The organism is Brevundimonas sp. Soil_N_31 (genome assembly GCF_057655995.1).
On sequence record NZ_JBDGLE010000005.1, the window covers coordinates 108,694 to 220,760 of the forward strand.

The window sequence follows — 112,067 nt, forward strand, 5'->3', positions numbered from 1 at the left end:
ACCGTGGCCCCCAGGGCGACCATGGCCACGAAGGCCGCGCCGGCGGCGACGAAGGTCGCCACCGCGCGGTTGATGAGCCCCCGCCCAATCATCAGCGCCGACGCCCGGCCAGCAGCAGGCCCAGGACGACGCCGACGCCGAGCGCGATGGCGGTCGATTGGATCGGACGCTCCTGCACGCGCTCGACGACATAGCGCTGGGCTTCGTCGAACTTCTCGGCGGCCTCGTCGTAATATTCGCGGCCGCGCACCTTGGCGTCGTCGTAGTAGCCGCGCGCCTTCTCGCGCAGCTCCTCACCCTGCTCGCGCAGGCGGGCTTCGGCCTCGGAGGCCTTTTCCTTCAGACGCTGGGTTTCCTCGCGGGCGCCGGCCTTGAGGTCCTCCTTCAGGGTCTTGAGGTCGTTCTTGATGTCTTCACGAGCCTTGGACGTGGCCATGATGCGCGCTCCGCTCCTTGTGTAAGCTTGACGATTAAATAGAGAAGCCCTGCCCGGAACGCCACACCGACGATCAAGGTTCCTGCAATGCAGCATGGGCAAAGGTCGCAGATGCGGCCATCTGGCGCGACGCGCGCGTCGCTTCTAGAACAGGCGTCATGACTGAATGGCTGTTCTCGCCCGCCCCGACGCCGTCCCTGCCGATCGAAGGCGAGGCGCGCCGCCTGCCCGTGCGACGCATCCTGTGCGTGGGCCAGAACTACGCCGCCCACGCCCGCGAAATGGGGGCCGATCCCGACAAGCCCGCCCCCTTCTTCTTCGCCAAGCCGGGCGACGCCCTGGTCGTGGACGGGGCCCATCCGGCCTATCCGTCGGCGACGCAGAACCTGCATTATGAGGTCGAGCTGGTCGTGGCCTTGGGCGCGGACGCCCGGCCGGTCGGCTGGGCCGTCGGCGTCGATCTGACGCGGCGCGATCTTCAGGCGGAAGCGAAAGCCAAGGGGCGGCCGTGGGAAGCGGGCAAGGCCTTCGATCAGTCCGCGCCCTGCGGCGCGCTTAGCCTGACGCCGCCCGCGTCCGACGCGACCATTGAGCTGAAGGTCAACGGCGAGGTCCGCCAGTCCAGCCGCCTGTCCGACATGATCTGGGACGTGGACGGCGTCCTGTCCAAGGCGTCCGAACTGTGGGCGCTGCAACCCGGCGACCTGATCTTCACCGGCACGCCCGAAGGCGTCGGTCCCCTGAATCCCGGCGATCGGGTCGAGGCGGTCATCGCGGGCCTGCCCTCCCTCAACTTCACGGTGCAATCATGATCCTGCACGGCTACTGGCGCTCGGGCACCAGCTATCGCACCCGCATCGCCCTCAATCTCAAAAGGGTTGAATATCGGCAGGCGGCGCTGGAGCTGCGCACGGGCGCACAGAAGTCCGACGCCTACCTCAGGCTCAATCCGCAAGGCCTGGTTCCCGCGCTGGAGACGGACGGCGGTCTGGTGCTGACGCAGAGCCCGGCCATTTTGGAGTGGCTGGAGGAAACTCATCCCGAACCGCCCCTGCTGCCGCGCGATGCGGCGGGCCGGGCGCAGGTGCGGGCGATGGCGGCGGTGATCGGCTGCGACATCCATCCGCTCAATAATCTGCGAGTGCTGAAGGCGGTGCGCGGTCTGGGCGCCGATCAGGCGGGGGTCGACGCCTGGGCCGGTCAATGGATCATCGACGGCTTCACGGCGCTGGAGGCGCTGGTCGTGCGTCACGGCGAGGGCTGGTGCTTCGGCGGCGCGCCGACCCTGGCCGACTGCTACCTGATGCCGCAGCTCTATTCGGCGCGGCGGTTCAACGTCGATCTGGCGGCCTTCCCGCGCCTGCTGGAGATCGAGGCGAGGGCCGAGGCGCATCCGGCCTTCATCGCCGCCCTGCCGGAAAACCAGCCGGACGCGGATTAAGCGTCTTCATTCACCAACGACCTTGATTTCGGTCAATCTCCCTTAAGCTTTGACGGCGAAAGTGGCGTTGTGAGATTCGCCGTTCCGCCCTCTCCGGCCGACAAACTCGCCATCGCCCTGGTGGTCGAGCCTGATCGGTCCCGCCCGCTGCCGCCCGGCCAGCGGGAGGAGGCGACGCGCCACCTGCTTCAGACCGCAGGCGACGCCGGAATCGGCCTGGTCGCCACCCGGCCCGAGGGCGACGTCGAGCGGATGCTGGGTCAGGCCTGGCCCTTCCCCTCGCCCTTCCGCGTCACCGTCCGCACCGTGCCGCTGGCCGACGGCCTGGACCGGGTCGAGGCCCGCGCCCGTCGTTCGCTGGAGCGTATGGGTCTGCCGCGCGGCGATGCCGTCCTTGTGCAGAACGCCGCCGATCTGGCGGGCGCCGAGGGCCGCGCCCTGTGGGACCGCCTGCAAGCCTTGAAGGCGCGCGGCGTCTTCCGCAAGGTCGGCTTCATCGCCACGGTCGAGGACGGCCCCGGCCTGCTGGCCCGCCGCTTCCAGCCGGACGTGGTGCAACTGACCTGCAACATCCTGGATCAGCGCGCGGCGCGATGCGGCGTCATCGCCGAGCTGGCGAGCCAAGGGGTCGAGGTGCATCTGGCCTCGGTCTTCGCCCAGGGCCTGCTGTTCGCCAACCGCGACAGCCTGCCGCCGGAACTGGCCGCGCACGGCATGGCCCTGTCGCGCACGCGCCGCCGTCTGGCCGAGGCGCGCGTCGATCCGATGCAGGCGGCGCTCGCCTACGCCCTGACCCTGCCGGGGGTGGCCTCCGTCATCGCCAGCGTAGCCTCCTCGGCCGAACTGCGCGCCATCATCGCCGCCTCGCACGCTCCGCGCCCCGACATCGACTGGGACGCCCTGGCGCTGGACGAAACGCCCGCCGCCCTGGCCTCGCGCCCGCGTCTGCGGCTGGTCAGCGCGGCCTGATCCACAAAGCTGTCCACAGGTCGCCTTGCGCCTGTGCATGAGGGACGCCGCCCGCGCTTGAGGCCGCCGCCCCGATCCGCCACCCTGCGGGTCAGATGAATGCGCCGCTTTCCCACCCTCCGAAGACCGACCTCAAGCCCGACGCCGGCACTACGCCGGTTATGGCTCAGTATCTGTCGGTCAAGGCCACCCAGCCCGAAGCCATGCTGTTCTTCCGCATGGGCGACTTCTACGAGCTGTTCTTCGAGGACGCGCAGAAGGCGGCCGCCGCGCTCGGCATCGCCCTGACCAAACGCGGCAAGCATCAGGGCGAGGACATCCCCATGGCCGGGGTGCCGGTCCACGCCATGGACGGCTATCTGGCGCGGCTGATCCGTCAGGGCTTCAAGGTCGCGGTCTGCGAACAGCTGGAAGATCCGGCCGAGGCCAAGAAACGCGGCTCCAAGGCCGTGGTCCACCGCGACATCGTGCGGGTGGTGACGCCCGGCACCCTGACCGAGGACACCCTGTTGGACGCGCGCGGCGCGAACCGGCTGGCGGCCGTGGCGATCCGCAAGGGCAGGGCCGCCGTGGCGGTGGTCGAGCTGTCGGCGGGCGTGGTGGATTCGGTCGCCTGCGACCTCAACGATCTGGGCGCGGCGTTGGCGGCGTTCCGCCCGTCGGAGGTGCTGGTCCCCGATCGCCTGTTCTCGGACGAGACGATGAAGGGCGCGCTGGACGGCTCGGGCGGCGTGGTTCAGGCCATGCCCCAGGCCCTGGCCGAGCCGGTCGGGGCGAAGGATCGGGTGCAGCGGCTTTACGGCGTCTCGGCGCTGGACGGTTTCGGCGCCTTTGAAGAGGCGGAAATCTCCGCTCTGGGCCTGATCGCCGCCTATCTGGAGACGACGCAGGCGGGCAAGATCCCGGCCCTGACCCCGCCGCGCCGCTCGGGCGAGAGCGGCTTCCTCGCCATCGATCCGGCGACGCGTCTCAGCCTCGAAATCGACCGCACCCAACGGGGCGAGCGCGACGGCTCCCTGCTGCACGCCATCGACCGCACCGTGACCTCGGGCGGGGCGCGGGCGCTGGCCGAACGCATCTCGCGCCCTTTGCGTGATCCGGCGGCGATCAACGCGGGACTGGATGCGGTGGAATGGTTGCTGGAGCGGCGCGACCTGCGGCGGAACCTTCGGGACGCCTTGCGGGCCTCGGCCGATGTGGCGCGGGCGACTTCGCGACTGGCGCTGGGACGCGGCGGGCCGCGCGATCTGGCGGCGATCCGCTCGGGCTTGAAGACGGCCGAGGGCCTGAGCGCCCTCTTCGCCGCCTCGGCCAACGACCCGTTGGCCGGGCCGCCCGCGCGGGTGACGGCCTGTCTGGACCAGCTGGCGCTTGAGGGCGACCTGTCGCATCTGCTGGCTGAACTGAGCGACGGCCTGGTGGACGAGCCGCCGCATCTGGCGCGCGACGGCGGCTATGTGAACCCCGGCCATCGCCCTGAACTGGACGCCGCCCGCACCCTGCGCGATGACAGCCGCAAGGTCATCGCCGAACTGGAGGCCAAGGCCGTCGCCGACAGCGGCGTCGCCTTCAAGGTGCGTCACAACGCCGTCCTCGGCTACTTCCTGGAGACCAGCGCCAAGGCGGCCGAACCTCTGCTGCGGGCGGGACCGGACAGCCCCTTCATCCACCGCCAGACCCTGGCCAATCAGGTGCGCTTCACCACCGTCGAACTGTCGGAACTGGACGCAAAGATCAGCCAGGCCGGGCACCGTGCTTTGGCCATCGAGGCCGAGACCTTCGAGGGCTGGCGCCGCGAGGTCGCGCGTCTGGCCGGGCCGCTGCAGGGCGTGGCCGAAGCCCTGGCCGAACTGGACGCCCACGCCGCCCTGGCCGAATGGGCCGAAGAGGTCGGGGCCGTGCGCCCCAGCGTGGACGACAGCCTCTGTTTCGCCGTCGAGGCGGGCCGTCACCCGGTGGTCGAGGCGGCGGTGAAGGCGCAGGGCCTGCCCTATACGCCCAACAACTGCCAGCTGGCGGGCGACGGCGTCGGGGCCTCGCGCCTGTCCATCGTCACGGGCCCGAACATGGCGGGCAAGTCGACCTTCCTGCGCCAAAACGCGCTTCTGATCGTGCTGGCCCAGGCCGGGACCTTCGTGCCGGCGCGGTCGATGAAGCTGGGCGTGGTCGATCGCCTGTTCAGTCGTGTGGGCGCGGGCGACGACCTGGCGCGCGGCCGCTCCACTTTCATGATGGAGATGGTCGAGACGGCCGCCATCCTGACCCAGGCGACGGGGCGCAGCTTCGTCGTGCTGGACGAGATCGGGCGCGGCACCGCCACCTATGACGGGCTGGCCATCGCCTGGGCCACGGCCGAGGCCCTGCACGAAACCAACCGCGCCCGCACCCTGTTCGCCACCCACTATCATGAGCTGGCCCAGCTGGAGGAACGGCTGGATCACGTCTGCAATCTGTCGATGAAAGCGCGCGAGTGGAACGGCGAACTGGTCTTCCTGCACGAGGCGGCGCCCGGTGCGGCGGATCGCTCCTACGGCGTGCAGGTGGCGCGTCTGGCCGGGGTGCCCACCGCCGTCGTCAGCCGCGCCCGCGAGGTGCTGGAGCGGCTGGAGAATGAGAAGGCGGCGACCGCCCGTCTGGACGACCTGCCCCTGTTCGCGGCGGCCGAACCGCCCCCGCCGCCGGTGAAGTCCATGCTCGACGAAGCCGTCGCCGCCATCGACCCGGACGACCTGACCCCGCGCGAGGCGCTGGAGGCGCTGTATCGGTTGAAGGGCCTGGCGAAGACCTAAGTCCCCGCTCATCCCGGCGGACGCCGGGATCCAGTGCGAGCTTCGCTCTCCATCGGTAAGGCTGGAGCTGCCAATGTCTAAGCGCGCGCCTAAAGCCAAAGGACTGGATCCCGGCGTCCGCCGGGATGAGCGGGAATAGGAGGGCGTGCTATGCTTCCCGCCGTGACCGCACAGCCCCCGCTCCCGCTCGCCATTCTCGACGCCGCCTCGGCGCCGGACCCGCGCGCCGCCGTCACCACGCTCCTGCGCGAAAGCTTCGACGCCGCCCGCGCCCGCGCCGCCCGTCGGGCCGAGAGCGCCACCGACGGCGCTGAAGCCGCCCGCCTCTACGCCGAAGCCGCCGACGCCCTGCTGACCACCTTGTGGCGGTTCGCGACCGAACAGGTCCATCCGGCTCCGGACGAGCGGCTGACCCTGCTGGCGGTCGGCGGCTACGGGCGCGGGGTGCTGGCGCCGTTTTCGGACCTCGATCTGCTGTTCCTGCGGCCGGGCCAGGCGATCAGTCCGCGCGCCCAGGCGGTGGTCGAGTTCGTCCACTACGTCCTGTGGGATCTGGGGCTGAAGGTCGGGTCGGCCTTCCGCTCCATCGGCGAGACGCTGACGCTGGCGCGCGACGACATGACGGTGCGCACGACCTTGCTGGAAGCGCGGGTGCTGGCCGGGGATGCGGCCCTGGGCGAAAGCCTGTTGAAGCGGTTCCGCACCGCCGTCGCCCGCGCCGATCCGCGCCCCTTCATCGCCGCCAAGATGGCCGAGCGCGACGTGCGCCTGCAGAAGACCGGCGCTGTCCGCTATCGCGTCGAACCGAACGTCAAGGACGGCAAGGGCGGCCTTCGCGACCTCAACACCCTGTTCTGGATCGCCCGGTCCCTGGCGCCGGACAGCGAGCGGGGGCAGGCGGCGCTGGAGGGCCTGCTGACCGCGCGCGAGCTGCGCAGCTTCCGCGAGGCGATCGGCTTCCTGTGGCGGGTGCGCATCCTGCTGCATCTGGTCGCCGGGCGGGCCGAGGAGAAGCTGACCTTTGACGTCCAGCCCGAAATCGCCCGGCGCATGGGCTGGCGCGGGCGTGGCGACGAGCTGGCGGTCGAGCGCTTCATGCGCCGCTATTTTCAGGTCGCGCGCGAGGTCGGCGCCCTGACCCGCGCCGTCTCGGCCCAGTTGGAGGCGCGTCAGCAGAAGAAGGCCGAAGGGCTGGCGCGCGGCCTGTCGCGGTTGATTCGGCGGCGCCGGGTCAAGCTGGCCTTCGACGGTCTGGCGGTGGAGGAGGGACGGCTGACGGTGACGGGGCCCAACGTCTTCGCCCGCGATCCGGTGCGCCTGCTGCTGCTGTTCGTCGAGGCGGACCGGCTGGATCTGGACCTGCACCCCGACGCCTTCGCCGCCGTGATCCGTTCGCTGACCCTGGTGACGCCCGCCCTGCGCCGCGATCCGCGCGCGGCCGAGGCCTTCCTGACGGTGTTGGCGCACGGCCAGCGGCCCTATCGCATCCTGTCGATCATGAATGAGACGGGCTTTCTCGGCCGCTTCCTGCCCGAGTGGGGGCGGATCGTCGGCCAGACCCAGTTCAATATGTATCACGCCTATACGGTGGACGAGCACACCCTGCAGGCGGTCGGGATCATCAACGACATCGCGCGCGGCAAGCTGAAGGCGGATCACCCGGCCTCGACCGCCATTGTCCCCCGTATCGCCGACATCGAAGTCCTGATGCTGGCCATGCTGCTGCATGACGTGGGCAAGGGCGGCGACCGGGGCCAGCTGGAGGACGGCGCCATCGCCGCGCGCCGGGCCTGCGAGCGGCTGGGCGTCGATCCGCGCCGGATCGAGCTGGTCGTCTGGCTGGTGCGTCATCATCTGCTGATGAGCGACTACGCCCAGAAGCGCGACGTGTCCGACCCCTCGACCGTGCGCGCCTTCGCCGAGGCGGTGGGCGACCCGGAGCGGTTGCGGATGCTGATGGTGCTGACCGTGGCCGACATCCGCGCCGTCGGGCCGGGGGTGTGGAACGGCTGGAAGGGGCAGCTGATGCGCGCCCTGTTCGAGGCGACCGAGGCCCTGTTCCGGGGCGACGCCGTGACGCGCGAAGACCCTCTGGCCGATCACCCCGCTCTGGTCGAACGAGCGCGGCGCGAGGGGGCGGCGGTCGAGGCCCTACCCGCCGAAGGGCCGCTGGAATCCACCGCCCGCGTGGCCGTGGCGGCGCGCGACCGGCCCGGCCTGTTCGCTGACCTGGCCGCCACCCTGTCGATGGCGGGCGCCGATGTGGTGGGCGCGCGGCTGGCCACCGCCGACGACGGCATGGCGCTGGACGTGTTCGAGATTCAGGACGGGGCGGGCGAACCCTATGGCGGGCGCGAGCCGCGACGTCTGGCCATTTTGGTCCGGGCGATGGAGCGGGCGGTGCTGAAGGGCGCGCGGACCTCGACGCTTGAGGCGCCGCGCGTCAGCGCCCGCCGCGCCGTCTTCGATGTGCGGCCGGTGGTGCGGATCGACGCCGATACAGGGACCAGCGCCGTGGTGATCGAGGTCTCGGGCGCCGACCGTCCGGGCCTGCTGGCGGACCTGGCGCGGACGATTTCGACGCACGGCTATTCGACCCGCTCGGCCCACGTCGCCAGCTTCGGCGAGCGGGCGGTGGACGGCTTCTACATCACCGACGCCGACGGTCGGAAACCCAGGAGCAAGTCGAAGCTGGAGGCTCTGAAGACAGATCTTCTGGAGGTGCTGGATCGCGCGCCGCAAGGCCCGGCGGGACGGCGCATCGTCCCCGTTCGCGCCAGCGTGCGCGACGTCTCGGATCTGGAAGGCGCGTTGGGCCGCAAGCCCGTATCCAGCGGCTCGCAGGCGCGCTAAGGCGTTTCGGGACCGAGCGCAGGAACAGCCGTGAACGACAAGACCGATCCCATCGAACCGGCCGCGCCCATTTCTGCGGCAAACGCCACGGTCGAGCCGGTCGTCCAGCCGCCTGCGTCTGCTGCAACAGCCAAGACGGGCGGCGTGGCGCGATCCTCGGCCATCTTCAGCGCCATGACCCTGCTCAGCCGTCTGGCCGGGTTCGCGCGCGATCTGGTCATTACGGCGGCGCTGGGGGCCTCGGCGGGACCGGCTGCCGACGCCTATTACACCGCGCTGAACTTCCCCAATCTGTTTCGGCGCATCTTCGCCGAGGGCGCCTTCGCGGCCGCCTTCGTGCCCGCCTACGCCAAGACGCTGAAAAGCGAAGGCGAGGCGGCGGCGGACAAGGTGGCCACCGACGCCCTGGCCGCCGTGGCCGCCGTCACCGTGGCTCTGACCGTGGTCGCCCAACTGGCCATGCCGTGGCTGATGACCGTCATCAACATCGGCTTTCTGGACGACCCTGCACGCTTCAAGCTGGCGGTGATCTTGACCCAGATCACCATGCCCTACCTGCCCTGTATGGCGATCGCCTCCCTGCTCAGCGGGGTGCTGAACGCGCGGGGGCGCTTCATCGTCTCGGGCGCCTATCCGATCCTGCTGAACCTGATCATGCTGGCCGCCGTCATCCCGGTGAAGGGCGACCAGATCGAGGCCGCCTACGCCGCCTCATGGGCCGTGCTGGTCGCGGGCGTGGCCCAGGCGGGTCTGTGCTGGTGGGCGGCGCGCAAGGCGGGGGCGAACATCCGTCTCAGCCTGCCGAAGATGACCCCGGCGGTGAAGGCCATCATCATCACCGCCGTTCCCGCCGCCATCGGCAACAGCGCGACCCAGATCAACGTCTTCATCTCCGGCAACCTGTCCAGCTTCGTCGACGGCGGCCGCACCTGGCTGGCGACGGCGGACCGGCTGTATCAGCTGCCGCTGGGGCTGGTCGGGGTGGCGATCGGCATCGCCCTTTTGCCCAAGCTGTCGGCGGCGGTGGCGTCGCAGGATCACGGCCAGCAGCAGGCCTCAATGGACGAGGCGCTGATCCTGTCCATGGCCCTGACCCTGCCGGCGGCGGCGGCCCTGATGGCCATGCCCTATTTCCTGATCGACGCCCTGTTCACGCGCGGCGCCTTCCTTCAGATCGACGCCGTCAACACGGCCCACGCCCTGCTGCATTTCGGCTGGGGCGTGCCGGCCTTCGTGCTGATCCGCATCCTGGCGCCCGCCTTCTTCGCGCGCGGCGATACGCGCAGGCCCATGGTCTTCGCCCTTGTGTCCGTGGCGGTGAACGCGGCGCTGGCGATCGGCCTCTTCTACTTGGGCATGGGGGTGTCGGGCATTGCGGCGGCGGTCAGCGCCTCGGCCTGGACCAACGTCATCCTGCTGGCGGCGACCCTGTGGCGGCGTGGTCATTACCGGCCCAGCCCGCGCGCGGTCTGGCGTCTGGGACGCATCGCCTTGGCCAGCGCAGGTCTGGCGGCGGTCGTCGGCGTCGCCTCCTGGGCGCGGCCGATGCTGCAGGCGCCGGTCGCGGACCTGCTGGCCATGCTAGGTTCGACCCACGGCGCCAAGGAGGTCACCCTGCTGCTGGTCGTGGCGGCGGGCGGTCTGGCCTATGTCGTCCTGGCCTTCCTGACGCGCGCCGTGACGGTGGCCGAGGTCAAGGGGCTGGTCCGACGCTCGGCCCGGTCATAGGTCCAGCAGAACCTCCAGCGCCTTCTTGAACTCCACCAGACCCTGTTTGGCGCCGAGCGCCGCCGTCAGGGATTCCAGCGGCCCGTCGATGGCGGCCAGCGTCGCGCGCAGGGCGCGGCGGTACAGGGACCAGCCTCGGCTCATGCCGGGATTCCGGCTGGGTTGGGCGGCGACGACCAGGCGATAGGCCGCCAGGATCGCCAGCATCTTGAAGCGCAACGCCTCGCCCTGAAGGCGATGCTCGACCATGGCCGGGGCGGTGAAGTCGGCCGCATCGACCAAGGCGATCAGGGCGTCGACGTCTTCCAGCGCCAGGCTCCTCGCCGCCAGGAAGGCCTCGTCCAGCACCGGGTCGGCGGGGGCGCCGCCGCTGGTCAGGATCAGCGTCTCCCTGAACTCGGCGATCATGTCGATCAGGTGGCGCAGCAGCGCCAGCATCCGCGTTAGCGCCAGGCGAGAGTCGAAACCCTCGGGCGGGGCGACTTCGAACTCGTCCATGTCCTTCCCTCCATGCCGATGGAAGAGGAGGCTAACATCGTTCCATGATCGCGGCGACGTGCGAACCGCCGCAGGAGTGTTGCCCTTCGCGCCCCGAACCGATAAGCGCGAGGACATGGCGCTTTCGGGACGAAAACTCGCTCACGGACGATGGCGCGGCTGACCTGCCGCCTCGTGCCTTCGCACGCCTGCCTTTCGCGCGGGATGACGCGCGCCGACATTCGCCTTCCGACTTCCGAGATCCATCATCATGACTGACCAGACTCCGGCCCAATACACCGGTCCGCGCCGCATCCTGTCCGGCATCCAGGCCTCCGGCGCCCTGCACCTGGGCAACTATCTGGGCGCGCTGAAGCGCTTCACCGAACTGCAGGAGACGGGCGCGCCCCTGTTCGTCTTCGTCGCCGACATGCACGCCATCACCGTCTGGCAGGAGCCGGAGAAGCTGGCCGCCCAGACGCGCGAGATCGCGGCGGCCTATCTGGCCTCGGGCCTCGACCCGGCCAAGGCGGTCATCTTCCCGCAGTCGGCCGTGCCCGCCCATGCCGAGCTGGCCTGGATCTTCAACTGCGTCGGTCGCCTGGGCTGGCTGGACCGGATGACCCAGTTCAAGGAGAAATCGGGCAAGCACAAGGAACGCTCCAGCGTCGGCCTCTACACCTATCCGGTGCTGCAGGCGGCGGACATCCTGCTCTACAAGGCGACCGAAGTGCCTGTCGGCGAGGACCAGAAGCAGCATCTGGAGCTGACCCGCGACATCGCCCAGAAGTTCAACAACGACTTCGGCACGCCGGGCTACTTCCCCCTGCCCGAGCCGCTGATCCAGGGTCCGGCGACGCGGGTCATGTCCCTGCGCGACGGCGCGGCCAAGATGTCCAAGTCCGATCCGTCGGATCTGTCGCGCATCAATCTGACCGACGACGCCGACGCCATCGCCAACAAGATCCGCAAGGCCAAGACCGACATGGAGCCCTTGCCGGAAACGGTTGAGGGTCTGGAAGGCCGGGCTGAGGCCAAGAACCTGGTCGCCATCTACGCCGCCCTGTCCGACACGACGCGCGAGGCCGTGCTGGCCGAGTTCGCGGGCCAGGGCTTCGGCGCCTTCAAGCCCAAGCTGGCGGAGCTGGCCGTGTCCTCGATGGCGAACGTCACCGCCGAGATGCGCCGTCTGATGAACGACCCGGCCGAAATCGACCGCGCCCTGGCCGCGGGCGCCGAAAAGGCGCGTGAGATCGCCGAGCCGACCATCGCCGAGGTCAAGAAGATCGTCGGCTTCTGGCGGGGCTGAGCCGAATGGCGCACCCGCTCGACCGTCCGGTCTGGAACGCCCTGACGTCCGCGCGTCAGGCGTCCCTGGCCGTGGGCGCAGGCGGGGCGCTGCGGCTGGCGCCGGGTTACGGCGTCTTCGTCGCCGGCGTCGATCAGTCGCCGGAAAGCCTGGCGGCCATTTCGGCGCTGGAGCAGCCCGAGGGCCTGCTGGCCACGGTCGAGGCGGAGCGCACGCCTGTCCCGCCTGGCCTGACGGTGCTGAAGGAGGCGGTGCTGACGCAGATGGTGCTGGTCGATCTGACCCCGGCCAAGGCGCGCGACATCGCCGTCGAGCCCCTGACCGAGGCCGACGCGCCCGCCATGCTGGCCCTGGCGACGCTGACCGAGCCGGGGCCCTTCTTCGACAAGACGCATCGACTGGGCGACTTCTTCGGGGTCAAGCAGGACGGGCGGCTGCTGGCCATGGCGGGCGAGCGGCTGAAGCCGGACGGCTTCACCGAGGTCTCGGGCGTCTGCGCCCATCCCGACGCGCGCGGGCGGGGCTACGCCGGGGCGCTGATGCGGGCGGTGATCGCGCGCATCCTGGCGCGCGGCGAGACGGCCTTCCTGCACTCCTACGCCGATAACGCCGGGGCCATCGCCCTGTATCATTCGCTGGGCTTCACCATCCGGGCGCAGATGCAGATGCGGATGCTGACCCAAGGAGATCTGGTCAAGGGCGATCTGGCGGAACCCGCTTAGGGCGCCTAGCTTAAGCTTCGACCCTTTGTTTCGGAGCCCGTCATGAGCCAGCACGTCGCCGTCGTCGAATGGAACCGGGGCGATCAGCCCTTCAGCGACAACAAATACGGACGCGGCCATGACTGGCGCTTCGACGGCGGCGCGGTGGTGCGCGGGTCGTCGGCGCCCTCGCCCATGATCCCGCCGCCCCTGTCCGAAGAAGCGGCCGTGGATCCTGAAGAGGCCCTGGTCGCCGCCCTGTCCAGCTGCCACATGCTGTTCTTCCTGGCCTACGCCCGCAAGGACGGCTTCGTGGTCGATTCCTATCGCGACGATGCGGAAGGGACGCTGGGCAAGGACGAGCGCGGCAAGATGTCGATCACCGAGGTGGTGCTGCGTCCCGCCGTGACCTGGTCGGGCGACAAGCAGCCGGATGCGGCGGCCATCGCCGACCTGCATCACCGCGCCCATGACGTCTGCTACATCGCCAACTCGGTTCGCGCCGAGGTGAAGATCGAGCCGCGCTGAGCCTCCTTTAGGCCGTCTCCTCTTCGATCAGGGAGCGGAAGGCGGCGTAGGCGGCGGTCATGCCGTCCGTCGTCGCCAGGGTGATGTTGCCCGCCGGCCGCGCCAGGTCGCCGGCGGCGAAGACGCCCGGCTGGCTGGTCTGCTGCTGGGCGTCGACCTTGACGATGCGGCCCATGGGGGTGTCGGTCATCTCGCAGCCCAGGCTCTCGGCGAAGCCGCCGGATTGCCGCACATGGGCGCCGACGAAGACGGCCTTCAGCGGGATGAAGCGGCCGTCGATCAGCCGCGCTCCGGTCAGGGTCGGCGCCTCGCCTTCCAGCCGTTCGACGGGCGTCGGCTCGATGGTCACGCCGCGTCGGGCCAGTATGCGCGCCTCGTCTTCGCTCAGGCGCGCCGGGTCGATGAACAGCACGGCCTGCCCCCATTCGGCGACGACGCTGGCATATTGGACCGCATGGTCGCCGCGCCCCAGGACGCCGATCGGCCCGCCGCCGACCTCATAGCCATGGCACCAGGGACAGTGCAGGGCGGTGCGGCCCCAACGCTCCTTCACGCCGGGCAGGTCGGGCAGGACGTCCTCGACCCCATGGGCCAGGATCAGGCGACGGCCCATGGTGCGGCTGCCGTCGGCGAAGGCGACCGAGAAGCCGCCGTCGATGCGCGCGGCGTCCACCGCCTCGGCCATGCGGAAGGCGGCGGTGGGATAGGCCGCGACCTGGGCGCGAGCGGCGGCGGCGATCTCAGCCCCCGGACGGCCGTCGTTGCTCAGCACCCCGTGCGCGCGAGCGGCGAAGCGGTTCCGGGGGCGGCCGTCGTCGATGACCAGGACGCGGCGGCGCGCCCGCACCAGCTGCAGGGCGGCGGACAGGCCCGCGTAGGAGCCGCCGATGACGACGGCGTCATGGGGCATCGGATTTTCGCTGGTGCGCATGGAGCAGGTCTCTCTTGGGATGGGCGGCCAGCCGGCGCGAGAAGTCCGCCGCCAGATCGGCCAGGGTGATGGAGTCCAGCCGCGCGGCCAGCAGGGCGCGCGCGGCGGCGTAGGTGTCGGACAGGGCGTCGTTGACGGCCGCCTCGATCAGGCAACCCTCGGCCTCGACCGGCGGCGTCTCGGGCAGCAGGCCGGGTTCGCCCAGGGCGGCGTGAACCTGGCCCAGGGTGACGACCTCCAGCGGGCGCGCCAGCCGCCAGCCGCCGCCGTGGCCTTTCTCGGATACGACCAGCCCCTGTTCGCGCAGGCCCGCCATGGTGCGGCGGACCACGACCGGATTGGTCGACAGACAGGTCGCCAGCATGTCCGAGGTCATCGGTCGGCCGCAGCGCTGTTCGTGCTCGGCCATGTGCAGCAGAGCATGAAGGATGTTGGAGAGGCGGGAGTCTCTTTTCATGTAACTTCAATTGTTACGTGATGGTGCGCGCGTCAAGGCGCGGTCCAGAGATTATTTCCAGCAGACTGTTTTCAGGCGTGGGGCGCGCTGTCCTTGAGGAAGGCGGTGAAGCGGCGCAGCGCCTCTTCGGTTAGCTCCGGGTGATGACGCATCGGGCCGTTGTTGGTCGGCTCGTCGAAGGCGTGGGTGCCGTCGGCGACCCAGCTTTCGACCTCCGAGCCGCAGTCGCGGATCATGGCGTTGACCCGTTCGGCGTTGCGCACGGTGGTCAGATGATCGCGTTTGGCCGTCAACGCCAGGACGCGCGGGCAATGACGCCACGGCTTCATCCGGTTGAAGGCCCAGGGGCCGATATAGGAATAGGCTAGCCATACGGCCTTCACGCCCGACAGGTCGGCGGTTGCGGGATCGGCCACGCCCATGCGGCCCGGCTCGGGCGTCTCGCTCATCATCTCCATGATGGCCCAGCCGCCGTGGCTCCACCCGCCCAGCGCCAGTTGCGCGGCGTCCACGTCGGGTCGCTGTGAAATTCCGTGAATGGCCGCCAACACGTCGCCCGCCCGCTCATAGCCGCGAAAGGCCAGGCCGGTGCAGACGGCGACCAGGGTGAAGCTCCGGCTCCAGCCGCGCGGGGCGTAGGAATCGACGATGAAGGCGCGCCAGCCCGCCGCCTTGGCCGCCTCGGCGTAGCGAGGCAGGTGGGCGCGCAGGCCGCCGCAGCCGTGGAACAGAAGCACCGCCGGGCGGGGGCGATCATCGTCCGGTCCGACGACATGCACATGCGGTTCCAGCAGGGCCCAGCGGGCGGCGACGGTGTTCATCGGCGCAGCTTAATCCGTCCCGTCGCCGAAGAAAGGGGTCTTGCGTTTTCGATATATCGATATATCTGTTTGCAAGTTAGATATATCGAAGTGAGAGATGAAATGAGAGGATCCAAGGGGATCGGAAAGCGCGGCTACGGCCTGGACCAGGGTCGGGGCCATGGATTTGGGCGCGGCTGGAGCGCTTTCGGGCATGGCGGCCATGCGCGGTCGATGTGGCCGGAAGGGCGGCGCCAGGGCGAGGGCCGGACGCGCGGCGAGGGCCACGGCCGACGCGGCGGCGGCCGCATGTTCGAACACGGCGCCCTGCGCTGGGTGCTGCTGTCGCTGATCGCGGACAAACCCGCCCACGGCTACGAGCTGATCAAGGCCATCGAGGCGCGCATGGGCGGCGCCTATACGCCCAGCCCCGGCGTCATCTACCCCAGCCTGACCCTGCTGGAGGACTTGGCCGCCGTCAGCGTCGTCGCCGAGGGCGGCAAGAAACGCTACGCCATCACCGACGAGGGGCGCCGCCTGCTGGTCGAGAACGCCGACGCTCTGGCCCACGCCGAGCGCAAGATGAAGGCCCTGCGCGGCCGCGCCGACCGTCCGGCTCGTATCGCCCAGGCCATCGAGACCTTCCGCGCGGCGACCCATGAGCGCCTGGCCCAGGAGCCGCCGCTGAGCGAGGCCCAGGTCGAGGCCATCGCCGATCTGATCGAAGCCGCAGCTGAAAAGGTGAGACAGGCATGACCGACGCCCTGCTGAGACAACCGCGCCGCGTGCGGCACGAGCTGAAGTTCCGCCGCGCCCGCGTTGAGGCGGTGGAGCAGCTGACGCCAGTGCTGAAGCGGATCGTCCTGACGGGCGACGAATTGGACGGCTTCTTCAGCCCCGGCTTCGACGACCATGTGAAGATCTTTCCGGTGCCGCGCGGCGAGCCTCTGGTGCTGCCGACGCTAGGGCCGGACGGGCCGGTGTTCTCGGAGCCTCGGCCCGTGGCGCGCGACTACACGCCGCGGGTTTTCGACGCCGCCAATCGTCGGCTGACCATCGACTTCGCCGTCGGTCACGGTGGTCCGGCGACGGCCTGGGCAGAGGATGCGCGGCCGGGCGACGAACTAGGGCTGGGCGGGCCGCGCGGCTCCTTCCTGATCCCGACCAGTTTCGCCGAGCACCTGCTCGTCGGCGACGAGGCGGCCATCCCCGCCATCGCTCGGCGCCTGGAGGAACTGCCTGCGACCACGCGCGCCATCGCCTGCATCGAGGTGAACGACGCAGGCGGAGAGCTGGATCTGCCCAGTCCGGCGAACGTCGAGATCGTCTGGGTGCACCGCAACGGCGGCCCGCGCGGCCGCCCGGAGGCCCTGACGGCGGCGGCGGTCGCGGCGGCGAAACGGATCGACCCGGCCGACGCCTATGTCTGGGTCGCCTGCGAGTCCTCGGTCGCTCGCTCGATGCGGGCGGCGTTGCTGGCGGCGCGGCCGTTTAACCAGAAATGGATGAAGGTCGCCGGCTACTGGCGCCTGGGCCGCGCCGGCTCGCACGAGGTGATCGAGGACTGATGTTTCATCTCCCGCTCACCCCGGCGGACGCCGGGGTGAGCGGAGTTGAATGTGCGGCGCTAAAAATCGGCTACGAAAAAAGGCGCTGCCGATGACCGGCAGCGCCACCGGCAGCGCCCTGTTTTCTGCGCTCAAGGAGCGAGCCGCCGCGCGGCTCGCATTAGCGCTCTGCATGCCTAGTGTCGGAAGACGCGAACGCCCGTGAAGGCCATGGCGATGCCGCGTTCGTCGGCGGCGGCGATGACCTCCTCGTCGCGGATCGAACCGCCCGGCTGGATCACGGCCGTGGCCCCGGCGGCCACGGCCTCCAGCAGGCCGTCGGCGAAGGGGAAGAAGGCTTCGGAGGCGCAGGCCGAGCCCTCGGCGAGGGAGTGGGCCAGACCCTTGGTCTCGCCCGCTTCCTTGGCGCGGATGGCGGCGATGCGGGCGCTGTCGCGACGGTTCATCTGGCCGGCGCCGATGCCCGCCGTCTGGCCGTCCTTGGCGTAGACGATGGCGTTGGACTTGACGTGCTTGGCCACGGTGAAGGCGAACAGCATATCCTGGATCTCGGTCGGCGTCGGTTGGCGGCGCGTGACGATCTTCAGGTCGGACGGCTTGATCAGCGAGCGGTCGCGCGACTGCACCAGGAAGCCGCCCGCCACCGAACGGAAGACTTCGCCCGGACCGTGCGGGTCGGGCAGGCCGTCGGTGATAAGCAGGCGCAGGTTCTTCTTGGCGGCGAAGACGGCCTTGGCCTCTTCATCGGCGCCCGGCGCGATGACGACTTCGGTGAAGATGCCGGTGATGGCGCGGGCGTCTTCGCCGTTCAGCGGCCGGTTGACGGCGATGACGCCGCCGAAGGCCGACACGGCGTCGCATTCCAGCGCGCGGGCGTAGGCTTCCGACAGATTCTTGCCGACGGCCACGCCGCAGGGGTTGGCGTGCTTGACGATGACGCAGGCCGGGGCTTCGAACTCGGCCACCAGCTCATAGGCGGCGTCGGCGTCGGCGATGTTGTTGTAGCCCAGTTCCTTGCCCTGGACCTGGGTGGCGTAGGCCACGCCCGGACGCTTCTCGCCGGTGCGGTAGAAGGCGCCGGTCTGATGCGGGTTCTCGCCGTAACGCAGGGTCTGGGCCAGCGAACCGGCGATCGACTTGCGCGCCGGGGCGGCGTCGTCCAGTTGACCGGCGAACCACGACGATACGGCGGCGTCATAGGCGGCGGTGCGGGCGAAGGCGCGGGCGGCCAACTGCTTGCGCAGGGCCAGCGAAGTCGAGCCGTCGGATTTCAGAGCTTCGACGATCAGGCCGATGCTTTCCGCATCGACGGCGACCGCGACGTGGCCGTGGTTCTTCGAGCCCGAGCGGATCATGGCCGGGCCGCCGATGTCGATGTTCTCGATGGCCGCTTCAAAGCCGCCGCCGGATTCCACGGTCTGCTCGAAGGGATAGAGGTCGATCCAGACGATATCGATGGCGCCGATATTGTGCTCGGTCATGGCGGCGGCGTGGGCCGGGGCGTTGCGCACGCCCAGCAGGCCGCCGTGCACCACGGGGTGCAGGGTCTTGACCCGGCCGTCCATCATTTCCGGGAAGCCGGTCAGGTCGGCCACGTCCTTGACCGGCAGGCCGAAGCCCGCGATCGCCGCCTTGGTGCCGCCGGTCGAGACCAGCTCGACGCCCAGGCCGGCCAGGGTGCGGGCGGCGTCTTCCAGCCCCGCCTTGTCCGACAGGGAGATCAGGGCGCGGACGGGTTTGATCGCGTCGGGTGCGGGCGGAAAGTCGGGAGCGGCGGGCATGGGCGGCGTCCGTTTACGGCTGGGGCGGGGAGATGGCGGGGCCTCTAGCACCAACGGGGCGCGGCGTCAGCCCTTGGCGGCCTCGGCCTTCGGCAAGGCGATGAAGTCCCCACGCCGAGCAGGCCGCCAATCCTCTTCGACAGGCCAGGTGTTCTTTGGGCCCGCCCAGCGGGTCGCCATATAGGCCTCGGGCTCCAGCGGTTCGCCGTTCAGCAGAAGCTCGCACTGGATGCTCATAATGCGTGCGGACATACGCACCGACAGCTCGCCCTCGCCGATCGTGGTCAGCCACGGTTCCGCGTAGGATTGGCGCGTACGGAACATGCCGCGACTGTCCTGCACCGTCTCGTCATTGACCCTGAGGCGTTCCTGCGCCCATCCGGCCCAGCTGAAGGCGTTGTCCACGCAGACTGTCGAATTGCCGACCCGGTAGATCCAGCGCTGACAGATCATGCGAAGCATCAGTGGGGGTCGCCGCTCGCGCCCGCCGGGCTCAGCTTCCAGCGGACCTTGGTCTCGGCGTCGGTGCGGGCCGAGCCGCGTACGACGATCTGCAAGGAGCGACGGGTCAGGCCTTCGTCAATGTGGACGGCGGGCTCGATAGCCACGTCGGGGCCGTCGCTGCGGAACCACCAGCCGCGCCCGGACGGGCCGCGCAGCAGGATGGAGCGGCGGTCGCGGGCCAGGGAGGCCTGGACGCCGGGCTCGAGCTGGAAGCGCAGGGCGTAGGGGGCGGCGATGGCGCGGGTCGCCTCGGGTCGGCCTTCGGGCGGATGCAGCCGCTCTTCGGCGCGCAGTTCGTCAAGCCGCTGGTCGATGTAGAGGCGGCGCTGGTGCATCAGGCCATAGCCGGGCATCCAGCCGTCGTGCTCGACCTCCAGCCAGACGGCGCCGTCGCCGTCCTGATGCTGGCGCGTGACGTGCAGGGCGGGGCCGACCAGACGCGGGCCCAGAAGCTCGCTCTTCCAGCCGGATAGGGGTTCGCCCAGCGGTTGTTCGCCCAGAGTCACTGTCGAGGCGCCGGGCGTCAGGCGCAGGGCCTGGCGGTCCAGGGCGCGCGGCGTCCATCCGGCCGAGGTGAACAGGCGGTCGCGGCCGCAGACGACCTCCAACGCGGCGGGCTGGCCGCAGGCGGCGGCCGACCAGGCGTTGCGGGCCGGGGCCTCGACATCGACCATGACGGTCAGCAGCGGGCTGGAGACGCGCAGCAGGCCGCCGACGGCGCCGCTGGGCGGGGCGGCGGGCGCATCGTCATGGGCGCGGGCGGCGGCGACGCGCTCGGGCGTCGAGGGGCCGCCGCCCTGGAACACGGCCAGCCGCCGGTCGGGCAGGGTCTGGAGGCGCAGGGCCAGGGTCAGGCGCGAGATGGCCTCGGCCACCGGCTCGGGCGTCACCTCCGACAGCTGGGCCAGAGCGTCGTCCAGCGTCAGCAGGTCGAGCAGCAGCTCCAGCCCCATCTCCGGCGCGCGCGTGGCGTGGGCGCCGTCGGCGGCGACCGTGGCGGCCAGGGCGCCGGGCAGGCGTTTCAGCGCCTTGTTGCGGATGGCGGCGCCGGCCTTGCCGGTCAGGGCGCAGCCGGCGACGGCGGCGGCAGTCAGACGCTCGGCCCGGCCCATGATCCCGCCGGGCGGCCGCAGCAGCTGGCGCGCCTGATGGGCCAGGATATCGGTCAGCTGAAGGCGCTCGACCTCGGTCGCCACGCCCGCCAGCCGCCGTCCGGCGCAGGCCAGGTGATAGACGCGGCGGGCCAGGATGTCGGGATCCCAGGAGAAGGGCGACCAGCGGCTGAACACCTCGCGCCAGGCCAGGGTCATGGCCAGGGCCTCGCGCGTCCCGCGATCGCCCTGGGCCATCATGGCGGGCAGCCAGTTGAAGCTGTGAAGCTCGACCGCAAAGGCGCGGCTCGGCGTGGGGCTGTTCCACAGCTCGGCCGGGGTTCCGGCGTCCAGGCTCAGGCCCGCCAGCGTCAGCTTGCCCGACAGCAGGGGGCGCGGCGCCTCCTCGGGCAGGGGGCGGAAATCGCGCGGACTGACGGCGAAGCCCTCGGCGGTCGGGCCGCCCAGCGTCAGGCCATAGCCGGGCAGGCCGTACAGTTCGATCCACGCCTGGCGCGCGGCCAGCCCCTTGGCGACCGAGGCCCACAGGCGCGGGTCGGGCCGGGCGCCCGAGGCGGGGCGCACGGGCGTGCGCATGGGCGCGCCCTTCAGGCCGGGGATGTGCCCTTCGGCCAAAGGGACGTCGCTGTCGCGCGGGGCGAAGGGGCCGAGAGGGCTCACGCGGCGGCGGCCTTCAGGGCCTGGATGTTGGCGGCATAGGCGTCCGGCCCGCCCTTGAAGACGAAGGAGCCGGCGACCAGGGCGTCGGCCCCGGCGGCGACGCAGGCCCCGGCGTTGGCGGCCACGACGCCGCCATCGACCTGCAGGCGGGCCTTGGACCCGGCGCGGTCGAGGATGGCGCGGGCGCGCTCGATCTTCTTCAGCGAGGTCTCGATGAATTTCTGACCGCCGAAGCCGGGGTTCACCGACATGATCAGCACCAGATCGACCAGTTCGACCGCCTCTTCCAGCACGCTCAGCGGCGTGGCCGGATTGAAGACGAGGCCCGCCTTGGCGCCCAGTTGATGGATCTGGCCGAGGGTGCGGTGGACGTGGGGGCCGCTTTCGGGGTGGACGCTCATGATGTCGGCGCCCGCCGCGCGATAGGCCTCCAGCCAGTTGTCGACCGGGGCGACCATCAGGTGCACGTCGAACGGCAGGGTCGTGTGCGGACGCAGGGCCTTCACCACGTCCGGGCCGATGGTCAGGTTGGGCACGAAATGGCCGTCCATGACGTCGACGTGGATCCAGTCGGCCCCGGCGGTCTCCAGGGCGCGGATCTCCTCGCCCAGCTTGGAGAAGTCGCTGGCCAGGATGGAGGGGCAGATCAGCGGGGCGGCGGTCGCGGGCGTCTGGGTCATGGTTCTGCGACTTAGGGCCCCTCGGCGCAGGGAGCAAGCCGGGCTGCTGCCGCAGGCGCGTCCAAGCCGGTCATTGGCGCTTCGTGAACGGCGGGCGGGGGTCGTTGGCGAAAGCGCGGCGGTCGCGGACGCAAGGTCGCTGGCGGGGTCTGGCGGGGAGAGGAAGAAAGGCGGCGACTTCTCGCCACGCCCATAAGGACGCCCGCCATGATCCGCCTTCTCCCTATCGCCGCCGCTCTGGCCGTCGCCGCTCCGGCCGCCGCCCAATCCGCCGACAACCGCCTGACCTTCACCTTCGAGACGGGAGCCGAGACCGGCGCCGTCATGGTCGCCCTCTACGCCGATGAGGCCGCCTATGAGAGCGGCGCGCCCAGCCGTGCGGCGCGGGTCGATGTGGCGGCGGGCGAGCGCGCCGTCGTGTTCGAGAACCTGCCCGCCGGCGCCTACGGCATGAAGGCGTTCCACGACGTCAACGGCAACGGAAAGATGGATGTGAATCCGTTCGGCATGCCGACCGAACCCTTCGCCTTCTCCAACAACGCCGTCGGCAACATGGGGCCGGCCAGGTGGGAGCGCGCCCGCTTCGACGTTTCCGGCGCCACGGCCCAGACCATCCGCATCCGCTAAGCCCCGTTGTCTGAAGAGACCGCCATGACCCCCACCCGCCGCACCCTGTTCATGGGCGCCGCCGCGCTCGCCGCCGCCCGCGTCCTGGCCCCTGATCGAGCCTATGGTCTGCAAGCCTTGGCGGCGACCGCCGACTGGTCCCTGGCCACCGCCGACGTCGAGGGCGACGTGGCCCCGCGCGCCCTGCGTCTGGTGCACGGCCGGGCGCCGCAGGGGCTGTCGGGCAGCCTCTACCGCAACGGGCCGGCCAAGTTCCGGCGTCCGGGCGGCTCGTCCCAGCACTGGTTCGACGGCGACGGCCTGATCCGTCGCTGGCGAGTGCAGGACGGTCAGGCCAGCCTGGCCGCCCGCTTCGCCGACACCCGCAAGCGGCGCCAGGAAGCCGAGGTTGGGGCCATGCTGATGCCCGGCTTCGGCACGGTGGCGGACCCGCGCGCCAAGATCGGCTCGGCCGACGACGCCAGTCCGGCCAACACCTCGGTGCACAAGGTCGGCGGCAGGCTGTGGGCGCTGTGGGAGGCGGGCTCGCCCCTGGCCATGGACCCCGAGACGCTGGAAACCGAGGACTTCGTTACGCTGCGGCCTGATCTGAAGAACATGCCCTTCCTGGCCCATCCGCGCATCGAGCCGGACGGCCGTATCTGGAACCTGGGCGTGAACGGTCGCCAGGCCATGGTCTGGCGCCTGGCGGCGGATGGCGCGCTCGAGGACGCCGAGGTGATCGCCCTGCCGCGCGCCAGCTACATCCACGACTTCAGCGCCACGGCCCGGCATCTGGTCATCGTGCTGCAGCCCTGGGTGCATGTCCGCAACGGCGCGCCGATGTCGGCGGGTTTCGACTGGACGCCCGAGGCGGGGACGCAGGTGCTGGTGGTCGACAAGGCCGACCTGACCCAGCGGCGGATTTACGACTTGCCGCCCTTCGGCTTCTTTCACGTGGGCGACGCCTGGGACGAGGCGGACGGCACGATCCGCTTCGACCTGTGCGCGCACAAGGACATGGACTTCGCCGCGCGCGGCGCCCAGGAGGTGCTGAACGGCGTGCCGCTGGGCGGCGAACCGGCCGAGCTGGCCATGGTCGTGCTGTCGCCGAACGGCCGCGGGCGGCTGGAGCGGACGGGCGTCGTCGGCGAGTTCCCGCGCAGCGACCCGCGCCGGGCCGGGCTGGCCCGCCGTTTCAGCCTGCACACCACGGGCGAGCGCGCCGACCGGCCCCTGGCTTCGGCGGTCGCCGTCACCGACTGGTCGTCCGGCCGCACGCGGTCCTTCGACTTCGGCCCCGGTCATGTGACGGACGAGATGGTCTATGTCCCCAAGCCCGGCGGGACGCACGAGGCCGACGCCTGGCTGGTCGGCCCGACCATCAACCTGAAGGCGGGGGTCAGCGAACTGCACGTCCTGGACCTGATGCACGTCGAGGACGGCCCGGTCGCCACCTGGCGCGCCGATGTGGCCCTGCCGGCGGCCTTCCATGGAAACTGGGCGTGAAAGCCACACCGCGCCATCGCCTCGCGGCGGCCCGTCGGCGTGCGGTTGACCCCCGCCCCCGAACGGGCCAAGACCCCTTCGCCGCCCAGATGCCTATCCTGGGGCGGCGTCTTTTTGGAAACCCTCAGATGAACCCCGAAGACCGAAGTCCGTCTTCAACTTCTTCGACGCTCTGAGGACGCTCCGCTTCCGCGCGAGGGCGTCCTCGCGAAAGGAAGCGACTTATGCTGAACGCCTATGACTGGCGCGCCGATCGGCTCGTGCGCCTGGATACGGCCGTGGATCACGGCCCCGCGTGCTGGATCGATCTCGTCTCCCCGACCGCCGACGAGGTGGCGGCGCTGGAGACCCTGACCGGCATCGACATCCCCAGCCGGGACGAGATGGACGATGTCGAGCCGTCGGCCCGCCTCTACGCCGAAGACGGCGGCGTCTTCATGATCGCCGCCGTGGCCACGGACCTGGAGACGCACGATCCGGTCAAGACGCCCGTGACCTTCATCCTCAAGGGCGGGCGGCTGGTGACGGTGCGCTACGGCCAGCCGCGCTCCTTCCAGTTGTTCATCGCCCGCGCCACCCACAAGCCGGGCGAGAAGCTGGCCGGAGGCGAGGCCATCATGATGGGGCTGATCGAGGCCGTCATCGACCGCTACGCCGACGCCCTGGAGATGAAGGGACTGGAGCTGGACGCCATCTCGCGCCAGATCTTCCGCAAGCGCGATCCCAAGGCGGTGGAGAGCCATAACCTGCAACTGGTGATCCAGGACATTGGCCGGGCGGGCGACTTTCTGGCCCTGATCCGCGAGAGCCTGTCCAGCCTGCAACGACTGCTGGCCTATCACGCGGCGCTGTCGGGCGCGCGCGCCGGGGGCAAGGCGGATCGCGAGGCGCGCCAGACCGTGCGTCTGCTGCAACGCGATGCGGCGGCGCTGAGCGAGCTCAGCGTCTCCATGTCGTCCAAGGTGACCTTCCTGATGGACGCCACCCTGGGCCTGATCAATCTGGAGCAGAACCAGATCATCAAGATCTTCTCGGTCGCGGCCGTGGCCCTGCTGCCGCCGACGCTGATCGCCTCAATCTACGGCATGAACTTCGACGTGATGCCGGAATTGCACTGGCAGTACGGCTACCCGGCGGCGGTGGGGGCGATGATCCTGTCGGCCGCCCTGCCGTATCTCGTCTTCCGCAAGAAGCGTTGGCTGTAGCGGCTCACCACCAGCCCGCGTCGCGCAGGGCCTTGGCGTAGCGGCGGCTGACGGGCACGACCAGTTCGCCGCCGGGGCCGCCGTCCAGCGTCAGGGCGGCGCGGCCGTCGCCGCGCGCGACCGAGGCCACGGCGCCCTTGGCCGCCCACCAACTGCGGTGGGTCTGGGCGCCCTCCAGCCCCTCCAGCTCAGTCAGGGCGTCGGACAGCCGCATCAGGATCAGGTCCGAGCCTCTGTCGGTGTGCAGGCGCAGATAGTGGTCCTCGGCCTGGACCGCGATCAGCCGCGCGCCGCGCAAGCGAGGCGGCAGGCGGTCGAGGAAACGGGCGGGCGCGGCGCCCGGCGCGGCGGCGTGGGTTTCGACCGGCTGTTTGCGGCCCAGGAAGACGTTCAGGATGCTGAGCACGGCGGTGATCAGCGCCACCGGCGGGAAGAAGTGGCGCAGGTCGTCGGCGTGGCGCAGCCGACCTTCGAACATCAGGCCGGTCATGGCCCAGACCATGAGCGTCAGCGGCCCGGTGATGACCAGGGTCAGGGCGGCGACGCCCAGCCAGGGGCGCGCGTCCACGTCGATGAAGCGCTCGACCAGCAGGCTGCATAGGTGCCCCCACAGGCCGCCGACGACGAGCACGGGCACCCAATAGGCCAGACGCTGGGCCAGCGGCGCGCCGTTGGAGCCGAAGGCGCCGCCCAGCGCCAGGAAGACGCCCGCCCCGACGGCCACCGCCAGGCCGCGCAGGAAGTCCCGCGCCTTGGACCCCGGCGAGAAATCCAGTCGAGCCGTCACGCGCGCCTCGAACCGCAGACGGCGCGGAAGCCGGCGGCGGCGAACCGCACCATGTAGTCGCAGGCGCTGTCCAGATCGCCCGACTGGCACAGGCCGCCGGACAGGCGGTCCAGGCGCCCTGTCTCGCCCAGGGTCAGGGTCAGGGCGCCAGACAGATTGTGATAGGCCCAGTACAGATCGGCCTCGTCCGCCTCGGGCATGATGCGCTTGACCAGTTCCAGCAGGCGACGGATCGCCGGGTCGAAATAGCGGGCCATGGTCTCTCCGCCGAAGGCCGGGTTGGCGTTGGTCTGGGCCACCAGGGCGGCGTAGTGCTTCCACCCCGGCCCGCCCTTCAGCGACCACTGGAACGGCGGGCGCAGAAAGGCCTCGAACAGCCCTTCCAGCGTCATGGCGTCGCCTGCAGCCTCGGCGTAACGATCGACGGCGGCGACGCGCTCGGCGTTCCACACCTCGGCGCGACGGTTGAAGACGGCGTCGAACAACTCCTTCTTGGCCCCGAAATAATAGTGGACCAGAGCCGTATCCACGCCCGCCTCGCGCGCCACCTCGCGGATGGTGACGCCGTAGAAGCCGTGCTTGGAGAACAGATCCTCGGCCGCGTTCAGAATGGCTTCGCGCGTCTCGCCCGCCGCGGCCGCCTTGGACTTCTTGGGCCGTCCGCGCCGGGCGGGCGCGAGGGGCAGCGGCGGAATCTGGGGCGGCGGCAGGTCGCTCTTCGTCATGGCCGGAAGCTAGTCGCGCTTTGGGGGTTAGTGCAACGGCGCCACAGGGCGGGTCTTTCTGTGACGGAAATCAGGCTTGGCCGTTTGACAGGCGGGCGAAAGACCGTCACCAATGCAAAAAATCATTGAACGCTGAATAAAAGCGTCGCTCGGGCTGGAAACAGGATTGGGATGCAAATGAACAGACTCGTGAAGACCGCCCTCTTGGCGGGCGCCGCATTCGGCGTGATGGCCTCGGCTGCCCAGGCTCAGGCCCAGGACGCGCCCTCGACCGGCGAGCAGGCTTCGTCGGTCGACGACATCATCGTCAGCGCGCGCCGTCGCGACGAAGCGTTGAAGGACGTGCCCGTGTCGGTGTCGGCGATGAGCGCCGAGCGCCTGGAACAGACCGGCGCCACGGATATCACCGCCCTGCAGCAGCAGACGCCCAACGCGACGGTGCAGGTGGCGCGCGGCTCCAACTCCACCCTCATTTCGTTTATTCGCGGCATTGGCCAACAGGATCCCTTGTGGGGCTTCGAGCCGGGCGTGGGCCTGTATGTGGACGATGTTTATGTGGCGCGCCCCCAAGGCGCCGTGCTCGACATCTTCGACATCGAGCGGATTGAGGTTCTGCGCGGGCCGCAAGGATCGCTGTACGGCCGCAACACGGTAGGCGGCGCCATCAAGTACGTGACGTCGCGACTGGATCCGGACATGCCGGAACTGACGCTCCGCGGCGCCTACGGCAGCTATAACCAGATCGATCTCCTGGCTCAGGGCTCCATGCCGGTGACCGACAAGTTACGTATCGGCGCGGCTGTCGCCAGCTACAATCGTGATGGTTTCGGCAAGAACCTGAACACCGGGGCCGAGCATTACGACAAGGACGTCATCGCCGGGCGGGTCAGCGTCGAGTTCCAGCCCTACGACAACGCCTTCTTCCGCCTGGCTTATGATCGGGTCGAGGACCGCTCCAACCCCCGTCACGGCCACCGCGAGCGGCCGGGCGTCGGCCCGGGCGCGGGCGTGCCGGGCAGCGTGTACGATACCTATGCGGGCTTGGGCGATCGCAACAAGGTCACGACCGAGGGCGTGTCGCTGACGGCGCAGGTCGACCTCAACGATGTCTGGACCTTCAAATCGATTACAGCCTATCGCACGGGCGACACGGACACCCTGATCGACTTTGACAACACGCCAGCGCCGACGCTGGACATCCCTGCGGTGTACGGTGACCACCAGTTCACCCAGGAGCTCCAGGCGCTGTTCAGCACGGACCGGATCCAGGGCGTGGCGGGGATCTTCTATCTGGACGGTACGGCGTCGGGCGCCTTCGATACGATCGCCCAGAACTTCGGCATCGTGATCGGCACGGCCGGCTATGTGGAGACGACCAGCGTCGCCCTGTTCACCGACGTCAATCTGGACCTGACCGACCGTCTGCACCTGGGCCTGGGCGCGCGCTACACGATCGACGACAAGACCGGCCACGTCTTCCGCGCCAACTATCTGGGCGCGACGCGCAGCCCGCTGCTGGGCGGCACGGCGCGCAATCCGATCCTGCTGCGCACGGATTACACCCGCTCCAAGTCCTTTGATCAGTTCACGCCGAAGGTCTCGCTGTCCTACGATTTCTCGGACCGCATCACCGGATACGCCTCCTATTCGAAGGGCTACAAGTCGGGCGGCTTCGACATGCGCGGCGATGCGATCCTGACGCCGGATACCGTCAACGGCTATGAGCCTGAAACCGTCGATTCCTATGAAATCGGCCTGAAGGGGTCGGCCTTCAATCGTCGTCTGAACTTCGCTTCGGCGATCTTCTATAACGAGTACCAGGACCAGCAGATCACGACCCAGGTTCCGGCGCCGGGTGGCATCGCCAGCTTCGTCGACAATGTCGGCGCCTCCAAGTTCCATGGCGCGGAGTTCGAGGGCTCGCTGATCCTGACCGATAGCCTGACCGCAAACTTCGCTGTCGGCTACCTGGACTCCAAGTTCGAGAAGTTCATTCGCTACAATCTGGTCACCCAGCAGTATGAGGACATCTCCGATCTCGTCGTGTTGCAGAACGCGCCGAAGTGGACCGGCTATTTGGGCCTGACCTGGCAGGGACAGTTGGCGGGCGGGGCGTTGGCCGTGACGCCGTCGGTCAGCTATCGCGACGACTACAGCCAGTTCGAGTATCCGAACGCCGATCTGGACCAGGAAGCCTTCGCCCTGGTGGACCTGTCCATCGTCTGGACGGACCCCAGCAACAAGTGGACCGTCGGCCTGTACGGCAAGAACCTGACCGATGAGGAATACCGCGTCGGCGGCTACAACTTCGCCAAGACGCCGGTCGGCGATTTCTACAACGACTCCGTGATCGGCTACTACGGCCCGCCGCGCACCGTGACGGCGTCGCTGCAGTACAAGTTCTGATCTGGAGCTTTCTCCTGAACGCCTGATCATCTGGTCGCGGGCGGCGGTTCGTTGGAGCCGCCGCCCTTCTTTTTTCGTGGCGCAGAGCGGCGCGGCCGCTACCGTCGTCGCAAGTAAATCAGTCGGGAAACGTCCATGAGCCAGATCGAAGCCGCAAAGGCCGAGGGAAGCGCCGTCTCGCCAGGCTATCGCTACTATGTGCTGGCGATCCTGATCTTTGTTTACATGCTGAACTTCGTGGATCGGCAGATCATCGGCATCCTGGCGGCGCCGCTGAAGCAGGAGTTCCAGCTCAGCGACGAACAGTTCGGCCTGCTGGGCGGCATCGCCTTCGCCTCGGTCTATTCGACCCTGGCCATTCCCCTGGCGTGGCTGGCCGATCGGGCCAGCAGGGTGTGGATCATGACCGGCGCCTTGACGGTCTGGTCGGGTTTCACCGCCCTGTGCGGGGTGGCGGGATCCTTTGGCCAGCTGTTCCTGTTCCGCATGGGGGTGGGCGTGGGCGAGGCCGGCGGGGTGGCCCCGGCTTACTCGCTGATCGCCGACTACTTCCCGCCCAACCAGCGGGCGCGGGCCCTGGCCGCCTTCGCCTTCGGCATTCCCTTGGGCACGGCGGGCGGCACCCTGGTCGGCGGCCTGCTGGCGGCGCAGTACGGCTGGCGCACCGCCTTCATCGTCGTGGGGGTGCTCGGCGTCCTGGTCGCGCCCCTGCTGCGGCTGACGGTGCGTGATCCGCAGCGCGGCGGTGCGGACGCCGCCGCCAAGGTTGAGGCCGCGGTTGCGGCGCCGGCCTCGGTTCCGATTGAGGGCGATGTCAGCCTGGGCCGCAAGGTCGCCCTGGTCTGCTTCGGCGTCGCCGGCGTCCTGGCCGGGCTGGGTCTGCTGTCCCTGTTCGGCGCGGGCCTCGACAACCCGCTTGTTCCGTTCTTCGGCGCAGGTTTGTTCGCGGTGATCGGCGTCTCCCTGTTCATCGCGCGGGCCACGGGCTCGGTCATCATGCGCAAGCGCAGTTTCTGGCTGCTGGCGCTGGGGGCCGCGTCGTCCTCGGTGTGCGGTTATGGCGTGGCGGGCTGGCTGCCGCTGTTCTTCATGCGCAGCTTCGGCCTGACCTTGGCGCAGGTCAGCTGGTACTACGCCGGCATCGCCCTGATCGGCGGACTGCTGGGCATCTGGCTGGGCGGTTCGCTGGCGGACAAGATGGCGCGCCGGTCCAAGGGAGCCTATCCGCTGGTGCCGGCCGTGGCCTTCATCATTTCGGCGCCCTGTTTCATCCTGGCGATGAACTCGCCCTGGCTGATCGGCCTGATCCCGGGCGGCGGCAGTCACGCCATGGCTCTTGCGCTGGCCTTCCTGATCTTCCTGATTCCGACGGGGTTGAACCTGGCCTGGCTGGGGCCGGTGACGGCGGCGGTGCAGCATCTGGCGCCGGCGCCGATGCGCTCGACCGCCTCGGCCATCTTCCTGCTGATCAACAACCTGCTCGGTCTGGCCGTGGGCTTCTACTACTTCGGCTGGATGAGCGACCTGCTGCGCCCGACCTTCGGCGACGAGAGCCTGCGCTGGGCCATCTACACCGGCATGGGCTTCTATCTCATGGCTTCCATCCTGTTGTTCGGCGCATCGCGAACGCTGAAGAAGGACTGGGTCGACTGATCCTGATCCGTTGTCGATCTAATGGCGGTCGCGGCGTAGGGGCGGTCGCCGTGCATAAGAAAAGCCTTGCCGGGCCATAAGACGACAGACGGTTGCGCAGGCGAAGGCGCGACGCCTATAAGCGCGGCCAAAGTTTCCACAAACCTCCCTAACGGCGCGGATCCAGACATGAACATTCACGAGTATCAGGCCAAGCAAGTCCTCAAGGGCTTCGGCGCCCCGGTCGCGGCGGGCGTCGCCATCACCTCGGCCGACCAGGCCGAAGCCGCCGCCAAGCAACTGCCTGGCCCGCTCTATGTCGTGAAGTCGCAGATCCACGCCGGCGGCCGCGGCAAGGGCAAGTTCAAGGAACTGGGCGCCGACGCCAAGGGCGGCGTGCGTCTGGCTTTCTCGATCGAGGAAGCCGTCGCCCACGCCAAGGAAATGCTGGGCAACACCCTGGTCACCGCCCAGACGGGCGAGGCCGGCAAGCAGGTCAACCGCCTGTACATCGAAGACGGCGCCGACATCGCCCGTGAGCTGTACTGCTCGCTGCTGGTCGACCGCTCGGTCGGTCAGACGGCCTTCGTCGTCTCGACCGAGGGCGGCATGGACATCGAGGAAGTGGCCCACGCCACCCCGGAAAAGATCCACACCATCGCCATCAACCCGGAAGCCGGCGTCACCGCCGAGAACATCGCCGCCATCAACGCCGCGCTGGAGTTGACGGGCGACGCCGCCGAAGACGGCAAGTCGCTGTTCCCGATCCTGTACAAGGCCTTCGTCGAGAAGGATATGGACATGCTCGAGATCAACCCGCTGATCGTCATGGAGAACGGCCGTCTGCGCGTTCTGGACGCCAAGGTCAGCTTCGACGGCAATGCCCTGTACCGCCACGAAGACATCCGCGCCCTGCGCGATGAGACCGAGGAAGACGCCAAGGAGATCGAGGCCTCGAAGTGGGATCTCGCCTATGTGGCGCTGGACGGCAACATCGGCTGCATGGTGAACGGCGCCGGCCTGGCCATGGCGACGATGGACATCATCAAGCTGTACGGCAAAGAGCCCGCCAACTTCTGCGACGTCGGCGGCGGCGCCGGCAAGGACAAGGTCGCGGCGGCCTTCAAGATCATCACCGCTGACCCGAAGGTCGAGGGCATTCTCGTCAACATCTTCGGCGGCATTATGAAGTGCGACGTCATCGCCGAGGGCGTCGTGGCCGCGGTGAAGGAAGTGGGCCTGAAGGTGCCGCTGGTCGTGCGTCTGGAAGGCACAAACGCCGAGCTGGGCAAGAAGATCCTGAACGAGTCGGGCCTGACCATCCAGGCCGCCGACGACCTGGACGACGCCGCCCAGAAGATCGTCGCGGCGGTCGCGTAAGCGCCGCTACCGCCCAGCAGACACACAGAATTCAGAGCACAGACACATGTCCATCCTCGTCAATAAGAACACCAAGATCCTGGTTCAGGGCCTGACCGGCAAGACCGGCGGCTTCCACACCGAACAGGCCCTGGCCTATCACGGCACCCAGATGGTCGGCGGCGTGCACCCGACCAAGGGCGGCCAAACCTGGACCGGCTCGCACGGCGAAAGCCTGCCGATCTTCGCCTCGGTCGCCGAAGGCAAGGAGCGCACCGGCGCCGACGCCACCGTCATCTACGTCCCGCCGGCAGGCGCGGCCGACGCCATCATCGAGGCCATCGAGGCCGAGATCCCCTTCATCACCTGCATCACCGAAGGCATTCCGGTGCAGGACATGGTGCGCGTCAAGGCCCGCCTGGACCGTTCGAACTCGCGCCTGCTGGGCCCGAACTGCCCCGGCGTCCTGACCCCGGACGAGTGCAAGATCGGCATCATGCCGGGCAACATCTTCAAGAAGGGCAACGTGGGCATCGTCTCGCGTTCGGGCACCCTGACCTATGAAGCCGTGTTCCAGACCACGAACGAAGGCCTGGGCCAGACCACGGCCGTCGGCATCGGCGGCGACCCGGTCAAGGGCACCGAGTTCATCGATGTGCTGGAAATGTTCCTGGCCGACGACGCCACCGAGTCCATCATCATGATCGGTGAAATCGGCGGCGCGGCTGAAGAAGACGCCGCCCAGTTCCTGATCGACGAAGCCAAGAAGGGCCGCAAGAAGCCGATGGCCGGCTTCATCGCGGGCCGCACGGCGCCCAAGGGCCGCACCATGGGCCACGCCGGCGCCGTCGTCTCGGGCGGCAAGGGCGATGCGGAATCCAAGATCGCCGCCATGGAGGCCGCGGGCATCCGCGTCTCGCCGTCGCCGGCGCGTCTGGGCACGACTCTGGTCGAAGTGCTGAAGGGCTAAGCCCTTCAGCAGCGCACGCTGCGCGTGCGGGCGCTAACGCTCGCCGCGCGGCGGCTCGCTGTTTCAGCGCCTCTTTGGAGGCGCGGCGCGAACCTTGCGACGTGGTTGCTCGCTGCTTGAGCGCCGGATTCACTTCAGGGTGGGTTCGGCGGCGGGCGGGCGGCGGATTGGACCAAAGTCTGATCTATCCGCGTTCCGGGGGTGTTTTTCGCGCCGTGTGACCTTTTGTAACGCCTCCGGAATCGTCCGGGGGCGTTTTTTCTTGCCGATTCGACCAATTTCCACCCGGTCCGCCTCCCTTCGGTCATGACCAGTAAGGAAACAGGGCCTATATGAACGGCGCTGCTCTCCGCGCGGCTGTGCGCGGGCGGTTGTAAAGGGACGATTGAGAGAAAAATGGCGGACGATGCGGGTCGGCTGAACCAGGTCTTTGCCGAGACCTCCTTCCTCTATGGCGCGAACGCCGCCTTCATTGAGGACCTGCACGAAAAATGGGCTGCGGACCCCGGCTCGGTGTCGGGGGAATGGCGCGCCTTCTTCGATCAGCTGAAGGACAACGCCGACCTGGTGAAGCAGTCGGCCGCCGCCGGCTCCTGGGGCCGTTCTGGCGCTTCCGAGCCGACCGAGGAAACCGCCGTGTTCGACGGCCGCTGGCCCGCCCCTAAGGTCGATCCCAAGGCCGCCGGCAAGCCCGGCCCTCGCCCGACCGCTCCGGTTGCTGACGCCTCGGGCGCCGTTTCGGCCGCCGACGTGCGCGCCGCCGCCCACGATTCCATCCGCGCCCTGATGCTGATCCGCGCCTATCGCGTGCGCGGCCACCTGCAGGCCAACCTAGACCCGCTGGGCATCGAGCCGCCGATCCAGAACCCGGAGCTGACGCCCGAGTTCTACGGCTTCACCGCCGCCGACATGGATCGCCCGATTTTCCTGGACGGCGTTCTGGGCCTGGAGACCGGCTCGGTCCGCCAGGTGCTGGAGATCCTGAAGCGCACCTACTGCGGCAACATCGGCGTGCAGTTCATGCACATCGCCGAGCCGGACGAGAAGGCCTGGCTGCAGCAGCGCTTCGAAGGCCCGGACAAGTTCGAGCAGAACGCCTTCACCAAGGAAGGCAAGCTGGCCATCTTCAAGAAGCTGGTCGAGGCCGAAGGCTTCGAGCGCTTCCTGCACAAGCGTTTCCCCGGCACCAAGCGCTTCGGCCTGGACGGCGGCGAGGCCATGGTCCCGGCGCTGGAGCAGGTGATCAAGCGCGGCGGCGCCCTGGGCGTCGATGAGATCGTCTTCGGCATGGCGCACCGTGGCCGCCTGAACACCCTGGCCGCGGTCATGGGCAAGCCCTACAAGACCATCTTCCACGAGTTCCAGGGCGGTTCGTCCGTGCCGTCGGACATCGAAGGGTCGGGCGACGTCAAATACCACATGGGCGCCTCGTCGGACCGTGAGTTCGACGGCAACAAGGTCCACCTGTCGCTGACCGCCAACCCGTCGCACCTCGAGATCGTCAACCCGGTCGTCCTGGGCAAGGCGCGCGCCAAGCAGGCCTTCGACATCCGCGAGGCCGAGGTCAACGTCGGCAAGCCGGACAACGAATGGGTGCTGGACCGCTCCAAGGTCGTGCCGCTGCTGATCCACGGCGACGCCGCCTTCGCAGGGCAAGGCGTGGTGGCCGAGTGCTTCGCCCTGATGGGGCTGAAGGGCTACCGCACCGGCGGCACCCTGCACTTCGTCATCAACAACCAGATCGGCTTCACCACGGCGCCGCGCAACTCGCGCTCGTCGCCCTATCCGTCGGATGTCGCCTTGATGGTCCAGGCGCCGATCTTCCACGTCAACGGCGATGATCCCGAAGCGGTCGTCTTCGCTTCGAAGGTCGCCACGGAATACCGTCAGAAGTTCCACAAGGACGTGGTGGTGGACATGTTCTGCTACCGCCGCTTCGGCCACAACGAAGGCGACGATCCGACCTTCACCCAGCCGCTGATGTACGCGAAGATCAAGAACCAGCCGACCACGCTGGAGATCTACGCCAAGCGCCTGGTCGCCGAAGGGGTTCTCAGCCAGGCCGAGGCCGACGCCGAGATCGCCCGTTTCGAGGCCTTCCTCGACGCCGAGTTCGAAGCCGGCAAGACCTTCAAGGCCGACAAGGCCGACTGGCTGGACGGCCAGTGGCAGGGGCTGGGCGTCGATGCGGGCGATGATCAGCAACAGCGCGGCAAGACCGGGGTTCCGGCCGCGAAGCTGCTCGACTACGGCCACCGCCTGACGACGATCCCGAACAGCGTCGACATGCACAAGACGCTGAAGCGCGTCATCGACGGCCGTCGCGATGCGGTGTCGAGCGGCGCGAACATCGACTGGGCCACGGCCGAGAGCCTGGCTTTCGCAAGCCTGCTGGATGAAGGCTACAACATCCGCCTGTCGGGTCAGGACTCGGTGCGCGGCACCTTCTCGCAGCGTCACTCGGGCGTGACCGACCAGACGACCGAGCAGCGCTACTTCCCGCTGAACAACCTGCGCGAAGGTCAGGCCCATTTCGAGGTCATCGACTCGGCCCTGTCGGAAGAGGCGGTGCTGGGCTTCGAGTACGGCTATTCGCTGGCCGACCCGAACACCCTGACCATGTGGGAAGGCCAGTTCGGCGACTTCGTGAACGGCGCCCAGGTGGTGATCGACCAGTTCATCTCCTCGGGCGAGCGCAAGTGGCTGCGGATGAGCGGCCTGACCATGCTGTTGCCGCACGGCTATGAGGGCCAGGGCCCCGAGCACTCCTCGGCCCGCCTGGAGCGCTTCCTGCAGCAGTGCGCCGAGAACAACATGCAGGTCGCCAACTGCACGACGCCGGCCAACTACTTCCACATCCTGCGTCGCCAGCTGCACCGCTCGTTCCGCAAGCCGCTGATCCTGATGACGCCCAAGTCGCTGCTGCGTCACAAGAAGGCCGTCTCGACCCTGGCCGACATGGCCGAGGGTTCGTCCTTCCACCGCGTGCTGCGCGACGACGCCGAGCTGCGTCCGGACGTGGCGGGCGTCACGCTCAAGGCCGACAAGGACATCCGCAAGGTCATCGTCTGCTCGGGCAAGGTCTATTACGACCTGCTGGACGCGCGCGAGAAGGCGGGCGTCAACGACATCTACATCCTGCGTCTGGAACAGTTCTATCCGTGGCCGATCAAGTCGATCTCGGCGGAACTGGCGCGCTTCCCCAACGCCGATCTGGTCTGGTGTCAGGAAGAGCCCAAGAACATGGGCGGCTGGACCTTCGTCGATCCGTGGATCGAGCTGACGCTCGAGAAGCTGAACGTGAAGGCCAAGCGCGCGCGCTACGTCGGTCGTCCGGCTTCGGCCTCGACCGCTGCGGGCCTGATGAGCCGACACCTGAAGGAACTCGAGACCTTCCTCGCCGAGGCCATGGCCTGACCGCCGCGCCTGACCTAAAAGACAAGCAAAGTTCAGACACGAAAAGACACTGAAGATGGCCGATATCCTGACCCCCGCCCTCGGTGAATCCGTCGCCGAAGCCTCCATCGCCAAGTGGACCAAGAAGGTCGGCGACGCCGTGAAGAAGGACGAAGTCCTGGTTGAGCTGGAAACCGACAAGGTCTCGCTCGAAGTCGTCGCCCCCGCCGACGGCGTGCTGTCGGCGATCAACGCCAATGACGGCGACACCGTCGTTCCCGGCACGGTGCTGGGCTCGGTGAGCGAAGGCAGCGCGGCCGCCGCCTCGGCTCCGGCTCCGGCGGCTGCGGCTCCGGCCGCCGCTCCGGCCGCTTCGGGCGGCGCTGCGGTCGACATCGCCGTGCCGACCATGGGCGAGAGCGTCGCCGAAGGTTCGATCGGAACCTGGCTGAAGAAGTCGGGCGACACCGTCGCCAAGGACGAGCTGCTGGTCGAGATCGAGACCGACAAGGTGGCCGTGGAAGTCTCGGCCCCGGCCGCCGGCGTCCTGACCATCATCGCCGCTGACGGCGACACCGTGACCCCTGGTCAGGTGATCGGTTCGGTCGCCGCCTCGGGCGCGGCCGCTGCGGCTGCTCCGGCGGCTGCTGCACCGGCCCCGGCCGCCGCCCCGGCCAACGCCGGTTCGGCCCAGATTCCGACCTCGACCCACCTGTCGCCCGCCGTCCAGCGCGTGGTGTCGGAAAACAACATCAACCCGGCTTCGCTGTCGGCTTCGGGTCCGAAGGGCAACATCACCAAGGCCGACGCCATCGCCGCCATCGGCGCCGCCGCTCCGGCTGCGCCCGCCGCGGCCGCCCCGGCCGCGCCGCGCGCCGACCAACCGCGCGAAGAGCGGGTGAAGATGACGCGCCTGCGTCAGACCATCGCCCGTCGCCTGAAGGAATCCCAGAACACGGCCGCCCAGCTGACCACCTTCAACGAGGTGGACATGACCAACGTCATGGCCCTGCGCGCCCAGTACAAGGAAGTCTTCGAGAAGCGTCACGGCGTCAAACTCGGATTCATGTCCTTCTTCACCAAGGCCGTGGTTCAGGCCCTGCACGAAATCCCGGCCGTCAACGCCGAGATCGACGGCACGGACATCATCTACAAGAACCACTACGACATCGGCATCGCCGTCGGCACCGACAAGGGCCTGGTGGTTCCGGTGCTGCGCGACGCCGACGCCCTGTCGCTGGCCGGCATCGAGAAGGGCATCGGCGCCCTGGGCAAGGCTGCCCGTGACGGCGCCCTGACCATGGATCAGATGCAGGGCGGCACCTTCACCATCACCAACGGCGGCACCTATGGCTCGCTGATGTCGACGCCGATCCTGAACGCGCCGCAGTCGGGCATCCTGGGCATGCACAACATCGTGCAGCGCCCGATGGCCATCAACGGCGAGGTCAAGATCCGCCCGATGATGTACCTGGCCCTGAGCTACGATCACCGCATCGTCGACGGCAAGGAAGCCGTGACCTTCCTGGTCCGCATCAAGGAGCTGCTGGAAGACCCGGCGCGCGCCCTGCTGGACCTGTAAGCTCCGCACCACGCGAACGACTGACGACGGCGGGATCTTCGGATCTCGCCGTTTTCAATTGCGCGTCCTGCAGGCGTGTTAGGCTGCCGCCATGAGCCTGGTCGAGATCGCCCGCTATCAAGACGTCTATGAGGCCGATCTGGCCGCCGCCTTCCTGTCGTCGCACGACATCGAGGTGTCGGTGACCGAGCGATTCCAGACCACGATCGACCCCCTGATGCAGCGCGCCCTGGGCATCCGGCTGATGGGACGGGCGGATCAGGCGGCGCGGGCGCGCGACCTGCTGGCGCGCGCCGGGAACGGGGAATTCGCGACCGATGAAGGCGATGATCTGGACGGGCCGGATTCGACGGTTCGCACGGCGTCGCGCGGACTGGCCCTGTTCGCCTTCGCGACCGGGGCCGGCTTTGTCGGCACGGCCATGCCGCGGCGCTTCAACGCGCTGCAGTGGGCAGGCCTGGCGCTGATTGCGGCGATCCTGCTGCTGTCCGGGAGCGCCTATCTGTGGGCGTCGGTGAACGGCGCCCTGGGTTGAGGCGTTGCGGGCGGTTGACGGGCGCATTGAAAATAACGGAGCTTCGCCCCGCTTCCTTGTGATGGAGAGTTTGCTTGCGTCTCAATCTGATCCCTGCGTCCGGCGCCCTGACCCTGGCGGCTGCGCTCATGGCCTGCGGGCCGGCCCCGGCCGAGGCGCCCGCCGCCGCGCCTAAGGCGGAAGACGCTGCGGCGACGGCCCCCGCAACGGCCCCGGCTGTCGCCGAGAGAAGCGCCGACTTCCGCCGCACCGATCCGGCCCAGGCCGATCTCAAGCTGATCGAGGAAGGCGCCGAATGGCGCGTGCTGATCCGCGCCGGGGGCGTTCCGAACGGCGGGGCCACGGCGGCCGATTGCGAGCTTCAGGCGCGCGGCGCTCAGGACCGCGACGATGTCATCCACGCCAAGCTGATCCCGTTCGAAGGCGAGCTGAATGAACTGACGGCGGCCGACATCGGCGCCGACGCGCCGGTGGTGAAGGTGCGCGTGGGTCCGGAAGGCGCCTTTGTCGAGGACAGCACGGCCGCCAACCGCTTCTGCGGCATGGGCTCTGACATCTCGGGCTTCTACAGCCGCACCCAGACGCCGGACTGACGGCGCGTCAGGGGCTAGAGGCCGACGTCCCAGACGCCCGCGTCGCGCATGCGGCATTCGCGGGCTTCTGCGGCGCGGCCGCCCATGTCGTGGGCCATGCCGCGAATGGCGTCAGATACGGTCGTCTTGTGCAGACCCGGCGTCACCGCATGGATGAAGGCGCATCCGGCCAGGCGCATCAGCTTGAAGCCGAAGCGCGACGAAGCGGCCATATGCTCGAGATAGGTCTCATCGACCTCACGCGGGTGATCGCGGAACAGACGGTTGAAAGCGTTCGACATGAAGACAGCCTAGCGTGTTCGCGCCGGTCCCTCTACCCGGCCGCCGCATTCTGGCCTAAACCCGCGCCAGGAACAGAGGGCGCTTCGTCACGCCGCTTCAACCCCGCGTGACGCGGGCGCGGAGAAGCCTCCTCTCTGATGCTCAAGAGGACGACACATGGCCGACGGCAAGACCATTTCCGCTCAGACCTTCCGCTGGGAAGACCCCTTCGACCTGACGGGCCGTCTGACCGACGAGGAGCGGATGGTTCAGGATGCGGCGCGATCCTATGCGCGCGAGGCCCTGCTGCCGCGCGTCGTCGCCGCCTTCCGCGACGAGGTGTTCGATCGCGCGATCATGACCGAGATGGGCGAGATGGGCTTCCTGGGCGCCATGCTGCCGGAACAGTACGGCGGTTCCGAAGCGTCGCACGTCGCCTATGGCCTGATCGCCCGCGAGGTCGAGGCGATCGACAGCGGCTATCGTTCGGCCATGTCGGTGCAGTCGTCCCTGGCCATGTATCCGATCTACGCCTTCGGTTCCGAAGAGCAGAAGACGAAGTTCCTGCCGAAGATGGCGGCGGGCGAGCTGGTCGGCTGCTTCGGCCTGACCGAGGCGGACGGCGGGTCGGACCCGGCCTCGATGAAGACCACGGCGGTCGCGGTCCAGGGCGGCTATCGCCTGAACGGCGGCAAATACTGGATCACCAACTCGCCCATCGCCGACCTGGCCATCGTCTGGGCCAAGCTTGACGGCGTGATCCGCGGCTTCATCGTCGAGCGCGACTTCGACGGCTTCACCACGGGCAAGATCGGCGACAAGCTCAGTTTGCGCGCCTCCGTGACGGGCGACATCGGCCTGAACGATGTCTTCGTGCCGGAAGCCAACTTGCTGCCGGGCGTCCAGGGCCTGCGGGGGCCGTTCTCTTGCCTGAACAAGGCGCGCTTCGGCATCGCCTGGGGCGCCATGGGCGCGGCCGAGTTCTGCTTCCACGCCAGCCGCGACTATGTGGCCGAGCGCACCCTGTTCGGCCGCCCGCTGTCGTCGCGCCAGCTGGTGCAGAAGAAGCTGGCGGACATGCAGACCGAGATCTTCTTGGGTTTCGAGGGCGCCTACGCCCTGGGCCGTCTGCTGGACACGGGCGCCTGGGTTCCCGAGGCCATCAGCCTGATGAAGCGCAACAACTGCGGCAAGGCCCTGGCCGTGGCGCGCGAGGCCCGCGACATGCACGGCGGGGCCGGGATCACCGGCGAGCTGCACGTCATGCGCCACGCCATGAACCTGGAGACGGTCAACACCTATGAGGGCGCGCACGACGTCCACGCCCTGATCCTGGGCCGTGCGATCACGGGCGAAGCGGCCTTCTGATCCCAAGCGTTGCAGAAAACGCGCGACGCGACGATCCTTTGCCGTTGTCGTGCGTTTGTCTCGCCTGCGGGGCGGCGATGCTCGCCCGTCTGTCGGCCGAAGGCGGTCGGCGCCTGAAGGAAACCGGAATGACGAAACACAGCCTGCTGGCCGGCGCCGCCCTGGCGATCTTCAGCTTCAGCGGCATGGCTCAGGCTGCGCCCGTGGCCCAGACGGCGACCACCGTCCAGTCGCCTGTCGCGGCTATGCCCTATGACGCCCGACGCGGCGTCTTCACCTTCGCCGCCGGGCTGGAGCAAAGCCTGCCCGCCGTGGTCCAGGTGACGACCCTGGGCCAATCGCGCGGTCCCAGCTCGGAAAACAATCCCAAGCCGTCGCAGGGCGGATCGGGCGTCATCATCGACGCGCGCGAAGGCATCATCGTCACCAACCACCACGTCATCGAGAACGGCCAGAAGTTCACGGTCGACCTGATCGACGGCCGCTTGTTCGACGCCACCCTGATCGGCGCCGACAAGGCGACGGACATCGCCGTGCTGAAGATCGACGCCACGGGCCTGTCGCAGGTGGCGACGGTGGATTCCGATACCCTGCGCAGCGGCGACCTGGCCTTCGCCGTCGGCTATCCCCTGGGCCTGGACCAGACCCTGACCATGGGCGTCATCTCGGGCCTGAACCGCTCGGGCATGGGCGACGCCATCGAGGACTACATCCAGACCGATGCGGCGGTGAACTCGGGCAATTCGGGCGGGCCGCTGCTGGACAGTCGGGGCCGCTTGATCGGCATCAATACCGCCATCCTGTCGGGCGGTTTCGGCGGCGGCAACGACGGCATCGCCTTCGCCGTGCCGACGCGCATCATGATGTTCGTGGTCGACCAACTGCGCGCCACCGGCGAGGTCAAGCGCGGCCGCGTCGGCCTGGGTCTCGGCTCCCTGACGGCCGAGCGTGCGCGCGAGGTCGGGCTGAACATCGTGCGCGGCGCCGTGGTCTATGACGTCGAGCCGGGCTCGGCGGGCGAGAAGGCGGGGCTGAAGCCCGGCGATGTGCTGACGCGCATCCAGGACCGCCCGGTGGCCAACGCCGGTTCGGTCCAGGCCACGGTCGGCATCGCCCGCGCCGGAACCCAGATGCCGGTCGTCTATCTGCGCGACGGCCGAGAGGCCTCCACCCGGTTGACGATCGAGCCGTCCGATCCGGCGCCGGTGCGCGTCGGCGCGCAAGCGGCCATGGCGCGCGGCCTGACGGTGCGCAATCCGGCTTCAGGACGCGGGGCTCAGATCGCGGTGGTCGAGGCCGGGTCTTCCGCCGCCGCCGCCGGCTTCCAGGCCGGTGATGTGGTGGTTCAGGCGAACGGGGCCGAGATTGCGGACATGAGGGATCTGGCCCAGCGGCTTCAGGCGGCGGGCGAGGCGGTCGTGCCGATCATCGTCCTGCGCGACAATGAACGGGTCGAGATCGACCTGCCGGCCTGATCACGCCGTCTGAAGCTCTACGGAATCGCCCGCGTGACCGCCCGTCGCGCGGGCGAAGTCTTGTGCGTCGGATAGGGAGCAGACAGCAAAACGCCCGCGCTGCCGGGAGGGGGAGGGGAGGCAGGCGCGGGCGTCTCGCTTGGAGGAAGCATCGACCCGCCGAAGCCCTAAGCGGAAAATCCAGGGGGCTGGGGGGGCTGTTCAGGATCCGGGACTTTTCCGAACTCCGACGAGCCGATGATGTAGTTCTGATCAGCGTTCCGGGCGGACGAAGGACCGAATGGGGGCGTTTTCGTGTCGTTTCGGATTTTCCCGATTGGTGAAGCTTAGACCTTGGACAGGATCAGGGTGGCGTTGGTGCCGCCGAAGCCGAAGCTGTTGGACATGACATGCGTCAGTTCGCCGTCGTGGCGCTGACGCAGGATCGGCATGCCCTCGAACTCGGGGTCCAGGGTCTCGATGTGGGCGCTCTCGGCGGCGAAGCCGTGCTTCATCATCAACAGGCAGTAGATGGCTTCCTGCGCGCCCGCCGCGCCCAGCGAGTGGCCCGTCAGCGACTTGGTCGAGGAGATCATCGGCATGGCGTCGCCGAAGACGTTGCGCACCGCGCCCATCTCCTTCAAGTCGCCGACCGGCGTCGAGGTGCCGTGCGGGTTCAGGTAGTCGATCTTCGGATTGCCAGCCATCTCCAGCGCGATCTTCATGCAGCGCTCGGCGCCCTCGCCCGAGGGGGCCACCATGTCGTAGCCGTCCGAGTTGGCGCCATAGCCGGTGACTTCGGCGTAGATGGTCGCGCCGCGCGCCACGGCGCGCTCGTATTCTTCCAGCACCACGATGCCGGCGCCGCCGGCGATGACGAAGCCGTCGCGCGTCGTGTCATAGGCCCGGCTGGCCTTGTCGGGCGTGTCGTTGAAGTTGGAGGACATGGCGCCCATGGCGTCGAACATGTTCGACATGGACCAGTCGATATCCTCGCAGCCGCCGGCGAAGACCACGTCCTGCTTGCCCCAGGCGATCTGTTCGGCGGCCGCGCCGATGCAGTGGGCGCTGGTCGCGCAGGCCGAACTGATCGAATAGTTGACGCCCTTCAGCTCGAACCAGGTGGCCAGCACGGCCGAAGGGCCGGACGCCATGGCCTTGGGGACGGCGAACGGGCCGACGCGCTTGGGCGAGCCCTTCTCGACCGTGGTGGCCGCCGCCTGCAGGATGACCTGGGTCGAAGGGCCGCCCTCGCCGACGATCAGGCCGATGCGTTCGTTCTTGATCTCGTCGGCGGACAGGCCGCTGTCCTTCAGGGCCTCTTCAAAGGCGATGTGCGCCCAGGCCGTGCCGTTGGCCAGGAAGCGGGCGGCGCGACGATCGACCAGAGGCGCCCAGTCCTCGGCCGTATGACCCAGGGCAGGCGGCGCCCAGACCTGGGATCGGAAGCCGTATTTGGCGTGGTCGGCGGCGTGCTGGACGCCCGACTTGGCGTCGCGCAGGGAGGCCGCGACCTGATCCTGGCCGGTGCCGATGGAAGAGACGATGCCCAGTCCGGTGACGACGACACGCCGCATGGTGTTTCCAATCCTCAATGTCTTCGGACGCCGCGTTGGCCGCGGCTATCCATCAAGTGGGGTCAGGCGGCGTCCGGTTCCACCGGAGCCGCGCCGCCGAACAGGCCGACGCGCATATCGGCGCAAGTATAGATGACCTCGCCGTCGGCCTCGAGCACGCCGTCGGCGATGCCCATGACCAGCTTGCGGTTGATGACGCGCTTCAGGTGGACCTTATAGACCACCTTCTTGACGTCCGGCGTCACCTGGCCGGTGAACTTGACCTCGCCGACGCCCAGCGCCCGGCCCTTGCCCGGTCCGCCGATCCAGCCGAGGTAGAAGCCGACCAGCTGCCACATGGCGTCCAGGCCCAGGCAGCCCGGCATGACCGGATCGCCGATGAAGTGGCACTGGAAGAACCAGAGGTCCGGGTTGATGTCGAGTTCAGCCTCGACATAGCCCTTGCCGTAGTCGCCGCCGTCGGCGCTGATGGTCTTGATCCGGTCGAACATCAGCATGGGCGGGGCCGGCAGCTGGGCGTTGCCCGGACCGAACAGCTCGCCCCGGCCCGAGGCCAGCAGGCCTTCGTGATCGAACGACGACGGATATTGCGACTGGCTCAAGGGAAATCGGCTCCGAAAGGTGTTGCTGGCGGGTTACACGACCCCGAGGCCGCGCTCAACCATGCCGTCACTATATGAGATCAGGAGGCGCGGCCGGGGCCGGCCGGGCGGGCGGCGTTGCACAGGGCCCGTTCCTGGGTGCCGAAGACGGCGCGTTCGGCGACCCAGCCGCGCAGCTTGCGCGCCCGCACCCGGCACCAGCCGTCCTCGCACTCGTCCAGGGGGATCAGGGCGTTCGGCGACAAAAGGGCGCGGACTGAGGCGGTCTCGGACCGGCCCGTGCGGATCGGCACCGCTTCGTCCGAGCGGTTGAAGACGCTGCGGCGGCCCGAGGCGACGGTGCGGTGGATCCAGGCGACGGACCCTTCCGGGTCGCAGATCTTGCGCCATTCGCGCGTCTCGGCGATCACCTGAACCGGCAGGCCGGCGGCGCGGTATTCCCACAGGATGCGGTAGTCGAGGCCCGGCCCCTGGCGCGCTCGCACCTGCGAGGATTTCAGCGTCACCCAGCGCGGCACCTCCAGCCCCGTCGGGGTCGGGCGGCCGTCGGGCATGGTCGAGCCCGCCGCCAACAGAACGCCGGTCATGAGGACAGCGGCGAGGGCCGCGACGCGAGGCGCCCTTTTGAACCTGACCGCAGCTTTGCTAGACACCGAATATCGACCCGTTCCGAACGGGCGCCGCCCGTGGAAAACCCAGGTCTCCTATGTCCGCTCGCAAGCTTAAGGTCGTATTAACCAGACGCCTGCCTGACGCCGTCGAAACGCGGATGCGCGAACTTTTCGACGCCGAGCTGAACCTGACCGATCGGCCCATGTCGCGCGATGAACTGGCCGCGGCCCTGCAACGGGCTGATGTGCTGGCGCCGACCATCACCGACCATCTGGACGCCGAACTGATCGCAGGCGCAGGCGAACAGCTGAAGATGATCGCCAACTTCGGCGCGGGCGTCGATCACATCGACATCGACGCCGCCGTCGGACGCGGCATCGTCGTCACCAATACGCCGGGCGTCCTGACCGAGGACACGGCCGATCTGGGCATGAGCCTGATTCTGGCCGTCAGCCGCCGCATCGTCGAAGGCGCCGCCGTGGTTGAAGACGGTCGCTTTGAGGGCTGGAGCCCGACCTGGATGTGCGGGCGCAAGCTGTGGGGCAAGCGTCTGGGCATCGTCGGCATGGGCCGCATCGGTCAGGCCCTGGCCCGCCGCGCCAAGGCCTTCGGCATGCAGGTCCACTATCACAACCGCAAACCCGTCCCCGACATGATCGCCGAGGAGCTGGGCGCCACCTGGTGGGACGATCTGGACCAGATGCTGGCGCGGATGGACGTCATCTCGCTGAACTGTCCGGCGACGAAGGAGACGCACCATCTTCTGTCGGCCGAGCGTCTGGCCCGGCTTCAGCCGCACGCCATCGTGGTCAACACCGCGCGCGGCGAACTGATCGACGAGGCCGCCCTGGTCGAGGCGCTGGACCGCCGCGCCCTGTTCGGCGTCGGCCTGGATGTGTTTGAAAACGAGCCCAAGGTGCATCCGGGTCTGATCGGCCGCCCGAATGTGGTGTTGCTGCCCCACCTGGGCTCGGCCACTCTTGAGGCGCGTCAGGACATGGGCGATCGGGTGATCGCCAACATCATGACCTATCAGAACGGGCACCGCCCGCCCGACCGCGTCATCCCGGCGATGCTCTAGAACGAAACTCAGATCTTCGCTCCAGAAAAAGAGTCTAGGCGTGAGCTGACCCGCAGACGGGGCAGGCGGGGTCGGCGGCGATCTTCACGACGCGGCTGCTTCCGGCCAGGCCGTCGTACAGCATCAGGCGGCCGGTCAGCGGCTCGCCCGCGCCGGTGATCAGCTTGATCGCCTCCAGCGCCGCCATGGCGCCGATGACGCCGGCCAGGGCGCCGACCACGCCGACGCGGGCGCAGGTCTCGGCGTCGGGCGGAATCTCGGGCACCAGGCACTGATAGCAGGGCCGTCTCTCGAACACCGACACCTGTCCCGACCAGCGGCCAAGCGCGCCGGACACCAGCGGCTTGCCCGCCGCCACGCAGGCCGCATTGACGGCCAGCCGCGTCTCGAAATCGTCAGTGCCGTCCAGCGCCAGGTCGAAGTCCCGCATCAGAGCCGCCGCACTGTCCGGGGTGACGCGCTGGTTGAAGGTCTGGACCTTGACATGCGGGTTCAGGGCGTTGAGGCGCTCGGCGCCCGCCTCGACCTTGGCGCGGCCGGGGTCGTCGGTGGTGAAGGCGATCTGGCGTTGCAGGTTGGACAGGGCGACCGTGTCGTCGTCGATCAGGCCCAGCGTCCCCACCCCGGCGGCGGCCAGATAGAGGGCGGCCGGATTGCCCACCCCGCCCATGCCGACGATCAGCACGCGGGCGCGTTTCAGCGCCTGCTGGCCGGGGCCGCCGATCTCGGACAGCACCAGTTGGCGGGCGTAGCGCTCGACCTCTTCGTCAGAGAAGCGCACGGGGGCGAGAGGGGCGGAAGGCTGGGTCACGCCGACTGTCTAGCGCAGTCGGACGAATGCGTCAGGCCGGAACGGGCGCGACCCCGACGGCCAGGGCCAGCAGGGTCTCGGCGCGGGCGGGACTGAGCTGGTCCAGGGCCTCGCCGTTCAACAGGCGGGCCGCCTCGGGCGTCAGATCAGCCAGGATCATGGGCCAGTCGCCGAAGCGGCGGCCGGACACGGCCATGTCGGACAACAGGCGCAGGTTCTCATGGCGCGGATCGATCCGCAGCCGGTCCATCAGGCGGTCGATGTCGGCCCGGCGGCCTTCGATGAGCTGAAGGAACTGGCCGCCATGACGCATCAGGGCGCTGGTCAAGCCTTCGCGGCGGTTGTTGCGCTCGGACTCGCCGAGGATCTCCGCCAGGATCAGGAGGCTGGTCGCCGCGCCGCCGACGGCGTCGCTGACATAGATGGCGCGGTGCAGGGGCAAGGGAACTCGAAACGCAAACGCAGCCTCCCCCGCCTCGCGGACGGCGAGATGATGGGGCGGCCGGGGGCGTTCCCCTGTCATGGGCCGATTAAGAATCTCTTATGGTTAAGCTTTGTGCGGGCGGTTGCGACAAAGCCTGATCTTGCGGCGGGCGACGGGCTTCGCCATGTCATCCGCCATGAACACGAGCGCCTCGAACTTTCCCGACTGGCACGGCACCACCATTCTGGCGGTGCGCAAGAACGGCCGCACCGTCATCGCCGGCGACGGCCAGGTCTCCATGGGGCCGACCATCGTCAAGGGCGCGGCGCGCAAGGTGCGGACCCTGGCGAACGGCAAGGTGCTGGCGGGCTTCGCCGGGGCCACGGCCGACGCCCTGACCCTGATCGAGCGGCTGGAGGCCAAGCTGGAGCAGTATCCGGATCAACTGGCCCGCGCCTGCGTCGAACTGGCCAAGGACTGGCGCACCGACCGCTATCTGCGGAGGCTGGAGGCCATGCTGCTGGTCGCCGACAAGGACACCATTCTGACCGTCACCGGCGTCGGCGACGTGCTGGAGCCGGAATACGGCGTGGCCGCTGTCGGCTCGGGCGGCAACTACGCCCTGGCCGCCGCCCGCGCCCTGATCGACGAGCACACCGAATTGGACGCCGAACAGATCGCCCGCAAGGCCATGAAGATCGCCGCCGACATCTGCGTCTACACCAACGGCAATCTCACCATTGAAAGTCTGTAGGGCGCTATCGCTCGCCGCGCGGCGGCTTGCTGCTTGAGCGCCTGATATGCGTATTTCTGGACCGTCTGAACCATGACTGATCTGTCTCCCCGTGAAATCGTCTCCGAGCTGGACCGCTTCATCGTCGGTCAGGACGACGCCAAGCGCGCCGTGGCCGTAGCCCTGCGCAACCGCTGGCGCCGCAAGCGCGTGCCGGACGACCTGCGTGACGAGGTCACGCCCAAGAACATCCTGATGATCGGCCCGACGGGGGTGGGCAAGACCGAGATCGCCCGGCGTCTGGCGCGTCTGGCCGGCTCGCCCTTCCTCAAGGTCGAGGCGACCAAGTTCACCGAGGTCGGCTATGTCGGTCGCGACGTCGATCAGATCATGCGCGATCTCGTCGAAAGCGCCTTGGTCATGGTCCGCGACAAGCGCCGCTCGGGCGTCAAGGCCCGCGCCGAAGGTCAGGCCGAGGATCGCATCCTCGACGCCCTGGTCGGACCGGGTTCCCAGCCCGTCACGCGCGAGGCCTTCCGCAAGAAGCTGCGGGCGGGCGAGCTGGACGACAAGGAGATCGAGATCGCCCTGGCCGATACGGCCTCGCCGCTGCAGGGGCTGGACATGCCGGGCGGCGGCGGCAACGTCGGCCTGCTGAACCTGTCGGAGATGCTGGGCAAGATGGGCGGCGGCCGTACCAAGACGGTTAAGCTGACCGTGCGCGACGCCCTGGCGCCCCTCGTCACCGAGGAGAGCGACAAGCTGCTGGATCAGGAAAGCCTGACCAAGGAAGCCCTGCTGCTGGCCGAGAACGAGGGCATCGTCTTCCTGGACGAAATCGACAAGGTGGCCGCGCGCCAGGATCGCGGCGGCGGCGCCGACGTCTCGCGCGAAGGGGTGCAACGCGACCTGCTGCCCCTGATCGAAGGCACGACGGTGTCGACCAAATACGGGCCGGTGAAGACCGACCATGTGCTGTTCATCGCCTCGGGCGCCTTCCATGTCGCCAAGCCGTCGGACCTGTTGCCCGAGCTTCAGGGTCGCCTGCCGATCCGAGTCGAGCTGAAGGCCCTGACCCGCGACGACTTCAAGCGCATCCTGACCGAGCCCGAGGCCAATCTGATCCGTCAGAACCAGGCCCTGCTGGCGACCGAAGGGGTCGAACTGGTCTTCACCGACGACGCGGTCGAGGCCATGGCCGACGCTGCCGTGGCCGCCAACTCCACCGTCGAGAACATCGGCGCGCGCCGTCTTCAGACGGTGATGGAGCGCGTGCTGGAGGAAACCAGCTTCAAGGCCTCGGACCTGTCGGGCCAGACCCTGACCTTCAACGGCGACAAGGTGCGTGAGAAGGTCGGCGACCTGGCCAAGAACGTCGACCTGAGCCGGTTCATCCTGTGATCTAGAACGCCGTCACGTAAGCCTTCGTCCCTTCGTCATCCTCGGGCTTGACCCGAGGATCGAGCGCCCGGCGCGCTCTTCCTGGCCGCTGTCACGCGGGCGGACAATCCGATCCTCGGGTCAAGCCCGAGGATGACGGAGCGTTGGTTGTGGGTCGCGGGGTCAGCCCCGCATCGACTCCACCGCTTCCACCAACCGCTCCAGTTCCGCAGGGCTCGACAGCCGGTGGTCGCCGCCTTCGATCAGGTCGAGGCGCAGGTCGCCGCCGCTCAGGCGGTCGGCCAGCTCGACCTGATGGCGCCACGGCACCACGTCGTCGGCGCGGCCCTGCAGAACATGGACCGGCGCGGTGATGTCGATCCGGCTGTCCAGCAGCAGCCAGTCGCGCGCCTCCTCGAACATCCGCCGGGTCAGGACGTAGGAGCCAAGCCCTTCCTCGGTGATGACGGTCTCGCCTTCGCGCAGGATGGCCTGGCGCTCATGATCCGCCAGCCCCGGCCACATCAGCTTTTCGGTGAAGTCCTGCGCCGGATTGACTAGCACCACGCCCTTGACCCGCTCCGGCCGCGCCAGCGTCGCCAGCAGGGCCACCCAACCGCCCATGGACGAGCCGACCGGGATCACCGGCCCTTCCAGACTGTCAATCAGGGCGACGGCGTCCTCGCGCCAGCGGCCGATGGTCGCCTGCTTCCAGTCGCCGGAGGAGACGCCATGGGCGAAGTGGTCGTAGCGCACATAGCTCCAGCCGCGCTCGCGGGCGGCGGCGTCCAGCGCCAGCGCCTTGGTCCCCTCCATGTCCGAGCGGAAGCCGCCGATCCAGATGATGGTCGGGCCGTCGCCCTCGATCGCCTTATAGGCCAGGGTCTCGCCGTCGGGGCGTTGCAGCGTCTGGACGTCGGACATGAAAACTCCTCGGACTGTCATTCCTCGCGGAATGGCTTTAGCAGAGACCGGGTCTCTTCACAGGCCGCGAGAGCCCCCGCTTGTCCGCACCCAAAGCCCTCTTCGTCAGCTCCAACCGGATCGGCGACTGCGTCATCTCCTCGGGCGTGATCCGCGAGATCGCGCGTCAGTTGCCGGGCGTGCAGATTACGGTCGCCTGCGGCCGTCCGCCGGCCCCCTTCTTCCGCTCGGCGCCGAACGTCGAGTGCGTCATCATCCTCGACAAGAAGAAGGCCGCCGGACACTGGGTCGATCTGTGGAAGCAGGTAGCTGGCACCAAGTGGGACATGGTCGTCGACATCCGCGGCTCGGCCCTGGCCTATCTGATCCCGGCCAAGCGGCGCATCGTCTACAATCGCCGCTGGGAGACGGGCCTGCGCAAGGTCGAGATGGTGTCGCGCCTGATGGGTTCGCCGACGCCGCTGGACCCGGAAATCTTCCTCGACGATCAGGCCCGCGCTGAGGCGGCCGCCGTCATCGATCCCCAACTGGCGGGCGACGCCGGTCCCGGCCCGATCATCGCGCTGGCGCCGATCGCGCACCAGCCGGGCAAGTCCTGGCCCGCCGACCGTTGGGGCGCTCTGGTCGAGAAGCTGAAAGCGGAGCCGCGCTTCGACGGTTGGCGCTTCATGCCCGTCGGCGGTCCCGGCGACCGGCCGCCCGCAACCCCGGCGCTGGAGGCGGCGGGACCGCGCGCCATCGACTGCGTGGGCAAGGGCGACATCCTGTGTTCGGCCGCCGCCATCGACCGGGCGACCCTGTTTGTCGGCAACGACAGCGGCCTGATGCACGTCTCGGCGGCGCTGGGGCGGCCGACGCTGGGCCTGTTCGGTCCGACCGAGTGGTGGCTCTATGGTCCGTGGGGCCCGAAGACGCGCACGGCCGCCTCCAACGAGACGCGCGGCCAGTTCGCTCCGATCGAGGATCTGAGCGTCGATCATGTCTTCGACGCGGTGCTGGATCTGTATGACGCCTATGTCGCTGAAGGGGCCGCAAAGGCCTGAGGGCCCGAAATCCCTTGAAATAGCGGCCTTGCGTCGCCATATTCCGGCCGCTTGGAACGCAGCCGCAGTTGTGTGCGCTGAATCCTCGCAACCAGTTTCGCCTATCTTCTGATCACATAAGGAAACGACGCCCATTCGCCGTCCCATGCAAGCGCCGCCCGTAAAGGACGGGCCGCCCATCAACCAGGATATCCGCGCCGCCCGCGTTCTGCTCATCGACCAGAACGGGGAAAAACAGGGAGTCATGCCGCTGTCGGCTGCGCTGGAGGCCGCCGAGGAGGCGGGCCTGGACCTGGTTCAGATCGTCGCCAATGCCGAAACGCCGGTGTGCAAGATTCTGGACTACGGCAAGCATCGTTTCCAGGAACAGAAGAAGAAGGCCGAGGCGCGCAAGCGTCAGAAAGTCGTCGAGCTGAAGGAAATCAAGCTTCGGCCGAACATCGACACGCACGACTACGACGTGAAGGCCAAGGCCATGCACCGCTTCTTCGACGACGGTGACAAGGTCAAGGTGACCATCCGCTTCCGCGGCCGCGAAATGGCCCACCCCGAACTGGGCATGAAGCTGATGAACAAGGTCCAGGCCGATTTCGAGGAAGAGGCCAAGGTCGAGTTCGCGCCCAAGATGGAAGGCCGCCAGATGATCATGATCCTGGCCCCGCGCTGATCGCGAAAATCACTTGAACGAATAACGACGCTACGCTTCTGTGTAGCGTCGTTTTTTTGTTCTGGAGGGGACATGAAGCTGATCCTGATTTCGGCTGCGGCTTCCTTGGTGTTGGCCGGGGGCGTTGAGGCGGGAGACGCGACGCCGCCATCCGCGCCGCCTGTGGAGGCTTATGCTTCGCTGCCAGCTCTCGATCAGGTGGTGCTGTCGCCTGATGGAGCCCGGCTGGCCTTCATCGGCGTGACGCCACAGGGGCAGCGTCGCTTGGGTGTCCGTTCGCTCGCTGGGGAGGCCCTGGGCGCAGTCGATCTCGGCGACAAGAAGGTTCGAGATGTCTTCTGGGCGGATAACGATCATGTCGTGATCACGACCTCTGAGTATACGGATATCGCATGGGTCTCTGACCGTGCGGAATTCTACACGGCTCAGTCGTTCGACGTCCGCACGCGCCGTTTCGTGACCTTGATGCGTTCGTCCAGTTCTCGGGGCGGTAGCGTCGCCGGGTCGCGACAGTCGCAGGGAACGGGCCTGTTCAACTTCATCGCAGGTCCTCCATTCCAGCGCGAGGTGGACGGGCGAATCCGAACTTTTGTACGCAGCTATGCGCGAGACCATGGCCTCTCGGTGTTCGAGGTCGATCTGGACAGTGGCCAGGGGGTTCTCAGGCCGGACTTCGAGGGCGTGGTGGGACCAGACGGGAAGTCTGTCGCGCGCGCTCAGTGGAGCCGTGACACGGGGCGGTGGTGGCTGCAGGCCAAGGCGGATGTGGGTTGGCGAGAAATCTGGAGCGGCGAAGGATTTAAGATCGATACGCCTGCCCTGCTTGGAGCGGGCACGACTGAAGGCTCCGTTCTGATCTCCGTGCCCAGGGATGGCGATATCGAGCTTTACGAGGTGCTGCTGGCGGGCGGCGAGGCGCGGCGGCTCCGGATCGATGATATGGTTGAGCCCTCGCCGATCTATCATCCGCTGACCCGAAATCTTCTTGGCTTCAGGGCCGAAGGCGAAGAGCGTGCGGAATTCCTGTTCACCGATGAGGATATGGCGCGTCGTTGGCGGTATTTGGAGGGCTTGTTTCCCGGGCAGAACATTCGGATTGAATCCGCGACGCCTGACTATGATCGGCTGATCGTCCTGACGGACGGAGCGTCCGATCCGGGCAGTTATGCCGTGGTGGACATCAAGCAAGAGCGCTTGATTAAGGTTGGGTCGCGTTATCCGGGCGTGCCGGGCGAAGCGGTGGGACCGGTTCGCTACATCACCTATTCGGCGCGCGACGGACTGGATATCCCCGCTTATCTGACCTTGCCGCGTGGGCGAGAGGCCAAGAACCTGCCGCTGATCGTCATGCCTCACGGCGGGCCGCAGGCTCGTGATCTTCCGGGGTTCGACTATTGGGCTCAGGTGCTGGCGTCGCGCGGCTACGCCGTTCTTCAGCCTCAATACCGCGGCTCTACCGGCTTTGGTCTGGCTCATGTCGAGGCGGGATATGGCGAGTGGGGGCGCAAAATGCAGACCGACCTGACGGACGGCGTGACGCATCTGGCCCGCGAAGGGGTGATCGATGCAGGCAAGGTCTGCATCTTCGGCTGGAGCTATGGCGGCTATGCGGCCATGGCGGGTGTGACGCTGGATCCGGAAACCTATCGGTGCGCCGTGGCGGGCGCGGGCGTGTCGGACTTGCCTAGAATGCTGGCTTGGGAGCGTGATCAGACCGGCGGGCGCGATACAGACGTAATGCGCTACTGGAAGCGTTTCATGGGGGCGTCACGCATCAACGACAACTCCATCGCCGAGGTGTCACCGGCGCGTTTAGCTGACCGGGTGAGGGCGCCGGTTCTGTTGATCCACGGCACCGATGACAGTGTTGTGCCATATGAGCAGTCTGAACTTTTCCGGCGCGCGCTGGAAAAAGAAGGGAAGAGCGTCGAGGTCGTCGAGTTGCGCGGCGAGGACCATTGGTTGTCGCGGCGTTCTGGACGAGAGGCGGTGTTCCGGGCTGCGATCGCCTTCATGGAGCGGCACAACCCCGCTGACTGACATTGTTGGGATATGGCTGCATGGCGTTGATGGCTTCGTCTTTCATGAGCTTCGGGTCGCTCTGCATCGTCGCGCTTTCCGATACGTAGGTGTCGCGCTAAGGCGAAATCATGTCCGCTTCCATGTCTCCCAAGGCCCAAGCTTCGACCCTGGCGGTGCTGTTCGCCGTGGTCTTCATCAATCTGGTCGGGTTCGGCCTGGTGGTGCCGCTGCTGCCCTTCTTCGCCCAGAGCCTTCAGGCCGAGCCGTGGCAGATCACCCTGATGTTCTCGGCCTATTCCCTGGGTCAGTTCTTCGCGGAGCCCTTCTGGGGGCGGCTGTCGGACCGGATCGGGCGCAAGCCGGTGCTGCTGATCACCCTGGCGGCCAACGCCGTGGGCTATCTGTTGCTGGCCTTCGCGCCCAACATCTGGACGGCGATCCTGGTGCGGATGTTCACCGGGCTGGGCGCGGGCAATATCTCGACGGTCCAGGGCTATATCGCCGACGTCACCCCGCCTGAGCGCCGGGCCGGGCGCATGGGGCTGATCGGCGCCGCCTTCGGCCTGGGCTTCATCGTCGGGCCGGGCATGGGCGGCCTGCTGGCCCAGCCGCAGATGGGCCATGTCGGCTATCAGCTGCCGATCTTCGCCGCCTCCGGCGCGGCGGTGCTGGCGGCGCTGGGGGTGATGTTCTTCCTGCGCGAGAGCCGGGCCAAGGCCGATCCGGCGGCGCCGCGTCCCGCCTTCCTGTCGGGGATTCAATTCGCCCGCACGGACGAGGTGGTGTCGCGCGTCCTGGTGGTCAGCCTGATCTATCTGGCGGGTTTCTCGGCGATGGAGGCCGCCTTCGGCCTGTGGGCCGAGCATCGCTACGCCTGGACGGCGCGCGAGGTGGGGCTCAGCTTCATGATCGTGGGCCTGGTCTCGGCCGTGAACCAGGGGCTGCTGGCCGGTCGGCTGGCGCGGCGCTTCGGCGAGGCGCGGGTGCTGGCGGCGGGCATGCTGCTGTTCGGGACGTCGCTTATCTTGCAGGTGGTCGCGCCGCCGGCCTGGTTCCCTGCGACGCAGATCGACCTGGGGCTGTTCGTCATTCCGGTGTCGGCCGGGTGGATCATTCCCATCGTCATGGGGATCGGCGCCTGCGGCATGTCGCTGGCCATGCCCAACATCTCGGCCCTGATCAGCCGTTCGTCGCCGCCGGATCGGCAGGGGGCCATGCTGGGGCTGAACATGGCGGCGGGGTCGATGGCGCGCATCGTCGGCCCTATGGTCGCGGGGGTTCTCTATTCCGCTGTGGGGCCGGATTGGCCCTTCCTGGTCGGAGCGGTGCTGACGGTTCCGGCGGCGATGATGGCGATCAACGCCGGGCGCGCCGCGCGTCGTCGCGCGATCGCTGTCTGAGCGGTCGAAGCGGACTCTTCTTGCCTCGGGCAGCCGTTTGGCGTAGAAGCCGCGCCTTCGCGTACCGGACCGCCGGGCGAACAGGCATGCCTGGGCGGTCTTAAATCGGTCATCTGACCTTGGGGCTCAAGTAGCCCGAAGGGCGGTAGACCCCTCAATAAAGAGAGTGAAAATGCCGAAGCTGAAGACGAAGTCGGGCGCCAAGAAGCGCTTCAAATTCACCGCGACGGGCAAGGTCAAGGCTGGCGTGGCCGGCAAGCGCCACCGCCTGATCAGCCACAACTCGAAGTACATCCGCCAGAACCGCGGCACTTCGGTCATGGCCGACGCCGACGCCAAGAAGATCAAGTCCTACATGCCGTACGCCTGATCGGCGCACGCAGACACGATCTCTCAACCGCATAGAATTTGAACTAAGTCCCTCAAGCAGCGCGGCCCCGCGGGCCGAGCGGTAGGGACTTCCCCAAGGGAAAATTACAATGGCTCGCGTCACTCGGGGCGTTACGTCCCACGCCAAGCACAAGAAAGTTCTGAAGCAGGCCAAGGGCTTCTACGGCCGCCGCAAGAACACCATCCGCACCGCCAAGGCTGCGGTGGATCGCGCCGGTCAATACGCCTACCGCGACCGTCGCAACAAGAAGCGCTCGTTCCGCGCCCTGTGGATCCAGCGCATCAACGCCGCGGCTCGCCTGGAAGGCTTCACCTATTCGCAGTTCATGCACGGCCTGGCCAAGGCCGGCATCGAGCTGGACCGCAAGGTTCTGTCGACGATCGCCGCCGACGAAGCCAGCTTCAAGGGCATCGCCGACAAGGTTCGCGCGGCCCTGGCCTAAGCCTTTCTCCCTCACGGGATGAAGCAAAAGCCCTCCGGTTCGCGCCGGGGGGCTTTTTGCTTTCGATCCTAGCGGCTAGACGACCTGCATGACCGATCTCGCTCAACTGGAACTGGACCTCATCAACGCCATCGGCTCGGCCGAGAGCGTGGCGGGTCTGGAGGACATCCGCGTCGCCGCCCTCGGCAAGTCCGGCTCGATCTCGGGCCTGCTGAAAGGCATGGGGGCGCTGAGCCCTGATGAGCGCCGCGAGCGCGGCCCCGTCATCAACGGCCTGCGCGACCGGGTGTCGTCGGCCCTGGCCTCCCGCAAGGCCGAGCTGGAAGCCGCCGAGCTGGACGCCCGCCTGTTGGCCGAGCGCGTCGATCTGACCCTGCCCAGCCGCCCGCGCCGCAAGGGCGGGGTGCATCCGACCATGCAGGTCATGGACGAGATGGTCGCCGTCTTCGCCGACATGGGCTTCTCGGTCGCCGAGGGGCCGGACATCGAGGACGACTTCCACAACTTCACGGCCCTGAACTTCCCGCCCAAGCATCCGGCGCGGGAGATGCACGACACCTTCTTCCTGAAGCCCGACCCGCAAACGGGCGAGCGCAAGGTGCTGCGCACCCACACCAGCCCGGTGCAGGTCCGCACCATGATGTCGCAGAAGCCGCCGATCCGCATCATCGCGCCCGGCCGCACCTTCCGTAAGGATTCCGACGCGACCCACACGCCGATGTTCCACCAGATCGAAGGCCTGGTGATCGATCGCGACATCCACATGGGCCATCTGAAGACGACGCTGGAGACCTTCATCGCCCGCTTCTTCGAGCTGGACGATGTCCACGCCCGCTTCCGCCCGCACCACTTCCCCTTCACCGAACCCTCGGCCGAGATGGACATCCGCTGCGACCGCTCCGGCGGCAAGCTGACCCTGAACGAGGGCGAGGACTGGCTGGAGATCCTGGGTTGCGGGATGGTGCATCCCAACGTGCTGCGCAACGCGGGCATCGACCCGGACGAGTACCAGGGCTTCGCCTTCGGCATGGGCGTCGACCGCCTGGCCATGCTGAAATACGGCGTGCCTGACCTGCGCCCCATGTTCGAGGCCGATACGCGCTGGCTGGCGCACTACGGCTTCTCCGCCTTCGCCGCGCCGAACCCGGCCTCAGGCCTCAGCTGAACTGGAAATACCGATGACCGATCAGACCGCGATGTCGCCCGAAGAGAAGCTGGGTCGCGAAATTATCGCCCGCACGTCTTTTGAGAAGGAAGCCGTCTGGCTGCCCTCCCTGGCCGTGCACCACATGAACGGCGGACAGGTCTTCATTGACGGCAAGACCTTCACCGAATGCCTGATCGAAGGTCCGGCTGTCATGGCCATCATGAACGGCACGACGTTTGACGGCTGCAACATGGGCGTGGCCCAGAATCCGCGCACCCTGCTGCTGGACCCGCGCGGTGACATGATCGCTGGAGTGATCGGCATGTCCAATTGCCGTTTCGTACGCTGCCGTTTTGTCCAGGTAGGCTTCACCGGCGCCAAGGAGGCGTTGGACGAACTGGAGCAGGGCTTGCTCAGTGCGCGCGCCGAGGCGGAGGCTCACGCGAAGGGATAGTGCGCGCGACCGCGCGATGCGGCGATGCTCGTCCCTTCTGTTTTGTGAAAGATCGATATGACTGACACCACCATCACACTTGAGGCGCTTGGCCCTGGCCCGAACTATGTCCGCAAAAATGTGTGGCTGCCGCAGTTGTTCATGGAAGCCGCTCGCGCAGGGCTATCGGCTATCGAAGGCCGCCGTTTTGAAAATTGCCTGATGGAGGGACCGGCGGTCCTGCTGCCGCTGGAAGGCTGCAACTTTGACGGCTGCGACATGGGCGACGCCCAGGGCGACCCGCGCAACCTGATGCTGAGCCCGCAAGGACCGCAGCGTGTCACCGGCCCGATTCCGTTCCGAAACTGCCAGTTCATCAATTGCAACTTCCTCGGCGTCGGCTTCACCGGCTCGGCGGCCTTCCTCGACAATATGGTCGGGGCCCTTTCTCAGCCTGGGACGGCCCAATGAAGTTCACGCTTTCCTGGCTGAAGGCCCACCTCGACACCGAGGCCGAGGTCGATCAGGTCGCGGAGGCCATGACCATGGCCGGGCTGGAGGTCGAGGAGGTCCACGACCCCATCGCCGCCCTGGCGCCCTTTACCGTGGCCAAGATCGTTTCGGCCGAGCGTCATCCGAACGCCGACCGGCTGCAGGTCTGCCAGGTCGAGACCGTGGACGGCCTGAAGGAGATCGTCTGCGGCGCGCCGAATGCGCGGGCGGGCCTGACCACCATCTACGCCCCTATCGGCGCCTATGTGCCGGGCCTGGGCGTGACCCTGGTCGAGAAGCCGGTGCGCGGCGTGGTGTCCAACGGCATGCTGTGCTCGGGCGCGGAGCTTGAACTGCCCGATGAGAGCGACGGCATTCTGGAGCTGTCCGACGACCTGCAGGTCGGCCAGCCTGCGGCGGGCGTTTTCGGCGCCGAGCCGGTCATCGACTTCGAGGTGACGCCGAACCGTCCCGACTGGCTGGGCGTGGCGGGCATCGCCCGCGATCTGGCCGCCGCAGGCCTCGGCAAGCTGACGACGCCGGAGACCACGCCGGTCGCCGGGGCTTTCGACAGCCCCGTCTCGGTGACGCTGGAGGCGCCCCAGCTGTGCCCGGTCTTCGCCGGTCGCGTGATCCGGGGCGTGCGGAACGGCCCGTCGCCGGAGTGGCTGCAACAGCGCCTGACGGCCATCGGCCTGCGTCCGATCAACCGCCTCGTCGACGTCACCAACCTGATTTCCTACGACCGCGCGCGGCCGTTGCACGTCTATGATCTGGCGAGCCTGTCGGGCGACGGGATCGTGGTGCGCGCCGGTCGCGGCGACGCCGACCAGATGGAAGCCCTGGACGGCAAGACCTATGCGCCGGGCGCCGCCGACTGCGTCATCGCCGACGCCGGGGGCTCGCGCGCCATCGGCCTGGGCGGCGTCATGGGCGGCGTCTCCACGGGTTGCTCGGACGAGACGGTCGACGTCTTCGTCGAGAGCGCCTGGTTCGACCCCATCGTCACGGCTCAGACGGGCCGCTCGCTGGGCGTCAGCTCCGACGCCCAGTACCGCTTCGCGCGCGGCGTCGACACGGCCTCGGTCGTCCCCGGTCTGGAGCTGGCGACGCAGCTGATCCTGGACCTGTGCGGCGGCGAGCCGTCGACGGTCACGGTGGCGGGCCAGGCCCCGGCCGCCCCGGCCGCCTTCGCCTTCGACCCTTCCTATGTGAAGCGGCTGTCGGGAATGGACCTGGGCGAGGACCGGGTCTTCGAGATCCTGTTCGCCCTGGGCTTCACCGTCATGCGCGGCTCGCCCTGGTCGGTGACGCCGCCGTCCTGGCGCCGCGACGTTGAAGGCCCGGCCGATCTGGTCGAGGAAGTCGCCCGCATCGAGGGCTACGCCGCCCTGCCCGACACGCCCTTGCCGGCGGTCGCGCCGGCCCCCGGCGGAGTGCTGAGCCCGCGTCAGGCGCGCGTGCGCACGGCGCGCCGCGCTCTGGCGGCCCTGGGCTATGCCGAGGCTGTCACCTGGTCCTTCACCAAACAGTCGATCGCGACCCTGTTCGGCGGCGGGGACGAGCGGCTGGTGCTGGAAAATCCCATCGCGGCCGATCTGGACTGCATGCGGCCCTCGGTCCTGCCGAACCTGATCCTGGCGGCGGCGCGCAACGCCGCGCGCGGCCACGCCGACGTCGCCCTGTTCGAGATCGGCCCCATCTATCTGGACGATCAGCCGAACGGCCAGCGCACCGTCATCGCGGGCCTGGCGGCGCCGCACGCCGACCGCCACTGGGGCGGGGCGGGGGAAGACCCCCTGTTCGCGCTGAAGGGCGACCTGATGGCCGTGCTGGAAGAGATCGGCGCGCCGGTCGCCTCCCTGCAACTGGCGCAGGGCTCGAACCAGGACTGGTGGCATCCCGGCCGCTCGGCGCGGCTGCAACTGGGGCCCAAGAACGTCATCGTCGAGTTAGGCGCCCTGCACCCGCGCGTGCTGAAGGCCCTGGACGCCGACGGCCCCATGCTGGCCTTCGAGATCGTGCTCGACTCCGTGCCGGAACCGCGGGGCAAGAGCGGCAAGGCGCGCGGCGCGGCGGACCTGCCGAACCTGATGCCGCTGACCCGCGACTTCGCCTTCCTGATGGATGAAGCCAAGGCCGTGGGCGACCTGACCCGCGCCGTGGCGGGCGCCGACAAGGCCCTGATCGCCGATGTGCGCGTCTTCGACGTCTATCGCGGCCAGGGCGTGCCCGAGGGCCAGAAGTCGGTCGCCATCGAGGTCGAGGTCCAGCCCCGCGCCGCCACCCTGGCCGAGGCTGAAATCGAAGCCCTGACAGCCAAGGTCAAGGCCGCCGCCGCCAAGGCGGGCGGAACCCTGCGCGCCTGAAGACAGAAAAATCCGGCGGCCTGAGACGCGGGCCGCCGGAACTTCTGCGGCCAAGCAATCTTCGGTTAACCTTAAAGCCCCAAGGCTGCCGTAAAAGGCAGGGACGGTAGGCCAAGCCCGCGACGACGGGCGGACCGTCCTTAGCCGGGAGCCTCGACCATGCACCGCCGTCAACTGATCCGCACCAGCCTCGGCCTCGCCGCCGCCGGCGCCCTGCCCGCCGGTCTCGGCGCCTGCGCCAGCCGCCCGCCCGCCGATCCCAACTATCCGATCGCTTCGGATCAGAACGCCCAGGCCTATACGTTCGACGAGCTGGTCGCCGCCGGTTCGCGCGAGCTGGGCATCGCCGCCGAGACCGTGGGCGGCGCCATCGAGCGCATCTTCGCCGAACAGGGCGACCGCCCCACCGCCTATATCGCGGGCGAGGAAGGCGCGGGCGCCGTCGTCGCCGGTCTGCGTTATGGTCGCGGCGCCCTGCACATGAAGGATCTGTCCGCCTCGCAGGAGGTGTTCTGGCAGGGCGCCTCTATCGGTTGGGACTGGGGCGGCAACGCCAGCCGGGTCTTCACCCTGGTCTACGGCCTGTTCCATCCCGACATGCTCTATCGCCGCTATCCGGGGGTCGAGGGCTCGGCCTATCTGGTCGCCGGCCTGGGCGTGAACTATCAGCGCGCGGACGGCATCGTCCTGGCCCCGATCCGCACCGGCGTCGGCGTGCGTCTGGGCGCCAACGTCGGCACCATGAGCTACAGCCGCCAGCGCAACATCCTGCCTTTCTAGGTTCGCTATGCTCGGGTCGCGGACCCTCGCGGCTTGAGCGAAAAAATAGGCGCGTCGATTTCGGTCGGCGCGCCTTTCGCATGTCAGGGCGCTTCCTCGGCGAGGATGGCCTCCAGCCCCTCGCGGTAGGAGGGGTAGCGGGGACGCCAGCCCAGTTCGGCCTTGGCGCGGGCGTTGGAGACGCGCTTGGAGTCCAGGTAGAAGCGGCGCATGGCGTCGCTGACCTCGGGGTCGGTCCAGTCGACTTCGGGCGGGCGCGGCAGACCCAGACGCTCGGCGGCCCAGGCGGTGACGACGTCGGCGGAGGTCGGCTCATCGTCGGTCAGGTTGTAGACCCCGCCGGGGCGAGGCCGGTCCATGGAGGCGAACAGGCCCGAGACGATGTCCTCGACATGGATGCGGTTGAACACCTGGCCGGGTTTTCTGACCAGCCGGGCGGTTCCGGCGCGCAGGCGGTCGAGGACGCTGCGGCCGGGGCCGTAGAAGCCGGGCAGGCGAAAGACCTGAAGCGTCAGCCCCATGCCCTGCGCCCCGTCCAGCCAGTCGCGCTCGACCCGGGCGCGGCGGGCGCCCTCCAGCGTGGCGGCGTTCAGCGGATCGCCCTCGAAGGCCCAGCCGCCCGCCCGGTCGCCATAGACGGCGGTGGAGGAGACATAGCCGATCCAGTCGGGCCAGGCGTCAGCGGCCAGGGGCGTCAGGGCGCGCAGGGCGGGGCAGCCGTGGGCGTCCGGCGGCGTGGTGATCAGCACGGCCTGAGCGGCAGTCAGGGCTGCGCCCAGGGCAAGGGCGTCGGCGGGATGGACCGGCGTGATCCCCTGCCCGGCCAGCGCCTGACGGGTTTCGGGACCGCGCGACGTGGCGAAGGCCCGGCCGCCGCGCCGCAGGGTCTCGCGCGCCGCCGCCTGTCCCAGATAGCCGCCGCCGAACACCAGCAGGGACGGGGCGGCGGCGGGTTCGGTCATCGGGCTTTGGTCTTTCAGGCGGACAGGACGCGAACGGGGGAAGGGGCGGAGGTCGTTTCAGCCTCGTCTCGCAGGGCTTCGGCGCGGCCGGCGTTCCACGCGGTGACGCAAGGGATCTTGGTCCGGTCGGCGCGGTTGGCGTAGCGGCGGGCGATGTCGGTCACATCGGCCATCAGACCTTCGGCCAGGGTGATCGGCTTCAGCCCCAGTTCGCGGAACTGGTCATTGGCGACGACCAGTTCGTTCTCGTCGGCCTCCTGACGCGGATTGGCGACGTTGTGGATTTCGGCGCCCGTCATCTCGGCCACCATCTGCGCCAGGTCGCGGACGCGGCGGCTCTCGGTCATCTGGTTGAGGATCTTGACCCGGTCGCCGCGCTTGGGCGGGTTCTTCAGCGCCAGCTCGACGCAGCGCACCGTGTCCTGGATGTGGATGAAGGCCCGCGTCTGGCCGCCCGAGCCGTGCACCGTCAGCGGATAGCCAAGCGCGCCCTGCATCAGGAAGCGGTTCAGCACCGTGCCGTAGTCGCCGTCGTAGTCGAAGCGGTTGATCAGGCGCTCGTCCTGGCGGGTCTCTTCGGTCTGAGCGCCCCAGACGATGCCCTGGTGCAGGTCGGTGATCCGCAGCCCGTCGTTCTTGGCGTAGAACTGGAACAGCAGGGCGTCCTGCGTCTTGGTCATGTGATAGATGCTGCCGGGGTTCGGCGGGAACAGGATTTCCTGCTCGGTCGGGCCGTGGTCGGTGTCGACCGTGACCTTCAGATAACCCTCGGGGATGCGCAGGCCCGCCGTGGTGTAGCCGTAGACCCCCATGGTCCCCAGATGGGCCAGGTGGACGTCCCGCCCGCTTTCGACGATGGCGGCCAGCAGGTGGTTGGTGGCGTTCAGATTGTTGTCGACGGTGTAGAGCTTGTGCCGCGCCGACTTCATCGAATAGGGGGCGGCCCGCTGTTCGGCGAAGTGGACCACGCTGTCGGGCGCCCAGTCGTGGATCAGGGCGACCAGACGGTCGAACTCCTTGCCGACGGTCAGATTGACGAAGTCGATGGTGCGGCCCGAGACCTCCTTCCACGCGGCGATGCGCTCGCCCATGGTGCGGATCGGGGTCAGGGAGCGGATCTCCAGCTCGTTGTCGATGTTGCGGCGGCTGAGGTTGTCGACGACCAGCACGTCCCAGCCGCGCGCCGAGAGGTGCAGGGCCGTGGGCCAGCCGCAGAAGCCGTCGCCGCCCAGAATCATCACGCGCATCAGTCGAACCTCGTTTTCAGCACTCTAACCTGCCTAGCCGAACGCGCGAGGGGACGAAAGCGTGGCGTGAGACGCTCGGCGAAAGCGACGCAGGGCGGAAAAACAGAGTCCAATTTGTCTGAATCGTCTGAACTCGGACGAGTTGTCGGGGCTGACCGGCGATGATGAAGCGGCAGGCGAGCAAGGCGGGCTGAAGCCGGTCTGCAGCGATCGAGGCTTTGAAATAAAAGCGATTTTTGACGTTCGTTATGCTGGCGTCCGACGTCCTTCTCCCCTTGTGGGAGAAGGTGGCAGGCGAAGCCTGACGGATGAGGGGTGGCGACATCGCGTTTGCCTTGCCTGCGCTGTCCCGCCTCGTTGCTTAGAAGGGCCCGCTCACACCCCTCATCCGAGCACCTGCGGCGCCCACCTTCTCCCACAAGGGGAGAAGGATTTGAGCGTGTCGCCGCGCTGGCGGCTTGAGCGCTTCACGATCACAAAAGAGGAGAAGGGAGGTTACAACAGGCTTTCGATGGCCTTGCGGGCGGCGTCGCCGAGGTCGGGGCGCTTCAGGGCCAGGGCGACGTTGGCGCGCAGCAGGCCGATCTTGTCGCCGCAGTCGTGGGTCACGCCCTCATACTCATATGCGGTGAAGGTTTGCGTCTTCATCAGCCGGTCCATGGCGTCGGTCAGCTGGATCTCGCCGCCGGCGCCGCGCTCCTGCGTTTCCAGCAGGTCGAAGATTTCCGGCTGCAGGATGTAGCGGCCCGAGATCGACATGTTCGAGGGCGCCGTGCCCTGGGCGGGCTTTTCGATCATGCCCTTCATGCCGTAGCGGCGGCCGTTCTGGGACGAGGGATCGATGATGCCGTATTTATGGGTGTCGGCCTCGGGCACGGCCTCGACGCCGATGACGTTGTCGCCGACCTCGGCATAGAGCTCGGCCAGCTGCTTCAGGGCGCCGGGCTGAGAATCCACGATGACGTCAGGCAGGATGACGGCGAAGGGCTCGTGGCCGATGATGTCGCGGGCGCACCAGACGGCGTGGCCCAGGCCCTTGGGCTGCATCTGGCGGGTGAAGCTCATCTCGCCGGCCTGGGCCAGTTCGGCGTTCATGATCTCCAGTATCTCGGTCTTGCCCTTGGCCAGGAGCTGGGCCTCAAGCTCGATCTGGTGGTCGAAATAGTCCTCGATCGCCTGTTTGGCGCGGCCGGTGACGAAGACGATGTGCTCGATCCCCGCCTCGCGCGCCTCTTCCACGATGTAGGAGAGGATCGGTCGGTCGACGACGTTCAGCAGCTCCTTCGGCGTGGTCTTGGTGCCGGGCAGAACCCGCGTGCCGAGACCGGCTACGGGCAGGACCGCCTTGCGCAGGCGGGCGGGGGAGGTCGTCATGGATCGTCCTGATCAGCCTTGGGTCGCCTGTCATAGGCGTAATCGGGGCAGGGGCCAAACGCAGGCTTTGATCCTTCTCCCACAAGGGGAGAAGGACGCTCAGGTCACTCCACCGTCACCGACTTGGCCAGGTTGCGCGGCTGGTCGACGTCCGTGCCCTTCTGTACGGCGGTGTAATAGGCCAGCAGTTGCATCGGCACGGCGTAGACCAGGGGCGAGATCAGGGCGGGGCAGTCCGGCGCATGGACGCGACGGATGCCGGCGCCGTGCGGGTCGGGCGCCTTTTCCGGAGCGATCATGATGACCGGGCCGCCGCGCGCGGCCACTTCCTGAAGATTGGAGGCGGTCTTTTCGAACAGGTCGTCCAGCGGGGCCAGGGCCACGGTCGGGGTCGCCTCGTCGATCAGGGCGATGGGGCCGTGCTTCAGCTCGCCGGCGGCATAGCCCTCGGCGTGGATGTAGCTGATCTCCTTCAGCTTCAGCGCGCCTTCCATGGCCAGCGGGAACATCGGGCCGCGGCCCAGGAACAGCACGTCCCGTGCCTTGGCCAGGTCGAGCGTCAGGGCGTGGATGCCCGCATCCATCTGCAGGGCCTCGGCGATCAGGCGCGGGGCCTCGAACAGGGCCTTGACCAGCTCGGCTTCCTGGGCGGGGTCGATCTTGCCCCGCGCCACGCCCGCCGCGACCGCCAGCGACAGCAGGGCCGCGACCTGGGCGGTGAAGGCCTTGGTCGAGGCGACGCCGATTTCCGGCCCCGCATGGGTCGGCCACAGGACTTCGGCCTCGCGCGCCATGGAAGAGGTGTGGACGTTGACCACGGCGGCGGTCTTCAGCCCCTGCGCCTTGCACCAGGTCAGGCTGGCCAGGGTGTCGGCGGTCTCGCCCGACTGGCTGACGGCGACGGCCAGCGTCCCCTTGCTCACGGCCGGATGGCGATAGCGGAACTCCGAGGCGATCTCGACGTCGCAGGGCAGGCCCGCATAGCGTTCAAAGGCGTACTTGCCGATCTGGCCGGCGTAGAAGGCGGTGCCGCAGGCGACGATCTGGATGCGCTCGATCGCGGCGAAGTCGACGGCCTGGACCTTGGCTTTGCCGGAGACCAGGTCGAGGTATTCCGACAGCGTGTGCTGGACGCTGTCAGGCTGTTCGTGGATCTCTTTTTCCATGAAGTGGCGGTACTCGCCCTTCTCGACCAGGGCAGAGGAGGCGGAGACCTGAACCACGGCGCGGTCGGCCGGGCGGCCCGAGGCGTCGAACATGCGCGCGCCGGTGCGGGTCACGGCGACGTAGTCGCCTTCTTCCAGATAGGAGATCTTCTGGGTGAAGGGGCCGACGGCCAAGGCGTCCGAGCCCAGATACATCTCGCCCTCGCCCCAGCCGACAACCAGAGGGCTGCCGCGACGCGCGCCCAGGATCAGCTCGTCCTCGCCCTCGATCAGGACGGCGAGGGCATAGGCGCCGGTCAGGCGGTCGAGGGTGGCCTTGAAGGCGTCCAGCGGGGCCAGGCCCGCCGCCAGCTTGTGATCCAGCAGATGAGCCACGACCTCGGTGTCGGTCTGGCTTTCGAAGACGCGGCCCTCGGCCTCCATCTCAGCCTTCAGCTCGGCGAAATTCTCGATGATGCCGTTGTGGACCAGGCAGACGCGACCGGCCTTGTGCGGGTGGGCGTTGGTCGTGGTCGGGGCGCCGTGGGTGGCCCAGCGGGTGTGGCCGACGCCGACGGTCCCGGCGATCGGGTCGGCGGCCAGCACGGCCTCCAGCTCGCGGATCTTGCCCGTGGCGCGACGGCGCTCGACGCCGCCGTCGTTCTGCACGGCGATGCCGGCCGAGTCATAGCCCCGGTACTCCAGCCGCTTCAGGCTGTCGATCAGGCGAGGGACGACGGGGCCGGTTCCGGTGACGCCGATGATGCCGCACATGAGGTCTGCTCCGATCGGATGCGGCCGACGCTTTTTGCGCAGGGCCGCGAAATTGAGGTAAGCGAGAGGGTTCAGCCTCCGCCCTTGATCTCCGCTCTAGGAAATCGCGGGGGCGACGACATCAAAAAATGGGTTTCGGAAGGTTTCTTTGCAATTCCGGGGCCGCCAGCGAAGGACGGCCTCTTGGGCGAGAGAAAATACTTCGGCACCGATGGCATTCGCGGCCGGGCCAACATCCATCCGATGACGGCCGAGGTGGCTCTGCGCGTCGGCCTGGCCGCCGGGCGGCTGTTCCGCACCGACGACGACCGCCGCCATCTGGTGGTGATCGGCAAGGACACCCGTCTGTCCGGCTATATGATCGAGCCGGCGCTCGTCGCGGGTCTGGCCTCGGTCGGTATGGACGTGCGGACGTTCGGGCCGCTGCCGACGCCGGGCGTGGCCATGATGACCCGCTCGATGCGGGCCGATCTGGGCATCATGATCTCGGCCTCGCACAATGACTATGCGGACAACGGCATCAAGCTGTTCGGGCCGGACGGCTACAAGCTGTCGGATGAGATCGAGCTGAAGATCGAGGCCATGATGGACGGGGCTCTGGATCAGGATCTGGCGCCGTCGAACAAGCTGGGCCGGGTCAAGCGCATCGACGACGCCCCGCCGCGCTATATCGAGATCGCCAAACAGGCCTTCCCCAAGCGGCTCAGCCTGAAGGGCCTGCGCATCGCCATCGACTGCGCCAACGGCGCGGGCTACCGCGTGGCGCCGACGACGCTCTATGAGCTGGGCGCCGAGGTCTTTCCTGTAGGCGTCGAGCCGAACGGTCTGAACATCAACGCCGAATGCGGCTCGACCCATCCCGAGGCTGTGTCCGAGGCGGTGAAGCGCTATCGCTGCGACATCGGCATCGCCCTGGACGGCGACGCCGACCGGGTCATCATCTGCGACGAGAAGGGCCATGTGGTCGACGGCGATCAGATCATGGCCCTGATCGGGCTGGACTGGGCCAAGCGCGGGCGGCTGAACGGCAACGGCGTGGTCGCCACCGTCATGTCCAATCTGGGCCTGGAGCGCCGTCTGAAGGCCGAGGGCCTGACGCTGGAGCGCACCAAGGTCGGCGACCGCTACGTCATGGAGCGGATGCGCGAGGGCGGCTTCAACATCGGCGGCGAACAGTCGGGCCACATCATCCTGAAGGATCACGCCACGACCGGCGACGGCCTGATGGCGGCGCTGCAGGTGCTGGCCGTGCTGGTCGAGGCGGGCGCGCCGATGAGCGAGCTGGCGCGCCAGTTCGAGCCGGTGCCGCAACTGCTGCAGAACGTCCGCTACACCGCCGGAAAGCCGCTGGAGGACGCCAAGGTCAAGGCGGCCATGGCTGAGGCCGAGGCGGCGCTGAACGGCTCGGGCCGCCTGCTGGTCCGGCCGTCGGGCACGGAGAAGCTGATCCGCGTCATGGCCGAGGGCGACGACGAGGCCCTGGTCAAGCGCGTGGTCAACGAGGTCGCCGAGGCGGTGAAGGCGGCGGGCTAGTACGGCTATGACGCAGGGGGGCGGCGAAGACGGTCTGAAGCAGCGGATCCGCTTTCGCCGCGAACAGCTCGGGCGACGCCTGCGGGCGGGCTGGGAGCAGTTCTGGTTCCGCGCCTTCAAGACGCGCAACGCCGCCGTCCTGTTCGCGCTGGGCGCTTTCGCCGGTTTCGGCGACTTCATCGGTCCGTTCACGGATCATCTGTTTCAAGGCCCGATCTGGTCCGTGCTGGGTTGGATGTTCAAAGGCGTGGCCTTCACCTTGGCGGTGATCGGACTGATCGGACTGGCGCGCGCCCTCATTCGTCGTCTGCGCCCGGCGGCGGACGACTATGAGTTGAGGCCCGTCCGGCCGGTGGCGTCCGTCTCGGGTCTGGAAGGATCGCACGACGTGATCCAGCCCGTGACCGGGGCCAACGGGCCGGTGGCGCTCAACATGGGCGTCGACGCTCAGCTGGATCAGGGGCGTCATGGGGTGGTTCTGCTGAAGCCGCCTTACAGTTGGCCGCACGAACTGGCGCAGGCGGCGCGGCTGGCCGAACAGGCGATGAATCCCCTGGTCGTCAATGAGCAGAAGCTGGGCCTGCGGACCGAGATCGACAGCGGCTTCGTTCAGGGCGACGCGCCTGTGCGGCTGCAGAAGACGACCTATTTCTTCGACCGGACAACCAATGAGGTGCTGCGGTCCGACGTCTATGCCAAGGCGCGCAACCGGCGGGTCTGGGCGGGTCGGGACCATTTCCTCTGCGATGACGAGCTGATCCGGCTGGAGCAGGCGTCGGCGTCGAACCAACTGGGCGGGTCGACGATCATGATCGACCAGTCGGGCATGGCTTATCTGACCCGACAAGCCGCCACCAGCGCGGAAAGCTCGGGCTTGCTGGCGCCGACCGGGTCGGGTTCGTTCGACCTGGCGCGTTATCAGAAGCTGGCCGTTCGCCCGGCCTGACCTTTCAGGAATTCTGCCGTCGCGAGATCGAGCGCGAGCTGTTTGAAGAGACGGACTGCGTCTTCAGCGCGGCGGAGCTGAAGACCGTGCTGGTGGGCTTCGGCCGCTATCTCTACCGCGGGGGCAAGCCTGAGGTCTTTGCGGTCACGGCCCTGCGGCGGCCGGTCGCCGACATCCGGGTGTCGCGACAGGAGCGGCTGTGGACGGAAGGGCATGAAGCCCTTCCGCTGGATCAGCTGATCGCCTGGGACGCGGGGCGGCTGGCGCAGGTGTCGGCGCCCCTGGCCGCAAATGTGGTGTTGCTGCAGCGGTTCATGGCCTCGGATCAGTCCGCCGAGCTGAAGGCTTTTCTGGCGGACTGATCCTTGAGACGGTCAGGCGGCGGACAGGGCCTGATCCAGGTCGGCCCACAGGTCGTCGACGTTCTCGATGCCGACCGACAGACGCACCAGATTGTCGCCGATGCCGCTGCGGGCCTTGGCTTCGGGCGTATAGTCCGAATGGGTCATGCTGGAGGGGTGGGACGCCAGGCTCTCGGCGCCGCCCAGGCTGACGGCCAGCTTGAACAGGCGCAGCGCGTTCAGCATACGGAAGGCCTCGGCTTCGCCGCCGGGCAGTTCGAGCGAGAAGGTCGAGCCGGAGCCCTTGCACTGGGCCTCGAAGATCGCCTGCTGTTCGGGCGAGGCGTCCGGCCCTCCGGCGGTCAGGACGGCGCTGACGCGCGGATCGGCGCGCAGCCGCTCGGCCAGGATCAGGGCGTTGTCCTGCGCCCGCTCCATGCGGATGTGCAGGGTCTCCAGACTGCGCAGCAGCAGCCAGGCGGTATGCGGATCGGCGGTGGTGCCGCAGATGGTCCGCATCTCGCCGACGCGGGCCATGATGTCGGCCCCGCCCATGCAGCCGCCCGCGATCAGGTCCGAATGGCCGCCGACGTATTTGGTCAGGGAATAGAGGACGAGGTCGGCGCCCAGCTCCAGCGGGCTCTGCCACAGGGGGCCGAGGAAGGTGTTGTCGACGGCGACGGCGGGCGCTTCGGCCTGATCCAGCGTCTTGGCGGCGGCGACCGCGCGGGCGATGTCGACCAGTTGGTTGGTCGGGTTGGCGGGGGTCTCCAGATAGACGGCGGCCAGGCGCCCACCCGTCGTTTTCGCCTCGGCGGCCGCTGCGATCATGGCTGCGTCCAGGGCGTCGGCGCCCTCGGCGGCGGGGACGCTGATCGCCTTGACGCCGTAGCGGGGCAGGATGCGGTCGAACAGGTATTCGGTGCCGCCATAGGCCGGGGCCGTATAGAGGATGACGTCGCCGGGCCGCACCAAGGCCAGCATGGCGGTCGAGATGGCGGCCATGCCGCTGGAGAAGACCAGGGCCTTGTCGGCCTTGTCCCAGACGGCCAGGCGGTCCTCGAGGATCTCCAGGTTCGGATTGTTGATGCGCGAATAGATCAGGCCCAGGGCCTCGTCCGGGTCGCGCTGGCGCAGGCCATAGGCGACCTCGAAGAAGCGTTTGCCGTCCTCGGCCGATTTGAAGACGAAGGTCGAGGCCTGGAACAGCGGCGCCTTGATCGCGCCCTCCGACAGGGCCGGATCATAGCCGTAGCCCATCATCAGGGTTTCGGGCGCGAGGGTGCGATCCCCAAGTACGCGGGTGCGGTGACGGTTCATTTTTGTGTTTCCTCTCCTGAGACGGTGATAGCCGACCCGCCAAAGGCCCGCCAGACGCTAAGTCTCGAGAAGGAAGTCGCCAACCCTTGGAAATTCCGACCGCGTTTGAATGGCGTGCGTCAACGGGCGAGGGCGCGGGCCAGGGCCTCGATGCGCTGGCGAATGTCCGGGACGGCGATGGTTTCCCAGAAGGCCGCGCGGGCGGGCGGGCCGAGGACGAACAGGGCGGGATCCGCGGCGCCGTCGCCGTGCAGCACGCGTCCCTCGGCGTCGAGGTCGAGACCCAGATCGACTGCGTCGAGGCGGGCGCGGCCTTCGGCGATCAGGGCGGCCGTCAGGGGCGCGCGGGCGGCGTCGTGGCCGGGGCCGGTGCAGTCGATCAGCCAGGCGGCGGGGAAGGCTTGAGTTTCGCCGTTCCGTGTGCGGACGGCCAGGGTCGCGCCCCGGTCATCGACCTTCGTCGTCTGGGCGCGGCCCGCGACGACGGTCAGGCGGTTCGCCGCCGTCAGCGTCTCCAGCACGGCGGCGATCTCGGGCGCGATGCGGTGGCGATGGACGTCCCACCAGGAGCGCAGATGGCGCAGGAAGCGGGCGCGTTCGGCGGTCGTCGCCGCGCCCCACAGCGCGGCGGTGAGGGGGCGATAGCCTTCCATGACGCGGCGCCAGCCGTGGTCGCGGGCCAGGCGCCGCACTGAGGTCAGGCGACGGGACAGGGCGCCGGTCAGCGCTTCGGGCGGAAGGTCGATCGGGGCGTCGTGATGGGCGCCGTGGGCCTGCGGCAGCAGGCCGCGCCGCGACACGACCGTCGCCCGGCCGCGCCAGCCCTGGGCCTGAAGCGCCAGGACGACATCGACCATGGTCAGGCCGGAGCCGAGGATCAGCACGTCGTCGTCGGGGGCGATCGCGGCCAGGGCGTCGGGCCGCCAGGGATCGGCGACGCGGCGGGGGCCTTCGCCCGCGACGGCGGGGCGGGGCGGCGGGTTGCCGGTGGCGAGCACCACGGCGCGGCCGGGGATGCGGGCGGTGTTGGCGAGGATGACGGTCTCGCCTTCGATGCGGACGGCCTCGCCCCTGATGTGGCGGATCAGGCCGGGATGGGCGGCCTCCGCCTCGGCCAGGCGGGCCTGCACATAGAGGCCGTAGAGACGGCGCGGGGCGAAGCCGTTCGGATCGGCGAAGGCGGGGGCGTGGAGCGCCAGCCAGTCGGTGAAGTCGGCGGGCCGGTCGGGGCGGGCGCTCATCCGCTCGGCGCGGACGTTCAGCCGGTGGTCGTCCAGCGGCGTGGAATAGGCGACGCCGAGGCCGACCTGTTCGCCGCGCTCGATCAGGACCGAGGCCTGGCCCCGTTCGGCCAGGCGTGCAGCCAGCATGGCGCCGGAGAACCCGCCGCCGACGATGACTACGGGGAGGGAGGCGGCGGCGTCGTTCATGGAACAAGCATCGTCCACGACGCCGCCGCCGGTCAAACCGGAATCAGATTTCCTGGTTGAAGGCGCCGATTTCCGGGTGGGCGGCCAGGCGGGGCTTCACTTCCTTGCGGAACAGGTCGCGCATGTCGTCGGCGGAGCGCATGCTTTCGACCACCACGACCAGTTCGGGCTTGTTGGAGGAGGCGCGGACCAGCACCCAGGAGCCGTCCTCCAGGTGGACGCGCACGCCGTTGACGGTGATGGTCTCGACGATCTTGCGGCCGAGGATTTCGCCGCCGGAGGCCGCCAGTTCCTCGTATTCCTTCACGATCCTGGCCAGGACGTCGTACTTCAGCTCGTCGTCGCAGTGCGGCGACATGGTCAGGCTGGTCCAGGCGTCGGGCAGGGCGGTCTTCAGTTCCGACAGGCTCTTGCCGGGGTTGCGGTCCAGCATGGCCAGCACCGCGCCCGCCGCCACCAGGCCGTCGTCATAGCCGTGGCCCAGATCGCCCGACAGGAAGAAGTGGCCCGACTTCTCGAACCCGGCCAGGGCGCCCAGCTCGGCGGTCTTGCGCTTGATGTAGGAGTGGCCGGTCTTCCAGTAGACGGTAGTCGCGCCGTTGGCCTTCAGCACTTCGTCGGTCTTGTAGAGGCCGGTCGACTTCACATCGACGACGAAGGTGGCGTTCGGATGGAGGGCCGACAGGTCGCGGGCCAGCATCAGGCCGATCTTGTCGGCGAAGATCTCCTCGCCCGTGTCGTCGACCACGCCGCAGCGGTCGCCGTCGCCGTCGAAGCCCAGAGCCAGGTCGGCGCCCGTCTCCTTCACCTTGGCCGCCATCTGCACCAGCATGGCGTGATCTTCCGGATTCGGATTGTGTTTGGGGAAGGTGTAGTCGAGGTCGGTGTCCATCTCGATCACCTCGGCGCCCATCAGGCGCAGCACCTCGGGCGCGAAGGCCCCGGCTGTGCCGTTGCCGCAGGCGGCCACGACCTTCAGCGGGCGGGACAGCTTCACCTTGGAGGCCACGTCCTTGATGTAGGTCTCGCGGAAGCCCTCGACGCGTTCCAGCTTGCCGCCGGGGCGGGCGACGCCCTGGCCGTTCAGGACGATCTCCTTCAGGCGGCCCATTTCGTCGGGACCGAAGGTCAGGGGGGCCTGGGCGCCCATCTTCACGCCGGTCCAGCCGTTCTCATTGTGGCTGGCCGTGACCATGGCGACGCAGGGGCAGTCCAGCGCGAACTGAGCGTAATAGGCCATCGGCGACAGGGCCAGGCCGATGTCCAGCACCTCCATGCCGCCTTCCAGCAGGCCCAGGATCAGCGCCTGTTTCACCGACAGGGAATAGCCGCGGAAGTCGTGGCCGACGGCGATCTTCGGCGTCTGGCCGATTTCGTGTACATAGGTGGCCAGGCCGAGGCCCAGCGCCTGGATGCCCAGCAGGTTGATCTCTTTTTCCAGAATCCAGCGGGCGTCGTATTCGCGAAAGCCGGTCGGCTTGACCAGGGGCAGGGTTTCATACTCCGCAGTGTTGGGGCGGATGTCCTGACGGGGCTTTTGCATGGGTCTTCCTGATGGTGACGTCTTGAAGGGCGCGGGGCCGAAGTTCGACGCGGCCGTATAACGCGCTCTCCGGCAAGAGGCCACAACACTTGACCGTTGTTATCGCTGCGCTGCGTCATTGGATGATTTCAGCGAGCGGTGAAACCTTGACCGCCCCCGCGTCAGGGGCCTAGCGAGGAGCCTAGATACGGATGTTTCCCGGAGACCCTGATGACCCGCCTGATCCTGCTGCGCCACGGCCAGAGCCAATGGAACCTGGAAAACCGCTTCACCGGCTGGGTCGACGTCGACCTGACGGCTGAGGGCGAGGCCCAGGCCCGGCGCGGCGGCGAGCTGATCGCCGAGGCGGGTTTCAAGCCTGCGGTCATGTTCACCTCGGTGCTGAAGCGGGCCAAGCGCACCGGCGCCCTGGCGCTGGATTCGGCGGGCCTGAAGGAGGTGCCGGTGATCGAGGACTGGCGCCTGAACGAGCGCCACTACGGCGGCCTGACCGGGTTGGACAAGGCCGAGACGGCGGCCAAGCACGGCGAGGACCAGGTCAAGGTCTGGCGCCGCAGCTATGACGTGCCGCCGCCGCCGCTGGCGCCGGGCGGCGAGTTCGATTTCGACGCTGACCCTCGCTACGCCGGCAAGGCCATCCCGGACACCGAGAGCCTGAAGACCACGCTGGACCGGGTGCAGCCTTATTGGGACGCCGAGATCGCTCCGCGCCTGAAGGCCGGCGAGGACGTGCTGATCGCCGCTCACGGCAATTCTCTGCGCGCTATCGTCAAGCTGTTGTTCGCCGTGCCGGACGACAAGATCGTCGACGTCGAGATCCCCACCGGCAACCCGCTGGAGATCGACCTGGACGCCGACCTGAAGCCGGTCGCCGCCCGCTATCTGGACGAGGGGCGGGCGCAGGCCCTGCCCCCAATCGCGAGAGTGATCGCGTGAGCGGGCCGGCGCAAGACGCCGTCTTCATGCGGCGGGCCATTGATCTGGCCCTCAGCCGCATGGGCGAGACCTGGCCCAATCCGGCGGTCGGCTGCGTCCTGGTCAAGGACGGGGTCGTGCTGGCCGAGGCGGCGACGGCGCCGGGCGGCCGACCCCACGCCGAGGAGCAGGCCGTGCCCGAGGCGGGCGAGGCCGTGAAGGGCGCGACCGCCTATGTGACGCTGGAGCCGTGCGGCGCCCGCTCGTCGGGGCGCAAGTCCTGCGCTCACTTCCTGGCGGAGGCCGGGGTCGAGCGGGTGGTGATCGCCGCCCTGGACCCTTCGCCCTTCGCCTCGGGCCGGGGCACGGAGCGGCTGCGCCAGTCGGGCCTGACGGTTGAGACGGGTCTGTTGTGCGAAGAGGCCTCGGTGCTGAGCGAAGGCTTCCTGCACCGTCTGGAGACGGGCCGCCCGATGGTGCGCGTCAGCCTCGACGGGGCGGGCTTCGACGGCCGCTTCGCCGCTTCCGCGCGCGCCGATCTGACGACCGAGCTGAACCGGCTGGGCGAAGCGGGCTACACCCGTCTGTGGACCCAGGAGGGCGAACTGGCCGAAGCCCTGCGCGACCAGGGCCTGCTGACGGAGTAGAACGCGGCGACGGCGGGCGGGAACGACGCGAAAATGGTTGTTTCCGCAAAGCTTCCTTAATCCGCCGTAAGCCATGATCGCCCCCATGAGCGAGGCCGTCGAACCCGTCCGCAGGAAGCTGACCCAGGAAGAGGTCGACGCCGTCTGCCTGAAGCACGACCGCCTGTGGCAGGCGCGGCCGGGCGGGGCGCGGGCGGTCTTCGCCTGGATGGATCTGTCGGGCGTGTCCTTGCGCGGCCGCAACCTGGCCGACGCCGACTTCACGGCGGCTTGCCTGATCGGCTGCGACCTGACGGGCGCCAAGCTGGACAACGCCAACTTCTTCGGCGCGGACATGCAGGACGCGACCCTGATCGACGCCAGCATGCGGCGGGCCGATCTGCGCGGGGCCTGCCTGCGCGGCGCCGACCTGTCGGGGGCTGACCTGTTCGAGGCCGACCTGCGCGAAGGGACCATCGCCGCCAAGGACGCCAAGCTGGGCTTCCGCGTGGTTGAGGCGCGCAAGCGCGCCGACACCCAGGCGCAGGGCGCTGTGCTGGCGGGCGCCAATCTGCAGCGCTCGCACATGACCGGCGTTGTCGCCGTGGCCGCTGATTTCACCGACGCCGTCATGAAGGACTGCAAGCTGGTCCGGGCCAATCTGAAGCAGGCCAGCTTCCGCGGCGCCGATCTGGCCGGAGCCGACCTGTCGGGCGCGGATCTGTCGGGGGCGGACCTCAGCGACGCCGTCCTGGTGGGGGTCAAGGCCGCCATGTGGCGGACGGACGGGGCCAATATGGACGGCGCCCTGGTGGACAACCGCCCGGCGGGCGAGCCGGTCAGCCAGATGCCCGCCGCCGAAATGCTGCGCGATCACGCCCAATGGTGCGAGACGGGCGGGGCCGAGGGCCAGCCCTCGGTGTTCGACGGGGTGGATCTGCGGCCGCTGGTCACCATTCGCGGGCTGAACCTTACGGCCCTGTCGGCCAAGGGGGCGGTCTTCTACGGCCTGGACATGGAGGGGGTGCAGCTTCAGGGCGCGCAGCTGGAGGGCGCGGACCTGCGCTCGGCCAATCTGCGCCGGGCCGATCTGCGCGGCGCGCGGCTGACGCGGGCGCGGCTGAACGGGTCGGACCTGCGCGAGGCCCAGCTGGGGCCGTTGATGCTGGCGGCGGATCGCCTGCTGCCCGCCGACCTGACCGGGGCGATCCTGCGCGGCGCCGACCTGACGGGAGCGGACCTGCGCCGGGCCGTGATGGTCGACGCCGATCTGAGCCGGGCGACCCTGCACGGCGCCCAGACCAAGCAGGCCGACTTCACCGGCGCCCAGACGAGCGGCGCGCGCGGGCTGGACCCGGCGGACCTGCACGCGGCCTAGGGAGCGCGCACGAAAAAGGGGCGACGCGAACGCCGCCCCTTCGACTTTTCAGTCAGCCGTGAGGTCTTTTAAGCCGCCTTCTTGGCCTTGGTCTCGACCTTGCCTTCGATCAGGGTCGAGCCGGTGGCGATCTCGATGCTGCGGGGTTTGAGGGCCTCGGGCAGTTCGCGCTTCAGCTCGACGGTGAGCAGGCCGTTGGCCAGGGCCGCGCCCTTGACCACCACATAGTCGGCCAGCTGGAAGCGGCGCTCGAAGTCGCGCTCGGCCAGGCCGCGATGCAGGAAGGTGCGGGCGGATGCGCCGTCGTCGTTGGCCGCCTTCTTGCCGGTGACGGTCAGAAGGTTCTCCTTCGCCTCGATGTTCAGCTCATCGGCCGAGAAGCCGGCGACGGCGATCTCGATGCGATAGGCGTCCTCGCCGGTCGTCTCGATGTTGTAGGGGGGCCAGCCGTTTTCCTGGCTGGAGCGCGCGGCGCTTTCCAACTGGCGGGCCAGGCGGTCGAAACCGACGGCGGAACGGTACAGCGGCGAGAAATCATAGGTACGCATGGGTCATCCTTCTGACATTCAGCAAGGTTGAGCCGCCCGGCGATTTGGCCCCGGACGACGGAGGGTTTCAGTCCCGGCGGTCCGAAATCGGCCCCGTCAGGTCTGGAGAGCCCGGGATCGGCGCTCTCGGATGAAGAGGTAGGAGGCCGTTTTCCGAGCGCAAGGGGCGCGCGAAATCGTCGCTTTCGGCCTCTGCGCCTTGCCGTGGCCGCGAAGCGCCGTAAGGGTTTACCCTTCCTCGTCCAGGATCGACCGGAGCCCGCCATGCGAACCTTCGCCCTCAGCGCCGTCGCGGCGTGTCTGCTCGCCTCGCCCGCCCTCGCCCAATCGGGCCCGCCGGAGGCTGCGTCGCTGCCGCACCGCCAGGGCCTGTCGATGGAGATGCCGAGCTTCTCCGAGGATGCGGCGCTTCAGGCGGCCGTGGCCGCGACGACCCGGCCCGAGGCCGACCGCGCCCGCGACGGCGAGCGTCATCCGTTCGAGACTCTGACCTTCTGGGGGCTGCAACCCGGCCTGACGGTGGTGGAGATCGAGCCGGGCCGCGCCGGCTGGTGGCGCAACATTCTGGAGCCCTATGCGGCGGCGACCGGCGGGCGCTACGTCCCGGTCAATCGCCCGACCGAGGGCATGGGCGTCGCCGACGGGACGGCGGACATGGTCGTGGTGGCCCGCGCCTTCCACAACTGGTCGCGCGACGGCCGGGCCGAGCCCTATCTGGCGGCCTTCTTCACGGCGCTGAAGCCCGGCGGCGTGCTGGCGGTCGAGCAGCACCGCGCGGCCGAGGGCCTGAACGTGACGGAGACGGCGCCGAACGGCTATGTGCCCGAGAGCTGGGTCATCCACGCCGCCCGCCGCGCCGGTTTCGAGCTGGAGGCTCGCAGCGAGCTGAACGCCAACCCCAAGGACGACCGCGACCACCCGTTCGGGGTTTGGACGCTGAAGCCTACGCGCACCTCGGAACGCGACGGCCGGACCTTGACGGCGGATGAGCGCGCGGCGCTGGACGCCATCGGCGAGAGCGACCGAATGACCCTGCGTTTCCGCAAGCCCTACGCGGCGGACTGACGGCCCGATGACAATGCAGTGCGTGGTTTTGACGCTGGCGCAGAAGCGCCTTAAGCCCCAAGCGAAGACATCCGGCGGCGAGAGGAAGCGCGCATGACAGAACGATCGACGCGGCGATCCGTCCTGACCGGCGCCGGCGCCCTGGCCCTGGTCGCGCCCCTGTTCGGCCTGGCCGCCTGCGGCCGCAAGGAAGAGGCGCAGACGCCCGCCGCCCCCGAAGCGCCCAAGGGCCCGCCCGAAGGCTCGCTGGAGTGGGCCGTCGCCGGGGCCTGGCGTCCGGCGGACGACAAGGCGCGCGACGCCTGGCGCCACCCGGTCGAGACCCTGCGGTTTTTCGGCCTGCAGCCGAAGATGACGGTGGTCGACTTCTGGCCCGGCAGCGGCTGGTACGCCGAAATCCTGGCCCCCTATCTGAACAAGGGCGGCGGCGCCCTCTATCTGGCGGGCTTCGTCGAGGGGCCGAACGCCGACCCGGCCCAGGTCGCCATCAACAACGCCCTGAAGGCCCGCATCCTGGCCGACAAGAAGCTGTACGGCCCGGTGCAGTTCACCGCCTTCGGTCCCGGCTCGCCGCCGGTGGCCCCGGCGGGGACGGCCGACATGGTGCTGTTCATGCGCTACATCCAGGCCTGGATGGCGGCGGGGATCGCCGAAAAGGCCTTCGCCGACGCCTTCGCGGCCCTGCGCCCCGGCGGCATCCTGGGCATCGAACAGCATCGCCTTCAGCCGGACGAGGATCAGGATCCGGCCGCCGCCAACGGCTATGTGCAGGAGGCCTTCGTCAAGCAGTTGGCCCAGGAGGCCGGCTTCATCTTTGTCGAGGCGTCCGAGATCAACGCCAATCCGGCCGACACCAAGGACCATCCGTTCGGCGTCGAGACCCTGGCGCCGCGTCGCCTGACGGCGCCCCTGGGTCAACCCGCCGATCCCGAGTTCGATCGGGCGAAGTATGACGCCATCGGCGAAAGCGACCGCATGACGCTGAAGTTCAGGAAGCCCGAGTGAGCCGCACCGCCGCCTTCGCCGCCCATGCGCCCCTGATGGGAGTGCCCGGCGCCGCCAGCCCGCCGGGAGGCGAGGGCGACTGGTTCCGCGGGGCCGGCGGCCTGCGTCTGCGCGCCGGGTTCTGGACGCCCTCGACCCTGCAGGCCAAGACCCCGCGCGGGACGGTCGTCCTCAGCCCCGGCCGCACCGAGCCGATTGAGAAGTATTTCGAGCTGATCGGCAACTTCCTGGCGCGCGGCTTCTGCGTCCTGGCCCATGACTGGCGCGGTCAGGGGCTGTCGGCGCGGCTGCTGCCGGACCGCCTGCGCGGCCACGCCCGCGCGGTCGAGGAGTTTCTCGACGACTACGCCCGCCTGCTGGACGCCTATGAGGCGCGGGCGCCCAAGCCGTGGATCATGGTCGGCCACTCCATGGGCGGCGCCCTGAACCTGCTGACGCTGGAAGGCGATGAGACCCGCTTCGCCGGGGCCGTCCTGTCCAGCCCCATGCTGCGCATCAAGACCGGCAAGCGGTCGATGTGGACGGTCAAGCTGGCGGTGCGCTGGGCCCTGCGCCACGGCAAGGCCGGGGACTATGTGCTGGACGACCCGGACGATCCCTTCGACCACACCTTCGAGAAGGACGGCCTGACCTCGGATCAGGCGCGCTACGACCTGTGGCGGCAGCAGCTCTACGCCTGCCCGCACCTGGCTATCGGCGGCCCGACCTGGGGCTGGCTGGCCTTCGCCCTGGATGCGGGCGAGCGGGCGCTGAAGCCCCGCGCGCTCAAGAGCGTGAAGATCCCGGTCTGCGTGGTTCAGGCGGCCGAGGACGACAAGGTGTGGAAGCAGACCAACCGCTGGGCGGCCCGGCGCATGGGGCGCGGCCGCTATGTCGAGGTGCCGACCGCCAGGCATGAGGTCATCATGGAGGTCGACGACCTGCGCGGCGTCTTCCTGCACGAGTTCGACGCCCTGGCCGACTATGTGGCGCCCGGCGCCGCCTCGCCTTCGGCCTCTCCGGCCGCGCGGACCGCCGAACCGGCCTGATCCGTCAGGACAGGCCGAGCAGGGGCAGGGCTTGGATCGTCAGGCGCGCGTCGCCGACCGCCAGGACGCGGCCGTCGGCGTCGTGCGGCGCCGCGCCTCGCCAGTCGGTGAAGCGACCGCCTGCGGCCTCGACCAGGGGCTTGTGCGCCGACCAGTCCCAGACCTTCAGCTCGCTTTCGGCCACCAGGTCGATGCGCCCGGCCGCGACCATGGCGTAGGCGTAGCCGTCGCACCCCAGTCGGGCCAGGCGGGCCGAGGCGCGCAGGCGGTCCCAGGCGGCGCGGTCGGCGCCGACGAAGATCTCAGGGTCGGTGGTGGCGATCAGGGCCTGACCCAGATCGGGGCAGGCGCGGGTCTTCAGCGGGGTTTCGTGTCCGCCCTTCAGCAGGCGCGCGCCCGACGGGCCGCCCAGGAAGACTTCGTCCAGATAGGGTTGGCCCACGGCGCCGATCACGGGCGCGCCCTCGTGGCGAAGGGCGATCAGGGTGGTCCACAGGGGCAGGCCGGCGATGAAGGCGCGGGTGCCGTCGATGGGGTCCAGCACCCAGACATGGTCGGCGTCGGGGCGGTCCTCGCCGTATTCCTCGCCGATGACGCCGTGGTCGGGATAGCGGGCGGCGATCAGGCGACGGATGGCCGCCTCGGCGGCGCGGTCGGCCTCGGTGACGGGGTCGAAGGCGCCGGGGCCGCCCTTGTCTTCCTGCGTGAAGTCGCCGCGGAAGAAGGGCAGGGCGACGCGGGCCGCTTCATGCGACAGGGCGACGGCGAAGGATTCCAGCTCGGTCATGCCGGCGGGATACACCGTCCGACCGCCAGCGACGAGAGGGGTGGCGGTTCCGTCTCAGGCGGCGTTGAGCGTGGCGTGAGGGGCGGGTTGCTGCACGGGAACGGGATCGGCGGCCAGGCCGTCGTAGAAATAGGTGACCGGCGTCTCCAGCGCCTCGGCCAACTCCCACAGGCGAGCGGCGGACAGGCGGTTGGCGCCGCATTCGTATTTCTGGATCTGCTGGAAGCGGACGCCCACGCGATCGCCGAGCTGCTGCTGGGTCAGGCCCAGAAGACGACGACGACGACGCAGGCGGCGGCCCAGGTGCAGGTCGATCTCGGCGGCCATGAGGCTCTCCCGTCTCTCATGCTGTGCCGGTTCGGCACGCGACAGAAGGCTCCTCGCAAACGGCGTGCCGACTTCCCCTCAGCGGGGAAGACGCGACGGTCAAGGCAACCGCGAAGCCGGCCGCGCATTAACGGCCAAGGCAGAGAGCCTTTCAGGAAGGAAGAAGCATGGGTGGATTTGGATTTATCGCCTGGATCATCATCGGCATCGTCGCCGGATGGCTGGCGGAGAAGATCATGAAGCGGGAGCATGGCCTGCTGACCAATCTGATCGTCGGCGTCGTCGGCGCCCTGATCGGCGGGTTCCTGGCCAACAACCTCTTGGGCGTGGACGCCGCAGGCAACTGGATCGTCGGCATCATCGTCGCCACTATCGGCGCCGTGGTGCTGCTGTTCCTGCTGGGCCTCATCAAGCGCCGAGGCTGACGTCCTGCTTTAGGATGTAAAAAGGGGCGGCCCGCTAGGGACCGCCCCTTTTCTTCAGGTCGATGAACCCTTAGTGCGGTTCATCGCCATGCGGTTTGTCGCTGGTCGGCTCATCGGCCGGCGGCGCGTCAGCCGGAGGGGCGTCATCCGCTGCGTCCGGGGTCGGCTCAGCCGTGTCCGAGGCGATCGGAGCGGCCGACTGAATGTCCGAGGCGCTGGCGTCGACGACGATGTCGGCACCGTCCTGGCGAATGCCGGCCAGCGGCACGGGGCGGACCTGGCCATCGGCGGTGCGGACGGTCAGTTCCTGACCGTTGGCGCCGTTCTGGACGCCGACCAGTTTGCCGATCTCGGCGCCGTCGCTGCCCTTGACGGTCGAGCCCGGCGTGAGGGTCAAGCTCTGGGGTTGAGCCGCAGGCGCCTCAGCGGGGGCCGGTTCGGGCGTCTGGGGCGCGTCCTGGGCGAAGGCAGGGGCGGCGATGAACAGGGCGCCGGCGATGCCGGTCAGCAGGGCGGTCTTGCGGATCATGAGGAACTCCTGGAAGCGCGAGCCCGGCGCTCGCGAAAAAATGAACCCGCGTGATGGAGGTTGGTTTCGTCTGCCCTGAAATGACCTTCTACTCGCCCCAAACGACCGATTCTTGCTCTCTGGAGAGCGATTGACCAAATCGAGCGCAAAACACGACCCTTGGCGCATCACGCGGCGACTGGCGGGGCTGGCCTATGAGCTGACGCCGCAGATGTTCGCGGTCGCCACCTTCCTGCTGGGCGGGGTGATGCTGCTGTCGGCGGTGACGCCCGCCTTCAGCGACCGGCTCAGCGCGCTCGGGCGCTTCTATCCGCCGCTGCTGATCGACCTGTCCCATTTCGCAGCCAGCGTGACCGGCTTTGTCCTGCTGCTGATCTCGGCGGGGCTGTGGCGACGGCGGCGCGGCGCCTATTATGCCGCGCTGGCGGTCCTGATGGTCGGGGCGGTCTTCTCGCTGATGAAGGGGCTGGACTGGGAGGAGGCGATCGAGCTGACCCTGGCGGCGGCCCTGCTGACGCCGTGCCGGTCGGCCTTCAATCGTCGCTCGCGCCTGGGCGAGCCGCTGCGGCCGGGCTGGCTGCTGATGCTGGCGGCGGCGGTGGCGGCCATGCTGTGGCTGGGCCTCTTCGCCTATCGCGACACGGCCTATACCGACGAGCTGTGGTGGACCTTCCTGGTCGACAAGCAGGCCTCGGGCTTCCTGCGCGCCGGGGCGGTGCTGGCCCTGCTGACCCTGGCGGTCGGAGTGCGCTCCCTGTTGACGGCGCCGGGCGCCCGCAGTCACGGCCCCGCCGCGCCGGTCGATGTCGAGCGCGCCCGTCAGGCACTGGAGACGGCCGAGATCGCCACGCCCGAGGCGGGCCTGGCTCTGCTGGGCGACAAGGCCCTGTTGTTCAGCCCGTCAGGGCGCAGCTTCATCGCCTATCGCGTGCGCGGTCGACGCTGGATCGCCATGAGCGAACCGGCCGGGCTGAAGGAAGAGCGGCTGGAGCTTCTCTGGGCCTTCGCGGAGATGGCCGACAGCTATGGCGGGGCGGCGGTCTTCTATTCGGTGGGCGAAGGGCTGCTGGCCGACCTGGCGACGCTGGGCCTGGCCATGCGCAAGGTGGGCGAGGCCGCGGTGATCGACGCCGCCCATTTCACGACCGAGGGCAAGGGCAAGCAGAACCTGCGCACCGCCGTGAACCGGGCCGAGCGCGAGGGCGCCAGCTTCGAGGTGGTCCCGCCCGGCGCGGCGCGGGCGCTGGGGGCCGAGTTGCGCGCCGTGTCCGACGCCTGGCTCCAGCATCACAACGGCTCGGAGAAGGCTTTCTCCCTGGGCCGGTACGACCTCGACTATCTGGACCGCTCGCCGGTCGCCGTGGTGCGCGAGAACGGCCGCATCGTCGCCTTCGCCAATCTTCTGGTCGGGGCCGGCGGGCGCGAGGCGATGATCGACCTCATGCGTCATGATCCCGAGGGACCGCATGGGATCATGGACTATCTGTTCACCCGCACGGCCCAGTGGGCGCGTGAGCAGGGGATGGAGCGGCTGGACCTGGGCATGGCGCCCCTGTCGGGTCTGGAGGATCGCCGCATGGCGCCGGTCTTCGCCCGCGTCGGCGCCCTGGTGTTCGAGGAGGGGGGCGCCGTCTACGGCTTCCAGGGCCTGCGCGCCTACAAAGCCAAGTTCGGCCCCGTCTGGCGGCCCAAATTCATCGCCGCCCCGACGACCACGCCTCTGGCGCTGGCCCTGCTGGACGTGGCCTTGCTGACCAGCGGCGGCTGGCTGGGCCTGCTGGGGCTGAAGAAGTAGGGCGAAGTCCTTTCCCGCTGGGAGAGCGCGCACAAAAAAGGCGGCCCGCAGGGGCCGCCTTCTTCATTTCGGCTGGTCGCCGGATCAGTCGGCGCGGACGCGCTTCTTGCGGAAGGAGGGGTTCAGGATTTCCTTGCGCAGGCGGATCGACTTGGGCGTGACCTCGACCAGTTCGTCTTCCTCGATATAGGCGATGGCCTGTTCCAGGCTCATCTTGCGCGGCGGGGTCAGGCGCACGGCCTCGTCCTTGCCCGAGGCGCGGACGTTGGTCAGTTGCTTGCCCTTGATCGGGTTGACGTCCAGGTCGTCCCAGCGGCTGTTCTCGCCGATGATCATGCCCTGATAGGTCTTCTCGCCGGCGCCGACGAACATGACGCCGCGATCTTCGAGGTTCCACAGGGCGAAGGCGGCGGTGTCGCCGTCCGAGTTCGATACCAGAACGCCCTTCAGGCGGCCTTCGATGGCGCCCTTGTGCTCTTCATAGTGCGAGAACACGCGGTTCAGCACGCCCGAGCCGCGCGTGTCGGTCAGGAACTCGCCCTGATAGCCGATCAGCGAGCGCGACGGGCACTTCAGCTGGATGCGGGTCTTGCCGGCGCCCGAGGGGCCCATGTCGGTCAGTTCGGCCTTGCGGGCCGACAGCTTCTCGATGACCACGCCCGAGAATTCGTCGTCGACGTCGATCATGACGTCTTCGATCGGCTCAAGCTTCTGACCGTTCTCGTTGGTCTGATAGACCACGCGGGGACGCGAGATCGACAGTTCGAAGCCTTCGCGGCGCATGTTCTCGATCAGCACGCCCAGTTGCAGTTCGCCGCGGCCGGCGACTTCATAGGCGTCGGAGTCGGGAGTCTGGGTGATGCGGATGGCGACGTTGGCTTCGGCTTCCTTCAGCAGGCGGTCGCGGATGACGCGCGACTGCACCTTGTCGCCTTCGCGGCCGGCCAGCGGGCTGTCGTTGACGCCCACGGTCATCGAGATGGTCGGCGGGTCGATCGGCAGCGACGGCAGGGCCTCGGTCACTTCGAGGGCGCACAGGGTGTCGGCCACGGTGGCTTTCGACATGCCGGCGATGGCCACGATGTCCCCGGCCTCGACGCCGTCGTCGATCGGCTGACGCTTCAGGCCGCGGAAGGCCAGCACCTTGGTGATGCGGCCCTGTTCGATGGTCTTGCCGTCGCGCGACAGGGCCTTGATGGCCATGCCCGGAACCGCCTTGCCCGAGTGGATGCGGCCGGTCAGCAGACGGCCCAGGAAGGGATCGCTTTCGATCAGCACGTTCAGGATCTGGAACGGCTCGTTGACGCGCGCCTGGGCGGCCGGCGCCGGGACGTGGTCGACGATCAGGTCGTACAGCGGGTGCAGGTTCTCGCTCGGTTGAGCCAGGTCCAGCGTCGCCCAGCCCGAACGGCCCGAGGCGTAGATGACCGGGAAGTCCAGCTGCTCGTCATTGGCGCCTAGGGCGGCGAACAGGTCGAAGGTCTCGTTCAGAACGCGGTCCGGATCGGCGTGGGCGCGGTCGACCTTGTTGATGCAAAGGATGGGACGCAGGCCCATGCGCAGGGCCTTGGTCAGCACGAACTTGGTCTGCGGCATGACGCCTTCTTCGGCGTCGACCAGCAGGACGCAGCCGTCCACCATGCCCAGGATGCGCTCGACCTCGCCGCCGAAGTCGGCGTGGCCGGGGGTGTCGATGATGTTGATGCGGGTCTCGCCCGCCTTGCCGTTCCACAGCACCGACGTGCATTTGGCCAGAATGGTGATGCCGCGCTCGCGTTCCTGGTCGTTGGAGTCCATGGCGCGTTCCGTGGTCGCCTCATTGGCGCGGAACAGGCCCGACTGGGCGAGGAGGGCGTCAACCATGGTCGTCTTGCCATGGTCGACGTGGGCGATGATGGCGATGTTGCGCAGGTTCATTTCGGGCTCGGGCGGACTGTGTTCGGTCACGGATGGGCCGCGCCGCTGCAAGAAGGTTGCAGAGAAGGGAAGGGTTCGGGGCGCCTCTTACAGGGATGCGGGCCAAAACGCCAGTCCAGTGCGTAATCGCGTTCAGCGGCCGCCGCCGCCAGATTTCAGCCCAGCGGCAGGAAGGCGATCACCGCCAGCGCCAGCAGCCCGATCAGCAGGGCCGACAGGGCGGCGACGGCGGCGACGCGCGGTCCGGCCCGCGCCACGGCGCGCGGATCGACCATCAGCCCCAGCGCCGCCATGGCGATCAGCGTCAGCGCCGAGACGGAGGCCTGCAGCGGCGGCAGGATCGCCTCGGGCAGCCAGCCCAGCGAACGGACGGCCATCAGGACCAGGAAGACCAGGATGAACCAGGGCGCCATCTGGTGCAGCTTGGGTCCGCGCCCGGCTTCGCTCTGTTTCGAGCGCATCAGGCCCAGCACCAGGCAGACCGGCCCCAGCATCAGCACGCGCACCAGCTTGACCACGGCGCCCGTCTGGACGGCGGCCAGACCGGCGGGCGCGGCGGCGGCCAGCACCTGCGGCACCGCATAGACGGTCAGGCCCGCCAGCACCCCGACGCGCGCGGCGTCATAACCCATCATGGCCCCGACCGCGGGAACCAGCAGCACCACGGCGACGCCCAGCACGGCGGTGAAGCCGATGGCGGCGGCCACGTCTTCTCCCTCCGCCTCGATGACGGGGGCGACGGCGGCGATGGCCGAGTTGCCGCAGATGGCGTTGCCGCAGGCGACCAGCAGGGCCATGGCGTGCGGCAGGCCGAACGCCCGACCCAGGGCGTAGCCGCCGACAATGGCGACGGCGACCACGCCGACGATGGCCAGCAGCAGCCAGGGACCGAGCGCCACGACCGCCGCGCCCGACACCGTGGCGCCCAGCAGGGCTACGGCGACTTCCAGCAGGGTCTTGGCGCTGAAGGCGACGCCCGGCGTCCACAGCGACGACGGCGTCCAGACCAGGCGCAGCCCCGCCCCGATCAGGATGGCCAGCACCAGGCCCTCGATCCACGGATGCTCGAACAGTCGGGTCTCGACGATCTGCAGCCCATAGGCGACGGCGCCGATGGCCGCCGACAGCGCCACGCCGGGCAACAGGCGCGCCACGCCGGTCAGGCGGCGAGGTGAAGCGGCGGGGGCGAGGGCGACGGTCATGCGGCTCTTATCCGCTCCGCGATCTGATCGATCCAACGCGTAGTTATGGACTTAACAATCAATATAATCGATCAATAACGCATGACGCTGGAACAGCTGCGCATCTTCGTCGCCGTGGCCGAGCGCCTGCACATGACGCGGGCGGCCGAGGCGCTGCATCTGACGCAATCGGCGGTCAGCGCGGCGGTTAATGCGCTGGAGACGCGACACGGGGCGCGGTTGTTCGACCGGGTCGGGCGCGGGCTGGCCCTGAACGCGGCGGGAACGGCCTTCCTGCCCGAGGCGCGGGCCGTGCTGGCGCGGGCCGAGGCGGCCGAGCGGCTGCTGGACGAACTGGCGGGGCTGAAGCGCGGCTCGGTGCGGCTGTTCGCCAGCCAGACCATCGCCGCCTATTGGCTGCCGCCGCGCATGGCCGCCTTCGCCCAGAGCCATCCGGGCATCGAACTGCATCTGTCGATCGGCAACACCCATCAGGTGGTCGAGGCGGTTCTGGCGGGCGAGGCCGAGCTGGGTCTGATCGAGGGCGCGGAGGACGCCCCCCGACTGGAGCGGACGCGCATCGCCGCTGACCGGCTGATCGTGGTGGCGGCGCCGGGGCATCCGCTGGCGGATCGAGACAGGGAGCTGGCGGCGTCTGACCTGAAGGCGCTGGACTGGGCCCTGCGTGAGGCGGGATCGGGCACCCGCAGCGAGTTCGAGGCGGCTCTGCCGCGCGGCCTGGCGGCGTCGGACCTGAAGACGGCGCTGGTGCTGCCGTCCAATGAGGCGATTTTGACGGCGGTGGCGGCCAGCGCCGGGGACGGCGGCGGCCTGGTCACGGCGATCTCGGAACTGGCCGCCCGGCCCCTGATCGAGGCGGGGCGGCTGGTTCGTCTGCCGCTCGAACTGCCCGAGCGGCCCTTCTATCGGCTGCGCCACCGCGAGCGCGGGGCCAGCCGGGCGGCGGAGGCCTTCGCCGCCGCCCTTCAGTCGGGTTTAGACCTGCGCCGAACGGCGGCGCACCCAGGCGTAGAGGGCGTAGGTCAGCACGACGAAGGCGACAACGCCCGCGATCATGGCCGGCCATGCGCTCTTTTCGGGCAACAGGGCGAAAGGCGCCTCGTTGCGCGTGCTGACGATGACGGCGGCGGTGAAGACGCCGAACAGGCTCTCGCCCACGATCAGGCCGGACGCCAGCAGGACGCCCATGCGGCGGGCCACATCGGCGTAGCGGGTCGACTTGACCGCCCGGTCGTACAGCCAGCCGCAGACCGCGCCGATGACCAGCATGGTGGTGACGGCGGCCGGCAGATAGACGCCGATCCCGGCGGCCAGCGGCGGCAGCTTGATCTTATCGTTCGTCGTGCGGCGCAGGATGATGTCGAGGATGATGACCAGAACGCCGACCACGGCGCCGATGCCGATCAGATCCCAGCGCAGATCGCCGCTGATGACGCCCTTGGCCAGGGCCGAGATCAGGGTCGCCTGGGGCGCCGCCAGGGTCTTGGAGCCCTGGACGATGGCGGGCGGGCCGCCTTCGAAGCCGAAGGCCTGGTTCATCATGTCCAGCACGAAGGGGATGACCAGGGCGCCGGCGACGACGCCGACCAGCAGGGCGGTTTGCTGACGCCACGGCGTGGCCTCGACCAGCTGGCCGGTCTTCAGGTCTTGAAGGTTGTCGTTGGAGATGACGGCCACGGCGAAGACGATGGCGGTGACGATCAGGGCGAAGGCGATGACCGACGGATCGGCGGGCACGCCGGCGACCGCCAACACGCCCAGCATCAGCAGGGAGGCGATGATGATGGCCAGGATGCCGACGCCTGACACCGGGCTGTTCGACGAGCCGATCAGACCGGCCATGTAGCCGCAGATGGCGGCCACGGCGAAGCCGATGACCACGACATAGACCAGGCCGCCGATCACCAGCAGCGGGGCCGAGGCGGCCAGGCTCGTGCCCTGGGCGATGACGGCCAGCAGCACGGCGATGCCGACCAGGGCGGCGACGGACAGCAGGCCGACGATCTTGATCGGAATGTCCTGTTCGGTGCGGTCCAGGATCTCGCCGTGGGCGCGGCGCGACTGGGCCGAGACGGCCGAGGCCAGACCCGCGACCAGTGGCTTGGCCAGTTTGGCCAGGGTCCACAGGGCGGCGACGCCGATGACGCCTGCGCCGATGAAGCGGACCTCCTGGGACCAGACGCTCATGGCCAGGCCTTCGGCGCCGGCGCCGGCGGGAACCGTGGCGGCGATGGACGGCACCCCGTTGGCGGCGGCCCAGGCGACGAACTCGGGCGAGGTCAGGATGGGCACGAAGATCAGCCAGGCCAGGACCAGGCCGAACAACTGGGTCAGGCCGACCGCCAGACCGATCAGGTGGCCGGCGCCCAGCAGGGCGAACTGCATGGAAAAGCCGACGCCGGTCGCACCGCCGCCCATCGCGGCCGGAAGTCGCAGGAAGGCGGTGGTCTCATGCGCGAAGACGCGGGCAGAGGCCAGGAAGCTGAAGACGGCCGAGGCGATCGCCCCGCCGACGACGACGAACAGGCCGGACTTGTTCTCGCGCACGGCCTCCTCGGTCTGCTCGGCGCCGGGAGAGCCGACCTTCAGCACCTCGGCGGCGGCGACGCCCTCGGGGTAGGGCAGGCCGCCTTGGACGACCAGGGTCCGGCGCAGGGGAATGGAGAAGGTCACCCCCAGGACGCCGCCCAGGATGCAGATCATCACCGACTCCCAGAAGGGGAAGTTCATCCACCAGCCGATCATGACCAGGCCGGGCAGGACGAAAATGATCGAGCTCATGGCGCCGCCGACCGAGGCGACGGTCTGGACGGTCATGTTCTCCCAGATGGTCGAGCCCCGGAAGGCGCGCAGCAGGGCCATGGAGATGACCGCCGCCGGAATGGCCGAGGCGAAGGTCAGGCCGACCTTCAGCCCCAGATAGGTGTTGGCCGCCGTGAAGACCGCCGCCAGCAAGCAGCCCAGGATCAGGGCGCGGATGGTCAGTTCTATGCGTTTGCCGGTTCCGGCGGGTTTGTCCGTCATGCGGGGCTCTTTTCAGCTGTTGCGCGGAAGTAAGCCTGAAAGCGCGGCCGTGACAACGGGTCGCGGCGTATCCGTCGTGTGCGCGGATGACGGGATGACACCTCGGAGCGAATGCGGCACAACGCCCGCCATGTTCGACCCCCGCCCGACCGACGCCGCTTCTCCGACCCTGGACGAGGCGCGCAAGCTGCTGGAGCGGGTCTGGGGTCATGCTGATTTTCGCGGCCTGCAGGCGTCGGTGATCGCCGAGGTTCTGGCCGGGCGCGACGTCATGGCCGTGTTGCCGACCGGGGGCGGCAAGAGCGTCTGCTATCAGGTGCCCGCCATCCTGCGGCCCGGCGTCGGCCTGGTCGTCTCGCCGCTGATCGCCCTGATGACCGATCAGGTCGAGGCCCTGAAGCAGCAGGGCGTGGCGGCCGCCCGGCTGGATTCCGGCCTGACCATGGACGAACGTTCGGCCGTGTGGCGCGCGGCGCGCGCGGGCGAGTTGGACCTGCTCTACGTCTCGCCGGAAGGCCTGGCGTCAGGCGCCATGCTGGAACGTCTGGCCGAGCTGCCCATCAGCCTGATCGCCATCGACGAGGCGCACTGCGTCAGTCAGTGGGGGCATGACTTCCGGCCCGACTACCGCACCCTGGGCCGACTGACCGAGATCTTTCCCGGCGTGCCGCGCATCGCGGTGACGGCGACCGCCGACGCCCGCACGCGCGACGATATCCTGGCCTCGCTGCGGCTGGGCGAGGCGCGGGTCTTCGTCGACAGCTTCGCCCGGCCCAATCTGCAGCTGTCGGCCGAGCGCAAGATCAACGGCTCGCGCGCCCGCACCGACGCCGCCGTCATCGAACTGGTGCGCGAGCGGCGCGGCAAGTCGGGCGTGGTCTATTGCGGCAGCCGGGACGGTTGCGAGCGGGTGGCCGATGCGCTCAGGGACGCCGGCAGCAACGCCATCGCCTATCACGCCGGTTTCGACGCCCGCGAGCGCGACCGACGGCTGGAGCGTTTCCTGGCCGAGGACGGCGCCGTCATGGTCGCGACCATCGCCTTCGGCATGGGGGTGGACAAGCCGGACGTGCGCTTCGTCATCCACGCCGATCCGCCCGGTTCTCTGGAGGCCTATTGGCAGGAGATCGGCCGCGCGGGGCGGGACGGCGAACCGGCCGAGGGCATCACGCTTTACGGCCCGTCCGACATCGCCTGGTCCCTGCGTCGCCTTGAGGGGCGACCGATGGCCGAGGAGGTCAAGCAGGTCCAGACCCGCAAGGTGCGCCAGCTGTTCGCCATGCTGGACGGCGCGACCTGTCGACCCCAGGCCGTGCGGCGCTATTTCGGCGAGCAGGACGCCCAGCCGTGCGGCGTCTGCGACATCTGCGGCGACCCGCCCGCCACCTTCGACGCCGTGGTGCCCGCCCAAAAGGCGCTGGCGGCGGTCCAGCGTCTGGGCGAACGCTTCGGCCGGACACGCGTGGTCGATCACCTGCTGGGCAAGACCAAGGACGTCCAGCCGTGGGAGGCCGGGCTGTCGACCTGGGGCATCGGCGCCGACCTGTCGCTGGCCGCCTGGCGCGACGTGATCGATCACCTGCTGTTCGAGGGCCTGCTGGTCGAGGATCCCAATGACGGCAAGCCGATCATCCGCCTGGGCGACGCTCAGGCCGTGCGCGCCGTCTATCGCGGCGAGCGGCCGGTGCGGGTGCGCCAGGCGCCTGTGCGCGCGGTCGCGATCGACAAGCCGCGCCGCAACGCCGGTCGCAATCTGGCGGCCGAGGCGCTGGACGGCGACGTGCGCGCGCGGTTCGAGGCGCTGCGCGCCTGGCGTCGTGACCGCGCGGTCGAGCAGAGGGTGCCGCCTTATGTCATCTTCCAGGACAAGACCCTGGTCGAGATCGCGGTGCAGGAGCCGCGCGGCTTGGACGATCTGGCCCGTATTCCTGGCGTCGGCGCGGGTAAGCTGGACCGTTACGGCCGGGCGGTGCTGGAGGCGTTGGCGGCGGTCACGTGACGATCTCCATGACCAAAGCTTAACTGGCGAGCCGTCCCTCCGCCTGTCACCCCTTGCGGCGACAAGAGACGAGGGGATGCACATGAAGCGATTGTTGGCGGCGGGCGTGGCCTGCCTGGCGATGACCGGCGCGGCTCAGGCTCAGGAGGCGCCTGATGCGTCGCCCAAGCCGATGGAACAGCCGCGCGACTGGTCTGCGACTCTGGTCCAGGATGCAACCGCTCTGCACGCCGTCATGATCGACAGCCATCCGGGCGTGCATGATCCGCTCAATCCCGGCTTCCGCGCCCGCCTGGATCAAGGCCTGGCCACGGCGCTGGAGCGGGCGAAGACCACTACGGATCGAGGCGGCTGGTGGTGGGCGATGCGCGCCTATGTCGCCAGTTTCGAGGACGGGCACGTTCAGATCAGCATGACCCAGAGGGACTTCGGCTTCCCGACCCGCTGGCCCGGCTTCCTGACCGTCTATCGCGGGGCCGATCAGGTGGTGGCGGATCGCGATGAAGCCGACGCCGCCGCCCCGCCTCTGGGCGCCCGGCTGATCGACTGCGACGGGGTGGACGCCGCGTCCCTGGCCGAACAGCGCATCGGCCAGTTCCGGGGGCGCTGGTTCCTGGAGGCGATCAAGACCCGCTTCGGCGACTGGATGTTCCTGAGCGCGGAAAACCCGTGGCAGACCGAGATGAAGACCTGCCGGTTCGAGACGGGCGGCGCGACCCGGACCTACGCCCTCGACTGGCGCGCGACGCCCGATGATCTGAGCGATCGCCGCGCCCGCCTGACGTCCGGCGCCCGGCCCGACTTCGCCCTGAAGCATTTCGACGACGGGGGCTTCTGGATCTCGACCCCGACCTTCAACGGCGATCCCGCCAGCGAGGCCCACGCCGAACTGACCGCCCTGGTCGCCGACATGAAGACCAAGCAGGACGCCCTGCGCGCCGCCCCCTATGTGGTGCTGGACCTGCGCGGCAACGGCGGCGGCTCCTCGCACTGGAGCCAGCTGATGGCCCAGGTTCTGTGGGGCGACGACTGGATGGCCGCCCACCCTGAACCGGCGATCGAGGGCGTCGACTGGCGCGCCTCGGACGGCAACATCGCCGAAATCTCCGCCTTCCTCGACAAGCTGCGCGCCTCGAACGGCTCGCCCGAACTGATCGCCTGGGCCGAAGACGCCATAAACGGAATGAAGGCGGCGAAGGCCGCCGGCCAGGTCTATTGGCGCAGCGCCAATGATGAGCCTGCCGACGCCGCTCCGTCGCCGCCCGCGCCGCAACTGATGAAGGGCCGCGTCTATGTCCTGACCGATTCCAGCTGCGGCTCGGCCTGCCTGGACGCCGTCGATCTGTGGAAGACCGTGGGCGCCGTCCAGGTCGGGCGCGAGACCTCGGCCGACACCGTCTACATGGAGATCCGTGAGCCGACCCTGCCCAGCGGCCTGGCCGAGATCGCCGTGCCGATGAAGGTCTATCGCGGCCGCGCGCGCGGCAACAACGAGCCGCAACGCCCCCAGTACGTCATCGAGGGCGACATGGGCGACGACGCGGCCCTGCTGGCCTCGATCCGTCGGCTTCAGCCGAACTGACGCCTCAGCGCAGGAAGCGTTCGACCGCCTGCTGGAACTGACGGGGGCGGTCGATCATGACCATGTGTTCGGCTCCCTCGATCCTCTCGAAGGCGGCGGGGCGCGGCAGGGAGCGGTAGCCCGCACGGAACAGGTCATCGACGTGGCCGCGCGGGCTTTCGGCGTCGGGACTCCAGCCATAGACGACGGTCACCGGCGCCTGGATCAACGGCAGGCGCGAACGCAGGTCCACGGTCATCACCTCGTACAGGCCCTGGGCCAGGACGCGCCGGTCACCGCCCTGCCAGCCCAGGCCGTTGAACAGGCTGTCGGCGGCGCCGCCCAACTCCAGCCCCATGGAGGCGGCCTGTGTGCGCAAGGCTTCGTCGCCCAGCAGCATCAGGCCCTGATAGGCCAGTCGCGCCAGGGGTTCGACATCGCCTACGGTCGAGCCTGGGCTGATCAGGGACGGAAAGAAGGGCGAGGCGTCCACCACCATGACGCGCCCGACCCTGCGTCCGCCGTCGGCGGCGACGCGCAGGGCGACCTGTCCGCCCATGGAGTGGCCGATCAGGGCCGGGCGAGTCAGGCTCTCTTCGTCGATGTAGCGCAGGATTTCGGCCGCCACCGGGCCGTTGATGCGTCCCTCGGCGTTGCCGCCCGCCGGAATCTGGCCGAAGCCGCGCACCGAGATCAGATGCACGCGATAGCGGTTCTGCAGGGCGTCGGCGGTTCGGCTCCAGACCGCCGAGGTCGAAGCCAGGCCCGGAATCAGAACGACGTCCGGCCCCTGTCCGCGGGTCTCGACGAGGATACGCGACGACTGAAACGAGGCGGGCTGCGCCGAAGCGACGGCCGCAGGCGCGCGGGCGTCTGCAGGCGCGGCGAACGTCGCAAGACTCAGGGACAGGGCGGTCAGGACAGCGAAAAACCGGCTCATGACGGCAACCTGCCGACAGATAGCGGCGAAACCTCGACAGCGTCACGCAGCGGACCTGGATTGTAATTTTTTTCGATCAGGAGTGAAATCGTCCGACCTGGGGAGGTTCTCATGAAGAAATCAATCACCATCCTGTCCGCTGTTCTGGGCCTGGTCGCATCACCCGCCCTGGCTGAGAATTGGAACGTCATTTCGCGCAGCGCCGCCACTGCCTTCATGGTCGATGTGGATTCGATCGCCCAGGCCGACGGCGTTACCAGCGCCCGATTGGCGCGCGTGCCTGCGACGGGCGCCCCGGGCGACCTGTCGCACAGCGTCGGTGTTGTCTCTTTCCGCTGCTCCGCCAATCAATCGAAATCCGGCGAGGAAGTCTATTACGGTCCCGACGGCGCCGAGCAGGAGCGGATCGACGATGGTTATGATTTCGAGCCGATAGCCCGCAACTCGCTCGATTCCTACGTCCAGGAGATCGTCTGCGAGAGCAAGCGCGGGGCGGCGTCCTTTCCGACGATCCGCGCCTTCGTCGAAGCGGGGCGACCCGACTCGCGCTGATCCGCCAGGGCGTGTTTGGGCCCGACTTCGGGTTGTTCCCTTGGCCGCTTGGGGCTAAGGCCGCCGTGGCGTCGCCGCGAAGCCCAGTACAGTATCGAGTAATCCCTTGCAGCTTTCCTCTCTCGTGGTCGCCGATCTGGTCGGCGCCGCTGACTTGGCGTTGTCGAACCGTCTTCGCCAACTGATCCAGAACCGCGCCGACGCCCTTGTGGCGGCCTTCTATGAGACGCTTCTGGCGCATGAGGAGGCGCGGACCTTCCTGCATCATTCGGTGGTGCAGGAGCGGTTGAGTCCGTCGCTGCGCAACTGGCTGGTGGACTTGTTCGCGCCCGGCGCCGACATGGCCGAAGCGGCCTTCATCGCGCGGCAGATGAAGATCGGCGAGGTCCACGCCCGCATCAAGATTCCCATGCACCTGGTCATGGCGGGGGCGGCGGTGCTGAAGACGCGGCTGGCGGACGACCTGGCCGACGATCCGGCGGCCTTCGACTTGCTGCGGCTAGCGGACCAACGCATCGACCACGCCCTTCGCCTGATGAGCCAGTCCTATGAGAAGGGCGCCAGCAATCGCGCGCGCCTGGACGAAGCCTATCGGCTGTTCTCCCTGGATCAGGACATTCATTTCGAGCGCGAAAGCCAGCGTGCGGGCCTGATGGAGTGGAGCCAGAAGACCCTGTTCCGCATCCTGGGATCAGGCGGCGTCGATGGGGCTGGCGCGCTGGGCGCCTCGCTGTTCGGCCTGTGGATCCGCCACCGGGCCGACTTCCTGTTCGACGGCTCGCCGCATCTGGCGCGGCTGAACGGGACCATGGAGCGGATCGACAGCGAGCTTCTGCCCCGCTTCACGCCGGACGCCGCCCCGGCCGACCTGGCCGCGCCCCTCAAGGCGCTCGAAGCCGCCGTCGAGGAGGTCGCCTTCCTGCTGAACGAGATGTTCCAGGGGCTGGCGGGCATGGAGGGCGGCCGCGACCCGCTGACGCGCGCCCTGAACCGACGCTTCCTCTCGTCGATCCTCAGCCGCGAAATGGTTTCGCCAACGCCAATCACACGCCCTTGTCGGTGCTGCTGCTGGACGTGGATCACTTCAAGCGGATCAACGACACGCACGGCCACCCTGTCGGCGACGAGGTGCTGCGCCAGGTGGCCGAGGCCGTGACCGAAAACGTCCGCCCCAGCGACTTCGTCTTCCGCTACGGCGGCGAGGAGTTCCTGGTGGTCCTGGTCGAGACCAGCCTGCACCAAGCCGCGACCATCGCCGAGCGGATGCGCCTGGCCCTGGCGGCCAAGGCCATTACGGCGGCGGGCTTGGCGCCTTTCAACGTGACGGTGTCGGTCGGCGTCGCCGAACATTACGGCCACCCGGACGAGAACTATCTGATCAAGTCAGCCGACGACGCCCTGTACCGCGCCAAGCAGAATGGCCGGAACCGGGTCGAACTGGACCGCCGCGGCGCCTGACGGCGCCGCGAACCGCCCACGAGATCAGGCGTCGACGGCGGCGTCCAGGGCGTTGTCCTGGATGAATTCGCGGCGCGGCTCGACCACGTCGCCCATCAGCTTGGCGAACAGGTCGTCGGCGTCGTCGCCATGCTCCACCTTCACCTGCAGCAGGGTGCGGGCGTTGGCGTCCAGCGTCGTCTCCCACAGCTGTTCCGGGTTCATCTCGCCCAGGCCCTTGTAGCGCTGGATGGCGATGCCCTTCTTGCCCGCGTCCAGCACGGCCGCCAGCAGGTCCAGCGGACCGCGGATGGTCGTGGTCTTGTCCTTGCGGCGATAGACGGCCGGGGCCGAGAACAGGCCGTCGAAGGCGGCGGCGCGTTCGGCCAGACGGCGGGCGTCCAGCGAGCGGCCCAGCACCTCGTCCAGCACGATGGTCTCGCTGACGGCGCGGCGCACGCGGTTGAACGCCACCCCGCCCTGGGCGGCCAGTTCGCCGCTCCACGGGCCGTCGCCTTCCTCGGCGTAGAGGTTCAGCCGTTCAGCCGCACGCGCGGCGCGGTCGGCCAGCTCGCCGGCGTTCTCGCTGAACAGACCCGCCAGGGCGCCCTGTTCGATGGCGAAGGCCGGAGCCCGCGTCGCCAGCCGGTCGACCAGCGCCTTGAAGCCCTTGGCCTCGCGCACCAGCTCCTGCAGGTCCATGCCGGCGCGCACCTCGCCCGAGGCCAGTTCCAGCACGGCCTCGGCGCTGCCTTCCTCGATCAGATAGGCGTCCATCTCCGCCTGATCCTTGACGTAGCGGTGCTGCTTGCCCTTCGACACCTTATAGAGTGGCGGCTGGGCGATATAGACGTGGCCGCGTTCGATCAGCTCCGGCATCTGACGATAGAAGAAGGTCAGCAGCAGGGTGCGGATGTGGGCGCCGTCGACGTCGGCGTCGGCCATCAGGATGATCTTGTGATAGCGCAGCTTGTCGGCGTTGAAGTCGTCGCGGCCGATGCCGGTGCCGAGCGCCAGAATGAGCGTGCCGATCAGGTCCGAGGACAGCATCCGGTCGAAGCGCGCGCGCTCGACGTTCAGAATCTTGCCGCGCAGGGGCAGGACGGCTTGGTTCTCGCGGTTGCGCGCCTGCTTGGCCGAACCGCCGGCGGAATCGCCCTCGACGATGAAGAGTTCGGACTTGGCCGGATCGCGTTCCTGACAGTCGGCCAGCTTGCCGGGCAGGGAGCTGATCTCCAGCGCCGACTTGCGACGGGTCAGGTCGCGCGCCTTGCGGGCGGCTTCACGGGCGGACGCCGCTTCGATGATCTTGGAGACGATCAGCTTGGCTTCGACCGGGTGTTCCTCGAACCACTCGGACAGGCCCTCGGAGCACAGGTTCTCGACCGCCGGGCGCACCTCGGAGGAGACCAGCTTGTCCTTGGTCTGCGAGCTGAACTTGGGGTCCGGCACCTTGACCGACAGGACGCAGGTCAGACCCTCGCGGGCGTCCTCGCCGGTCGGGGCGACCTTCTCCTTCTTGGCCAGGCCCGAGCTCTCGATATAGCTGCCCATGACGCGGGTCAGCGAAGCGCGGAAGGCCGACAGGTGGGTGCCCCCATCCCGCTGCGGGATGTTGTTGGTGAAGCACAGCATGGTCTCGTGGTAGCTGTCGTTCCACCACAGGGCCAGGTCCAGCTCGATGCCGTCCTTCTGGCCGCGAATGACGATGACGTCCTTCAGGATCGGCGTCTTGGACTTGTCGAGGTGGCGCACGAAGGCTTCGACGCCGCCCTCATAGTGCAGCAGGATCTCGATCGGCTCAGCGCCGCGATGATCCGACAGCTTGATGACCACGCCCGAGTTCAGGAAGGCCAGCTCGCGCAGACGGTGCTCCAGCGTCTTCAGGTCGAAGTCGATGTGGCTGAAGGTCGTGACCGAGGGGAAGAAGGTGACTTCGGTGCCGGTCAGCAGGCGGCCCTTGTCCTCGCGCATCGGCGCCTCGCCGACGATGGCCAGCGAGCGCACGGTCTCGCCGCGCTCGAAGCGGACGCTGTGCTTCTTGCCGTCGCGATAGATGACCAGCTCCAGCCAGTCGGACAGGGCGTTGACCACGGACACGCCCACGCCGTGCAGGCCGCCGGACACCTTGTAGGAGTTCTGGTCGAACTTACCGCCGGCGTGCAGCTGGGTCATGATGACTTCGGCGGCGGAAATGCCTTCCTCGGCGTGGATGGCGGTCGGGATGCCCCGCCCGTTGTCGGTCACAGTGACCGAGCCGTCCTCGTTCAGGGTGACCGTCACCAGATCGGCGTGGCCGGCCAGGGCCTCGTCGATGGCGTTATCCACCACCTCATAGACCATGTGGTGCAGGCCCGAGCCGTCGTCCGTGTCGCCGATATACATGCCAGGGCGCTTGCGCACCGCGTCCAGGCCTTTGAGAACCTTGATGGAATCGGCGCCGTACTCGGGCGAGGGAGCAGTCTGTTCGGTCATGAAAACGTCGGCTCAGGGTCCGTGGGCGGACAGGGAAGAGGCGGCCCTTCGACCGCCCGTCTCAGGGGCGCAAATCAGCGCGCCCCGAAGTCCTCGATATATAGGAAATTCGACGGGAAAAGCGAGCCTTTAAGCCCTAGACGGACAGGCCGCCGCCTTCCACCGCCACGAACTGCGCGCGCCCCTCCAGCGCCGCGAACAACGGCCGCTCGGTGCCGGTCATGAAGGCCTGCAGCTTCAACGCCTCGATCTCGTCGAACAGGGCGGCGCGGCGGGCTTCGTCCAGGTGGGCGGGCGCCTCATCCAGCAGCAAGACGGGCTGCGCGGGCTGATCCGCCAGACGCGCCACCTGGGCCAGGATCAGGTTCAGCACCAGGGCCTTCTGCTCGCCGGACGAGCCTTCGGCGGCGGGGCGGTTCTTCTCGCGGTGCAGGGCCGTCAGGTCCGAGCGGTGCGGCCCGAACAGGCTGCGTCCCGCCGCCGCGTCGCGGGCGCGGGCGCGCATCAGGCCCTCGCCCAGCGCCTCGACGATGTCAGCCTCGTCACCCCCCGCCGCCGCCATCTCCTCGGCCGGACCGGCCAGCCCCAGGTCGGCCTGCGGGAAGGGACGGTCGGCGCGGGCGTCGATCCCGGCCTGAAGCGCCTTAAGCGCGGCGGCGCGCGCCATAGCCGCCCGCGCCCCGCTCTCGGCCAACCGGGCCTCCAGCGCGTCCAGCCACAGGGGATCGGGCGGGCGCGTCTCATCGGTCAGCAGCCGCAGCCGCTCGCGCAGGGCCTTCTCATAGGTGGAGACGACGGCGGCGTGGTCGGGATGGGCGGCGAAAACCAGCCGGTCGAAGAAACGCAGCCGCTCGGCCCGCGCGTCCGAGAACAGCCGATCCTGCTCCGGCGTGGCCCAGACGGGACGCAAGTGATCCAGCAGCCGTCCCGGCGGCGCCGTCTCGCCGTCGATGCGCACGATGCGCCGCGCCGACGGCCCCATGGTCTGGACGCCGGTGCCCAGGCGAACTTCGTCGCCGTCCGAGGTTCGCAGCGTCGCCGCCACGGCCCACGGCCGCCCGAGCGCCTCGCCCGGCTCGCGCCGCCCCATCTCGGCCGCCGTCGCCCCGCGCAGCCCCTTGCCGGGGGTCAGCAGGCTGACGGCTTCCAGCAGATTGGTCTTCCCCGCCCCGTTCGGCCCATGCAACACGACGGTTCCGCCGGAAACCGGCAGGGTCGCGCCCGCGTAGGAGCGGAAGTCGGTGAGGGCGAGGGAGGTGAGGCTCAATCTATCCGCTCATCCCGGCGGACGCCGGGACCCAGTGCTTTGGCCGCAAGCGGCGCGGTTCAAAGGAGCGTCTCGAACAGATCGTCCCATTCAGGGTTCATACGCTCGATCAGGTCCAGCTTCCACTCACGTCGCCACTCCTTGATGCGGCGTTCGCGAACAAAGGCGGCCTCTCGAGAGTCGTGGACTTCGTACCAGACCAAGCGGGAGACAGCGTACTTCGCGGTAAACCCGTCGCGCAGCTTCTCGCGATGCTCGACAACCCGCTTCAGCAGGTCGTCGGTTGAGCCCGTGTAGAGCGTACCGTTGGGGCGGCTGGCCAGAATGTAGACGTAGAACATCCGACCGACCGCTCCCGGCTCTCACTGGGTCCCGGCGTCCGCCGGGATGAGCGGAAGAAGGAGCTGCGCCAGCTCGATCAAACCCGCAGCGGCATCAGCACATACTGCACGCCCACGTCGGCCGGGTCGAGCACCAGGGTCGGGCTGGCCGGGTCGGCGAACTTGAAGTGGGCCGTCTCGCCGGTGATCTGGCCGGCGACGTCCAGCAGGTAGCGGGCGTTGAAGCCGATCTCGAACGGCTCGTCGGAATAGCCGATCTCGACCTCTTCCTCGGCCTGGCCGGCCTCCATGTTGCGAACGGTCAGCTTCACCCGGTCGTTGTCGAAGGCCAGCTTCACCGAGCGGCTTTTCTCGGCCGAGATGGTGGCCACGCGGTCGACGGCCTTGGCGAACAGGCTGTTGTCGATGTCGGCCTGCTTGTCGTTGCCCTTAGGAATGACGCGCAGATAGTCGGGGAAGGCGCCGTCGATGACCTTGGAGGTCAGGCTGGCTTCGCCGAACTCGAAGCGAATCTTCTGGGCCGAGACCTGGACCTCGACCGGGCCGGCGCCGTCGTCCAGCAGGCGGCGGACCTGATCCACCGTCTTGCGCGGCACGATGACGCCGGGGCCGCCCGCCGCGCCTTCCGGCGCCGGGGTCTCGGCCAGGGCCAGACGGTGGCCGTCGGTCGCCACGGCGCGCAGCAGCGGAATGCCGCCGTCGGCCACGGTGTGCAGATAGAGGCCGTTCAGATAGTAGCGCGTCTCTTCGGTCGAGACGGCGAAGCGCGTCTTGTCGATCAGGCGAGCCAGGTCTTCCTTGGGCAGGGTGTAGCGCGCGCCCGAGGCCTCGGTCGACATGACCGGGAAGTCGCCCGCCGGCAGCACCGGCAGGTTGAAGCGCGAGCGACCCGCCGCCACCACCAGACGCGGATCGTCGCCCGAATAGGTCAGCGACACCTCGGCGCCGTCCGGCAGCTTGCGCACGATTTCATACAGGGTGTGGGCCGGGGCCGTGATCTGGCCCTCGACGTTCACCTGGGCCTCGGCCTCGTCGACCATCTCCATGTCCAGGTCGGTGGCGGCGAACGACAGGCGGTCGCGCCCGGCGCTCAGCAGCACATTGGACAGGATCGGAATGGTGTTGCGACGCTCGACCACGCTCTGGACGTGCCCCAGGGCCCGAAGAAGCGCGGATCGTTCGATGGTCAGCTGCATTTGGTCTCGCCCGGTCGCGACGCCGCCGAAGCAGCGTCGCCGTAAATATGGGCAGGAACACTAGCGCATTGAGCGCGGGGGGCAACGGGCAGAGGCGCTTGCCCCCGATTTCCACAGGCTGGGCGCCCCGGAAATCCGCTCATCCCAGTCTTCGCCGGGACGAGCGGAGGGAGAGCTTACCCGCGCAGTTTGCGCGTGAGGGCCTCGACGTCGCGGGCGATCTGATCGTCCTTGGGCATCAGTTCCTCGATCTTGCGGACCCCGTGCAGGACGGTGGTGTGGTCGCGCCCGCCGAAGCGGCGGCCGATGTCGGGATAGGAGCGGGTCGTGTGCTGCTTGCACAGATACATGGCGACCTGACGCGGACGGGCGATGGCGCGGGTGCGGCGCTCGCTCAGCAGGTCGGCCTGCTTGAGGTTGAAGTGCTCGGCCACCGTCTTCTGGATCTCGTCCACGGTGATGCGACGCTCGGGGCCCGTGCGCAGGGCGGCGCCCAGCAGGGACTGGACCTCGTCCACCGTCAGGGCCGACAGACGGCTGCCGGCGACGGCGGCCAGGGTGTTCACGGCGCCTTCCAGCTCGCGCATCGAGCCGGGGGTGCGGTCGATCAGATGCTCCAGCACGTCGGCGCGGGCCTCGCCCGTGACGACGCCCAGCTGGGCCAGGGCGTTCAGGCGCGACTGGGCCACGGCGACCTTGAGGTCGCGGTCCGCCGCCTCGACCGGGCAGGTCAGGCCCGCCGCCAGGTGGCTGCGCAGGCGCGGCTCGACGTCGGTCAGGGCCATGGGCGCGCGGTCGGCCGACAGGACGATCCGCTTGCCGTCCTCGATCAGGGCCGTGAGGGTGTTCAGCAGCTCTTCCTGGGTGCTCGTCTTGCCGCCGACGAACTGGACGTCGTCCAGCAACAGCATGTCGGCCGAACGCAGGCTTTCCTTGAAGGCGGCGGTCGAGCGGTCCTGCATGGCGCGCACGAAGGTCGACAGGAAGCGTTCGGCGGTCAGATAGACCACCTTGGCGTCCGGGCGCAGGCGCTGGGCCTCCCAGGCGATGGCGTTCAGCAGGTGGGTCTTGCCGTAGCCATAGGGGCCGCAGAAGAAGACGGGGTTGAAGTGGCCGTCGGCCCAGGTCGCCACCTGCTTGGCGATGGCCAGGGCGAAGGCGTTGCCGTGGCCCTCGACGAAGCTGTCGAAGGTCAGACGCTCCTGCAGACCGGCGGCGCGCACGGCGCGGGCGCCGTCGGTCGCGGCGGCGAAGGCGGTCGCGGCGGCGGCCGGAGCGATCGGGGCGGGGCTGATCGAAGCCAGGCGCGGGGCGTCGCGCAGGCCCGACGGCGGCGCCGAACCCATCTCGGCGCGGCAGCGCACCTCCAGACGACGCGACAGGCCGTCCAGGCCCAGCCACAGCTCGTTCATGCGACGCAGGGCGTTCTTGCGCACCCAGTCGCGGGCGTAGGCCGTCGGGGTCACCAGGATCAGATTGCCCTGGGAATCCACGCGCACGGCGGAAGGCGCGATATAGGAGCTGAAGGGACCATCCCCGATCTCAGCCTTCAGGCGGTCCGCCGCCTCAGTCCAGATACGGTTGGGATCCGTCATTCCCGCCATTACCGCGCCCCCGATCATTCAGAACACCCGCCACAAGAGTTATCACCGACGAACGCCCTTCGAGACGCCACGTCCAGGGACGACTTCTCTCGCCTCGCGAAGCGGGGCTTCGCAAGCGGGGTCGTACTCACAGACAGACATCTCGCGCCAAGGGAAACCATTGATTTCCCTCGTCTTCATCCCAACAGGACGGAAGCGCGTTACCCCTTCAACTTACCCCCGGCGCGGCGGAGATCAACGCTGATTCGAGTCGAGATTCGCACTTAAATTGATTGACTCCGGCAAACCTCGGCAGGGCTTGGGAAAATGGCGATTTCGCCCCAATCGAGAACCCGAATCCGTAAGCGCGACTTAGGAGCAGACAGCAAGACGGCGAGGGAGCTTGCGCTTCCTCGCCGTTGAAATTCTTACATTCTTTTACGAAATGCCCGTTACAGGCCCTCCGTAGCCGTCACATTGCGCCGTTTGACGAAGCCGTGAAGACCCGTCCGAGCGCCCTGCGAAATCAGGCGGCCGACAGCTTCTTCAGCTGGGCGGCCAGACGGCTGACCTTGCGCGAGCCGGTGTTCTTGTGAACCACGCCCTTCGACACGGCGCGCATCAGCTCCGACTGGGCGGTGATGAAGGCGGCCTTGGCGGCTTCGACGTCGCCGCCCGTCAGGGCTTCCTGGAACTTGCGCAGGTAGGTGCGCACGCGGGTGCGGCGGGCCTTGTTCACTTCGGTCCGCGCTTCGATCTTGCGGATCGCCTTGCGGGCGCCTGCATTGTTGGCCATCGGGTAAAAACCTTCGAACGAAAACGCCGTAAACCACACGTCCACGGCGAGAAAATCTCAAGAGCGGGCGGCTATAGCGGAAAGCCCCCGAACGGTCAACGCGATCCGGCGGGAATTGAGTCGGGGCCGGGGTTTGCGCCCCGCAGCGTCCGGCCCCGACACGGATTCAGCGACCCGTGAAAGCCGGTTTGCGCTTCTCGACGAAGGCGGCCATGCCCTCCTTCTGATCGTCGAAGGCGAACAGGGAGTGGAACAGGCGACGCTCGAACACCACCCCTTGCGCCAGGGTCGTCTCGAAGGCGGCGTTGACCAGCTCCTTGTTGGCCATGACGGCCAGGATGGATTGTCCGGCGATCTTGGCGGCGGCGGCGCGCGCCTCGTCCAACAGGGCGTCAGACGCCACGACGCGCGAGACCAGTCCGGCGCGCTCGGCCTCGGCCGCGTCCATCATCCGGCCGGTCAGGCACATGTCCATCGCCTTGGCCTTGCCCACGGCGCGGGTCAGGCGCTGCGAGCCGCCGATGCCGGGCGCCACGCCCAGATTGATCTCGGGCTGGCCGAACTTGGCCGTGTCCGAGGCGATGATGAAGTCGCACAGCATGGCCAGCTCGCAGCCGCCGCCCAGGGCGTAACCCGAGACCGCCGCGATGATCGGCTTGCGGAAGCTCGCCACCCGGTCGTGGGCGCGGGCGAAGAAGTTGCCGCGATACATGTCGGCATAGGCCTGATCCGCCATCTCCTTGATGTCGGCGCCCGCCGCGAAGGCCTTCACCGAGCCGGTCAGGACGATGCAGCGCACGCTGTCGTCATCGGCCACGCTCTCCAGGAAGTCGCCCAGTTCGCCGGTCAGGGTGGTGTTCAGCGCGTTCAGCGCCTCGGGCCGGTTCAGGGTGACGACCGCATAGCCGCCGGCATGGCGTTCGATCAGCAGGGTGGAATAGGCGTCGGCCATCTGGGCGCTCCTCTATGCTCGTTGCAGGGTGGTCTAGCGCCTCAGCCCTCCCACTGGAACACCTCGCCGATCTCGACGCCGAAGACCTGGGCGATGCGGAAGGCGGCTTCGAGGCTGGGCGAGTATTTGCCCTGCTCCATGGCGACGATGGTCTGGCGCGTCATGCCGATGCGCGCGGCCAGGTCGGCCTGAGTCATCTCATTGGCATGGAAGCGCAGTTCGCGGATGCGGTTCCTGATGGGCGGCGGCGTCTTGCTCATCACCGCCCCCGCTTCAACAGGGCCAGGGACAGGGCCCAGCGCGCCAGCTCCGACGCCATGACGCAGCCCAGGACCGCATTGGCCGCCAGCACCAGGCCGTTGCCGGGGATCATCCACCGCGCCAACCCCTCAGGCTTGAGGCTGCCCCAGAAGCCGACGCCATAGGCGACCGCCGAGATCGTCACCAGCAGGCCGATCAACAGCATCAGAGACACATGGCTGGCCTGCAGCGTCGCTGCGCCTTCACGCTCGTCGCGCGCCCGGCGCTCGGCCTTGGACGTCGTCAGCATGGCCAGGGCCGTCAGCCCGCTTTCCAGAACCACCACAGCGATCAGGCCCAGGATGAACAGACCGCCCATGTCGGCGGCGAAGTCCGCCTGCTTCAGCCCTCCGGCCAGCACCCGCTCGCCGAACCTCCAGGCGTAGGCGCCCCAGACCGCCAACCCGGCGATGATGGCCACCCACAGGTGCTTCTCGCGAAAGCTCATGACGCGCTCCTTGTCCTTCGCAGTTCAGCCGACCCGGCGCAGCCGGGTGATCAGGATCGCATGGCGCACCACCTCCGACAGGGCCAGGGCGAAGATGAAACCGTTGGCCGCCAGCAGCAAAGCCGGCGCCAGAGGGTCAGGCCCCAGCATATCCGGATGACGCAGGGCATAGTTATAGCCAAAGGCCGACAGCGCCCCCAGCGTGCCGCTCATGGTCACAAAGGCCGTGTAGCTGGCCTTCAGGGCCACGCCCTGCTCGCGCTCGTCGACCACGCCCCGCTCGGCCTTCGGCGTGCTGACTGCCGCCAGGATGGAAACGCCGACCTGGGCCGCGATGCTGAAGCCGATGCAAGCCCCCATGGTCCACAGCACCAGATTCTGGGTCAGCGAGCCGTCAGCCGCCTTCAGCCCCAGTCGCACGAAATAGAACCCCCACACCGTCGACGTGGTCAGCAACACGCCCCACGACAGCTTTTCCCTGAACGACATTGGCCGCCCCCTCCTTGATCCCAAGTGATGAGGCGGTGTCGCACAACGCAGACATTGAGTCTATTATTTTTTACATCAAGTCTAATTTGTCCGACATGTCATCGTTTCTGGCAGACCGGACAGAAGAAGGTCGAGCGCCCGCCCTGGACCACGCGCGCCACCACGCCGGAACAGCCCTCGGTGCGGCACGGCTCATGCTCGCGGCCGTAGACGTCGAAGCGATGCTGGAAGTAGCCCTGGCCGCCCTCGACGTTGGCGAAGTCCTTCAGGGTCGATCCGCCCGCCGCGATGGCGTCGGCCAGGACGTTGCGGACCTCGACCGCCAATCGCTCCAGCCGGGGGCGGCTAATCTCGCCCGCCGCCGTCAGGGGCGAGATGCGGGCGCGGTACAGCGCCTCGCACACATAGATGTTGCCCAGACCCGCCACGATACTCTGGTCCAGCAGACTGACCTTGATGTTCTGCGCCTTGCCCGCGAAGGCCTCGGCCAGATGCGCGCCCGAGAAGGCGTTGCCCAGCGGCTCCGGCCCCAGCTTGGCGAACCAGGCGTGCCCTTCGACCGCCTCGGTCGGGATCAGGCCCATGAAGCCGAAACGCCGCGCATCGGCGTAGCCTAGCCGCGTCAGCACCCCGCCTCGGTCGGCCGTCAGGCTCATATGCTCATGCTTGCCGATGACGGGGGCGTCCGTCTCGAACACGCCGGGGGCGACGCCTTCCAGGGTGAAGCGGCCGGTCATGCCCAGATGCGTCACCCAGGTCTCGCCGGTCGACAGCGGAAACAGCAGGTACTTCGCTCGCCGGTCCAGCCGCAGCACCGTCGCCCCCTCCAGCCTCTCGACGAAGCGCTCCGGGAAAGGAAAGCGCAGGTCCGGCCGGTTCTGGCGCGGCGCGGTCAGGCGCGCGCCCTCCAGCACAGGCTCCAGGCCGCGACGGACGGTTTCGACTTCGGGTAATTCGGGCATGGGCGTCAGCTTAGGCGCGGGCGGCTTCTCGGGCGAGGGTAGAAGGGATTATAGGCAGCGGATGACCATGCTTCTCTACGGCCGCCCTCCCGCGGTGTTCGATCCGCCCTCGACGGCGACCCAGACCTCGCCCCTGATCCCCGGCTCGACGGCGCTGGAGACGGTCGCGCCCGGATCGGCCGACGGGGTGATGCTCTATGCGCCGCCCGGCGCGGTTGAGCGGCGCTATACGCTGGCGCTGGCGCTGAAGGCGTTGAAGCCCGGCGGTCGGTTGGACGTCATGGCGCCCAAGGACAAGGGCGGCTCGCGTCTGGGCAAGGAGCTGAAGGGCTTCGGGCTGGAGGTCGCAGAGACGGCCAAGGCCCACCATCGTCGCTGCATCGTCATTCGGCCCGAGGCGGCCGAGGGGCTGGACGCGGCGATCGAGGCGGGCGCGCCGCGCGCGGTTCCGGGACTGGAGGCCTGGTCTCAGCCGGGCGTCTTCGCCTGGGACCGGATCGATCCGGGCACGGCGCTGCTGGCGCAGGTGCTGCCGCCGCTGAAGGGGACGGGCGCCGATCTGGGCTGCGGCTTCGGGGCGCTGTCGACGGTGGTGCTGCGCTCGTCCGCCGTGACGGCCCTGCGGCTGATCGACATCGACCGGCGCGCGGTCGAGGCGGCGAAGCGCAACGTCGAGGACGCGCGGGCCGGCTTCGACTGGGCCGACGTGCGGACGCTGGAGGGGGCAGGCGATCTGAACTTCATCGTCAGCAACCCGCCCTTCCATGACGGCGGAGACGAGGACCGGCGGCTGGGCCAGGCCTTCATCCGCAAGGCGGCCGAGATGCTGAAGAAGGGCGGAACGGCCTGGATCGTCGCCAACCGCCACCTGCCCTATGAGGCCGAACTGGACGCCGCCTTCAAGCGCGTGCGGATGGTGGTCGATCAGGGCGGCTACAAGGTTTTCGAGGCGGTGAAGTGAACTTCCCTCTTCATCGTCACTCTCTGGCTTGTCCCGAGGGTCCATATACGCCGAGCGTCGAAGGCTGCACGCCGACGGCGGCGTCGAGTCTCTGGATACTCGGGTCAAGCCCGAGGATGACGGCAGGGGAAGCAGGCGCATGAGCAAGAAGACCCTTACCTCCCGCGTGGACAAGCTGTTGGGGTCGATGGGCTACGGCTCGCGGGCCGAGATGGCGCGGCTGGGCAAGGCGGGCGGCATCGTGCTGGACGGCGCCGACCTGACCGATGTGTCCAAGCGCATCCCGGTGACGCCCGACCTGCCGACGCGCATGGAGATCGACGGCCAGCCGCTGGACCCCGTGCCGGGCCTGGTCGTCCTGCTGAACAAGCCGCTGGGCATGACCTGCTCGCACAAGGAGGACGGGGCGCTGGTCTATGACGTCCTGCCCGACCGCTGGCGGCGGCGCGATCCGGCGATCTCGACCATCGGGCGGCTGGACAAGCAGACCAGCGGCCTGCTGCTGCTGACCGACGACGGCGACCTGCTGCACCGGGTGATCTCACCCAAGCGCCATGTGGCCAAGGTCTATCGCGCAACGCTGGCGCGGCCCCTGAACGGGATGGAAGGGGCGCTATTCGCCTCGGGCGAGCTGGTGCTGGAGGGCGAGGACAAGCCGCTGGCGCCCGCCGTGCTGGAGGGGGTGTCGCCGACTGAGGCTCTTCTGACGGTGACAGAGGGGCGCTATCATCAGGTGCGCCGGATGTTCGCGGCGGCGGGCAACCACGTCGAGGCCCTGCACCGCGAGCGGCTGGGCGGGCTGATGCTGCCGGATGATCTGGCGCCGGGCGCGTGGCGGTTGCTGAGCGAGGACGAGATCGCTTCGATCTTCGTCTCCTAAACTCCGCTCATCCCGGCGGACGCCGGGATCCAGTGAGAGCTTCACGCGTCGCGTTTGCCGCCAAAGAACTGGGCCCCGGCGTCCGCCGGGGTGAGCGGGAGGTAGAGGGCTGGCGCTTGACCTGTCCTCCGCAGTCGCGCACCTCACCGCCATGACACTGACCAAGATCTGCGGCCTGACGACGCCGGATACGCTGGATGCGGCGCTTCAGGGCGGGGCGGCCTTTGTCGGGGCGGTGGTGTTTCCCAAGAGCCCGCGCCACATTCCGGCGCTGCACGCCGCGACCCTGTTCGACCGGGCGCGCGGAAAAGCGAAGGTGGTCGCCGTGCTGGTCGATCCCGACGACGCCCTGCTCAGCGAGGTCGCCCTGATCCTGCGGCCCGATCTGATGCAGCTGCACGGCCATGAGACGCCTGCGCGTGCGGCCGAGGTGCGAAGGCTGACGGGGGCGGGGATCATCAAGGCCCTGTCGATCCGGGACGAGGCGGACTTTGCGAGCGTCGCCGACTGGACCGGCGTCGCCGATCATCTGCTGTTCGACGCCAGGCCGCCCAAGGGCGCGGACCTGCCCGGCGGGGTGGGAGCCTCGTTCGACTGGAGGCTGATGCAGAACCGGGCGCTTCCGGCAAACTGGTTCCTCGCGGGCGGGCTGGATCCGCAAAATGTTTCCGGGGCGGTGCGGATTTCGGGGGCGCCGATGGTCGATGTCTCCTCTGGCGTCGAAAGCGCGCCGGGTGTTAAGGACCGGGCCCTGATCAAAGCTTTTCTGGACGCCGCATCGCGGTCCTGATTTCGTCGCCTTCCTCCCTGAAGACTTTACGTTGTGCCCCAGACCGTGAACGCTCTCTCGAATTCCTACGCCTGGCCTGACGCCGAGGGGCGTTTCGGCCCCTATGGCGGTCGTTTCGTGCCCGAGACCCTGATGCCGCTGATCCACGAGCTGGAGGCGGCCTATGCGGCGGCCAAGGCGGATCCCAGCTTCCAGGCCGAACTCGACGGCTATCTGGAGCACTACGTCGGCCGCGCCAGCCCGCTCTATTTCGCCGAGCGGCTGACCGAGCATTTCGGCGGCGCCAAGATCTGGCTGAAGCGCGAAGACCTGAACCACACGGGCGCGCACAAGATCAACAACTGCATGGGCCAGATCCTGCTGGCCCGCCGCATGGGCAAGACGCGCATCATCGCCGAGACCGGCGCCGGTCAGCACGGGGTCGCCTCGGCCACCGTCTGCGCCCGCTTCGGCCTGCCCTGCACGGTCTATATGGGCGCCGTCGACGTGGCTCGGCAGCAGCCGAACGTCTTCCGCATGAAGCTGCTGGGGGCCGAGCTGAACCCGGTGACGGCCGGTGCGGCGACGCTGAAGGACGCCATGAACGAGGCGATGCGCGACTGGGTCACCAATGTCGCCGACACCTATTACATCATCGGCACGGCGGCGGGGCCGGCCCCCTATCCAGCCATGGTGCGCGACTTCCAGTCGGTGATCGGCAAGGAGATCAAGGCCCAGAGCCAGCGCCAGATCGGCCGCCTGCCCGACGCCGTCATGGCCTGCATCGGCGGCGGATCGAACGCCATCGGCGCCATGCACCCTTTCATTCAAGACGAGAGCGTGCGCCTGATCGGGGTCGAGGCGGCGGGCCACGGCCTGGACACCCCCGAACACGCCGCCAGCCTGAAGGGCGGGCGTTCGGGCGTGCTGCACGGCAATCGCACCTATCTGCTGCAGGACGCCGACGGCCAGATTCTTGAGGGCCACTCCATTTCGGCGGGCCTCGACTATCCGGGCATCGGACCGGAGCACGCCTGGCTGCACGATCTGGGCCGCGCCGAGTATCTGTCGGCGACCGACGATGAGGCGCTGGAGGCGTTCCAGGCCCTGTGCAAGCTGGAAGGCATTATCCCGGCGCTGGAGTCCTCGCACGCCCTGGCGCGTGCGGGCGAAGTAGCCAAGCAGATCGGCAAGGACGGCGATCTGGTGATCGTCCTGTCGGGCCGGGGCGACAAGGACATTAACACCGTGGCGCAACACCTGGGCGTGGAGTTGTAATGATGAAGATCTTGCTGATCGCCGCCGCTTTGGCGGCCGTTTCGCCGACCCTGAGCCTGGCGCAGAACACGGCGCCTGCGCCACAAGCGCCCGCGGCCCAGGCGCCGGTGCAGACAGCGCCGACCATTCCGCCCGGGCCGCCGGCGACGGGCGTGCCGGTCCTGCCTCCGGCGACGGAATCCGCCGATTGCGGCGGCCTGCTGCGCACCGCGGCCTTCTGCGTGACCGCTCAGATCGATCAGATCGGCGCCCT

The 112,067-nt window shown here is 68.6% G+C and carries 103 protein-coding genes and 2 pseudogenes (2 of these 105 only partly in view); 60 read left to right on the plus strand and 45 right to left on the minus strand.

The annotated features are described in order from the left end of the window. Both AC3A3G_RS09925 and AC3A3G_RS09930 read right to left on the minus strand, forming a co-directional pair. Window positions 1-92: the 5' portion of a hypothetical protein gene (locus AC3A3G_RS09925; RefSeq protein ID WP_313576905.1), read on the minus strand. The gene continues 307 nt to the left of window position 1, outside the view; only the first 92 of its 399 coding nucleotides appear in the window; it begins with the start codon at window positions 90-92; its stop codon lies beyond the left edge, outside the window. Beyond that, window positions 92-436, minus strand: coding sequence for a glycine zipper domain-containing protein (locus tag AC3A3G_RS09930; protein WP_003166480.1), 345 nt, complete (start codon window positions 434-436; stop codon window positions 92-94). Before AC3A3G_RS09930 ends, AC3A3G_RS09925 begins: the two co-directional genes overlap by 1 nt. A gap of 158 nt (window positions 437-594) precedes the next feature. Here AC3A3G_RS09930 and AC3A3G_RS09935 point away from each other — a divergent pair, with 158 nt between their 5' ends. From AC3A3G_RS09935 to murJ, 6 genes are all read left to right on the plus strand, one after another. Continuing rightward, window positions 595-1,248 carry a fumarylacetoacetate hydrolase family protein gene (locus tag AC3A3G_RS09935; protein WP_487488097.1) on the plus strand — a complete coding sequence of 218 codons (654 nt, stop codon included), beginning with the start codon at window positions 595-597 and terminating at the stop codon, window positions 1,246-1,248. Continuing rightward, on the plus strand, window positions 1,245-1,877 hold the full coding sequence (gene maiA / locus AC3A3G_RS09940; protein WP_487488098.1) for a maleylacetoacetate isomerase: 633 nt from the start codon (window positions 1,245-1,247) through the stop codon (window positions 1,875-1,877). Before AC3A3G_RS09935 ends, maiA begins: the two co-directional genes overlap by 4 nt. A 69-nt stretch (window positions 1,878-1,946) precedes the next feature. After that, window positions 1,947-2,846, plus strand: a complete 900-nt coding sequence (locus AC3A3G_RS09945) for an aldo/keto reductase (protein WP_125899508.1) — start codon at window positions 1,947-1,949, stop codon at window positions 2,844-2,846. Between the two features lie 95 nt (window positions 2,847-2,941). Continuing rightward, window positions 2,942-5,635: a DNA mismatch repair protein MutS gene (mutS, locus tag AC3A3G_RS09950; protein WP_487488099.1), complete on the plus strand. Its 2,694-nt coding sequence runs from the start codon at window positions 2,942-2,944 to the stop codon at window positions 5,633-5,635. A 150-nt stretch (window positions 5,636-5,785) separates the two neighbouring features. Next, window positions 5,786-8,488 (plus strand): [protein-PII] uridylyltransferase, encoded by a 2,703-nt coding sequence (gene glnD, locus AC3A3G_RS09955; RefSeq protein WP_487488100.1) that lies wholly within the window; start codon window positions 5,786-5,788, stop codon window positions 8,486-8,488. 30 nt (window positions 8,489-8,518) lie between these two features. Further along, window positions 8,519-10,216, plus strand: a complete 1,698-nt coding sequence (gene murJ / locus AC3A3G_RS09960) for a murein biosynthesis integral membrane protein MurJ (protein ID WP_487488101.1) — start codon at window positions 8,519-8,521, stop codon at window positions 10,214-10,216. Here the strand turns inward: murJ and AC3A3G_RS09965 are convergent. Next, on the minus strand, window positions 10,211-10,714 hold the full coding sequence (locus tag AC3A3G_RS09965; RefSeq protein WP_200168289.1) for a hypothetical protein: 504 nt from the start codon (window positions 10,712-10,714) through the stop codon (window positions 10,211-10,213). The genes murJ and AC3A3G_RS09965 overlap by 6 nt on opposite strands. Before the next feature lie 250 nt (window positions 10,715-10,964). Between AC3A3G_RS09965 and trpS the strand changes: the two genes are divergently transcribed. The 3 genes from trpS to AC3A3G_RS09980 are packed head-to-tail and all read left to right on the plus strand — an operon-like array spanning window position 10,965 to window position 13,231. Further along, entirely contained in the window at window positions 10,965-12,002 is a 1,038-nt protein-coding gene (gene trpS, locus AC3A3G_RS09970) for a tryptophan--tRNA ligase (RefSeq protein ID WP_368924335.1), read from the plus strand. Between the two features lie 5 nt (window positions 12,003-12,007). Continuing rightward, the gene (locus AC3A3G_RS09975) at window positions 12,008-12,724 is read left to right on the plus strand and encodes a GNAT family N-acetyltransferase (protein ID WP_200168287.1); all 717 of its coding nucleotides are present in this window, start codon (window positions 12,008-12,010) and stop codon (window positions 12,722-12,724) included. Window positions 12,725-12,766: 42 nt separating this feature from the next. After that, window positions 12,767-13,231, plus strand: coding sequence for an OsmC family protein (locus AC3A3G_RS09980; RefSeq protein ID WP_200168286.1), 465 nt, complete (start codon window positions 12,767-12,769; stop codon window positions 13,229-13,231). Between the two features lie 7 nt (window positions 13,232-13,238). On the opposite strand, the gene AC3A3G_RS09985 is transcribed toward AC3A3G_RS09980, so the two are convergent. From AC3A3G_RS09985 to AC3A3G_RS09995, 3 genes are all read right to left on the minus strand, one after another. After that, window positions 13,239-14,162, minus strand: a complete 924-nt coding sequence (locus AC3A3G_RS09985) for an NAD(P)/FAD-dependent oxidoreductase (protein WP_234287879.1) — start codon at window positions 14,160-14,162, stop codon at window positions 13,239-13,241. Further along, entirely contained in the window at window positions 14,131-14,619 is a 489-nt protein-coding gene (locus AC3A3G_RS09990; protein ID WP_200168285.1) for an Rrf2 family transcriptional regulator, read from the minus strand. The genes AC3A3G_RS09985 and AC3A3G_RS09990 overlap by 32 nt, the downstream gene beginning before the upstream one ends. A 71-nt stretch (window positions 14,620-14,690) precedes the next feature. Then, window positions 14,691-15,440: a dienelactone hydrolase family protein gene (locus AC3A3G_RS09995; protein ID WP_200168284.1), complete on the minus strand. Its 750-nt coding sequence runs from the start codon at window positions 15,438-15,440 to the stop codon at window positions 14,691-14,693. Between the two features lie 102 nt (window positions 15,441-15,542). Between AC3A3G_RS09995 and AC3A3G_RS10000 the strand changes: the two genes are divergently transcribed. Both AC3A3G_RS10000 and AC3A3G_RS10005 read left to right on the plus strand, forming a co-directional pair. Beyond that, window positions 15,543-16,175 carry a PadR family transcriptional regulator gene (locus tag AC3A3G_RS10000; protein ID WP_487488102.1) on the plus strand — a complete coding sequence of 211 codons (633 nt, stop codon included), beginning with the start codon at window positions 15,543-15,545 and terminating at the stop codon, window positions 16,173-16,175. Beyond that, window positions 16,172-16,987 carry a siderophore-interacting protein gene (locus tag AC3A3G_RS10005; RefSeq protein WP_200168282.1) on the plus strand — a complete coding sequence of 272 codons (816 nt, stop codon included), beginning with the start codon at window positions 16,172-16,174 and terminating at the stop codon, window positions 16,985-16,987. The genes AC3A3G_RS10000 and AC3A3G_RS10005 overlap by 4 nt, the downstream gene beginning before the upstream one ends. A gap of 176 nt (window positions 16,988-17,163) precedes the next feature. Here AC3A3G_RS10005 and purH read toward each other — a convergent pair whose 3' ends face one another. The 4 genes from purH to rpe form a co-directional block, all read right to left on the minus strand. Beyond that, a complete protein-coding gene (gene purH, locus AC3A3G_RS10010) occupies window positions 17,164-18,768 on the minus strand; it encodes a bifunctional phosphoribosylaminoimidazolecarboxamide formyltransferase/IMP cyclohydrolase (protein WP_487488103.1) in 1,605 nt (534 codons plus the stop codon). Window positions 18,769-18,834: 66 nt separating this feature from the next. Further along, a complete protein-coding gene (locus tag AC3A3G_RS10015; RefSeq protein ID WP_487488104.1) occupies window positions 18,835-19,230 on the minus strand; it encodes a hypothetical protein in 396 nt (131 codons plus the stop codon). Continuing rightward, window positions 19,230-21,044 carry a heparinase II/III family protein gene (locus tag AC3A3G_RS10020; protein ID WP_487488105.1) on the minus strand — a complete coding sequence of 605 codons (1,815 nt, stop codon included), beginning with the start codon at window positions 21,042-21,044 and terminating at the stop codon, window positions 19,230-19,232. The genes AC3A3G_RS10015 and AC3A3G_RS10020 overlap by 1 nt, the downstream gene beginning before the upstream one ends. Further along, window positions 21,041-21,724 carry a ribulose-phosphate 3-epimerase gene (gene rpe, locus AC3A3G_RS10025; RefSeq protein WP_289647838.1) on the minus strand — a complete coding sequence of 228 codons (684 nt, stop codon included), beginning with the start codon at window positions 21,722-21,724 and terminating at the stop codon, window positions 21,041-21,043. Before rpe ends, AC3A3G_RS10020 begins: the two co-directional genes overlap by 4 nt. 207 nt (window positions 21,725-21,931) lie before the next feature. On the opposite strand from rpe, the gene AC3A3G_RS10030 reads away from it, so the two are divergent. The 3 genes from AC3A3G_RS10030 (at window position 21,932) to AC3A3G_RS10040 (ending at window position 25,044) form a co-directional block, all read left to right on the plus strand. Then, window positions 21,932-22,351 carry a DUF2141 domain-containing protein gene (locus tag AC3A3G_RS10030; protein WP_289647837.1) on the plus strand — a complete coding sequence of 140 codons (420 nt, stop codon included), beginning with the start codon at window positions 21,932-21,934 and terminating at the stop codon, window positions 22,349-22,351. Window positions 22,352-22,375: 24 nt separating this feature from the next. Further along, window positions 22,376-23,839: a carotenoid oxygenase family protein gene (locus tag AC3A3G_RS10035; protein WP_200168276.1), complete on the plus strand. Its 1,464-nt coding sequence runs from the start codon at window positions 22,376-22,378 to the stop codon at window positions 23,837-23,839. 224 nt (window positions 23,840-24,063) lie between these two features. Further along, a complete protein-coding gene (locus tag AC3A3G_RS10040) occupies window positions 24,064-25,044 on the plus strand; it encodes a magnesium transporter CorA family protein (protein ID WP_200168275.1) in 981 nt (326 codons plus the stop codon). 4 nt (window positions 25,045-25,048) lie between these two features. Here AC3A3G_RS10040 and AC3A3G_RS10045 read toward each other — a convergent pair whose 3' ends face one another. Both AC3A3G_RS10045 and AC3A3G_RS10050 read right to left on the minus strand, forming a co-directional pair. Beyond that, a complete protein-coding gene (locus AC3A3G_RS10045; protein WP_289647835.1) occupies window positions 25,049-25,831 on the minus strand; it encodes a LytTR family DNA-binding domain-containing protein in 783 nt (260 codons plus the stop codon). Further along, a complete protein-coding gene (locus AC3A3G_RS10050) occupies window positions 25,828-26,556 on the minus strand; it encodes a TetR/AcrR family transcriptional regulator (protein ID WP_200168274.1) in 729 nt (242 codons plus the stop codon). The genes AC3A3G_RS10045 and AC3A3G_RS10050 overlap by 4 nt, the downstream gene beginning before the upstream one ends. A 177-nt stretch (window positions 26,557-26,733) precedes the next feature. Between AC3A3G_RS10050 and AC3A3G_RS10055 the strand changes: the two genes are divergently transcribed. From AC3A3G_RS10055 to AC3A3G_RS10090, 8 genes are all read left to right on the plus strand, one after another. Then, window positions 26,734-28,962: a TonB-dependent receptor gene (locus AC3A3G_RS10055; protein WP_200168273.1), complete on the plus strand. Its 2,229-nt coding sequence runs from the start codon at window positions 26,734-26,736 to the stop codon at window positions 28,960-28,962. Window positions 28,963-29,097: 135 nt separating this feature from the next. Next, on the plus strand, window positions 29,098-30,615 hold the full coding sequence (locus AC3A3G_RS10060) for a spinster family MFS transporter (protein ID WP_368924302.1): 1,518 nt from the start codon (window positions 29,098-29,100) through the stop codon (window positions 30,613-30,615). A 168-nt stretch (window positions 30,616-30,783) separates the two neighbouring features. Beyond that, window positions 30,784-31,974 carry an ADP-forming succinate--CoA ligase subunit beta gene (gene sucC / locus AC3A3G_RS10065; protein ID WP_087141821.1) on the plus strand — a complete coding sequence of 397 codons (1,191 nt, stop codon included), beginning with the start codon at window positions 30,784-30,786 and terminating at the stop codon, window positions 31,972-31,974. Between the two features lie 46 nt (window positions 31,975-32,020). Continuing rightward, entirely contained in the window at window positions 32,021-32,923 is a 903-nt protein-coding gene (gene sucD, locus AC3A3G_RS10070; RefSeq protein ID WP_087141820.1) for a succinate--CoA ligase subunit alpha, read from the plus strand. Between the two features lie 396 nt (window positions 32,924-33,319). Beyond that, a complete protein-coding gene (locus AC3A3G_RS10075; RefSeq protein WP_487488106.1) occupies window positions 33,320-36,340 on the plus strand; it encodes a 2-oxoglutarate dehydrogenase E1 component in 3,021 nt (1,006 codons plus the stop codon). Between the two features lie 55 nt (window positions 36,341-36,395). Continuing rightward, window positions 36,396-37,901: a 2-oxoglutarate dehydrogenase complex dihydrolipoyllysine-residue succinyltransferase gene (gene odhB / locus AC3A3G_RS10080; RefSeq protein ID WP_487488107.1), complete on the plus strand. Its 1,506-nt coding sequence runs from the start codon at window positions 36,396-36,398 to the stop codon at window positions 37,899-37,901. Between the two features lie 91 nt (window positions 37,902-37,992). Beyond that, on the plus strand, window positions 37,993-38,436 hold the full coding sequence (locus tag AC3A3G_RS10085) for a putative signal transducing protein (protein ID WP_487488108.1): 444 nt from the start codon (window positions 37,993-37,995) through the stop codon (window positions 38,434-38,436). 74 nt (window positions 38,437-38,510) lie between these two features. Then, the gene (locus AC3A3G_RS10090) at window positions 38,511-39,029 is read left to right on the plus strand and encodes a hypothetical protein (protein WP_412876665.1); all 519 of its coding nucleotides are present in this window, start codon (window positions 38,511-38,513) and stop codon (window positions 39,027-39,029) included. Between the two features lie 14 nt (window positions 39,030-39,043). On the opposite strand, the gene AC3A3G_RS10095 is transcribed toward AC3A3G_RS10090, so the two are convergent. Next, a complete protein-coding gene (locus tag AC3A3G_RS10095) occupies window positions 39,044-39,310 on the minus strand; it encodes a DUF6356 family protein (protein ID WP_125899481.1) in 267 nt (88 codons plus the stop codon). A 157-nt stretch (window positions 39,311-39,467) separates the two neighbouring features. Between AC3A3G_RS10095 and AC3A3G_RS10100 the strand changes: the two genes are divergently transcribed. Together AC3A3G_RS10100 and AC3A3G_RS10105 are read left to right on the plus strand one after the other, a co-directional pair. Then, window positions 39,468-40,658 (plus strand): acyl-CoA dehydrogenase, encoded by a 1,191-nt coding sequence (locus AC3A3G_RS10100; RefSeq protein ID WP_200168267.1) that lies wholly within the window; start codon window positions 39,468-39,470, stop codon window positions 40,656-40,658. A 128-nt stretch (window positions 40,659-40,786) separates the two neighbouring features. Then, window positions 40,787-42,133 carry a S1C family serine protease gene (locus AC3A3G_RS10105; protein WP_487488109.1) on the plus strand — a complete coding sequence of 449 codons (1,347 nt, stop codon included), beginning with the start codon at window positions 40,787-40,789 and terminating at the stop codon, window positions 42,131-42,133. A 326-nt stretch (window positions 42,134-42,459) separates the two neighbouring features. Here AC3A3G_RS10105 and fabB read toward each other — a convergent pair whose 3' ends face one another. The 3 genes from fabB to AC3A3G_RS10120 all read right to left on the minus strand — a co-directional run bounded on the left by fabB (window position 42,460) and on the right by AC3A3G_RS10120 (window position 44,878). Further along, on the minus strand, window positions 42,460-43,689 hold the full coding sequence (gene fabB, locus AC3A3G_RS10110) for a beta-ketoacyl-ACP synthase I (RefSeq protein ID WP_200168265.1): 1,230 nt from the start codon (window positions 43,687-43,689) through the stop codon (window positions 42,460-42,462). A 62-nt stretch (window positions 43,690-43,751) separates the two neighbouring features. After that, window positions 43,752-44,291 carry a 3-hydroxyacyl-[acyl-carrier-protein] dehydratase FabA gene (gene fabA, locus AC3A3G_RS10115; RefSeq protein WP_125899477.1) on the minus strand — a complete coding sequence of 180 codons (540 nt, stop codon included), beginning with the start codon at window positions 44,289-44,291 and terminating at the stop codon, window positions 43,752-43,754. Between the two features lie 80 nt (window positions 44,292-44,371). After that, the gene (locus AC3A3G_RS10120; RefSeq protein WP_200168264.1) at window positions 44,372-44,878 is read right to left on the minus strand and encodes an SH3 domain-containing protein; all 507 of its coding nucleotides are present in this window, start codon (window positions 44,876-44,878) and stop codon (window positions 44,372-44,374) included. Between the two features lie 119 nt (window positions 44,879-44,997). Here AC3A3G_RS10120 and AC3A3G_RS10125 point away from each other — a divergent pair, with 119 nt between their 5' ends. After that, complete coding sequence (locus AC3A3G_RS10125; protein ID WP_200168263.1) at window positions 44,998-45,984, plus strand: 2-hydroxyacid dehydrogenase; 987 nt, start codon at window positions 44,998-45,000, stop codon at window positions 45,982-45,984. Window positions 45,985-46,018: 34 nt separating this feature from the next. On the opposite strand, the gene AC3A3G_RS10130 is transcribed toward AC3A3G_RS10125, so the two are convergent. Beyond that, window positions 46,019-46,765 (minus strand): HesA/MoeB/ThiF family protein, encoded by a 747-nt coding sequence (locus AC3A3G_RS10130; protein WP_200168292.1) that lies wholly within the window; start codon window positions 46,763-46,765, stop codon window positions 46,019-46,021. 61 nt (window positions 46,766-46,826) lie between these two features. Next, a complete protein-coding gene (locus AC3A3G_RS10135) occupies window positions 46,827-47,237 on the minus strand; it encodes a BLUF domain-containing protein (protein WP_200168262.1) in 411 nt (136 codons plus the stop codon). 166 nt (window positions 47,238-47,403) lie between these two features. On the opposite strand from AC3A3G_RS10135, the gene hslV reads away from it, so the two are divergent. Next, on the plus strand, window positions 47,404-47,973 hold the full coding sequence (gene hslV, locus AC3A3G_RS10140; protein ID WP_200168261.1) for an ATP-dependent protease subunit HslV: 570 nt from the start codon (window positions 47,404-47,406) through the stop codon (window positions 47,971-47,973). A 72-nt stretch (window positions 47,974-48,045) separates the two neighbouring features. Then, a complete protein-coding gene (hslU, locus tag AC3A3G_RS10145; RefSeq protein ID WP_487488110.1) occupies window positions 48,046-49,353 on the plus strand; it encodes an ATP-dependent protease ATPase subunit HslU in 1,308 nt (435 codons plus the stop codon). A 162-nt stretch (window positions 49,354-49,515) separates the two neighbouring features. Here the strand turns inward: hslU and AC3A3G_RS10150 are convergent, their stop codons facing one another. Then, window positions 49,516-50,256, minus strand: a complete 741-nt coding sequence (locus AC3A3G_RS10150; protein ID WP_487488111.1) for an alpha/beta fold hydrolase — start codon at window positions 50,254-50,256, stop codon at window positions 49,516-49,518. A gap of 80 nt (window positions 50,257-50,336) precedes the next feature. On the opposite strand from AC3A3G_RS10150, the gene AC3A3G_RS10155 reads away from it, so the two are divergent. From AC3A3G_RS10155 to AC3A3G_RS10205, 11 genes are all read left to right on the plus strand, one after another. Further along, the gene (locus AC3A3G_RS10155; protein ID WP_368924281.1) at window positions 50,337-51,299 is read left to right on the plus strand and encodes a glycosyltransferase family 9 protein; all 963 of its coding nucleotides are present in this window, start codon (window positions 50,337-50,339) and stop codon (window positions 51,297-51,299) included. A 145-nt stretch (window positions 51,300-51,444) separates the two neighbouring features. Further along, a complete protein-coding gene (gene infC / locus AC3A3G_RS10160; protein WP_003166438.1) occupies window positions 51,445-51,966 on the plus strand; it encodes a translation initiation factor IF-3 in 522 nt (173 codons plus the stop codon). A 72-nt stretch (window positions 51,967-52,038) separates the two neighbouring features. Next, on the plus strand, window positions 52,039-54,006 hold the full coding sequence (locus tag AC3A3G_RS10165; protein ID WP_200168257.1) for an alpha/beta hydrolase family protein: 1,968 nt from the start codon (window positions 52,039-52,041) through the stop codon (window positions 54,004-54,006). 110 nt (window positions 54,007-54,116) lie between these two features. After that, the gene (locus AC3A3G_RS10170) at window positions 54,117-55,388 is read left to right on the plus strand and encodes an MFS transporter (RefSeq protein ID WP_200168256.1); all 1,272 of its coding nucleotides are present in this window, start codon (window positions 54,117-54,119) and stop codon (window positions 55,386-55,388) included. 172 nt (window positions 55,389-55,560) lie between these two features. Further along, entirely contained in the window at window positions 55,561-55,758 is a 198-nt protein-coding gene (gene rpmI, locus AC3A3G_RS10175) for a 50S ribosomal protein L35 (RefSeq protein ID WP_003166435.1), read from the plus strand. Window positions 55,759-55,867: 109 nt separating this feature from the next. Further along, window positions 55,868-56,221 carry a 50S ribosomal protein L20 gene (gene rplT / locus AC3A3G_RS10180; RefSeq protein ID WP_087141803.1) on the plus strand — a complete coding sequence of 118 codons (354 nt, stop codon included), beginning with the start codon at window positions 55,868-55,870 and terminating at the stop codon, window positions 56,219-56,221. A gap of 88 nt (window positions 56,222-56,309) precedes the next feature. Next, the gene (gene pheS, locus AC3A3G_RS10185; RefSeq protein WP_200168255.1) at window positions 56,310-57,386 is read left to right on the plus strand and encodes a phenylalanine--tRNA ligase subunit alpha; all 1,077 of its coding nucleotides are present in this window, start codon (window positions 56,310-56,312) and stop codon (window positions 57,384-57,386) included. A gap of 13 nt (window positions 57,387-57,399) precedes the next feature. Next, window positions 57,400-57,822: a hypothetical protein gene (locus AC3A3G_RS10190; RefSeq protein ID WP_368924272.1), complete on the plus strand. Its 423-nt coding sequence runs from the start codon at window positions 57,400-57,402 to the stop codon at window positions 57,820-57,822. 57 nt (window positions 57,823-57,879) lie between these two features. Then, window positions 57,880-58,272 (plus strand): pentapeptide repeat-containing protein, encoded by a 393-nt coding sequence (locus AC3A3G_RS10195; RefSeq protein WP_125899464.1) that lies wholly within the window; start codon window positions 57,880-57,882, stop codon window positions 58,270-58,272. Beyond that, window positions 58,269-60,662, plus strand: a complete 2,394-nt coding sequence (gene pheT / locus AC3A3G_RS10200; RefSeq protein ID WP_487488112.1) for a phenylalanine--tRNA ligase subunit beta — start codon at window positions 58,269-58,271, stop codon at window positions 60,660-60,662. Before AC3A3G_RS10195 ends, pheT begins: the two co-directional genes overlap by 4 nt. A 159-nt stretch (window positions 60,663-60,821) precedes the next feature. Further along, complete coding sequence (locus tag AC3A3G_RS10205) at window positions 60,822-61,442, plus strand: DUF1134 domain-containing protein (protein WP_200168252.1); 621 nt, start codon at window positions 60,822-60,824, stop codon at window positions 61,440-61,442. 83 nt (window positions 61,443-61,525) lie between these two features. Here AC3A3G_RS10205 and AC3A3G_RS10210 read toward each other — a convergent pair whose 3' ends face one another. From AC3A3G_RS10210 to glmS, 4 genes are all read right to left on the minus strand, one after another. Beyond that, window positions 61,526-62,404, minus strand: coding sequence for a Rossmann-fold NAD(P)-binding domain-containing protein (locus AC3A3G_RS10210; protein WP_487488113.1), 879 nt, complete (start codon window positions 62,402-62,404; stop codon window positions 61,526-61,528). A 14-nt stretch (window positions 62,405-62,418) separates the two neighbouring features. Next, on the minus strand, window positions 62,419-63,651 hold the full coding sequence (locus tag AC3A3G_RS10215; RefSeq protein ID WP_487488114.1) for an NAD-dependent epimerase/dehydratase family protein: 1,233 nt from the start codon (window positions 63,649-63,651) through the stop codon (window positions 62,419-62,421). Between the two features lie 495 nt (window positions 63,652-64,146). After that, window positions 64,147-65,025 carry a UTP--glucose-1-phosphate uridylyltransferase GalU gene (galU, locus tag AC3A3G_RS10220; protein WP_487488115.1) on the minus strand — a complete coding sequence of 293 codons (879 nt, stop codon included), beginning with the start codon at window positions 65,023-65,025 and terminating at the stop codon, window positions 64,147-64,149. Window positions 65,026-65,129: 104 nt separating this feature from the next. Continuing rightward, window positions 65,130-66,944 (minus strand): glutamine--fructose-6-phosphate transaminase (isomerizing), encoded by a 1,815-nt coding sequence (glmS, locus tag AC3A3G_RS10225; protein ID WP_487488116.1) that lies wholly within the window; start codon window positions 66,942-66,944, stop codon window positions 65,130-65,132. A gap of 183 nt (window positions 66,945-67,127) precedes the next feature. On the opposite strand from glmS, the gene glmM reads away from it, so the two are divergent. From glmM to AC3A3G_RS10240, 3 genes are all read left to right on the plus strand, one after another. Beyond that, entirely contained in the window at window positions 67,128-68,477 is a 1,350-nt protein-coding gene (gene glmM, locus AC3A3G_RS10230) for a phosphoglucosamine mutase (protein ID WP_487488117.1), read from the plus strand. 7 nt (window positions 68,478-68,484) lie between these two features. Further along, complete coding sequence (locus AC3A3G_RS10235) at window positions 68,485-69,423, plus strand: hypothetical protein (protein WP_487488118.1); 939 nt, start codon at window positions 68,485-68,487, stop codon at window positions 69,421-69,423. An 86-nt stretch (window positions 69,424-69,509) separates the two neighbouring features. Further along, window positions 69,510-69,785, plus strand: coding sequence for a hypothetical protein (locus AC3A3G_RS10240; protein WP_487488119.1), 276 nt, complete (start codon window positions 69,510-69,512; stop codon window positions 69,783-69,785). 12 nt (window positions 69,786-69,797) lie between these two features. Here the strand turns inward: AC3A3G_RS10240 and AC3A3G_RS10245 are convergent, their stop codons facing one another. From AC3A3G_RS10245 to AC3A3G_RS10255, 3 genes are all read right to left on the minus strand, one after another. Further along, entirely contained in the window at window positions 69,798-71,084 is a 1,287-nt protein-coding gene (locus AC3A3G_RS10245) for a cystathionine gamma-synthase family protein (protein WP_487488120.1), read from the minus strand. 119 nt (window positions 71,085-71,203) lie between these two features. After that, the gene (locus AC3A3G_RS10250; protein WP_487488121.1) at window positions 71,204-72,514 is read right to left on the minus strand and encodes an FAD/NAD(P)-binding protein; all 1,311 of its coding nucleotides are present in this window, start codon (window positions 72,512-72,514) and stop codon (window positions 71,204-71,206) included. A 43-nt stretch (window positions 72,515-72,557) separates the two neighbouring features. Next, the gene (locus tag AC3A3G_RS10255) at window positions 72,558-74,057 is read right to left on the minus strand and encodes a phosphomannomutase/phosphoglucomutase (RefSeq protein ID WP_487488122.1); all 1,500 of its coding nucleotides are present in this window, start codon (window positions 74,055-74,057) and stop codon (window positions 72,558-72,560) included. Window positions 74,058-74,267: 210 nt separating this feature from the next. Between AC3A3G_RS10255 and gpmA the strand changes: the two genes are divergently transcribed. From gpmA to AC3A3G_RS10270, 3 genes are all read left to right on the plus strand, one after another. Next, a complete protein-coding gene (gpmA, locus tag AC3A3G_RS10260) occupies window positions 74,268-74,993 on the plus strand; it encodes a 2,3-diphosphoglycerate-dependent phosphoglycerate mutase (RefSeq protein ID WP_200168638.1) in 726 nt (241 codons plus the stop codon). Further along, the gene (locus tag AC3A3G_RS10265) at window positions 74,990-75,619 is read left to right on the plus strand and encodes a bifunctional diaminohydroxyphosphoribosylaminopyrimidine deaminase/5-amino-6-(5-phosphoribosylamino)uracil reductase RibD (RefSeq protein WP_200168639.1); all 630 of its coding nucleotides are present in this window, start codon (window positions 74,990-74,992) and stop codon (window positions 75,617-75,619) included. Before gpmA ends, AC3A3G_RS10265 begins: the two co-directional genes overlap by 4 nt. An 85-nt stretch (window positions 75,620-75,704) precedes the next feature. Beyond that, entirely contained in the window at window positions 75,705-76,976 is a 1,272-nt protein-coding gene (locus tag AC3A3G_RS10270; protein ID WP_487488123.1) for a pentapeptide repeat-containing protein, read from the plus strand. Window positions 76,977-77,044: 68 nt separating this feature from the next. Here the strand turns inward: AC3A3G_RS10270 and AC3A3G_RS10275 are convergent, their stop codons facing one another. Next, window positions 77,045-77,524: an Hsp20 family protein gene (locus AC3A3G_RS10275; protein WP_088410663.1), complete on the minus strand. Its 480-nt coding sequence runs from the start codon at window positions 77,522-77,524 to the stop codon at window positions 77,045-77,047. A gap of 264 nt (window positions 77,525-77,788) precedes the next feature. Between AC3A3G_RS10275 and AC3A3G_RS10280 the strand changes: the two genes are divergently transcribed. The 3 genes from AC3A3G_RS10280 (at window position 77,789) to AC3A3G_RS10290 (ending at window position 80,622) form a co-directional block, all read left to right on the plus strand. After that, a complete protein-coding gene (locus AC3A3G_RS10280; protein ID WP_412876693.1) occupies window positions 77,789-78,589 on the plus strand; it encodes a class I SAM-dependent methyltransferase in 801 nt (266 codons plus the stop codon). Window positions 78,590-78,682: 93 nt separating this feature from the next. Further along, complete coding sequence (locus AC3A3G_RS10285; RefSeq protein WP_200216151.1) at window positions 78,683-79,594, plus strand: class I SAM-dependent methyltransferase; 912 nt, start codon at window positions 78,683-78,685, stop codon at window positions 79,592-79,594. Further along, window positions 79,591-80,622: an alpha/beta fold hydrolase gene (locus AC3A3G_RS10290; protein WP_200168644.1), complete on the plus strand. Its 1,032-nt coding sequence runs from the start codon at window positions 79,591-79,593 to the stop codon at window positions 80,620-80,622. Before AC3A3G_RS10285 ends, AC3A3G_RS10290 begins: the two co-directional genes overlap by 4 nt. 4 nt (window positions 80,623-80,626) lie before the next feature. Here the strand turns inward: AC3A3G_RS10290 and hisN are convergent, their stop codons facing one another. Together hisN and AC3A3G_RS10300 are read right to left on the minus strand one after the other, a co-directional pair. Then, window positions 80,627-81,409, minus strand: a complete 783-nt coding sequence (hisN, locus tag AC3A3G_RS10295) for a histidinol-phosphatase (protein WP_487488124.1) — start codon at window positions 81,407-81,409, stop codon at window positions 80,627-80,629. 111 nt (window positions 81,410-81,520) lie between these two features. Continuing rightward, window positions 81,521-81,736 (minus strand): annotated as a pseudogene (locus tag AC3A3G_RS10300) (helix-turn-helix domain-containing protein); the annotation flags it as partial. A gap of 167 nt (window positions 81,737-81,903) precedes the next feature. Between AC3A3G_RS10300 and AC3A3G_RS10305 the strand changes: the two are divergent. Further along, a complete protein-coding gene (locus AC3A3G_RS10305) occupies window positions 81,904-82,161 on the plus strand; it encodes a GlsB/YeaQ/YmgE family stress response membrane protein (protein ID WP_125899443.1) in 258 nt (85 codons plus the stop codon). A gap of 70 nt (window positions 82,162-82,231) precedes the next feature. Here AC3A3G_RS10305 and AC3A3G_RS10310 read toward each other — a convergent pair whose 3' ends face one another. Further along, window positions 82,232-82,690: a superoxide dismutase gene (locus AC3A3G_RS10310; RefSeq protein WP_487488125.1), complete on the minus strand. Its 459-nt coding sequence runs from the start codon at window positions 82,688-82,690 to the stop codon at window positions 82,232-82,234. Window positions 82,691-82,820: 130 nt separating this feature from the next. On the opposite strand from AC3A3G_RS10310, the gene AC3A3G_RS10315 reads away from it, so the two are divergent. Further along, window positions 82,821-84,485, plus strand: a complete 1,665-nt coding sequence (locus tag AC3A3G_RS10315; RefSeq protein ID WP_487488126.1) for a phosphatidylglycerol lysyltransferase domain-containing protein — start codon at window positions 82,821-82,823, stop codon at window positions 84,483-84,485. Window positions 84,486-84,569: 84 nt separating this feature from the next. Here the strand turns inward: AC3A3G_RS10315 and typA are convergent, their stop codons facing one another. After that, window positions 84,570-86,402 carry a translational GTPase TypA gene (typA, locus tag AC3A3G_RS10320; RefSeq protein WP_200168672.1) on the minus strand — a complete coding sequence of 611 codons (1,833 nt, stop codon included), beginning with the start codon at window positions 86,400-86,402 and terminating at the stop codon, window positions 84,570-84,572. A 155-nt stretch (window positions 86,403-86,557) separates the two neighbouring features. Further along, a complete protein-coding gene (locus AC3A3G_RS10325; protein WP_487488127.1) occupies window positions 86,558-87,604 on the minus strand; it encodes a YeiH family protein in 1,047 nt (348 codons plus the stop codon). A 132-nt stretch (window positions 87,605-87,736) separates the two neighbouring features. On the opposite strand from AC3A3G_RS10325, the pseudogene AC3A3G_RS10330 reads away from it, so the two are divergent. Continuing rightward, a pseudogene (locus AC3A3G_RS10330) lies at window positions 87,737-88,519 on the plus strand (LysR substrate-binding domain-containing protein); the annotation flags it as partial. A gap of 60 nt (window positions 88,520-88,579) precedes the next feature. Here the strand turns inward: AC3A3G_RS10330 and AC3A3G_RS10335 are convergent. Then, window positions 88,580-90,628 carry an OPT family oligopeptide transporter gene (locus AC3A3G_RS10335; RefSeq protein ID WP_487488128.1) on the minus strand — a complete coding sequence of 683 codons (2,049 nt, stop codon included), beginning with the start codon at window positions 90,626-90,628 and terminating at the stop codon, window positions 88,580-88,582. 130 nt (window positions 90,629-90,758) lie between these two features. Here AC3A3G_RS10335 and recQ point away from each other — a divergent pair, with 130 nt between their 5' ends. Both recQ and AC3A3G_RS10345 read left to right on the plus strand, forming a co-directional pair. Next, window positions 90,759-92,627 (plus strand): DNA helicase RecQ, encoded by a 1,869-nt coding sequence (gene recQ / locus AC3A3G_RS10340; RefSeq protein WP_200168651.1) that lies wholly within the window; start codon window positions 90,759-90,761, stop codon window positions 92,625-92,627. A gap of 82 nt (window positions 92,628-92,709) precedes the next feature. Then, window positions 92,710-94,209, plus strand: a complete 1,500-nt coding sequence (locus AC3A3G_RS10345; RefSeq protein ID WP_487488129.1) for a S41 family peptidase — start codon at window positions 92,710-92,712, stop codon at window positions 94,207-94,209. Between the two features lie 4 nt (window positions 94,210-94,213). Here the strand turns inward: AC3A3G_RS10345 and AC3A3G_RS10350 are convergent, their stop codons facing one another. Then, window positions 94,214-95,128: an alpha/beta fold hydrolase gene (locus tag AC3A3G_RS10350; protein ID WP_487488130.1), complete on the minus strand. Its 915-nt coding sequence runs from the start codon at window positions 95,126-95,128 to the stop codon at window positions 94,214-94,216. Between the two features lie 111 nt (window positions 95,129-95,239). Between AC3A3G_RS10350 and AC3A3G_RS10355 the strand changes: the two genes are divergently transcribed. The 3 genes from AC3A3G_RS10355 to AC3A3G_RS10365 all read left to right on the plus strand — a co-directional run bounded on the left by AC3A3G_RS10355 (window position 95,240) and on the right by AC3A3G_RS10365 (window position 97,138). After that, window positions 95,240-95,680, plus strand: coding sequence for a hypothetical protein (locus tag AC3A3G_RS10355; RefSeq protein WP_487488131.1), 441 nt, complete (start codon window positions 95,240-95,242; stop codon window positions 95,678-95,680). 106 nt (window positions 95,681-95,786) lie between these two features. Beyond that, complete coding sequence (locus tag AC3A3G_RS10360; protein WP_487488132.1) at window positions 95,787-96,836, plus strand: protoglobin domain-containing protein; 1,050 nt, start codon at window positions 95,787-95,789, stop codon at window positions 96,834-96,836. After that, window positions 96,740-97,138 carry a GGDEF domain-containing protein gene (locus AC3A3G_RS10365; RefSeq protein ID WP_487488182.1) on the plus strand — a complete coding sequence of 133 codons (399 nt, stop codon included), beginning with the start codon at window positions 96,740-96,742 and terminating at the stop codon, window positions 97,136-97,138. The genes AC3A3G_RS10360 and AC3A3G_RS10365 overlap by 97 nt, the downstream gene beginning before the upstream one ends. Before the next feature lie 24 nt (window positions 97,139-97,162). On the opposite strand, the gene gyrB is transcribed toward AC3A3G_RS10365, so the two are convergent. The 11 genes from gyrB to mutM form a co-directional block, all read right to left on the minus strand. After that, the gene (gyrB, locus tag AC3A3G_RS10370; RefSeq protein ID WP_487488133.1) at window positions 97,163-99,592 is read right to left on the minus strand and encodes a DNA topoisomerase (ATP-hydrolyzing) subunit B; all 2,430 of its coding nucleotides are present in this window, start codon (window positions 99,590-99,592) and stop codon (window positions 97,163-97,165) included. Between the two features lie 136 nt (window positions 99,593-99,728). Then, window positions 99,729-100,859 (minus strand): DNA replication/repair protein RecF, encoded by a 1,131-nt coding sequence (recF, locus tag AC3A3G_RS10375; RefSeq protein WP_487488134.1) that lies wholly within the window; start codon window positions 100,857-100,859, stop codon window positions 99,729-99,731. A gap of 59 nt (window positions 100,860-100,918) precedes the next feature. Further along, entirely contained in the window at window positions 100,919-101,200 is a 282-nt protein-coding gene (locus AC3A3G_RS10380; RefSeq protein WP_368924223.1) for a GIY-YIG nuclease family protein, read from the minus strand. Between the two features lie 77 nt (window positions 101,201-101,277). Next, complete coding sequence (gene dnaN / locus AC3A3G_RS10385; protein WP_003166402.1) at window positions 101,278-102,396, minus strand: DNA polymerase III subunit beta; 1,119 nt, start codon at window positions 102,394-102,396, stop codon at window positions 101,278-101,280. A 176-nt stretch (window positions 102,397-102,572) separates the two neighbouring features. Continuing rightward, window positions 102,573-103,991 (minus strand): chromosomal replication initiator protein DnaA, encoded by a 1,419-nt coding sequence (gene dnaA / locus AC3A3G_RS10390; protein ID WP_487488135.1) that lies wholly within the window; start codon window positions 103,989-103,991, stop codon window positions 102,573-102,575. Between the two features lie 514 nt (window positions 103,992-104,505). Then, complete coding sequence (gene rpsT, locus AC3A3G_RS10395) at window positions 104,506-104,775, minus strand: 30S ribosomal protein S20 (protein ID WP_040346357.1); 270 nt, start codon at window positions 104,773-104,775, stop codon at window positions 104,506-104,508. Window positions 104,776-104,941: 166 nt separating this feature from the next. After that, a complete protein-coding gene (locus AC3A3G_RS10400; RefSeq protein ID WP_487488136.1) occupies window positions 104,942-105,727 on the minus strand; it encodes an enoyl-CoA hydratase in 786 nt (261 codons plus the stop codon). Between the two features lie 41 nt (window positions 105,728-105,768). After that, window positions 105,769-105,987, minus strand: coding sequence for a helix-turn-helix transcriptional regulator (locus tag AC3A3G_RS10405; RefSeq protein WP_292056748.1), 219 nt, complete (start codon window positions 105,985-105,987; stop codon window positions 105,769-105,771). Continuing rightward, entirely contained in the window at window positions 105,987-106,475 is a 489-nt protein-coding gene (locus AC3A3G_RS10410) for a hypothetical protein (RefSeq protein ID WP_412876707.1), read from the minus strand. The genes AC3A3G_RS10405 and AC3A3G_RS10410 overlap by 1 nt, the downstream gene beginning before the upstream one ends. A gap of 24 nt (window positions 106,476-106,499) precedes the next feature. Beyond that, window positions 106,500-106,964, minus strand: a complete 465-nt coding sequence (locus AC3A3G_RS10415; protein WP_487488137.1) for a hypothetical protein — start codon at window positions 106,962-106,964, stop codon at window positions 106,500-106,502. 98 nt (window positions 106,965-107,062) lie between these two features. Continuing rightward, window positions 107,063-107,926, minus strand: coding sequence for a bifunctional DNA-formamidopyrimidine glycosylase/DNA-(apurinic or apyrimidinic site) lyase (gene mutM, locus AC3A3G_RS10420; RefSeq protein ID WP_487488138.1), 864 nt, complete (start codon window positions 107,924-107,926; stop codon window positions 107,063-107,065). 61 nt (window positions 107,927-107,987) lie between these two features. Here mutM and AC3A3G_RS10425 point away from each other — a divergent pair, with 61 nt between their 5' ends. The 5 genes from AC3A3G_RS10425 to AC3A3G_RS10445 form a co-directional block, all read left to right on the plus strand. Then, entirely contained in the window at window positions 107,988-108,887 is a 900-nt protein-coding gene (locus tag AC3A3G_RS10425) for a class I SAM-dependent methyltransferase (protein ID WP_487488139.1), read from the plus strand. Window positions 108,888-109,026: 139 nt separating this feature from the next. Then, a complete protein-coding gene (locus AC3A3G_RS10430) occupies window positions 109,027-109,767 on the plus strand; it encodes a pseudouridine synthase (protein ID WP_487488140.1) in 741 nt (246 codons plus the stop codon). Window positions 109,768-109,918: 151 nt separating this feature from the next. Next, window positions 109,919-110,557, plus strand: a complete 639-nt coding sequence (locus AC3A3G_RS10435; RefSeq protein WP_200168665.1) for a phosphoribosylanthranilate isomerase — start codon at window positions 109,919-109,921, stop codon at window positions 110,555-110,557. Between the two features lie 45 nt (window positions 110,558-110,602). Next, entirely contained in the window at window positions 110,603-111,814 is a 1,212-nt protein-coding gene (trpB, locus tag AC3A3G_RS10440) for a tryptophan synthase subunit beta (RefSeq protein WP_487488183.1), read from the plus strand. Further along, window positions 111,814-112,067 carry the 5' portion of a hypothetical protein gene (locus AC3A3G_RS10445; protein WP_487488141.1) on the plus strand. 238 nt of this gene lie beyond the right edge of the window, so only the first 254 of its 492 coding nucleotides appear in the window; it begins with the start codon at window positions 111,814-111,816; its stop codon lies beyond the right edge, outside the window. Before trpB ends, AC3A3G_RS10445 begins: the two co-directional genes overlap by 1 nt.

Coding starts and splice junctions, on each gene's coding strand:
- AC3A3G_RS09930 (WP_003166480.1), bottom strand. CDS start 436: ATGGCCACGTCCAAGGCTCGTGAAGACATCAAGAACGACCTCAAGACC.
- AC3A3G_RS09935 (WP_487488097.1), top strand. CDS start 595: ATGACTGAATGGCTGTTCTCGCCCGCCCCGACGCCGTCCCTGCCGATC.
- maiA (WP_487488098.1), top strand. CDS start 1,245: ATGATCCTGCACGGCTACTGGCGCTCGGGCACCAGCTATCGCACCCGC.
- mutS (WP_487488099.1), top strand. CDS start 2,942: ATGAATGCGCCGCTTTCCCACCCTCCGAAGACCGACCTCAAGCCCGAC.
- glnD (WP_487488100.1), top strand. CDS start 5,786: ATGCTTCCCGCCGTGACCGCACAGCCCCCGCTCCCGCTCGCCATTCTC.
- AC3A3G_RS09965 (WP_200168289.1), bottom strand. CDS start 10,714: ATGGACGAGTTCGAAGTCGCCCCGCCCGAGGGTTTCGACTCTCGCCTG.
- trpS (WP_368924335.1), top strand. CDS start 10,965: ATGACTGACCAGACTCCGGCCCAATACACCGGTCCGCGCCGCATCCTG.
- AC3A3G_RS09975 (WP_200168287.1), top strand. CDS start 12,008: ATGGCGCACCCGCTCGACCGTCCGGTCTGGAACGCCCTGACGTCCGCG.
- AC3A3G_RS09980 (WP_200168286.1), top strand. CDS start 12,767: ATGAGCCAGCACGTCGCCGTCGTCGAATGGAACCGGGGCGATCAGCCC.
- AC3A3G_RS09985 (WP_234287879.1), bottom strand. CDS start 14,162: ATGCGCACCAGCGAAAATCCGATGCCCCATGACGCCGTCGTCATCGGC.
- AC3A3G_RS09990 (WP_200168285.1), bottom strand. CDS start 14,619: ATGAAAAGAGACTCCCGCCTCTCCAACATCCTTCATGCTCTGCTGCAC.
- AC3A3G_RS09995 (WP_200168284.1), bottom strand. CDS start 15,440: ATGAACACCGTCGCCGCCCGCTGGGCCCTGCTGGAACCGCATGTGCAT.
- AC3A3G_RS10000 (WP_487488102.1), top strand. CDS start 15,543: ATGAGAGGATCCAAGGGGATCGGAAAGCGCGGCTACGGCCTGGACCAG.
- AC3A3G_RS10005 (WP_200168282.1), top strand. CDS start 16,172: ATGACCGACGCCCTGCTGAGACAACCGCGCCGCGTGCGGCACGAGCTG.
- purH (WP_487488103.1), bottom strand. CDS start 18,768: ATGCCCGCCGCTCCCGACTTTCCGCCCGCACCCGACGCGATCAAACCC.
- AC3A3G_RS10015 (WP_487488104.1), bottom strand. CDS start 19,230: ATGCTTCGCATGATCTGTCAGCGCTGGATCTACCGGGTCGGCAATTCG.
- rpe (WP_289647838.1), bottom strand. CDS start 21,724: ATGACCCAGACGCCCGCGACCGCCGCCCCGCTGATCTGCCCCTCCATC.
- AC3A3G_RS10030 (WP_289647837.1), top strand. CDS start 21,932: ATGATCCGCCTTCTCCCTATCGCCGCCGCTCTGGCCGTCGCCGCTCCG.
- AC3A3G_RS10035 (WP_200168276.1), top strand. CDS start 22,376: ATGACCCCCACCCGCCGCACCCTGTTCATGGGCGCCGCCGCGCTCGCC.
- AC3A3G_RS10040 (WP_200168275.1), top strand. CDS start 24,064: ATGCTGAACGCCTATGACTGGCGCGCCGATCGGCTCGTGCGCCTGGAT.
- AC3A3G_RS10050 (WP_200168274.1), bottom strand. CDS start 26,556: ATGACGAAGAGCGACCTGCCGCCGCCCCAGATTCCGCCGCTGCCCCTC.
- AC3A3G_RS10055 (WP_200168273.1), top strand. CDS start 26,734: ATGAACAGACTCGTGAAGACCGCCCTCTTGGCGGGCGCCGCATTCGGC.
- AC3A3G_RS10060 (WP_368924302.1), top strand. CDS start 29,098: ATGAGCCAGATCGAAGCCGCAAAGGCCGAGGGAAGCGCCGTCTCGCCA.
- sucC (WP_087141821.1), top strand. CDS start 30,784: ATGAACATTCACGAGTATCAGGCCAAGCAAGTCCTCAAGGGCTTCGGC.
- sucD (WP_087141820.1), top strand. CDS start 32,021: ATGTCCATCCTCGTCAATAAGAACACCAAGATCCTGGTTCAGGGCCTG.
- AC3A3G_RS10075 (WP_487488106.1), top strand. CDS start 33,320: ATGGCGGACGATGCGGGTCGGCTGAACCAGGTCTTTGCCGAGACCTCC.
- odhB (WP_487488107.1), top strand. CDS start 36,396: ATGGCCGATATCCTGACCCCCGCCCTCGGTGAATCCGTCGCCGAAGCC.
- AC3A3G_RS10085 (WP_487488108.1), top strand. CDS start 37,993: ATGAGCCTGGTCGAGATCGCCCGCTATCAAGACGTCTATGAGGCCGAT.
- AC3A3G_RS10095 (WP_125899481.1), bottom strand. CDS start 39,310: ATGTCGAACGCTTTCAACCGTCTGTTCCGCGATCACCCGCGTGAGGTC.
- AC3A3G_RS10100 (WP_200168267.1), top strand. CDS start 39,468: ATGGCCGACGGCAAGACCATTTCCGCTCAGACCTTCCGCTGGGAAGAC.
- AC3A3G_RS10105 (WP_487488109.1), top strand. CDS start 40,787: ATGACGAAACACAGCCTGCTGGCCGGCGCCGCCCTGGCGATCTTCAGC.
- fabB (WP_200168265.1), bottom strand. CDS start 43,689: ATGCGGCGTGTCGTCGTCACCGGACTGGGCATCGTCTCTTCCATCGGC.
- AC3A3G_RS10120 (WP_200168264.1), bottom strand. CDS start 44,878: ATGACCGGCGTTCTGTTGGCGGCGGGCTCGACCATGCCCGACGGCCGC.
- AC3A3G_RS10125 (WP_200168263.1), top strand. CDS start 44,998: ATGTCCGCTCGCAAGCTTAAGGTCGTATTAACCAGACGCCTGCCTGAC.
- hslV (WP_200168261.1), top strand. CDS start 47,404: ATGTCATCCGCCATGAACACGAGCGCCTCGAACTTTCCCGACTGGCAC.
- hslU (WP_487488110.1), top strand. CDS start 48,046: ATGACTGATCTGTCTCCCCGTGAAATCGTCTCCGAGCTGGACCGCTTC.
- AC3A3G_RS10150 (WP_487488111.1), bottom strand. CDS start 50,256: ATGTCCGACGTCCAGACGCTGCAACGCCCCGACGGCGAGACCCTGGCC.
- infC (WP_003166438.1), top strand. CDS start 51,445: ATGCAAGCGCCGCCCGTAAAGGACGGGCCGCCCATCAACCAGGATATC.
- AC3A3G_RS10165 (WP_200168257.1), top strand. CDS start 52,039: ATGAAGCTGATCCTGATTTCGGCTGCGGCTTCCTTGGTGTTGGCCGGG.
- AC3A3G_RS10170 (WP_200168256.1), top strand. CDS start 54,117: ATGTCCGCTTCCATGTCTCCCAAGGCCCAAGCTTCGACCCTGGCGGTG.
- rpmI (WP_003166435.1), top strand. CDS start 55,561: ATGCCGAAGCTGAAGACGAAGTCGGGCGCCAAGAAGCGCTTCAAATTC.
- rplT (WP_087141803.1), top strand. CDS start 55,868: ATGGCTCGCGTCACTCGGGGCGTTACGTCCCACGCCAAGCACAAGAAA.
- pheS (WP_200168255.1), top strand. CDS start 56,310: ATGACCGATCTCGCTCAACTGGAACTGGACCTCATCAACGCCATCGGC.
- AC3A3G_RS10190 (WP_368924272.1), top strand. CDS start 57,400: ATGACCGATCAGACCGCGATGTCGCCCGAAGAGAAGCTGGGTCGCGAA.
- AC3A3G_RS10195 (WP_125899464.1), top strand. CDS start 57,880: ATGACTGACACCACCATCACACTTGAGGCGCTTGGCCCTGGCCCGAAC.
- pheT (WP_487488112.1), top strand. CDS start 58,269: ATGAAGTTCACGCTTTCCTGGCTGAAGGCCCACCTCGACACCGAGGCC.
- AC3A3G_RS10205 (WP_200168252.1), top strand. CDS start 60,822: ATGCACCGCCGTCAACTGATCCGCACCAGCCTCGGCCTCGCCGCCGCC.
- AC3A3G_RS10210 (WP_487488113.1), bottom strand. CDS start 62,404: ATGACCGAACCCGCCGCCGCCCCGTCCCTGCTGGTGTTCGGCGGCGGC.
- AC3A3G_RS10215 (WP_487488114.1), bottom strand. CDS start 63,651: ATGCGCGTGATGATTCTGGGCGGCGACGGCTTCTGCGGCTGGCCCACG.
- galU (WP_487488115.1), bottom strand. CDS start 65,025: ATGACGACCTCCCCCGCCCGCCTGCGCAAGGCGGTCCTGCCCGTAGCC.
- glmS (WP_487488116.1), bottom strand. CDS start 66,944: ATGTGCGGCATCATCGGCGTCACCGGAACCGGCCCCGTCGTCCCTCGC.
- AC3A3G_RS10235 (WP_487488118.1), top strand. CDS start 68,485: ATGACGCAGGGGGGCGGCGAAGACGGTCTGAAGCAGCGGATCCGCTTT.
- AC3A3G_RS10245 (WP_487488120.1), bottom strand. CDS start 71,084: ATGAACCGTCACCGCACCCGCGTACTTGGGGATCGCACCCTCGCGCCC.
- AC3A3G_RS10250 (WP_487488121.1), bottom strand. CDS start 72,514: ATGAACGACGCCGCCGCCTCCCTCCCCGTAGTCATCGTCGGCGGCGGG.
- AC3A3G_RS10255 (WP_487488122.1), bottom strand. CDS start 74,057: ATGCAAAAGCCCCGTCAGGACATCCGCCCCAACACTGCGGAGTATGAA.
- gpmA (WP_200168638.1), top strand. CDS start 74,268: ATGACCCGCCTGATCCTGCTGCGCCACGGCCAGAGCCAATGGAACCTG.
- AC3A3G_RS10270 (WP_487488123.1), top strand. CDS start 75,705: ATGAGCGAGGCCGTCGAACCCGTCCGCAGGAAGCTGACCCAGGAAGAG.
- AC3A3G_RS10275 (WP_088410663.1), bottom strand. CDS start 77,524: ATGCGTACCTATGATTTCTCGCCGCTGTACCGTTCCGCCGTCGGTTTC.
- AC3A3G_RS10280 (WP_412876693.1), top strand. CDS start 77,789: ATGCGAACCTTCGCCCTCAGCGCCGTCGCGGCGTGTCTGCTCGCCTCG.
- AC3A3G_RS10285 (WP_200216151.1), top strand. CDS start 78,683: ATGACAGAACGATCGACGCGGCGATCCGTCCTGACCGGCGCCGGCGCC.
- hisN (WP_487488124.1), bottom strand. CDS start 81,409: ATGACCGAGCTGGAATCCTTCGCCGTCGCCCTGTCGCATGAAGCGGCC.
- AC3A3G_RS10305 (WP_125899443.1), top strand. CDS start 81,904: ATGGGTGGATTTGGATTTATCGCCTGGATCATCATCGGCATCGTCGCC.
- AC3A3G_RS10310 (WP_487488125.1), bottom strand. CDS start 82,690: ATGATCCGCAAGACCGCCCTGCTGACCGGCATCGCCGGCGCCCTGTTC.
- typA (WP_200168672.1), bottom strand. CDS start 86,402: ATGAACCTGCGCAACATCGCCATCATCGCCCACGTCGACCATGGCAAG.
- AC3A3G_RS10325 (WP_487488127.1), bottom strand. CDS start 87,604: ATGACCGTCGCCCTCGCCCCCGCCGCTTCACCTCGCCGCCTGACCGGC.
- AC3A3G_RS10335 (WP_487488128.1), bottom strand. CDS start 90,628: ATGACGGACAAACCCGCCGGAACCGGCAAACGCATAGAACTGACCATC.
- recQ (WP_200168651.1), top strand. CDS start 90,759: ATGTTCGACCCCCGCCCGACCGACGCCGCTTCTCCGACCCTGGACGAG.
- AC3A3G_RS10345 (WP_487488129.1), top strand. CDS start 92,710: ATGAAGCGATTGTTGGCGGCGGGCGTGGCCTGCCTGGCGATGACCGGC.
- AC3A3G_RS10350 (WP_487488130.1), bottom strand. CDS start 95,128: ATGAGCCGGTTTTTCGCTGTCCTGACCGCCCTGTCCCTGAGTCTTGCG.
- AC3A3G_RS10355 (WP_487488131.1), top strand. CDS start 95,240: ATGAAGAAATCAATCACCATCCTGTCCGCTGTTCTGGGCCTGGTCGCA.
- gyrB (WP_487488133.1), bottom strand. CDS start 99,592: ATGACCGAACAGACTGCTCCCTCGCCCGAGTACGGCGCCGATTCCATC.
- AC3A3G_RS10380 (WP_368924223.1), bottom strand. CDS start 101,200: ATGTTCTACGTCTACATTCTGGCCAGCCGCCCCAACGGTACGCTCTAC.
- dnaN (WP_003166402.1), bottom strand. CDS start 102,396: ATGCAGCTGACCATCGAACGATCCGCGCTTCTTCGGGCCCTGGGGCAC.
- dnaA (WP_487488135.1), bottom strand. CDS start 103,991: ATGACGGATCCCAACCGTATCTGGACTGAGGCGGCGGACCGCCTGAAG.
- rpsT (WP_040346357.1), bottom strand. CDS start 104,775: ATGGCCAACAATGCAGGCGCCCGCAAGGCGATCCGCAAGATCGAAGCG.
- AC3A3G_RS10400 (WP_487488136.1), bottom strand. CDS start 105,727: ATGGCCGACGCCTATTCCACCCTGCTGATCGAACGCCATGCCGGCGGC.
- AC3A3G_RS10405 (WP_292056748.1), bottom strand. CDS start 105,987: ATGAGCAAGACGCCGCCGCCCATCAGGAACCGCATCCGCGAACTGCGC.
- AC3A3G_RS10410 (WP_412876707.1), bottom strand. CDS start 106,475: ATGAGCTTTCGCGAGAAGCACCTGTGGGTGGCCATCATCGCCGGGTTG.
- AC3A3G_RS10415 (WP_487488137.1), bottom strand. CDS start 106,964: ATGTCGTTCAGGGAAAAGCTGTCGTGGGGCGTGTTGCTGACCACGTCG.
- mutM (WP_487488138.1), bottom strand. CDS start 107,926: ATGCCCGAATTACCCGAAGTCGAAACCGTCCGTCGCGGCCTGGAGCCT.
- AC3A3G_RS10425 (WP_487488139.1), top strand. CDS start 107,988: ATGACCATGCTTCTCTACGGCCGCCCTCCCGCGGTGTTCGATCCGCCC.
- AC3A3G_RS10430 (WP_487488140.1), top strand. CDS start 109,027: ATGAGCAAGAAGACCCTTACCTCCCGCGTGGACAAGCTGTTGGGGTCG.
- AC3A3G_RS10435 (WP_200168665.1), top strand. CDS start 109,919: ATGACACTGACCAAGATCTGCGGCCTGACGACGCCGGATACGCTGGAT.